Source organism: Flavobacterium sp. MFBS3-15, from assembly GCF_026107645.2.
In the GTDB taxonomy this organism is placed as follows: Bacteria; Bacteroidota; Bacteroidia; order Flavobacteriales; family Flavobacteriaceae; genus Flavobacterium.
Window position 1 is genome coordinate 1 of record NZ_JAPCHV010000017.1, and the last position, 115343, is coordinate 115343.

A 115343-nucleotide genomic window follows, 5' to 3' on the forward strand; every position below is an offset into this window, starting at 1 on the left:
AGACTACTTTTGATTTATTATACACACCGCAAGTTAACAAACTTGCAGAATATAGGGAGCCCTCGGGCTCCCTTATTTGTTTAAAAAATTAGAGCTGCCTCACTTTTGAGACAGCCCCTTTTTGTCGGGGTAACAACCTGCGACCTTCCCGCCGCTGCGGGACGCGATGACCGGACTACGCTACACCTCAAAGTTGAAATTTATATCTTCCAGGTATCTCCTGATGCCTCTTTTCTTAATTTTTGTTTCGAGTACTACTGCTTCCGGGCGTGACCCAAATTCAATGGTGTGAATTAAAACCCATGGAGTGCCGTATTTTGTTGATTTGTTTTGTCCTGAATTGTGCCTGTGTAATCTATCTTCTATATCGTTTGTCTGTCCTGCATAAAATTTGGACTTTGACTTGCTGTGTAAGATATAAACTGTGTACATAGGCAGGGCATTAAGTATAAACAAAAAATCCCTTCTGCAAACAGAAAGGATTTTGTCGGGGTGGCAGGACGACTCCAAAACACCACAAATACTTTTATATCAATAAATTATGTACGCTTCTTAAAAAACATTCACCGTTTTACTCACATGCCGATTTAATACGGTATATATTAACAAATTTAGATGATTTATTTGTGATTAAAAAATAATTTTTTTTTGATTAATCTTAACAAATGGTGTAAATACAAACCTTGACAAGATATCTTCTCCGCTGGAACGTTTAAACTCCTAAAGGATCTTTTGAGAAAGGTTGGTGGCAACAAAGAGTTCATTGTTTAATTGGAATGATGCGATTTTGTCTAATTTGTAGATTTTGCTTATAGATAAATGACTTTTAAATTGTAAATAGTTTGGTCCGGATATTATCAGTTAACTGAAGCTTTTAGAAGTTTATTTTTTGAGCTAATGGTAATGACAATCTCATGACCCGAAAACAAATTGCCATCATCAAATGATACCTTAAAACTACCATTTTTGCTGAAATCAATTGAGGTCGGGGTGATGCGTTGCAAAAATGTCTTTTCTGTATAAGCGGGTTCATTGTGGTCTAGCCAACTTCCATTTTTTAGAAGTAATAAATCATTGATAATCATTTTGCATACAGGTTCTTGTTGCTGTTCTAGCCAAGACAAAGATACATTTACCTTTTTCAAAAATGTGTTGACATCAATACCTTCTGCGTCAAACCAGAGTTCGACTTCTTTGCCCCAGAGCTGAATTCTAGCAACATAGTTTATCAGCTCAATGATATCACCCTGTTTACGAGGTTTACCAGTTACCAAATGACCGAATTCCTTTTCAAAATCAGGACTTAAGTTTACACCTAGTACTTCTGATTGATGCATTTTCTCGCTAAAATCATTTATTTGTAAAACAAATTGGCCTTGTGGATTGGGTGTAACTATTGGTTTCGTTACAATTGAATTGGCTAGATTTTTTTTCTTTTTTAAGAAGTCGAAGAATCCCATATTATTTATAAACGTTGTGTGTTAGTTAATGGCAATACTTTATTTTTCAGTTTTTAAAGTATAGAGCTTATAGATGAGAGGATTTCTCCACCCTGATAAACCTTTTCCAATTCAGCCCAATTTCGCTATTTTGTGCTGAGTATTGTTTATGAATTTGATACTGACATTAAAATTGTAACACCATTTATAATCATTAAGTATCATATGTACCGCAGACGATCCTCGCCAATTTGGCGACCGGTCATATACGACCATGCCTCAGCATAATTGATAATGTAACCTGAGAAACCTGCCAGCTTTAAAAGCAATACTGCTATCATAAAATGTAATCTCAAGGCAACATGTAATGCTTCACGAAATTCCTCTTGATGACCTACAGTTTTGAGAAAACTTCCATGAAGGTATCGGTTCCGGTCTTTTAAAAGGTTTTTTTCCTCTTTAGAGAGCATATATCCCAATTTTGTAAAAGAATCGCCAAGCTTATCAGCATTTGGTGGTGCATTAAGACGCTCAATATTTTTTGCGATTATATTCAGATTAAATTCATCGTCAGTCATCCTATAATCGGATTTCGTCTTCTTCGCAAGCTGAAGGACTTCATCAATAAATTTTCGGGCCACCTTCTTATCGCTTATGGGGTTGAACTGGTTTTTTGAAGCAGTGGCGTTTTCAGCAATATGACCGGTAATAGCTTCTAAAGCGACATAATAATTGGGAAGGCGTACTTCCAATGCCGCGATGTGACTTTGAAGGTAAATCAGTGCTGAGCGCTGCAACTTTTCGTTTTTGTATAACAAGGTTACCAAATTAGAAAATTTATCAGCAGGAAAATATAATAGCTTGTTGCTTAATTCCCTGATCCATTCCTGTTCGCCAAGCCCCGTAGCGTTACTACTATCCTGTTCGATATCGCTATGGATGCCGTACGCATTCGTTGTAAAGACAGGTTGTTGCGTAATTATACTCCCTCGCATTGAAATATAAGCCACCTGTAGAGGCTCAACCATATCGATGTCTTTATAAACCATAAAAAAAGCTTCATCATGTATGAGCCTACCTTTTAAGAATCCATAGGCAAGGAGGATACTGAAACACTGTTTCTGGAAATCTTTAAATAAAGCAGGTTCATGACAATCGAAGCAGATAAAATTTCCCTCGACAGTTGTATATCTGAAAAAATCAATTTTGTTGTCCTCTACGTTGACAGTCAGGAAATCAGCGCTTTTACCATGAGGATGATTGTACCATTTATGCGCGAAATCATTTAAGCTGAAATTATCCCCTTCACGCAATGGCACAATGCAACGAAGATAGTTGTTATCAAAATGTGATAAACCCTTTACCGTTGCAAGAGAAGTGATTTTTCCTGTTGCATGTTTTAGCATATTTTCATCATCGTACTTAAAGCCTGATACAAGGATATCCTGGCCAGTGATAAAAAGGATATTATTTGCTGCACTAAGTGAAATGAAAGCATCTTCAGGGAATCGGAATTCTTCATGTCGCTGAACCCCAGGGACTATAGGGTAAGAAACCGAGTACAGGAACTCGCCATCTCCTTTGGATAGTGCAACGGTTTGCCCGTCGAAACGATGGTTGCTGAGCGAAAACTTATAGTCCTGTGATGTTATAAGGGCATTAATTTTAGTTATAGAGGGAGCAAGCGTCTTGTAAGGAGGGATATACATACTTTTATTTTTCTTTCTTTTCTTAGTATTGGCCACATACCAAAGCAGTAAAGTTATGCCCGCAGCGCTGAACAGGAAATACCATTTCTTCATTTTCTAAAAACTGCTATAAGCAATATTGATTTTCATTGTTTTAGTAAAGTACAAATGTATATAATCAACTTTATAATATTGTAGTCGGTATAATATACTTTATTGTGTAGACGCTGCAGATTAATTTTTAACTAGCCTGAAGGTCAAATTAATCCTTGGCAACATCTCTTTCGATGATTTAGGTATATGATGCTCCCAAAAGGTATTGGTAGTACCAGACATTAAAAGCAATGTCCCATGATGCAGCGGTATTTCAACCTGACCAATTTCCTTGTTAGTCTTATGCCGAAAGCGGAATGGACGGGTCTGCCCAAAGGTCAAGGACGCTATATTGGGATTGCTACCGATCTTATGTTCTTTATCCGAATGCCATGCCACACTGTCATTTCCATCACGATATAAATTTAAAAGTACTGCGTTAAATTTAAGTCCGGTTTCCTGTTCCACTTTTTGCCGAAGCTCTAAAAGTTCAGGTGTCCAAGGCAATGCATTTTCCCCGGCTTCTTCCTGCTCGCCATACCAAGCAATCATTCGCGGTGCCGTCACCACCTTATCGTACATGGGCATTTGGTAACCGTGCCATGGTGTGTTGCGAAGTAACTTGGTGTAGTAATTATCAGCGTCTTCTTTTGGAATGAAACCATCATACTGCATTAGTTCTAAGTCCGGCAGGTCAAAGTATTTCTTGGGGCTGGTGCCCACTATAAAAAGATCGGTATCGTTAAAGAGTGTCATAGTTGTATTTTCAGTGGTTGAGGTCGCTTCAGGCTTGAAGTCAATATTTCCTATAGCCTGTTGTCTTTTCATCCTGCTTTTTTCTGATTAGTCGTATTCATTTTATGCCTTGGCAGGTTAATCTCCTGCTCCTGTGGATATGGCTCACGGTGTGTCATGGAAACATCTTCACGAAGCCTTTCCTGCGTGCGCATGCTTTCGGCATCAGATTCCCTGTAACGCGGGTCGGCAATAAATGGCATTTTCTCCATTTTGGAGATAGTAATCGTAGGAAAATGATAATCCACTTCTACCGTACCCAATAATAAATAGCAGCCACCACCTTTAAAAGGATATTCTTTCAGGCTACCTGTAAAATGGGCTGTATCGAAAAACTCCCCGTTAGCATCGATCCATGTGCCGAAATACATGGCGCCCATTTTGGTAGGTACATGCTTGCGTGACACCAGGTACGCCAGCATCTTTACCTGCTTCTTATGGTGATGCACCAAATCACATGCCAGAACATCACCACGGTAACTGGTTTTCAAAAGATTAAAGGGCGTTACCGATACCGGAAAGCCTAAAAGTTCAATCTCATCAAAAGCATCTTCAAAGGGGGAGCGTTTCAGTTCCGGAAGCTTGTATTCGCGAACGGGTTCCGGCAGCAGCTGCGGCTGGCGGTGCTCAGGCTTAAAGTTCATCATGATACGGCGGGCTGTGACCAAAAGCTCATTTTTATTTTTACCAGTTGAACGGAAGGCCCCGATATAAATTAAAAGCTGTATCCCCTCAATCCCGATAGGGACACGCTTGATGAAGTCTTCCAACGAATTGTATTTTCCGTTAGCCAGGCGTTCCTCCACAATACATTTTGTAACCTCCCCCTGCAACCCCTGAAGGTGCATGAAGCCCAAATAAATATCTTTGCCATACAACGTAGTCTCCACCTCGCTCTTGTTTACACAGGGATTATGGATAGCAGCACCTGACATCCGCGCCTCATGGACATACACTTCGGTACGGTAAAAGCCGCCCTGGTTGTTAATAACCGCGACCATGAACTCAACAGGATAATGTACTTTTAGGTACAGGCTCTGGTAGCTTTCTACGGCATAGGATGCCGAGTGTGCCTTGCAGAATGAGTATCCCGCGAAGGACTCTATCTGCCTGTAGATCTCCGCACTTAACTGCTCGGGATGTCCCTTGGCTGCGCAGGAAGCGAAAAAGTTGTCCTTAACCCGCTGCAATGCCGCTTTAGAACGTCCCTTACCGCTCATGGCCCTGCGCAGGATATCCCCGTCGGCTGCTGCCAACCCGCCGTAATGCAGGGCGATCTTGATCACATCTTCCTGGTATACCATAATGCCATAGGTTTCACCAAGTTGCTCCTCGAAAACCGGATGGAAGTATTCAAACTTATCGGGATAGTTGTGGCGGAAGATGTACTCCTTCATCATCCCGCTTTGGGCCACGCCGGGGCGTATGATCGACGAAGCGGCTACCAGTACTTTGTAATTGTTGCATTTCAGCCTCCTGAGCAGCCCTCGCATGGCAGGGCTTTCAATATAAAAGCATCCAATCGTTTTTCCCCTGCCCAGGTACTCATTACACGCAGCTTCGTCTTTTGAAAGGGACGTATCGCGGATATCCACGGTAATGCCGCGGTTTTTTTTGATGAGCCTGACCGTATCATCAATATGCCCAATCCCCCTTTGGGAGAGGATGTCGAACTTATCAAAGCCGATCTCTTCTGCTACATGCATATCAAACTGTACGATTGGAAAACCCTTGGGCGGCATTTCCAACGCGGTGAAATCCGTTATCGGGTCTTCAGAAATAAGAATACCGCAGGAGTGCATCGAGCGCTGGTTGGGGTATTTCTCCATCATCATCCCGTACCGGTGCACCAGCCGGACCACTTCATTCTTATCATGTTGGTCCATGGCGGTACCCGATAAGGCATCCAGTTCCTCTTTCGGGAGGCCGAAGACTTTACCCACTTCCCGAAAAATGGATTTGTACTTGAACTCGACATTCGTGCCGCAAAAGGCCACATGGTCGGCACCATAGCGCCTGAAGATATAGTCCAGTATCACATCGCGCTCCTTCCAGGACCAGTCAATATCAAAATCCGGCGGGCTTTTGCGGTTCAGGTTCAAAAAGCGCTCAAAATACAGGTCCAGTTCCAAGGGGCAAATATCGGTAATACCCAAGCAGTACGCTATAATACTATTGGCTCCGCTGCCACGCCCGATATGCAGGAATCCCATCGAATTGCTGTAACGGATAATGTCCCAAGTAATCAGGAAATAACCGCTGAATTCCAACTGGTGAATCACCGCGAGTTCCTTTTCTACCCGTTCCCGCGCCGCAACATTATCGGTGCCATAACGTCTTGCCAGTCCCTGATATGCCAAGCTGGTCAATAATTCGAGGTCGGTGTCACGGTTGGCTGTGTAGTGTTTTTTATTCCTGGGCACGCCGAATTGGTACTCAAAATGGCAGTTGTTGATAAGGGCAAACGTATTTTCTATGATCTGCGGGTATTGGCTGTAACGTACCATGATCTCTTCCGGGGGCGCCATCTGCTCATCCGCACCGCAATAGTCAGAAGGGGTTAGTTTGCTTCCCAGCGTGTTGAGGTCAATAGCCCGCAATATCCGGTGCAGGTTATACTCGGTCTTGCTGCGAAAAGTTACCGGCTGCAGCACCACCATTTTAGAAAGCCTGCTTTTCCATTCGGGGCGGATCAGGAGCGAGAGGTTTTCAGGTCGGATACCTATAAATTCATACTCCCTCAGGGTATCCGGTACATTCTCAACAGGATAAATAACAACTACCTCTTTTAAACCGGGTGCGATGGAAGGCATGGGCAAACCTTCCAGGTTGTATTTGGTGCGATAGCGGTTGACCTCCCCAATCCCGGGACGGCTCTTTGCAAGTGCGATATAAAGCAGTTTGTGCCCCTCCCGGAATTCCATACCGACCAGGGGCTTTATATCCTCCTCCTTACAGGCTTTATAAAACTCATAAATGCCGGTCACCGTGTTGATGTCCGTGAGTGCCATAGCTGTAACACCAAGGCTTTTTCCCTGGGCTACCAGCTCGCTGACCGGGATGGTACCATAACGCAGGCTGTGAAAAGAATGGCAGTTAAGGTACATACTTATAGCACTTTTGATTGAAAGATACCACTGCCGCGCATTACCGCATTAGTACCAAAACGGTTTTTTATTTTGTCCATCGCCTGATACAAAGACATCATTTCCTGTGTGTCCTCAAACAGGTTGATCTGATAGGAACCCCGCACCAGTTTGCTGAAGCGGACCCCTACCAGGCGCAGGCTCATACGGCGCTGGTAAAGTTTCCCGAAGGCTTCGAGTACGGCTTTAGTGAGCGTATGGTCGGACGAGGTATAGGCTAAGGTGACCTGCCTTGTCTCAGTATCGAAATTGGAATACCGGATCTTTACGGTCACGTTTGAGGTAAGCCAGCCCTCGCTGCGGAGCTGGTAGGCTAATTTTTCCACCATGGTGCAGAGCACGGACCGCAGGAATACCATGTCTGTAGTGTCCTGGTGGAAGGTATCTTCGGTCGATAAAGATTTACGTTCCCGATACGGCTCCACCGGGGTATTGTCGATACCGTTTGCTTTCTTCCACAATTCAATACCGTTCTTGCCGATCATCTCCTGCAGCACATTTACGGGCATTTCGGCAAGAGTCTGTATGTTGCGGATAGCGATACGGGACAGCAACTTGAAAGTAGCATCACCTACCATCGGTATTTTACGGATCGATAAGGGATTTAAAAACTGCTGTACCATGGGCTGCGGTATTTCCAGGTTGCCTTTGGGTTTCCCTTCCCCGGTCGCGATTTTGGATACCGTTTTATTTACCGAAAGCGCAAAGCTGATCGGCAGGCCGGTTTCACGGGTGACGGTAGCGGAAAGTTCATTCGTCCATTTATACGAACCGTGAAACTTATCCATGCCGGTGATGTCGAGGTAAAATTCATCGATGGAGGCTTTTTCCATGACCGGTGCCCGCTGCTCTATAATTTGTGAAACGGTATTGGAATAGCGGGAAAACAATTCCATATCACCCTTTACGACTTTCGCCTCAGGGCACAGCCTGAGGGCCAATTTAATTGGCATTGCGGAATGCACGCCAAACTTCCTTGCTTCATAAGAACAGGAAGCCACCACGCCGCGGTCACCACCGCCGACAATCAGGGGAATACCTTCTAAGGCACTGTTTTGCAGCCTTACACAGGAAACAAAAAACGTATCAAGGTCCATGTGTACCACCGAGCGTTCCATAATCATAGCATTTAGTACCGAACAAAATTAGACCAGATTAGAACAAAATAATATATATTTGCTGTTCCAAATAGCAACAATTCGCGTATGTCTTTATTTTCCGACAACATCAGGTTCCTGAGGATCCAAAAGAACATTTCCCAGGAAAAGCTTGCCTCAGCGCTGCTAATCGCGCGTGCACGTTATGTAAAGTATGAGTCCGGGACTTCTGAAGCCCCCTATGATATACTGAAACGCATCTCCAAATTTTACCATGTGAGCATCGACCTGCTGCTGAATGTCGACCTGCGCAAGATCGATATGGATGGGCTGCTGAAACTTGAGGACAACCGCATATTGTTACCTATTACCATAGACGCGGGCGGGGAAAATACGATAGAGATCATACCCCAGAAAGCTAAGGCGGGCTACCTGAATGGGTATAGTGACCCCGAATTCATCGAAGGGTTGCAGCAAATATCATTGCCTTTCCTTAAAAACGGAAAGTTCAGGGCTTTTCCCGTGTCCGGGGACTCCATGCCGCCCCACAGGGATGGCTCCTTCATTATCGGAAAGTATGTGGAAAGCCTTGGGGAAGTACGCGATGGCAGGACCTACATCCTTTTAACTAAAAACGAGGGCATTGTATACAAACGCCTGAATAAGAACGGCAAGAACAGCCTGGTACTGAGCTCCGACAATTCCTTCTACGAGCCGTATTCGGTCAGGGCTTCCGATGTATTGGAAATATGGGAATATGCCTGCAGCATCGCGACCAATGAATTTGAGCCGGACAGCCTGGAGCCGCAAAGCATCCGCGATATGTTTAACAGCCTCCGTAATGAGATAAAAGCTTTGAAGCATTTACAATAATCAGATTGATGACTACAACTATACGCTTAAGGATACCAAAGGATATTGATACCGCTACCGAACGAAAAATACGCAAGCTTAAGGGAAGCCTCATTGCACAGTCTTTCACCGATATCATCCATTTTGATGATGATGGGGAAGATTTTTATATCCATTATTTTACCACGCCTTCCATAAAAAAGAATGATGTCATTACTTTTATCTCTTCATTTCTAATCGAGGAAGCACTTACTGACGTTGCGACGATCCTGTAAATCTTACTATGATGGCATAAGCAGTATTACTTTTTAAATGACTGTTTATGAGTGATTTTGGCTTGTTTTGGCGCAGTAATTTCACGCTCGTAGCACTTACCTTGCATATAATAAAAATATGCCGGGAAGATGAAAGCTTCGCTTAAACAAAATATTATAATAGCTGTTTGCCTGCTCTATACACTGCTCTTCATTTATGCAGCCACTTCAAAATTACTGGACTTCAGCAACTTTCAGGTTCAGATTGCCCAATCCCCTTTATTAAGTGCCTATGCCGGTATTGTCGCACCAGCTGTTATACTGGTTGAGTACGGTATTGTTTTTCTACTTTGGAAACCTGCGTTGAGAAAAATTGGGCTTTACCTGGCGCTGGGGTTGATGAGCGCATTCACCATTTACATTTACCTTATACTGAATTATAGCGACTTTATTCCTTGCTCCTGCGGAGGGATACTGGAGAAAATGGGATGGACCGAACATTTTATATTCAACATCGTGTTTGTAGTGTTGGCGCTGGCTGCTCTGCTACTAAGCCCGACGCCCGGCCATAAGCAATCGTGGAGGACCATACTGTTCCCATTACTTAGTGTACTTACCGGTACCTGCTTAGTAGTTGTACTGTTTCTTTCTTCAGAACATATCATAAAACGAGAAAATAATTTTACCCGCCGGTTTTTACAGCACCCGGTGCTGGAGGATAAAATTTATGACCTTAAATTTAACTCTTACTATTTTGCGGGAAGCCATGAGGGGAAGATATACCTTGGTAATTATACGGCGCCTAACATCCTTACCATCATTGACAGTTCCTTTACCCGGACACATAGCAGGACTATTAAGCTTGATGTATCCCGGCAACCTTTCCGTTCCGCAAAAATAAAAGTGGAATATCCGTACTTCTTTGTGTATGACGGAAGCCTACCCGTAGTCTTTAAAGGCCTGTTGGATACTATGGAAGCAAAAAAGACGGCTATGGATACTTACTTTAGCCAACTGGAAATAATTACGCCCAATTACTTCGCATTTAAGACACTCAGCAACCGTGAAAAAACCAATATACTGGGGACGGTAGCTTTAAAAGAGGTGCCTGATGTTTCACTTCATTACGACCTTTTGGAGAAACAGGCTCACGGGATTTTCGACACCGATGGTCTGTTGTTACGCGACAGCAGCAGGGATGAACTGATTTACGGTTACTTCTACCGGAATGAATTCCTGGTTATGGACCGGAGCCTGAAGCTTATACGCAGACTTAATACCATTGATACTGTCTCCCGGGCACAGGTAAAGGTAAGGCAGCTGCCTGACGGCACCTATAAGATGGAAGCGCCGCCCTTACAGGTAAATAAGAACATGACCGCTTACAACCAGGTTTTACTGATTCAGTCCAACCTTATTGGGAGGTATGAATCGCGTGAAATATGGGAGAACGCCTCAATAGTGGATATGTATGCCACTGATGAACAACGCTATTTGGGTAGTTTTTTTATAAATGACCGCGGTAAAAATAAAATGGCCCAGATGCTTTTGACGGATAGGTATTTTTACGCCTTGTCCGGCAATGAAATACTTCGTTACCGGTTGCGCAACGATATTGGGGTATTTCAGAGGGGGAAGCCGAAAAACCAATAGAGTAGGCAGAATAATTAAATTTTACGATCATGAAAACGCTAAGAGGATTTCTTTTACCGGCTGTAATCATTACAGCAGGCGTGGGCGCGGCCTTCGCCACAAGTAAACCTGCTAATACAGCAGCAGTACCGGAAACAGGCTATTATTTTGATAATACTGCCCCGATGGTCAAATGTATCAGTACTTCAGTACAGTGTGAACCTGCCGGGAGTACACTCTGCACCTGGAGGGATGCCAACAATGTGAACCACAACCTTCGGAAAAAGGTGAATGATGCAACCTGCGGCTTACCGCTATACAAGATTTAACAAAAAAAGAAAAGGGAGTTATGCTCCCTTTTCCATTTCTTTTTTGATCCACTCAATATCCTGCTTTCCTTTCAGGTGGTAGTCAAACCAATCCATAATGCGGACCGATAAATCCTTACTTGCCTGCGGGTTTACCAGCGCATGGCCCTCCCCAGGATAAAAAAGCGCAATAGCTTTTTTGCCGTTCCTGCGCAAGGCATTGTAGAAGGTGCGGGTTTCTTCCCACTTTACATTCTCATCCTCAAGCCCCGTCCACAGCAGTATGGGCGTTGTTATTTTATCCACCTCATACAGGGGATTATTTTTGTAGTATATTTCCTTGTTTTCAGTGAAAGCACCATTCATATAAAACTGATGGGTTTCATAGCGCCAATAGGATGGCCGTACAAAGTTGATGTTAAAGCTATGGTAGTTATGTATAATATCGATATTGCCGCATCCGGAAACATAGGCCGAAAAACGTTTGGATTGGGTGGCAATAAAGTTGGCCTCATAACCACCGAAGGAATGCCCTATCAGGCCAATCTTTTGCCTGTTTATTGCTGAAACAGATCCGAGCGCATCCAACGCATTGTTAACACACTGTAGCGCCCCAAAACCCGCCCCGTCATCTCCCGCGGTAATATCAGGAAAGAAAACAAAGTACCCGTTTTCGATGAGTGCACGCGTGTTAAACCCTTCGGAATCGCTAAAGGACAGTAACAGGTAGGTGTGCTTACGGTATCCCTCTAACTGATAGATATATACGACCATCGGATAGCTTTGGTCCGGGTCATACCCTGCGGGATAAAATAATGTGCCTTCTATCATGTTTCCTTTACTGTCGGGATACTGAACAATTTCCCGTTGTAAGCGGCCAGCACCAACATCGCGCCAGTCATTACAGTACACCCTTTGGGATTTGTTTTCCCTTTTATACACCAGCCTTGGCGGGAGGTTAAAATTTTGTTCAAGGTAGGCGATATTGTTGAGCTGCGTATCAAACTTTATATTGGTGATCAGGTTTTCGGTCGGTGCTACCAGAACCTTCAATTTACCGTTATGGTATTTAGCATAGGAGGTAACTCTAGCCCTGTCTTCAGTTAGTTTTAAGAGCAGCCCGCTTTGCGTGCCTACCGTATTCTGGTAAAAATTGTAATTGGTGAGCCAGGTGTTTTCTCCATTTACAATCGATACCGTCAGCCCTTCCTTGGTAATCAGCTTCGAAAGCACTGATTTTTGAATCTGGTACGACCACAGACCGCCATCGCCTCCAAAGTAGATGGTAGTTTCATCTTCTGTAAAGAAAGGCACCTTTAGGGACTGATTTCCAAAAATTGTTTGTTTGCCAGCTGCCAAATCATAAAGTGTCCATTGCCCGTCCTTAGGCGCCAAAACATAGTTTCCCTTACCTGACACATAAATCTCCGGAGAAAAAATATCAACAGGCCTGCATGTATCGGTTTGACAGACATTAAGTTCGATATCGGGCGCATTGGCAATATACTTATTAAGCAGGAAGCGGTTATAAGCAAGTATGTTTTCAGTGCTTCCGGTATTCAATACCGTATATTCCTTATCGCTTGCCAATTCTCTGATTGCCTTTTTTTGGGGTTCCCAAAGGTAATAGCGCTCTTTGCCGCGATGTTCGTATTTATTTTCAAGGTCCCGGTCATTGGTGTACCAGATATCGACAACCTCCTCCGCTTTTTCCTCCTTTGACCATAACTTGAGGAAATAAGTGCCTTCAGAAGCTGTCTTTTGAACATAAGCGGCATCGAAAGCTACCGGTATAATATCGCTGAGTACATATTGCTTACCTTCTGAAAGGCAATACAAAAAAGGTTGTCCCCCAACTGTCCGCTCAAAAACCAAGAGTTCCGAATCCTGATATCCCGGTACTACATACTGTATACTTTTTGTTGTCGCATGCACCGGAACAGCCCCCTTGCGGTCCAGTAGGAATATATTTGATACTGTATCACCTTCCGCTTTACCAACCACTACAACCCTGCCTTCGGACAACAAATCGTATTGTATCACATGATCGATAGATCCCAACGCCTTCCCGTTACGGTCATATAGTTCCAGCCTATCCTGCTTTTCCTTGCCGTACCGGATAACGAAAATTCCGTCTTTCCCTACCGCTTTTACTTCCATGGCATTGTCAAAAAAAAGGCTGCGGTGCCTCTTCATATCCCACAGTTCTGCCTTACCATCTGTTGGTGGCAGCAGCATCAGGCCTGATCCCAAAAAAAAGTATTGTCCCAGGACCGCCTTTTTCCCAAGGGCTTTACTACTGCCGGTACCAAATACTACCAGCGTGTCCTGGTTTTGTTCGTAAGCGATCCGCGCGGCGCAATGCTCCCCATCAGGGCTCAATTGAGGGGAATCAAACCAGTTGAACTTTTCCGAAAGCGCTATCGCATCCTGATAACGCCCTTGAGCCACCATGCCCTGTATGCCGAAAAGGACAAGGGCAGCTGCCAATACTAACTTTATCCTATCAATAGTTTTCATTTTGTGGTGCAAGGTTTGGGTTAAGAAGCAATTCATTCTGAGGGTACGGCCATACGCTTTTATGGGGCTCCCAGTTAGGCTTTACCATACTAAGCTGTCCAAGCCTGCCGTTCCTTTTGAGATCGGTGAAACGGATGCCCTGTTCGGTAAAGAATTCACACCTTTTCTCCTGTAGTATGGCATCGAGCAATGCTGTGGGATTTGCTGGCTCCAGCGCCGTAAGCCCTGCACGGAGCCTTGTGGCGTTCAGGTAGGGTAGCGCATCACTGACCCGGTTTTGCATTGCCAGGGCTTCCGCCAATAACAGGTACACTTCTTCCAGCCTGAAGACAACGGAGTATTCGGTCGTGTTGCTGCCGGAGAGGTTCTTGTATTTGAAAGGGCGGTAATACTGCTGCCCGCCAACGGTAACATCTGCCACCCAAAGGCTCCGCCTGAGGTCACCCGGCTCAAAGGCAGCAATAAGGTTTTCCGATAAAGCATAGGCCGATGGCGGCGCGTTATCGAAATAGTAGAAGGATGCCTCCTGAGTGGAGTCGCCGGTGTATTGCGGCTTTATCTGCCACAGGATATGGCTGCCGGTATAGTTGAATACCTGGTTGATGTCCGGTTGGAATTGATAGTCGGGGGATTGCAGTATCTGAAGTGCAACTTGCTCGGCTTCACTATAGCGCTGTTGCGACATATATACTTTGAGCAGTACCACCTCTGCTACTTTACGGTTCGGGTAAATCCGTGACGCGTCACGATAAGCATCGGTTAATAACCCTATCGCATGGCTTAGGTCCGCTTCGAGGTTTGACAATACCGCTGCCGAGGCGGTTTTAGTCAGTGAGCGGTTAAGTTCATAGTCCGTTGACCTCGTGTAGGGAACGGCGCCGAAGAGCTGCTGTAAATTAAAATACAGCATCGAACGTACGGTCAGTGCTTCCCCGATCACCTGATCCCGGTCCGCCTGGGATAGCCCTACAGCGTTTTCAGCACCGGCAATAATCGCATTGGCAGCGTATATCTGGCGGTACGTGTTGTTCCACACCGTTTGTATTACACTGTTAGTAGGCAACTGTGTATTTGATGCAATGGCTTCATAGCCGTTAAGGTCGTTGAAGTAACAATCCAGTTCATCTGCATAAGAACCCAGTAAGGCACCCGTGCCAAAATTGTTGCCGGAGAGCAGAGACTGCGTGCGCAGGTCGCTGTACAGGCCGGACAGGGCGGCATAGGCCGTTTGGGCATCTGCGAAGACCTGCTGCGTCCCCAATTGGTTGTTTGACATATCCACCTCAACCATTTCCTCACATGATGCCGTGCCAAGCAGCAGGCAGGTTAGTAATAGTTTTATAGTAGTCTTCATCTGTATCATTGTTTAAAAATTTAATTGTACACCGAAAGAAACGGTCTTGAGCGGGGGGACAAAACCGAGTTGCGTAAACTCAGGATCCAGCCCGAAGTATTTTGTAAAAGTCAGCAGGTTCTGCCCCTGAAGGTACAGTACAGCATCACTGACAAAACCGTTCACCGGCAGCCTGTAACTCAGCTGTATGTTCTTAAGGCGGATAAACGAAGCATCACTCACTGCCGCTGTACTTTCCATGAAATAGCCGTGCAGCTGGTTCTTTACAGGATCTGCGCCCGAGGTATAAGGCATGTAGATACCCGAAGGGTTTTCGGGTGACCAGACATTACCCACTTCGACTGGCTGGTTGTTCATACTACCCGGAGTGGGCATCATACTGTTATAATTCCACTGTCTTTGTTTTACGAACTGAAAAAGGAAAGCAAGGTTCCAGTTCTTATAAGACAGGTTATTGGAGAAGCCGCCAAAGTACCGGACACCAACATTTTCGGTAACTGTGTTGTCATCGGGAGCGGTAATTGTCCCATCTCCATTCTGGTCGGTAAACCGGTAGAGGCCTGTCTGCGGGTCAATGCCTTCAAAATTGTATAGCTTCACAATGGAGACCGGCTGCCCGATCACATAGCGGTTGGCATAGGTCGATCCTTCCAGCCCGGGGAAGGCTATTAGTTTATTCCGGGGAATACTTAGGTTGACCGAAGTCTGCCACCTGAACGCAGCCGAGCGGAGTGCGTCAAAGGAAGCCTCAATTTCCCAACCTGTATTTTCCACTGTTGCCGGCAGGTTCGCCAGTATTGTTGCAAAGCCTGTTGTACCCGGCAGCGGGATCCCGACCAGCTGGTTTCCGGAGCGGTTGCGGTACCATGCCAGCGATACATTCAGGCGGTCCTCCCAAAGGCCAAGTTCCAGCGCAGCCTCCAGCTTGGTTGTCTTTTCCCAACTGAAATTAGGGTTGTATAGCCGCGAGGGCAAAAGCCCTGTATAATTCCCGTAGAGGTTTGGGGAAACCTGATAGGTGTCCAGGTATTGATAGTCCCCGATCTGGTCAGAACCTGTAGTGCCGTAGCTGCCCCTAATCTTACCATGGCTCAGCCAGGAAGAACCTTCAAAGAAGCCTTCCCTTGAGAAAAGCCATGCGGCGCCAACCGCACCGAAATTTGCAAAACGGTTGTCAGGGCCAAAGCGGCTCGAACCGTCCCGCCTTCCGGTAATGTTCAGGATGTATTTTTGCCTGAACTTGTAATTGACCCTTCCAAACACCGCGGCATATTTATACTCGGTACGGCTGTCCTGTGATACGACCTGCGTGGTTGCGGCAGAAAGGTTGCTAAGCAGGGCATTACTCTGAAAGCCGTACCCTTCTGCATTCAACACATCGCTCGTGGTTTGCTGGAATGTACTTCCGATAAGGAATTCAATAGCATGATCCCCAATACCCAAATCGTACTGCAATTGCGGTTCCAGCAAGTAGGAAAACCTGTTTTGGGTGCCTTTAAAAGCCATCGAGTTGGCAGATGTCAAGCCATATGCGGGGTTGTACATCGTATGCGGCCTGAGGGACTTTTCAGAAAAAGCCAAGTAGTTTATGCCCCCGTTTAATTTAAGCTGTAGTGCAGGCAGCAGTTTATAGGACAGGTTAAGGTTTGTATTGAAACCTTTACTTTCATAGGAATACTTGCTCTCAAAAGCAGCGACAGGATTGGTAAACGTATTGTCCTCCCAGTTGAGCGACCCATCCTGACTGTACAGCTGGGGCGCATTGGGGCTAAGGTATAATGCCTGACGGGTAAAGTCATCATTGACCACATTGTTGCTCTGCGCGGCAAATAACCCGGAGAGGTTCATGCGGAATTTGTTGTCTGTCGAGTGATGCCGTATGTTGGTGGAAAGGTTACTGGTCCTGTACTTGAAATCATCTGAAAAGACAGTGGTTTGCTCATTGTGGCTGCCACTTACTATAAACCCGGTATTCTCGCTGCCCCCATTTATGGAGAGCTGCAATGACGAAGTACTGGCGGTCCTTCCAATGAGTTCCTTTTGCCAGTCGGTATTACGCTCCTGGCTCCATGTGCCATTTACATCGTAGGCATAATCCGGAATTTCGGTGATATTATCATTGGCAAAGGCACTACGCCGCATTTCGAGGTACTGCCGAGTATCCATCATGTCCATATGCGAGGCCACGCTGCTTATGCCGTAGCTTGAATTCACGCTAAAGGAGGTTTTGCCTGCTTTCCCTCTTTTTGTGGTGATGAGCACCACGCCGTTACCGCCACGTGACCCGTAAATGGCCGTAGCATCGGCATCTTTGAGTACCTCGATGCTTTCAATATCATTGGGGTTGATGGCATTCAGGGGATTGACGGCTCCTCCCGGCAGGACGGCTCCTGCCAGTGTTGAGGCATTTTGTTCTGCAATAGGCACCCCGTCAATAATATAGAGCGGCGCGTTGCCATCTGTCCGCAGGCTGTTTGTTCCCCTTATCCTTATGGTATAGCCACCGCCGGGGGTTCCCGAATTCTGGGTAATGTTGACACCTGCCATGCGGCCCTGCACCGCGGCAAGCACGTTGGTCACAGGCTGGTTTTGTATTTCCCTGGCTGTTACTCTTGCAATACTGCCCGTGCTTTCTTTTTTGGTTACATTATAGTAACCGGCATTGATGGTTACCTCCTCAAGCTGTAAAGCATCTTCCTCAAGGGTAATGTTTACAGTACTCTGCGAGCCGACAATTACCTCAACAGTTTTAAAGCCCGTGAACGAAAATACCAATACATCACCGGCACTCGCGGCAATGTAATAGTTACCGTCAGGATCAGTGGCTACCGAGCGTGTTGTCCCTTTGACGACAATTATCGCACCCGGCAAGGGACCTGAGCCATCGGAGACGGTACCTGAAATGGTTTGCTGAAAATAGGCTCCGGAAATTGGTGAAGCATGTGCCCGGGCTAAGGCACTGATTGGCAGGGTAGCTAAAACAAGAGAATAGAAAAGCACCCTTAGCCCTTTGTTTGCTGAAATAAATTTCATAACATTGGTTAAGATTAATGAGACATTGGGTTTTATTGATCTATAGCCCTCAGGTTAGTTTGCCGACGTCTGAGGGTTATTTTTATGTATACCGGTAAAGGAAAAAGATACCCGGCCTTTCCCTAACCAACTCGAAAATGGGAATACCAGTACTGGCCGGGCCTACTTAACTATGAAAAACTAAACCATACGTAAAACGATTTAAAAGTTAAACTACAACTTTTGCGAAACCCAATAAAAAAATAAGAAGTGCGCTAAGAATACAAGCTGAGGGTATAGAAGAAACCCCTAAAAAGGAGGCGTGGGTTTAAACTCAGCTTATTGCCATTGAGGTACTGGTATACCGTGCAACAATAAGTGAGCCCACGCCGTATGGCGTGAGCATTTGCACTTATCTTCCCGTTGCAAAAATTACCAGTTTTCAATGGCGGGATTCAAAGCGAATGCTTCTTATAATTATAGAAGTTTCGCAAATTTAATAAAAGGAATACTGTTCCCAAATCAAATATATTAAAAAATAATCGGTACGCCAAACCGTACCGATTATTTTTTCTACTTATTGTTAATTGCATTTGTGAAAAAAGAGTTAGAAGAAAATATTAAATTTAGAATTGCTGCAAGTTTACGTAAGCTTATCAATTGTGAAGACATTGAACTTCTTTCTGATAGTTATAATAAAATTGCTTTAGCTATTGACATGCGTAAAGGAACAGTATCTGATACATTTAATGCAAACTCAAAACCTAGTTCCTCCACTCTATTAATGATTATTAATGCAATGGGTTACTCACTTTCAGATTTTGCAAAAATCTACGAATCAATGACAGAAGCTGAAATAAGAGAATTCAAAAAAATTAGACGAAAGAAGTAGTTGTTATATCAAAGGTGCGAGAGCATCTTTTTTTGTTTAGCGTAAATACCTATTAATGGGTATTTAAACAATTCTTTAAAAGAGGTATTTTATATAATCAAATATTTAACTTTCACTTTATTATTATGACTTATCAATCAATATGAAAAAAGATGAAAATTATTCATGTCTATTTTTTTATAATATTCATGGACTTATTTGCGATAATATTGAAATTCAATTATCGGAGCTTCACAATCTCTATATAAGTTTTGACGAAAATAAAATTCATAGATTTTTTAATGAAATCGTCAGAACTATTACTGGTACAGCCCAATATGATTTGGCAATTTCGTCAAAGAAATTTGTTTGGTCAGAATTTGTTTTTCCCAAAACGGAAAATTATGATAGAACACATGCATGGTTCCTTAAAGCCTCAACTATAGCAAGTAATGCATTTTGGCTTGTTAAGGATAATGCGATTCGATTTAATACTGGACATTTATCCTATGGTGATGATAGTCAAATTACAGTAAAATCAAACACTGTTAGTTCCCACTATTCAAATTGTTTGGGTAACAAGAGTGATACAAATTATTCACAAAACGAAATAATAAAAGCGTTAAAATATTTCGATTTTTTATTTAATATTACCCTTAATAAAATAGGTGGCTCTCTCGACCACACAGGGGCTGAAGCAAATCGGATAAATCGAGCATATTATTTTATTGATTTAGCAAGAAAAACGTATGATATAGGTACTAAAGTATCATTACATTGTTCTGCACTTGAATGCCTTTTCTCTGTAGCTACGACTGAGCTTAGACATCGTTTATCAGAAACTATAGCAAATTTTTTAGGCGAAGAGTATGAAGAAAAAAGGAACTTATATGAACAAATTAAAGAAATATATGATCTTAGATCTTCAGTTACTCATGGATCTGGAATTAATAAAAAATTATTCAAAAATAATGAGGAAAGCCTAAATAGGATAGGTATGAATTGTGATAATATCGTTCGTGACTGCCTATCCAAGATTATTAATGACGGAGAATTAAAAAAAATATACTTTGAAAATAATAATGAAACAATCAACAACTATTTCACAGAGCTTATTTTTAAATAATTACTCTTCCCTAAGAAGTCTGTAACTAATGATTAAAATAATTGACGATCAAAAGACTATCAAAATCCTTCAAAATAGATTTCATCAAAGGCTATTTGAATTACTTCCTGAAACAGAATATGCTTTTGTTGGGTTCCCTGCTGGCAGTTTCAGAGATAACATACACTATTCTTCAGATTTACAAATTTGGACTTCCTTTCACGAAGAAGACAATAGATTTTGGAATGGTTTCGGAGTTGGAAAGCCTGTATCAGAAAAGGGAATCTCCCTTGTGGGCGAGATTAATTTTCCCTTTAAAGGAATTAATAGAAGAATTGCAGGTGTGTTTGCTGAAGATGAAAATGGAGAAATTTTAATTCTCCATCGAGGTAAAATTGGAGGTGGTACTAAAGGAGTTGGAAAAAAACTTTTTTTTAGAAAACATAATGGTGAGTTTATCACCGCTTGGGACGGTGGTCGGAAAACAGAATTCGCTCTTGTTGGAGAATTGGAGTCCGAGTTCTTCATCGAGCAAATTGCAGATTTTATTCACTCTATAAACAGGATAAAAAAAGGCACTCCCATAGAGTACAGTAACACTTTTTCTGAATTGAAAAATTTTAAATATTCAGATGAAAAGTATGGAGTTTCAATTACCGAGAGCAATGAGCCAAAAATAATTAATAGAATTCACGGTATAGTTGTAAATGCATTAGCTGCAGAATTAGTTAAGCTAAAATATTCTATTGGAAAAGATCGAAATCGAGATCTTTTCATTCATTCTAAAAATAAGATTACGCATCTATTTGAAATAAAAACGACAATTTCTACTCAATGCCTTTACTCAGCATTAGGACAATTGCTAATCTATAGTTTACCTATAAAAAATAGATTAAAATTATTTGCTGTTTTACCTAATAAACTGAGTGAAGATGTAGAACTTCGATTTAATGAATCAGGCATTAATATACTATATTACAAATGGGAAAATAAAAAAGTTGTTTTCCCAAACCTTAAATCCATACTATAATTAAAGCCATTATATGAATTCAACATTAGTAAAAATTCTAAAAGCACGAGAAGACTTATCCGATTATTTATTTCATTTTACTTCCGGAGCAACTGCAGAAAGGACCTTGGCTAAGATTGTTGAAGCCAATTCACTTATAGACATTAAAAACAAGGGTGTCTTTTGTTTTACCGAAGCTCCTTTAACAGCTTTGCCGGAAATGTTTAAAATATTTGACAGCTACCGCAGCCCTATGTACGCACCTTATGGAATTGCAGTAAAAAAAGATTACTTATTTGGGATTGGTGGAAGACCGGTCATCTACGGATTAATGGATGAGAAAGAGCATCTAAGTGAAGAAATTCAGTGGCGATTTGAAGATATAAAACCTGATGTAAAAGATTTCTCTTGGCTCCGTGAGTGGAGAATTAAAGGTACGACTCTTCAAATAGATTCAGAGAATTTTTTCATCATTACTAAGCACAAATCAGAATTGGAGGATCATATGTTTAATCCAGAAGATGTGATTGATGTTGTGTTTGATGGTTGTGTAGCCGATGGGGGATTTATGGGGGATGCAACTGGAGTAACTGCCAGGAGATTTAAAGGAATTTCAATTGAAGAATTGGAACAATTGGAATCAATGAGTAAGAATGAAATCGATAAGATCTTAGCTTCACAAAGTTTTGACGATACCGGCGGTGTTTATTTAGGAGGTTTTATATTATAGCTATCAGTTATCTCTAATAGTTTTATCCGAAATTAAATAAATTGAAAAATGAAAAATGTGGTAAGTGTTTACGCCCGTGAGATAGACTTTGATCTAGAGTTAAATATTGAGTTTTTGGGTGTTAGAATGATAACAGGAGCTGGTAAAGAATTGTTAGGTAAACATAATAAAGAGGTAGCATCTGATACCCCTCACTTAGTAATAATTCTTCAAAATCACTTAGAGGTATATGAATCAGTAAACGATGGCGCAGCATATTCCCGACCTAAGCTTTTAATTGCCTTTGGTGTATTATCCTTTTTTACTCAGGAAGTGTTTACACCATTTGAAACAATTATGTGTTTATCCTATGTTGGAGACTATACGGAAGAGTTTGAAGAAAGATTTTTATATGAGGGAGTCGATTTGCTTAAAGATTTTCATGATTTCAAAGTAAGTATAGACACTAACAATGATAATGAGTTTATTTATTCAATTTTAGATAGATGGAGAAAGGGGCTTTATTTGGAAAATGAAAGTGCTGAAAATATGCTTTACGATGACGAGACACTGCTTTCATATTTTCACATTTTGGAAATGTTAACTACCAAATATGAAGATAAGCAAAAGTCAGATATTAAGATCCAAATAAACGAATTTTCGAAGTCCCTCTATGAAGAAGTTTTTTTATTTGAAGGCAACCATTTAAATAATGAAGTCAATATAAAGCGTAGACTTCTTCAAGGACTAATCTTACCAGATTTGTCTGTTAGTAGCAAGATTTTTTATATGTTTAAAGAACAAGGAATTCTTACTTATCGTTTAAAATCTTTTATTAGTGAGTTTGTAAAAGACAGGAATTTGGTTGCGCATGGCGGACAAGTATATCAAGACAGAGTAATTTTCCCAGTACCACCATTTTTCCCACTGATTAAGAATAGTAAATATCCTAAAGAATTTTATAGGATTCTAACGGCAAAAGCAATAGCAACTTATATAGGTTTAGATATTTATTCTGGTGAATGGGAAGAAGTTGCCAAAAATATTATTCCAACACTTGAAGAATTAAAACAATTTCAAAATGAAGGGAAATATATTGCTTTAACAAATAAAGAATTTTGTGCAGGAAAAATAAATGATATTACTCCTTTGGTTATTAGTCACTATTTGATCTTAAAGAAAATTAGACCAAAGGAAGCATTAAAAATTTTAACACCTTTTATTTATAATTATACAGCAAGTGAGGAAGAAACATTTATGATTATTTGGGTTGTAATAATTATCTTGGAGATACTTGATCAAGGTGAACTAAGAGAAAAATGTATCGAGATTATTAGAGTTGCGGAGCAAAACAACTGGCATCCAAGTTTTTTTAAAATGAGAGATGAAATGTATACATTGGAGTATTTAGGCTTTGAAATAAAACAATTTAAGGAGCTAATAAAAACCGGAGTTATCCGATAACTGAGTTTGATCTAAATAAAGTTACATTTTACTTAAATTTAACTTCCGCCATCTCCTTCCTGATCTTTGCACTAAAGAAGTTTGGTGAAATACCGGTTCTCGCCTTAAAAGCTGTTACAAAACTTTGCGTAGTTCCAAAGCCGGCTTCCTTAGCGAGTGCCTCATGGGTAAACATACGTTTGTGCTTATCGGTCTTTAGCTGCTCAATAACATAGTCTATCTTCAGGTCATTTATGTATTCCGTAAAGCTTTTGCCGTAACAGTGCAAAATGACATCTGATACATAATGTACATTTGTTTCCAGATACACCGCCATTGAGGCACGCGTAATGTTGGGCTCCAGGTACCGCATAGACTGTCTCCATTTCTCTAAGCGAAACAGGATTTTATCTACTGTTTCCTGCGGGATATTTAGTTCTTTGGGTGCGTCGCTAACAGGTTTACCTGTAGGTTTTTTATTTTCCATCAATTCACGGAAAATGCGGTTGCGCCTGCGGTGCCTGTACAACGCCATTGCAAGTAAAATGATAACTATAGCCAGGCAAACGGATCCTGCAATTAATATTTTCTTATGAGCCATCTCCTGGCTGAGCTGCTTCTCAATATTCTCTTTTTCCTGCCGGAGCTCCACCGTATCATAATTGACATGGATGTTGTCGTACAATTTATCATGGGTAACCCTTAAAATACTGTCGGCGACCAATAACCGGTCTACATAATACAGTACTTTTTTCAGCTCCCCTTTCTTCTTATAATAATCAATCAATAATTCGAAACTCTCCCTGAGATCAGGCCGGATATAATCGTTATCGATCAGTGCCTGGTCAACATGTTTTAAGTACGGTACGCTTTCCCGGCGTCGCTTCAAATCCCAAAGGCTCTTACCGATATAAAAATTAGCCACTGCGACATTACCATGGTCTTTATTGTCCTTGATTTCGGGTATGGATTTTTTGAGATGTTCAATAGCCGTGGCATAATTCTCCCTGAAATATTCATTCACGCCCTGCAGGTGAAGGAAATAGGCGTCCATAGTATGGTTGTTCAGATCGTTGGCTGCAGCGTTGCCTTGCCGAACCATCTCCAAGGATTTTCCATAGTCGCCGGCCTTGTTGTAAACTAAACCTAAAGAATGCAAAGTATTGAGATAAGCCCTGGAATTTGTGTCCTTAAAATATTGAAGGCAGGAATTAAAGAGCTTGATAGCCTCCTCATTTTTGCCCAAATAATACTTCACGTGGGCGATATTGTACGTGAGCTTATATTTTAAATACTCATCCCTTGATTTTTCAATATAGGGTTTGGCAATGAGATAATTCTCCAAAGCCAGCTCATGCCGTTTAAGGGCATAGAAAGCAATTCCTTTTGAAAGGTAGGCTGATCCTATTAATTTATTATCACCTGATTGCTTAGCCGCGTAAACCATGCTGTCGGTATAAATGGTGGCCATGTGTTCATCGGCATAATCAGCATAGTTTTTATAACCTGTTGCAATAAGTTCCCAGTCTTTGGCTGCCTTTGCGTTAACCAGGAATGCCTGCAGGTATATTTTCTGCCGGGCAGGCTGTTCTTTAGAGTTACTTATCGCGGCGAACAGGTATTTAAAATCTCTTTTTTTTAAAGAGTCCTGCTCAGACGCCCCAATGGACTGCTTGGAAGCAATGATAAAAATACAGAATGAGAGTAGAATAGATATGCGACTGATTGCCATTTATCGAAACGGTAATTTAATTCTAAGCAATTTATTTAAAACACAGCGCTAGTAAATTCTATGTAAAGTTTGGGTAAATCAAAAATAGCCAATATCCCAGTTTTCACTTCTCATTTAACACATTTTAAGACTGTGAATTTTCAGAAAATCCATAGTGAGATTTCAGAATCCACAGCCTAATGCGCTTGCCACGCCTCAGCAATGCCCATAGCTTTGTTTCGAATTCACAAGCCAAGGGTTGCCTGCAGCCCACCCAGTTTGTCATCCGGATGAATGAACTGATTAAAACGAATCAGTCACATTTAAACACGAAAAAATGAAAATTGTAAACTTAATCCCGATGGGCCTCTTATCGGTTATTCTGTTCGCATGTACAAACGAAACCGATCAACTGAATAGCATTTATAATAAATCAGATACATACTTCAAGAAGCTTGGCAATAGTGCCGGTAACGGAGCGAATCCTTATGATGGTATTGGACAATCCTACAGAAACGCATTGTTACTTTATAAGGCAGGCGTTCACACACCAGACAATTACGAAGATATCGTGCTGCTTGTCCATTACCTGTTGGGCAGCATGCCTCCAATTACGGGAACGGCAACTATAACACAGCAGCAGTTATTAGCCGCGTGTATGACTACCCCTGATATTGCACTCGAACAAGTTCTGCAAAGCCCTTCACTAAGTGAACCCGCGGTAACTATTTTATCAGACTTCTTTGACAACTTCAGCCATTGGGCAAGCGAACCATTCGGTAAAGCTTACAGCGATATTATTGCTATTGAAAACACTACGCTAAACTCTGCTACCTTGTCAGATGATGAGCAACGAATAATACTTGCAGTCACTTCCATAACCCGTTACTCACTGCACCACTCTTGTTGTGAGGACACGGACTGGGGAAAATCAGTCGGTAATATTATTGCTGCACTGGCGGGTGCACTTGAAAGTAATCAGGCAGCTGTTGAATACCCACTAATTACAAGTATCGCCGGGTTGGAAAAAATACAATTGTAGTACTGTTTAAAGCCCGCGGGATACCGTCGGGCTTTATAATTCATTGCATATGGAAGATATAGCAGACAAGTTCCCGGCAGAAGTGCATTTCTATACCGGAACGGATAATCAGGTTAAAAACGATAGGGTTAACTGTAGCGGAAATTTCCTCTTCATTTTTGTCAGGTCAGGGGTTTTCAGAGCCATGATCGACGGGAATAAAATTTCCTGCACTTCTAATGAACTAGTTGTAGCATTATGCCGGCACTATTACCAAGTGCTGAGTTACAATAGAAAAATGGCCTGCTATTTTGTAAAGGTCCAATGGCAGTTTATAACAGACATAAAAATGTCCGGCCAATTTATAGAAGTGTTGGTTAGCAAGCAGAGTATTAAAATTTTGCCCGATTTGTTTGATGCGAAGGTCCTAGCGCGGATAATGAAACTGCTCCACTATTATTACCAAACTTCTACAAATCCGAACCGGTTTCCGCAGGCATCTTTTACCGCAGCGTTGAGCCTGCTGATATTTCAGGCGGCCTGGCAGCAGGACACAAATTTGGCCAATACATCGTTCAACAGGAAAGAATTGCTTACCATGCAGTTCCTGAAACTACTGATTCAAAATTACAGGGAGCAGCACAGCCCCGGATTTTATGCAAAGCAACTATTTGTAACAAGCGGCTACCTCAATAAAGCCGTGCGTGAGGTAACAGGAAAAACAGTTATAAAATGTATTACAGAGGTACTTATCAGCGAAGCAAAATATTTACTGATGAGTTCACAACATTCAATCGAAACCATTAGCGAGCAACTGCACTTTACTTCTGCGGGGAGCTTCAGCAGGTTCTTTAAAAGGCAAACTGAGATAACGCCTATGGAATATAGAAAAGAATACGGTAAATAACAGGCATGCACAGATAACAGTGCTTCATTATTGTCGGTGCACGGCTATATCAATTATTTGAGCTATGGTACGTTCAGCGATTTTTAAAGAGATACTATCAGAAATAGATACCAAGGAGCAGGAAATGTCGCTTGGCGATACCTCCCTTATTGAACAGTCCGGGATCATGATCACGTTGTTGCAAGGGGTTCTTGTACGCATTAAGGAACAGGTACGCATAGCCGGATTTGCCGATGTAATGCAGGAAGTTGAGTTCTTTAAGGAAGTGAAGCCTCTGGTTTTGGGTAAACTCATCTACTACAATAATGTCTACAGAATTGAAACTACCTGCCCCGTAAGGGGCGGCAAGTTATACCGCAAATATTTTGAGGGCCAGCTGAAGCTTTTAAAACAGAATAATGCAAGCCAGTTGGATATGGACTTCTACCGGTACTACCGTTCGGGCAGGACAGATAAAGATGCTGACTATTTTTTGCGGGAGCAGGTACATTATGCTACCGTTTTAGACAGCTTCTACTTTGAGATGGACAGCCAGTATTCCACCTATTATGACCATCTGGTCGCAAGGTTTATAGCCCAGGACCATACCTACATCTATCTTTTGTCACGGATTGATCCTGAAACGCCGGTTAACTTCGGTTTACTGGATATTCCGGAGGACCTGCAATGGACGGGCACTAAAAATGCCCTTATAGAGCTCATCTACGCCTTATATATCTCGGGGGTACTTTCCCATGGTAAGATAGGTATCCGTAAGCTGAGCCTTATTTTTCAAAGCCTCTTTAAAATATCTTTGGGTGACATCCATCACGCTTTTCATCGAATGAAAGACCGCTCCGGCAAGCGGACGTTATTTATTGACCAATTACGGAACTCCCTGGAAGACTATATGGACAAGGACCTTTAGAAAACTGAAGCAGCCGATGAGCTGCTTTTTTATGATCCTTTACAGCAACCGTAAAAAAAATATTATGCCCATTGGCACACCTTGGCAGATAAAGCTTACTGTAATGACGAACTTGTAGCTAGTTTAATTCAAAATCGTACTATCATGAACATCGACAGAAATGAATTTCATGCCTGGATGGAACGTGTTATGCAACGCTTTGACTTGCTGGCCGAGAAAATCCTACAGGTGGAACAGCGCCATACAGCTATTGATGGCGAAGAACTATTGGACAACCAGGACGTACTGCAGATGCTGAAGATCAGCTCGCGTTCCCTGCAACGCTACCGTTCCGGCGGAAGGCTGCCCTATTACACCATTAGCGGAAAACTCTATTACAAGCTTTCTGATGTGCACCAATTTATCCGCGACAGTTTCCAAAAAAGATTACCGGGACTAAAAGCCAGGGAGTGACAAGCCCTGCTTCAGGCTTCCCACGCATCAATTGCGAATTCCTAAAGGCATAGCTTTAAAATGCAAAATCGGTAGCTATGGAAGACAATCAACAAATACCGGGACATCCTGATGAACTGAATGAGATGCTGCTTGTACTGGACAAGAAGCAAAATAAAATGCGTGCTGTAACGCAGCTAACGAAGAACGGCGAGGTAAAAGCAGCGGAAATAAACGATAAGAATCAACCTGATTTTCTACGGATTGAACGCCAAGGTGACTTTTTCTCTAACTTCTTCGGCAACTTCACGCGGCAACTCAAAGAACCAACGCGATTTGATTTTTTCCGCGTACCCTTTTCCCTCGGATTAGAAATTGCCCGCGAACTGCAGGGTTACCTCAATGACCTTGGGGCAGATGCGCAGCAACTACTTTCAAAATATGCTATCAATTCCGAATATCAACATAAAAATCATACTACAATGGAAACAACAGAAGAATACAAATTTAAGCCCGAGCAAGTAAATTGGGAATCCCTGAATAATTTAGGACTAAGCAGGGAACGCCTGGAAAAGATGAACCTGATAGAACCCCTGCTTAAAGGATTTAAGACCAACGACCTGGTACCATTAACACTCACCATGGGTGATGCTGTGGCGAAACTGGATGCCAGACTTTCGCTTCAGACCAACGATGCCGGACAGGTAGTCGTTGCCATGCACGGGATACGTAAGGAACCGAATTTGAACTATCCCTTCTTTGGACATGAATTTTCCAAAGAAGATAAAGAGAATTTGCTTAAAACAGGAAACATGGGCAGGGTCGTAGACCTGTACAATCAAAAGACAAGCGAATTTGTGCCGTCAGTAATAAGTGTGGACCGCAAAACCAACGAGTTGGTAGCTTACAAGGCAGAGTGGATGCAGATACCTGATGAGATTAAGGGTATTAAGCTGGATGAGCAGCAAAAACAGGCATTGCAGGAAGGTAAGCCGCTTTATCTTGAGGGGATGACCTCCAAGAATGGAGATCCCTTTGACGCCACGGTGCAGTTTAATGCCGACAAACGCTATGTCGAATTTATATTCGACCGCAACCAGGGCCAGAACCAGTCCCAAGGCAAAACGTATGATGAAGCACCGAGGGAATTCAGGGGCAAAGAACTGACCGAGGAACAATACAGTAAGTTCAAAGAAGGAATGACTGTATATATCACAGGGCTAATCGACAAGAATGATAAGGAGTACCAAGGGTACATCACCTACAACAGCGAAAGTGGGAAAGTTGGCTTTTCCTTTAATAACCCATCCAAATCAAAAGAGGAGGCTCTGCCTGCGACTAGCCCGCAAACGTCGCAAAACACCGCTGAAAATAAAATGGACCGGGATCGTAATCTTACAAAGGAAGACGATAAGAAACAGCAAAAGGAAAATACCGCTGACAAACAGCCGGACCAGGAAGATGCCCCAACGAAAAAGAGGGGTAGGAAAATGTAAAATATAAATGAAGCATCATGATTACAGTACTTGCAGAAAAACCCAGCGTGGCCCGTGAACTGGCTGCGCTGCTAAACGCTACGGAAAAAAAAGAAGGTTTTTTTCAGGGAAATGGCTATTATGTCACCTGGGCCCTGGGGCACCTTGTGACTTTGGGACTACCTGAAGATTATGGCTTCCCCAGTTTCCAAAAAGATAACCTCCCTATAATCCCTGCACCCTTTATGCTCACCCCGCGAAAAGGGTCAGGAAATGAACGGCTGCTGCCCGATAAAAGGATCGTAAAACAACTGGTTACTATTGGGGATCTGTTCAGAAAAAGCGAAAGCCTTATCGCTGCGACGGATACCGGACGCGAAGGGGAACTCATCTTCCGCTACATATACGAGTACCTGAATTGCAGAAAACCTTTTAAAAGGCTTTGGGTCAGCTCCCTGACCGAAAAAGCACTCCGGAAGGGTTTTGCCAATTTATTGCCAGGAGAAGAATTTGAAAAACTGTATCTCGCCGCCAGGGCGCGCAGCCGTGCCGACTGGCTGGTCGGAATTAATGCTTCGCAGGCGCTCAGTATAGCAGCAGGTACAGGAATTTACTCCCTTGGGCGTGTACAAACGCCTACCCTGGGGCTGGTCTGCAAAAGATTTTTGGAACACCGTGACCATAAACCAGCGAAATACTGGCAGCTTCAGCTTGTGCATACCAAGTCGTTTTTAGAGTTCAGGAGCAATGGTGCACTACATTTCGATACACAGGAGAAAGCGGAAGACGTTTTAAAATCAGTACAGCGCCAGAGCCATGCCACAGTATCCGCCGTACTATCGGAAACTGTCCATGAACCCGCGCCCTTATTGTTCGACCTGACAGCGCTGCAAAAGGAAGCCAACCGTAAATATGGCTTAACAGCATCCGAGACACTTGAAATTGCACAAAGCTTATATGAAAAGCAATTTATTACCTATCCGCGCACCGGCAGTAAATACGTGACGCAAGATGTATGGGAAGGAATACCTGCGCTCATAAGAAGCCTTCAACACGACCCGGAGCTTGACAAGCATCTTACCAAGATAAAATTCGGAAGGCTTAACAGGCACATTGTCAACGAAGGTAAGGTTACCGACCACCATGGCCTGCTTATTACTGAAAAGCTACCATCTTCCTTGTCGGTAAAAGAGGATGTCATCTACAAAATGATAGCCCTGCGATTACTGGAATCAGTTTCTGAAGCCTGTACTAAAGAAGTCAGCCGTATTACATTGCAGGTGCTGCATTATGATTTCGGCCTGACCGCTTCTGAAATAACAGAGCCGGGTTGGCGATCCATACAGAATGCCTTTGACGACAATACTATTGAGGAAAGAAATGTACCGGAGTTAAAGGAAGGTGACCGTGTAACCATCACATCCAGCACCATTAAACAAAAACAGCATGCCGGGCCACAGCTGTATACTGAAGCCAGCCTCTTATCCGCTATGGAGCAGATCATTTCCGAAAACTGCACCGCAGCGTCAAAGACGGATTTAAAGGACGTTGGCCTGGGTACGCCCGCCACAAGGGCATCCATTATTGAAGGCCTGCTGGATCGGCAGTACATTGAGCGAAAGGGGAAAGCACTTATCCCAACCTCAAAAGGACTTGTAGTATATGAAATAGTGGCAAATATGCGTATAGGCTCCGCAGTCATGACAGCAGAATGGGAAATCGCACTGGCAAGTATTGAACAGGGTACATTCTCCAGCGAAAAGTTCCAATCTGAGATTGAGGCCTACACCAAAAGTATCACCGATGAGTTATTAAAAGCTCCTGTTAAAAATGAAGCTGTCCCGGAACTGCTATGCCCCAAGTGTGGAGAACACCACTTGCATATTTCCGACAAAGTGGTAAAGTGCACCGCTGAGCAATGTGGCTGGCTTCAGTTTAGAAAAGTCTGTGGTACGATACTACCTGCTGCAGAAATTGAAAATCTGGTCAAGAACAGGACCACGAATGTACTTAAGGGAATGGTCAGTAAATCCGGCAAAAAATTTAACGCACGGTTGATCTTGGACGATGAGCACCAGGTTGCTTTCGCTTTTGAAAAATAACATATTACTAAATGGGGCTTGCAATCGCAAACCCCGTTTAGCTTTTAGGCTTAAGGTGTTTCAATTCATGCATTTTAACACTCTCTAATTCGTCTTAAATCAGATTTATGATGATTATAGTACTGGCCTAACTATTATCGATAAACTGAAAACTTACAGTGTTTACTTTAACGGAAAAAAAAGCTGATCAGTAGGTTTGTGACAACTTATCCTAAATTGTAGAAGTAATACATTCCTATTTAAGTAGAAGATCTTCCACCTCTACGATCTCAAAATCGTTATTTGATTCAAACAGGTGTTTCAGTATTGGGATATGCCCTTGCCCATAGATTACCAAAATTGCATTGTCGGCAGGTCCTACCATCCTTAAAATATTTGTGTAAATGCGGAGATTTGTCGTATACCACTCCGAGACCAAGTCTGTTCCTTCATAATTATCCCCTTTTCCAATATTTACAAAATATTTTATGTAATACTGTAAGTTTCTATTTAATGTATTTTGGCTGTTGAGGTATACAAGATGGTCTTTCATGGAAAGCTGGGCTTCTTTTTCATTCATTTGGTCTACTAAATCTTGCGCATGTAAATTCATATCTTTTAGCACGGTCTCCTGGCCATATCTTTTTGCCGCTTCCTGAGCTTCCTGTGTATCAAATTTTCCTTTATAATTGACACATGTTAATTTTGGCAGATTTAAAACCTTGGCAGTCTGGAAACCTAGCAGGTCAATTTCGTTTAGCTCAAGCTTGTATTGGCCGGCAAGGTATCTTTGATACAGGCGATTAATACTTTCCTGTTTATCAACAGGTACCTCAATGCAAATTTGATCAGGTTTGAAATTTGCAAGTTTTGATACGACCTCTTGCAGCTCTTTTTGCTTCTTTGGTGTCAGCTCAAGTTCTTTGTTACTATAGGCGTCTTGTGTGGAAGGGGTAAAATGCATACTTCCTAATAAAACAATCTTTACTTTTTCCTTCTTGTTCGTTTGCCCATATGTAATTGTTGACAATACTGAGAAGATTACTGATAATATCTGATATTTCATTCTAATTTTTTCTTGGCTTACTAAAATAATAAAAATTGAGTTCTAAGCCCTGCAGGTTATAAATAAGAATTTTGCTGTGAAACCTTTCCCACAATTAAGGTCTACAGACAACTTCTTATTTACATGTTTTTATTCTTCTTTCCCGTCCTCTTCATTAAACTGTAAGCACAGGACCTATTCTCGGTATACTCAATTTTGTATTCGCTTAGGAGCTGAGCGATAATCCGGTTGGTTTCATCTTCATTAAATCCTAATCTTACTCCTAGCTCAATTTCATTCAGTCTACCGTTATTGTCTTTTATTGCCTTGTAGTAGATTTAGAAATTCATCTTTTAGCTCTTCGAATTTATGATAGAATGCTTCAGCTAAAAGCCAAGGATAACTATCGGGGGATTATGTTTGCCGATTGTTAACTCTTCTTTACACATTTCGAAAAATGGCTTTTGGTGAATTAAGCCATGTAAAAGACCTACCAAAGTTGATGCAGTATAATTAACAGATACACCCATTATAATTCCATCATTTTCTTTTGATACTCGTTTAGCTTCACAAATGGTTAAATCCCTACCTTTTTTCTCCTGGAGATGATAGCTAGGACCATGCAGTATAATGAGGTCCGCATATTATTGGGGAATTGTAATTTTCGGGATTCTCCTATGTGTACAGAAAACTTGTTTTTCGATTTATTAGATCTGTTTCGTGCTATTTTTATATGTTTTAAAACCGGCTCTACTAAATGAACCATATGTCCTTTACTTGCAAGCCATTCTGAATATTCCCCGTACCGCCTCCAATATCAAGAATTTTTAGGGGTGAAGAGAAGATGTGTCTTTCTATAAGTGATTTTATTATCTCAAATTCAAAGAAGCCCATTCTCTTATCCAGTCGGGTTTCTTCGGAAGCTTTTCAGAAACTTCCATTAACTCTTTTAAGTAGGTGTTCCAATTCAGGGTCATTTTTGATACGCTCCAGTTCACTGTAAACAATGTTTACAATGTCCAGTTTTACCTGCCTGTAATTGTCCTCCACCTCCCTCTTAAGTATATTATTCCCGTTGTTGTCAGTAAAATTTCTAATGCTTGGAATCTTCTTGTAATTTTTCTCCTCTTCTGCAACCTTTCTCGTGTCCACTACAATCTCTGCATGGAAGATCTTCTGTTCGATACGTTCATCAAAATTGTCCGATACTGCACCTACAAACATACCCTGCGTAAGGGTCGAAATCTTAGAGGCAGGGATAAGGCTATCCAGTTGTGTGGATATTGAAGTGGATTTGTCAGTCCGGTTGATGGTCATGCTTTGGCGTTTCTGCAGCACCTTGCCGAAGCGCTCTGACAGGCTCTTGGCGGTTTCCCCAACAACCTGGCCGCTAAAGATATTCCCAACGGTATTTTGTATCACTTTACTTTCCTTATCCCCATAATCCCTGGTGAGCTGTGAGTAATCCTGAAAACCCAGACAGATGGCAACTTTGTTACTACGGGCGGTCGCAATAAGGTTATCGAGACCACGAAAATAAATCGTGGGCAGCTCGTCAATAATTACGGAACTTTTAAGCTGCCCCTTCTTATTGATCAGCTTTACAATTCTTGAATTGTACAATCCGAGCGCAGCAGAATAGATGTTTTGCCGATCCGGGTTATTGCCTACACACAGTATTTTAGGCTCCTTTGGGTTGTTGATGTCAAGGGAAAAATCATCACCGGTCATCACCCAGTAGAGCTGCGGGGAAATCATCCTCGACAGCGGTATTTTAGCCGAGGCGATCTGCCCCTGTAACTGGTCCTGTGCGCCGCCCTGCCAGGCATCCATAAAGGGAGATAAGTAATTTTCAAGGTCCGGATAGGAAGTCAATATCGTAAAAACATCCGCATACTTTTTATTCAGCAGCTCTATGGCGTGCGGAAAAGTGCAGTATTTACCGTTATCATAAATCTTTAGGAACCATATGATGGCTGCCAAAAGAATAATTGGTGATTCTACAAAGAAATCGCCCTGCTTTTGTATCCAGCTGCGGTTCAGGTTCAGCATAATGGTGTACGCCGATTCATAGGCGTCAGAGATGTCCGTCATAAAATCAGGGTTGATGGGATTGCAGCGATGGCTGAGGCGCGGGTCATCAAAGTTGATGACATAGAACTTCGGCTTGACTGTATATTTGTCAGCATGCGTGAGCAGGTGGTTATAGGCTATAGTGGAAAGATCGTCAAACTTAAAATCGTAGATGTACATGGAAAACCCTTTTTCGATGTGTTGCCTTATGTAATTATTAACCACTGCAAAGGACTTACCCGAACCGGGCGTACCCAATACTATAGTTGCCCTAAAGGGGTTGACAATGTTGATCCAGCCGTTATTCCATTTTTTGTTATAGTAGAATTTTGTTGGCAGATTGACGGAATATTCATTTTCCATAAGCCGGGTCTCCTGTTGGAAACTTTCGTTTTCAGTATTGAAAACGTCATCCATAAGGCTGTTTTGTAAAAGCCGTGATGACCATACACCTCCGACCATCAGGCAAATGTAACCAGTTACAATACTTGCAATGTACGCCGTGACAGCCCACCCGCTATCCAAAGAAAGCAGCCAGCCGCTACAAAAGAAAAACAAGAAGCCTACGACTACAATAACTTTAATTTTAGCCCACGTTACCTTTTCATTTTTGACCCCTTTGGTTCCGAGGCAGCTTAACGCCAAAAGCAGTACAGAAAAAACCTTTGTGTACAGTCCGTGTGAGAATAGTCCAGCGGTACGCTGGAAGTTGGAAAGTATCTTATTGACAAGGTTCAATGTCCAGCCTTTTTCCAAAAACCAGCCGTAGCAAAACCAGTAAAAGTGCATCAATACTATAAGGATACTGACCGCCCTCATAAAAGCCATTATTTTGGCAAGCCCCCTGATATCATCTTCTCCCTGCATTATATTAGTTATTTGTAGTTATTGCTATAATTTAGAGACTGAGGGGCCTTAAAAGTCAGAGATGACTGCAATTGGCTGCGGATTGCTGCATTTATACATATATTTTTGAAAGCTCTTCAACTTAGGAAGCCATCAATTAGGCTACAACAATTCCTGATTCGGCTACAACTCCCTTTTTAGGATGAAAGAATTTTGCTGTATTCAAAATTTAAAAAATCAGAAATCATGGACACAGACAAAAAGAAAGTAGCATTAGTAACAGGTGCTAATACCGGTGTAGGATTCCAAATTGCCAAAGCCCTTGCCAAGGAAGAGTATATAGTATATGTAGGGGCAAGAAACCTGCAAAAAGGGGAAGCTGCTGTTTCTGAAATAGGTAGCAATGCCAAAGCCATCCAGTTGGATATCACAGATCACGCATCTATTGATGCAGCAGTATCGAAAATTCATGATGAATTTGGTTACCTTACATTGTTGGTTAACAATGCCGCCATATCTCACGCCGGAAAGCCCGGGCGTACAATGGAAGAAATATTAGGCGCGCAAAAGCCAAGCCTCGCTCCAATTGATGAATTGCGCTCGGTATGGGACACCAATGTATTTGGGACACTTGCCGTAACACAGGCCTTTTTACCGATGTTGCATAACGCACCATCTGCGCGTATTGTTACTGTATCCAGCGCTTTAGGTTCGCTTACCATAAATTCAAATCCCCACAATCCGTACCGTACGTCGTTTGATGCCGTATATGGAGCTTCTAAGACGGCACTCAACGGGATCTTCCTGTCTTTAGCAATAGAACTTGAGAATACAAATATTAAGGTCCATTTGGTAAGCCCCGGTTTTACCGCAACAGCGTTGAATAACTTCCAGGGAACCGATACTGTGGAGCACGGTTCTTTGGAACCAATCCGCGTAGCGTTAACCGAAGACCTTCCAACCGGAAGCTTTACCGGGCCGGCTGATTTTGCCGGAGCAAACAATGTGCTTCCGTGGTAGTATTAAAGAAAGTAGCCTATGGCAAATACTACAATTGCCATAGGTTTTTTTAATTAGATTTGAACCATGAAAAAGAAAAACTTAGTCCGGTTTCGTTCCATTTCAGAAAGCCACGAGGCCTTTGGCTTACCCAAACCTCAGCACCCGCTGATCAGTTTGGTTCATTTTAATGAGGACAATCCTTTTAATACGGAAATGGCACCAATTTATGACGTACTGGATTTCTACAAGATCACCTTCATTACGCAAAACAGTGGCAGGTTGAAATACGGGCAGGATTATTATGATTATAATGAAGGCAGCATGCTGTTTACAGCGCCCAACCAGTTGGTGGGGACGACTGAATATAACAGGAATACCTATGCCTATTTGCTACTTATCCATCCTGATTTTTTGTTGGGTTACCCCTTGGCAAAAAAAATAAAGCAGTACGGTTATTTCTCTTATTCGATGAATGAAGCGTTACACCTATCCGCCCAGGAAAGGGAAATCATCTTATCGGTGTATAAGATCATGGAGCAGGAAATCAATGCCCGGGTCGATGAGTTCAGCCAGGAAGTAATTGTTTCCCAAATAGACTTGTTACTTAGTTATGTCAACCGCTTCTACAAGCGGCAGTTCATCACCCGTAAAGTGGTAAATAATGATGTCCTGCAAAAAACCGACACCATTTTGGATGACTATTTTAATACCCAGCAAACACTAAACCAGGGTATACCAAAGGTGCAATTCCTGTCGGAACAACTGCATTTGTCACCGGGGTATTTAAGTGATTTGCTCCGGTCTCAAGTAGGTTTAAGTGCACAGCAATACATTCACCTCAAGCTTATTGAAAAAGCCAAGGAAAAATTAACCACTACCCATTTAACCGTAAGCGAAATAGCTTTTGAATTGGGGTTCGAACACCCGCAATCATTCAACAAACTATTCAAGGCAAAAACCAAACTATCGCCATTAGAATTCAGGCAGTCGTTTAATTGATTATGTAAAAAGCGAATATTTAGTCCCTTACAATTTACTGGTTTCCTCTTTTGTGTTTTCTTTTTTTCTTCATTTGATTCTCAAAAGCACGTTCTTCGTAGTCTTCCCGCTGGCTCTCTGGTAAAAGGTTTCCAAAAGCATTAAGGAATCCATCATCACGGTTTTCAAATAAAAATTGAAATGGGCCACCCATTTCCTCTTTTGTACTCACGGTGGGAGCTTGCCTATCAATCAAACCTTGAGCAGTATTTGTTGTAAGCCCTTTGCTCCACCAGTCGTTAAATACATTCGCCGACAGATTTTTACCTAGTTGCGAACCATTCCATACGCTTCGGGATTCATGGTCGATAAAAGTAATCCCATAAATTCTTCCCTGATTAGCCCGACGTACCACGACATTGATACCCTGTCCGAGTAGCTGCTTTTTAAAATCAAACTCCCCGCTGGCCATATGCATAGCAGTTTCAATAGTATTTTTAAGTATTGCCTTTGAAGGATGCTTTGCCATTTCCGTCCTGGACTTTTCAAAATGCGCTTCGAGATGGTCCAAGCCTGCATGCCGGCCGAACGAGGAAGATTTAAAGGGATTACCCGCTTTCTGTCCTTTAGCATCAAGGGCAAAGTAGACCAAACCTTTTTTTGGTTTGCCATAGGCTTCCCCGCTTACCTGCTCGCAAGTAATATTAAAGAGGGAAAGTAGTGCATTATAAGTACCAAGATTAGGAAAAAAATAATATAGGGGCAAATACCGGATTACTGCTGCAAGCTGGCTTTTTACGTTGCCTTTGGCATAGTCAACAGGCTTGAAAAAAAGCTTGTCATTTTGCTGTGTTTTTTCATCCGCGGGTTTTAAATTAAATTTCTTTTCAAGGTTACGGCAGGCTGCCATAGAACGGTGGTGGTCGTAACTGTCAGGTATCTTGCTTCCATCAAGTTTTACGCAGGTTGTCACGATATGGATGTGTGTGCGCTCGATGTCGGTGTGCTTATAGACAATGTAAGGCTGCTGTGCATACCCCATTTCCTTCATATATTGCTCTGCCATTTTCATAAAGCGCTCATCACTGACTTTATCGGAAGGATCAGGATTCAGGGAGATATGCCTCACTGGCTTTTCCGTTTTATTATTAGCCAATAGGTACGGCTCGAAGGAGCGACAGATTTGTGTTGTTGTCAGGTGGCCATCAAGCGGCTCAGGTATCCTATGGGCAATCAATACCTTACCGTTTTCTTTTTCCACTTTTAGCTGATTATAGGCAACAGCACCAAAAATATTCATTCCCTTACCAATTTTAGCAATCATAATTACTATTCTTTATTGAGGTATTGTGATTCAAATAGCTTGGTTAGCTCAATTATTTTGTTGCACAGCGCAGCCATTTCAATGGTCTGCCTTTCCAGCCTAAAGAGGTAAGCTGCTGCTTTTTTTTCAGAAAAATTGCGGTACAATATTTTTACTATCTGGTTATAATTCACGCCTACCGACCTGAAAATGGTGTAGAATTTTGTTAACTGCGTATGGTACTCCATCGCCTGCATATCAATTTTTACCACTTTAATTTCCCTCTCCAGCAAAAGTGAAATGATAAACTTTGCTTTGTTGTGCATACCAGAAGTCTCATACAGCGACAAGAGTTTTGCGTTTTCTTCGTCATTGAGACGAAACACATGCCTGTGGGTACTTGGGCTAAGCTTTGGCTTACGCCCACCTTTTTTTCTTTGTTCGTTATCCTGTTCTTTCATCATCAATCCATTTTAAATTGAAACACCCGACTTCGGAGGGATGTTCAGCCCCCTGCAAGGGCAAGTTGTTTTGAGGCACCGATTGCATTTCGGGTGCCTCAAAACATAACTTGCTCCTTTCCCGCGAAAGGAAAATCCGCCCTGCTGGACAGATTAAGTTTAGCACGGATGAAAACGGCTTCCTGCCGTTTATCCATATTTGGGGATAATCACTTTGGCACTTGCAAAGTAAAGGCTTGTTGTTCAAATCATTGATAGTTAAAGCAGGGTCAAGGAAAGTCGTATAGTGCCCATGGCTTCCAAAGGAGAAAGTCTGCGAATTAGCTGTGTACTATTGTTCCTGCATTTGTAATTACGTTGATATGTATAAACGTAATTATGTAGCTACACTGGTACAATGGAATGCAAGTGCTGCGGTATAGGTAGACTACCAAACATTTATAAACAGATGAATAAAAAAGTAAGGATTTAGATATGTAAGTGTCAATATACGTATAGTCACGTGCCCTAACCCGCATACCGTTGTCCGCTACTATACACAAAAGAGCAGTCATAAGTGCCGGCTTACGCAGCACTGTATAATCATAACTGTATCGGTAAAATGGTATGGCATCATAAATAAGTATAAATAATTACGGATAATAATATGGAAACACAGCACAACACATTATTTGTAGCCTTTGCTTCCCAAAAGGGAGGTGTTGGTAAAAGCACTTTTACAAGTCTTGTAGCAAGTTCGATGCACTACCGTTTGGGATACAATGTTGCGGTACTCGACTGCGATTTTCCCCAATACAGCCTGGCGCAGATGCGTGAACGGGATATGAAAGCTGTTATGGAAAATGAAGCGTTTAAAAAGATGGCGCACCGGCAATTCCTGAGCCTTAATAAAAAAGCCTATCCTATCCTTCAGCATAGAGCAGAAAACGCGCTTGAAGCTGCCCAGGAGTTTATCGCTTCGTCAGAAGCCCCCATAGACATACTCTTTTTTGACCTGCCCGGAACGGTAAACTCGGCAGGGATTATTAAAGCATTGGCGGGGATGCACTACGTATTTACCCCAATAATCGCTGACAGGGTGGTGATGGAAAGTACACTGGTATTTACCCAGTTAATCACGGATGTACTGATGAAACAACAAAGTGTCAGTATCAAAGAAGTTTATCTCTTTTGGAACCAGGTTGATGGCAGGGAACGCAACCCATTATATGAATCCTATGGGGAATTTATCCGCACGCTTGGGCTAAAACTGATGAAAAATACCATTACAAATAGCGTCCGGTTCAGGAAAGAAAGCGAGCCTGATGCCAAGGCAGTATTTCGATCTAGCTTGTTACCAGCCGATGAGCGCCTGATGGAGGGCTGTAATCTTGATGCCTTTATCAATGAGTTTTTACAAATACTGAATAGTAATTGATATGGAAAAGGAAGATAAAATAAACAGCGACAGCGGGGAAATTGATGAGCAATACCTGATGTCCATGATGGCAGGCGGTGTCCGCAAGGAAGGGCTTGAGGCGAAGGCTGCCCCAGATGGACAAAACCCCGTGAAAGAGCCTTCAGTAAGTAAAGATAAAAAGCCGCGAAAAAATGTCTCAGAGGACTACGAAACCTTGTTTTTACGAAATACTTAGGGGAACGCACGTCATGGAAAATCGGTCTATATCCGTCAGGATTTCCATGAGAGGCTTACCCGGATCGTACAGGTTATCAGCGAAGACAAAGTGAGCCTCTATTCCTATTTGGAGAATGTGCTGGAGTATCACTTCAGAGAGTTTAGTGACCAGATTAAAAAAAGTTTTGATGATAAATATAAACCAATATTATAATTATGGAGACTATTATTATATGCCTGTTAGTACTGGCAATTGCGCTGTTAATATATGTTATAACACAAGGAAAAAAAGAAAAAAATAATGTAATACATAATGAAGATCCGCTGGCCGGATTGCCTGATATTATTGGGAGGCCGAAAAATGCTTCCAATTATTCATCCCCTAGTACCGCTCAAAGCAAAAGGGAAGGTACTTTAAGCACAACCGATAACTTTGACAAAAGAAATGAGAGAAGACCTAAGGTATATAAGATTCCGCAGGAAGAGCCAGAAGTGGCTGAAAAAATATTACCGGATTGGATGGAAGAAGAGGAAGAAATGGAAAGGTCAGCGGCTTACGGCACAGAAGAAGGTTTTGCAATGGGGGTTACCTTTGATGAACTTGCTAGCCTCGAATGGTTGCTGGAGCGTGATGCGGCTGTACCTTCTGACAGAGAAGATGCGATAAGTATTATTTCTAAAATCGATGGAACCGAACTTTTGAACCTGCTGGAAAGCAAGGTTGGGGAGGCATCCAGAAAAATAGCAACCCTGTTGGACAGCCACATAGCCAGTGGATAGACAGCGGTGGTTAAATTTTCCTAACTATCTTTATACAAAAAAATCATAGTATCAACGATACCAAAATAACTGCTTCCGGTTACCTATTCTTTGATAAGTATAATTATTTTTGCATAGATTGATAATAAAGTGTATTTTTTCCAAAATGTACCAAATATAAAGTAGTGTGAGCCCTATAAAGAATAAAAAAGTCGAAGCAATTATAGCCGAAATCATTGATCAGTATGCTTATGCAGATAAATCTGAGAGACCATGGATTATAGGCTTTAGTGGAGGTAAAGATTCTACCGTTTTGTTAATGTTGGTTTGGATTGCTTTACAGAGGATCAGGACTGAAATGCCGTTCCCTTACCAACTAAGAAGAAAAGTATTTGTTGTCTGCAATGATACAATGGTTGAGAATCCAATTATTGCAAATTATGTCGAGGATGTTCTTGTAAAAATTAGTGAGGCCGCCAGGGATCAGGACTTACCAATATTTGTCCAAAAAACTACACCCAAATTGGAAGAAACATTTTGGATCAATGTAATCGGTAAAGGCTATCCGGTACCAAACAATTCTTTCAGGTGGTGTACCGATAAGTTGAAGATACGCCCAACATCAAATTTCCTTGTTGAACAAGTTGACCAAATGGGGGAAGCTATAGTTTTACTTGGGACCCGATACGATGAAAGTGCAACGCGCGAACGGTCAATACGCCGCCATGAAGTAACCGGAAAAAGATTATCAAAACACCAAACCTCGGTCAATACTTATACCTACGCTCCAATTAAAGAAATGCTATTAGACGAGGTGTGGTACATTATAAATACCGTTCCGTCCCCATGGGGATTTGACAATTCAATTCTGTTCCAAATATATGCTGACGCTAGTGCTGACGATTACGAGTGCCCGACAGTGGTGGTAAACAAAGAACACAATTCCTGTGGACAAAGTCGATTTGGATGTTGGACCTGTACGGTTGTTAAGAACGATAAGTCCATGTCGTCTTTAGTAAATAACGGCCAGAACTGGATGCAGCCTCTATTGGATTTTAGAAACAGATTAGTTGAAGGACGTAACATCTCCGAGAATCGTTCGGATACCAGAAGAAATGGCCAGGAGGCTATCAGGGAAGACGGGACATTTAATGGCAATTATACTTCAGAATACCGATACCAAATCCTTAAAGACCTGTTGTCTGTTCAGAAGGAGATTCAAAAAGATCGCCCACATGTTACATTAATAAATAATCAAGAGTTAATAGCAATTCAGGTAATATGGAATAGAGATGGCTATTTTGAACATACTGTGGGCGACCTGTACAAATTAATTTACAATAGAGATATTAGCACGAATAATATTAAGTCCCTCGACGATACCGAGCGAAGGATCTTAAGGGAAGTATGCGAAGAAGATGTTAGATATTACCATTTGATTGATAACCTCATTGCATTACAGGAGACAAAAACATTAATGATATCCAAATATGGCCTTCATAACGATGTCGAAAAGAGGATTGAAAATTTTGTAAATGAGAACGAGCAATGAAAATCAGTAAAATAAAATTTCATAACTTCAGGATTTACAAAGGGGAAAACGAAATTGTGTTTTCTCCAAACAATTCAAAAAATATAAATATTATTGCCGGTAAAAATGGCTTTGGTAAAACCACTTTCCTTACTTCTTTAATTTGGGTATTTTACGGAAAGATGATGAGTGAAGTAGAAGATAAATACAAAAAGGATATCAAGAATGCGGGAGGATACGAAAAATTCATTAAAACGCTTCTAAACCGTGACATTAAAACAGAGTTTGAGAGCGATGGAAAAGTTCTCCCCGTTTTCTCGGTAGAAATTGAGCTAAAGGACATTTTAATCCCTTCAATACCATGTAGGTCTGTAGTTATCAAAAGGTCGTATAATTTAAGAAAAGATGCAGAAGAATTAAAGATCTTTATCGATGGCCTGGAAAACGAATTAACAAAGGAAGTTGGTTTGGATGTTTTTATCAATGATTTCATTCTACCTCGTGAGATAGCCAAGTTCTTTTTCTTTGATGCAGAGAAGATAGTCTCATTGGCGGAAGCAAAAACTAAGTCAGAGTTAAAGAACCTTAGTAAGGCTTATTCGGAAGTTCTGGGAATCAAGAAGTACGAAGACTTAAAAAAGAACCTCGAAACATTGTTGATAAAACTTCGCAGAAGCGCCGCATCTGATATGCAACAAACTAAGTTACGCGAGCTAACTACCAAGGAAAGTGAGTTAATTGGCTTGCTTGAAATCAATCACGATAAGCAGGTTAACATAGATCGTGACATAAATAATCTTAGACAAATCAGTGAAGGTCTTCAGGAAAAACTAATCCGTGAAGGTAACGGAGTCACTTTAGAGGAACTTCAGAGCATGAAAGCCGAGCGGGACCGTCTAAAACATGATTCTGTTGAAATTAAAGGTAAACTGAAGAAATTAATGGATATCGCCCCTTTAGTAATTGCCGGGGAGAAAATGCTGCAGCTAAAGGAACAGATTTTATTAGAGCAAAATCAGAAATCCGGTTCAATAGACAAAACTGTCCTAATCCGGGAATTAGATTCCTTTTCCAATGCGCTTTTAAAAAAATTAGAATCTCTTAACTTAGATACTGACTCTAGAGTTATTGTTGATCGCGCTTTGAAGCAAACTTTGTCTGAAAAAGAAAACACTCACACGAAGCACAACTCAGCAAAGGTACTTTTAGACTTTTCTGTCGAGCAAGCCAGGAATTTTGACGCAGTAGTCAACAATATAAAAGGTACTTTTTCCATTCAGTTTAGTGCTGTTGTGCAGGAAGAAAAAAACAACCGCATGTTTCTTAGCAAGGTATATAGCCAAATCCGGCAAGCTGAGGCGCGGAAGGATAATCCACTGGCAAAAAAACTGCGTGAGGAGAAAAAGGAAATAGAAGATAAGATTTCCGTACTGACCTTACACAAAGGAAAACTCATCGAAGAATCAGATAGCTTAAATGCTAAGCTGAGCTCGACAAGAAAGGTTTTATCTGAATATGAAAAAAATTTCAGGCTAGCAGAAACCGACCAAAAAAAATATGAAGTAACCGAAAATCTATTAAAAAAGATAAGTACAATTATTCAAAAGATCAAAGAAGATAAAAAATATTCGCTGCAGAAATCAATTATGCTAGGGCTTAGGAAAATCATGCATAAAAGTGACTTTATTCACAATATCCGCGTGAACGTAACCGATGATGTGATGGATATTGATCTGCTTGACAAAAACAATACTGTCATTGATAAGGATTCGTTGTCTAAAGGCGAACAACAACTATATGCTACAGCATTATTAAAAGCATTAGTCGATGAGTCCGGTATTAAATTTCCTGTCTTTATTGATAGCCCGTTACAGAAGTTCGATAAATATCATTCTAAGAATATCATCAAGGAATTTTATCCCACTATTTCGGAACAGGTAGTCCTATTCCCATTGTTGGAAAAAGAGCTATCGGAACTGGAATATGATTACCTGAAACCTTATGTAAATAATGTTTTTGTAATTGAAAATCAGCATGAAGGGTCAAGTTTCAGAGCATTTGCTGTCGACCAGTTATTTACGGACTTAAAAAAGGAAGAGAATGTTTACTCAAGTTAAGACGAGCAAGGAGAATAAAGAGGTGGTAGCCTTCTTGACCCGCAAATTAGGTTTGGGAACTGAAAATGTGATTGCCAGAATTGCTTTTACGTATTCGCTATCCAAAAACAGGAAGCTTGATTTAAATGATATCCAGGATGCAGGTGGTAAAGAATACTCTAAAGGAGTTCTTTTTGGAGATTACTATGATATTTACCTGGGTTTACTTTGTGTGCATTATGGCTTGTATAAAACGGATAAAGATATCGGCCGCTATATAAAAATGCATGTAGATGACGGTCTTCAATTATTAAAAGATGAAGTTAACAGTCTTGCCAATATGGATGGCTTTGATTTTCTGAGTGAGAAGATCGATAACAGTTTAAATATTTTTCTTTAAGTGAGTAAATAGTATAATATGCTAGTTAATCAGGACGAAGCTGCAATTTATCTGGGTATTACAAAGGAACTTCTGTTTTCATTTGTAAAGAAAGGTTATAATGGAAGGAAATTAGCAGTTTATGCTGACATCAACAACAACTTTTTTAATATCAATGATCTTATAAATTGGAATACTTTTTTACATGAGCCAATTTCGATAAATGAATCAGGAAAAAGACCTGAAATTCCAATACATATTAGAGAATACTTAAAAGTTGAAAGTAATGGTAAATGTGCAAGATGTGGAAGTGGTCACCGCTTAGATAATGCTCATATTACTCCATGGGCAGATTCTTTTTCACATCATCCTCATAATTTGATTAGGCTCTGCACCGATTGTCATACAAAATATGATGATCAAATAATTACTAAAGAAGAAATTGTAAAATTAAAAGAGCGATTAATAGAGAAATTAAAAGCTGAAAACTCATCGTATAGTATTGAAATTTCAAATCATAGACTACCTAAATTAATCCAAGATTTTAAAGGTAGAGAAAGTGAGCTGAACGAATTATCTGAGCTGTACAAAAAAAATCACATTATCAGTATTGAAGGTGTTGGAGGAATGGGCAAAACTCAATTGCTTCTAAAGTTTATTGAACGGAAAAAGCTCACTGTTTATTGGTTTAATGTTGAATTGTTCTCTGGATTTCAGGATTTTGTCATTGAATTATTTAATCGATTTCAGGTAAATAATTTTGATGAATTGTTAGATGTAATTAATGATAAGAATGCAATTTTAGTTTTTGATGGTATAGAAACTTTGTGGAGTGATTTTCCAGATAAAGTAACACAGTTGTTAAAGCAATTATATGATTATGCAGAAAATGCCAAAATTATTTTCACAACACAATTTAGCTCTTTAGCATTTGACATAAATCTAGGTGTTCTTAAAATATCAAAAGGACTAGATGAAAAAGATAGTTTCATCCTCTTATCAAAAAAAAACTTAAGCATAAAAATTGATGATAAGTATATTAAGAAAATAATTTCTTTTTCGAACGGTCACCCATTAACTCTAATTATTACTTCGGGATTGATCTACATGATGAAATCGCCACAGCAAGCATGGGAATCTATCGATGAAGCTGGAGTATCATTTATCATAAACCCTAATAATACGGAACGGAAGAAGTCAAGTTCCATAGAGCTGTGCTTTGATCTAGCATATAAAGGTCTTGACGAAAAACAGAAATGGCTGTTGATGTATCTGTCCCTATTTCCAGCTGGATGTAAAGTGCCATTTTTGGAAATCTTGGTAGGTAAAGATTCTCCATTCAAAACTAAGACGGATTTAAAAATGTCAATTGCGTTTCTATCACAATACAATTTGATTGATTTCGAGATAGATTCTTTAGGTTTTGAACGAACGATAATTCTTAATCCAATCCGAATTTTTGTCAGAAAAAAAACAGGTAGTAGTTCTAAAGCACTGTTACATTCAATACAAATAGAAGCATTCGAAAATTTGATATTCGAAGCGGTAAGCTTGTATTCTAATTACATGCTTTCTGATGAAATAGAATATGCTATCATTCGTTATGAAATTGAACTTCCTAATTATCTTTTTGCATTTAAGAAATCTGTTCATGCGTCTTATTGTAATGATTGTAGTAAGTATAGTGATCGAGAAAATTATCTGAGAATTGTAACCGGATTATCCGCAGGATTGTACAAATATTTGTTTACTAGAGGGAAATTTTCTTATGGTATAGATATTAATAAACAAGGAGCTAGAGCCCACATTGAATTAAATGAGTTTGATTTAGCTGTAGATGATCTAACACAGGTTGCTACTTTAAATTGGAGAATTGGCAATGAAAAGGAGACTGAAAGTGCCCTTTTGGAAATGCAGAAATGTGAAGAGCTAAGCGGAAAGAGGTTTTCAACGGTTCGCTTTATTGAGGGAGAAATTTTAAGAAAATCAAATCCTCGTGCTGCAATTGTAAAATTTGAGGAAGGAATCTCAATTTGTGAGAGCAATTTAAAAGAAGACGGAAGTGATGAGACATTTCGAGGTAATATTGGAAATATGTTATCCGAAATTGGAAGAACTTATGAAAGATATTTAAATGATAGCAAAACCGCTCTCGGGTATTATTTAAAGGGTTATCATATACAACGCGAAATAAAAGATTTCGCAAATATGTTTTGTAATTCACACCATATTGGGAATTGTTATGCAGATTCTGGTTTCTTTGAAAAGTCATTAGAGTATTACCAGGAAGCGATTGAAGGATTTATTAAATATGGACAACAGCAATATATTGGTAATTCGCTGTGTGAAATAGGTAAATTGAGAGTGACTAATCCGGATTTAGATTATTCTTTTTTGACTAAAGATTTACTTTTAACGGGATTAGAGGATGTTCAGTATGAAATTGCAGTAACTGAGGAAATTGGGCTTTATTTAGAAAGTAAACTCTGGAGAATAATTGGAGTTGTTGCATTATCAGAACACTCATTGATATTGAATAATTGGGCAACAAGTTTATTAAATACACTTGATAATAAGCGTATTTTTGAATGGTCTCTACCTTACTTTTTTGCTCAAATTGCAATTATTTCCAATGAGTTGGAAAACGATAAAGGCAATAGTGAGAAGCTCCAGGAATTAAAAAATCTATGTTACTTACACGGAGGAGAAACAGAGCATGATATTTTAGACCCCTATTGTTGGCTATCATTATGGTTAAAGGAAAAGAATATTGAAAACGTAAGCCGAGGGGAACTATATTATCAGATCGAAAGTGAATTTTGGGATAATTATGGAGATGAATTTTCGGAAGAGGAGGATAATGATTAAGTTTCAAAAGTAGATGATAGCTAATATAAAAGAGTTTATACTTTTTTATTAGCTATCATAATTTCTCTATTTGTATGCAAATTATTTTATCAATCTCAGAATCTCTCTTTTATCATTTTCATTTTCGATTTGATCAATTGATTTCAATTTGTTCAAAATAAAAATGACATTTCGTATTCTTGTTTTACCTATACCTGACGCTTGAAAATAGTTGTCTGAAAAATCGACATCGGATATTAAATCAATAATATTCGAGTTTAGCTCTCTGTCTCTCTTAAGAGATTCCTTTAAAAGATCAAATAGTACCTGAATTCCAATAGTTTTTTTTAAGTAAGATTTATCATTAACCTTTGACCAAATCTTTTCGTTAACCGCTTGAAAGAAAATGAAAACAGTATTTTCAATAAAATCATCCTCATAATTTAGAAACTCATTCCGTAATGGACTAGAATCTTTAAAATTTTTCAGCATCTTTCGATCTCTCCCATAGAATATTTTCTTGTTCATCATCTCGATTCTATCCCTCTTATAATTTGTAGTAATTAAACTTAAAATTCCTTCAATCATAGCAGAGGTTGAAATAAGCCAATTGGATTTGTTCAATTCAATGAAATCGTCATTGTCATAAATAGGAGCTAATTTTATTAAAGAATACAACGGTGAAGTTTTTTCAAAATTTAGCTTTCGTGCTATGTTTGCTGCTAACTTTTCAGGTGTCCAGGATTCTTTATTTTCCTTTTCAATGAAATAGCCGAACTGCTCTAGAGCTAAGCTCTTATCAACTTTCTTTTGATTTCCGTTTATTGTAGCAAAAAGATAAGCTTGGTAAGGATTAGGTAAATCAAAAAAGATTGAACACAGTATCTCCATGTCTAACCTCGACTTATTGCTGATGTAGTCGAATCCATTTAGTCTATGCTGACCATCGATAATAGAAGCTGATTTTACATTTTCGGGGAATTCTAAAAAATACTCGCCATTCTCGTTTATCAATTCCCAACGATTATTATTATCCTCAATTATTGTTCCATCTTCATTATTATTAACTGATAATATAATACTATTTGGAAATGTCATTTCAGCTGTATCTATATATTTTCCAATCTCACTGAGCCTCTTTATATTTATAGGCCTTTGATTACCCTTCAGAAGGCCATCTTCTGTCAAGTACGTTAATGGCTCAGAAAATGATATTTGCTTAATAATACTTGCCTTTACACTAATTACAAAAAAATCGCCAAGTGGTTGCGAGACCTTTAATGCTCTTAATTTAATTTTTGTCATCTTTTTCTAATTTAATTACCTAATGCTCCAGTACCAAAATCTTCGTCTTTATTAGCTACAAACCACATCCTCCATGAAACTATGCAACCTAATACGCTTAAAAATATTGGAAACCAGTAGCTGTATAATTTTGATTCTAGTGTAACAAGATAATTTATGGCTAACACAAAAACTATCGAACCGACTATATACCCAATATGGTCAAATAGTTTACTCTTAAAGCTTTCAGAGCCATCAGATGAATTTATAATTATGGTATAAATTGAGGTTACAAGAATAGAGATTGAATATGTAACTACATTAAATACGGTTTCTTCAAACAAAAGTATATTATTACTTTTCTGAAATATCCTCACAATTATGGGCATATATATACCAAGCATTCCAAAAAAAACTATTGCCCAAAAGAAATATTTATTTTTTATTGTCCTTCCCATCAAGATATATATTAATTTGTATTATTAAGTTCCCAAAATGCCTTATCCTTTATCAATATAGGTGCGGATCCCGCCAGATTTACGATGCTCTGGTGCTTTTCCAGTCCCTTTATAGTTTTTATAAGGTTTTCCCTTTGCTGTTTAGTTTCAAGAGAAAACAATGAGTCTACTTCTTTGGTTTTGATTTCATTTACACGGTGGATGACCCACGTTAAGATATAGTTCGAGTATTCATTTTCACTTGTAGCAAAGTGGTTTAAAAACTGAGTGGATAAGATGGTCCCTACACCAAATTCACGTCCTTCTTTCAATATTTTACGGATCGAAGTAAAATTTTTACTCAGGAAGTTATCCGCTTCGTCCACTAGTATCATCTTTTTTAATTGTCTTTTATGGCCGTTAATCAAGCTATGCCCGTGACGTTGCATTTGAGTATAAAATGCATCTAATGTTATAGCCACAATTAAATTCTGGATCGATTCGTCATAACCGGAAAGATTAATGACAACTACACCCTGAATCAGGGTATACAGGGACTGGGTCTTAGCGGTATCCGGCTCAAAAATTTCAAATTCAGAGAGGTTCGATATGGCTGCATATAAACTGTCCTGTGAATTGGTTTCATTGCCTAAGTAGATATTACATACGTCTCCCAGTGTCGGCGCGGATTGCAGCCAGGATTCCCTGTTGCCTTTAAAGATACCCTTGCTTTCATATGCTTCAACTATTACATCGCGTAGCTTTTGCTTTTGTACGTTTCCAAGATTGAATGCATTGGAAATGGTTTCCTTAATATCATTGGCTGTATGTAAGGGCAGCATTGGTTTAGATTGTTCTGTAGCATCTAATGCGAGGGGATTGTAGGGCAGGTGATAAGGCTCCAGGACTCTCGCTTTGGTAGCGTTTACGAAATCATCCTTGATATAATCCCCTTTGTAATCGAAGATCAATATGCCTAATTTTTCATCTCCAATATTTTTATCCGAATTTGTTATCAGCTGGGTAATTAGCGATTTAGTAAATTGTGTCTTACCAGTCCCCATTGTCCCAATAATACCGGTATTGGTGTGCATCACTTTGTTGGTATCATTTGGCTGCCAGATTACCTGTTTTTGCGTGTTTAAATCGGTGCCAAACAGTACTTCTATCCCTTCACCGGTTCCCAAAAAGGGCATTAGATCAGCTTCTTCAGGCAAATCTATATTCACAATTTCTTCGCTTACCTCATCCATGTCTGCATCGTCGGATATTAGATCGATATCCTCAAAGGGATCTAGGAATTTATATGTTGGCGCCGTGATATCAGCGTAGTTATTTCTTAGCAAAAGATTCTTGTCAATCGTAGTCTCGGTTTCATGAAAAAGATGGATTAAATCGTCAATAGAATTTACCAAAAAGTTATAGCCATCTTCTTCGCGCAGGTCAACCCTCATAAAACCGTTTACAATACTTATTTTTCTCTGATAAACATCATTACCAAAATGGATTAACCCAAAAGCCCCTATCGTATCGTTCAAACGATTACTGATAGTGAAATTATTATTCATCAGGTCAGCCCTGTAATTGTCGGTTATCAAATTCCACTTTTGGTTATCCCACACGTGAAATAGCTTCATTTTCTCTGCATTAGTTAAAGCCAGCTTACCAAAGAAATTTTTATAAAACTGACCTAAGAATCCATCATTGCTGAGGTGCTCATAAAGCAAATGAGCGGTTCTTTTTCCTTGGTCAATCCCTTTTTTTACAATATTCAGCCCACCGATTTTAAGTTCGACAGGGTACAGGTACATTAATAATTCGCCTTCGAACAATTCTAACCCAATAAGTAATAGATCATCGCTAAACGAACCAATAGCACCAAGATTTTTAGTAGAAAATAATCCATCACCGGTATTTAATCCCGCATTTCCTGATACCCTCAATATCTCTTCTAAAGAGATCGGCACCCATATTATATTTTCCTGATGCAAGAAAGTAAGGGAGGATTTGATTCCTGACAACAGACTTAACTTCTCACGCGGGAACTGGCTCTGTTGGCGAATAAGTCGTAGCAACCAATCCCCGTTGATGGCATTAAAAAAATTAATAATGTTTACAGTGTCTGAAGCCGCATCAAACCGTACATGATGTTTTTCCAGAAACTCTTTCACTACAAATTCGTATTGATTGGTTTTCCGGCTAACGGTAATAGCATCGTAACCGTTGGAATTATTGTACTGATCACTGTAATGAATAATCACCAGATCCTTACTCTCTTTAAAAAAGTCAAGATCAACTTTTGGATCAATGTAAGTTACCCACTGTGAATTATGGTATAGCTTCTCTAATTGTACCTTAATTTCATAATTAATAGTAGTACAAAGGGCCTTGTTACTCTCATAGGGATGCCCATTGTTAGCAACGCGGGCGAAGGCATTAAATAATATGGAAAGTTTAATCAGCTCTGATGGCTGGCCAGGCAAGTCCATTGTCCCGAAACCGGTCCGGTAATTTTGAACCCTTGGTGTCGAAGATACATCGGCAATCAAACCGTTAAGCGAGATGCCTGTCTTAACTAAGCTCATCTCATCATAGGATTGTTCTGTCTTTGTAATATCAAACTGATAAAAAGTGATATGGGAATATTCAAAATCCTCTGTCTTTTGGGGCATCTTTTTGGAAAAGAATTTTACCTTTCCAAGAAATACATTTAAAAGATCCTCTTTATCAAAATTTTTAGTTTTTAATTCAATGCCTAAATTTCGCTCGACATCCTCCACCCGGTCATAAAATGTCAGTTCTTCAAATTTTGTAACAATGTTATCGGAGCCATAAATACTGACTTCAATGGGCAATACCTCTGACAAGCGTTTATTTAGGTTGTTATTCAGGTATTTTCTGTAATATTCGAAAATACCCTGAACAATTTCTTTACAATCCCCCACATTAATAACATTAATCTTTACAGGTGATTTGCTCGACTGAGCAAAGAGAAACTCAAAATTTGTCGTAAAGTCTTTAATTTTATCTGCAACCAAACCAGAGACAAAGGTTTTTGGTTGCGCTTGCTTAGAATTCAGGTAAATGGTATAATACAACCATTCCGGTGAGTGGCTTGATTCAATGGGAACATATATTTCACTTGATCTTCCTTCTATATAAGGCACAAGATTGTATGGGCTTAACCTTTTTAGTATGGCATTGTATATGTCTTCATCGCCTAAGTCTTCATTTAATTGAAGCTGGTATGCGACATTTAGAGGGTGCAAAGGGCTGAATTTTATTTTCTGTTCTCCACCTAATTCCTTAACAACGCCAAGCCAAAGCAAATTCTTCTGTTCCGCTGTTAAGGGAGCATTAGCCTTAAGGTCCTCTAACTGTCTTATGTAAGCCTGTACGAATTCTAATGCAATCCCTTTCAGCTCCGCATTTAGATATGCGAGGCTGGGCTGTATTTGACGGTTCCTATAATAGTTTCTTAATTTGTCAAAGGCCAGCTTAATTGATTCATCTAATTGAATATCATTTACAGTAATAGTATTTTCATTTCCCAAGAACCATGAGTATGCTTCAGAATTTATTATTTCCTGCTCCTGAATAAGATTGTTCCTAAATTCATCCCGTACTATCTTCTCGTTGTTTTTAAACAGTAGTTTTATAGTATTGCCATCAGTGATGTATTTAAAATCAAGTTTATGTACCCTTTTGTCTTTCCAGACATCCAGACCTGTAATTGGCTTTGGCAGTTCAAAGTCGTTCTTTATCGCGATCGGTACTTGAATACCAAGAAGATTTACATTAAAGTGAATTAGATCCTCCTGGGCTAATGAGTAGTCGTTCTCCAGTATTAATTTCTGTTCCTCACTTACATTATAAACCGTATTGAGGCTTATTACATCATTGATCGGTATTTCGCCGACAGGATTAAATACTAAGGAAGCATTTTCTTTTATCTGAAGAAAAGAGCCGGATTTCTGAATGTTCAGTAGAAAATTGCCCTCGAACTGTGAAAGGACGTTTGATTTAAATGGCAGGTGCAGAATCCTGATAAGATATTTCTTATCTGTGTCAGGATCCCTGTACTCAACTACGCTAAACAAATTTTCTGCATCAAATGACTTACATTCAACTATAATACTGAAACCACTAGTGGAAACACCGATGCCTTTCGACTGACTTCTTGCACTTAATCCCTCTTTCTTCATAAACTGATCATATCGAACAGTAATTTTAAGAGGCAGTTCTAATGTAGGGTTGAAGACAATTATGTTCACATTTCTCCTTTTCGATGCGGAATCTCCATCCGTCTTAAACCAAAGTGTCTGAAGTAAATTGTCTCCTTCGACAGTTTGAAAAACCGGCGGTGCCTTTTCTTTCTCCTTATCCATCCATCGCACGAGTTCTGAATAGTCGAAATCACGCCAGTCCTCTTTTACAATTCTTGTAAGTGCTGCGTCAGGAAAATCCTGTTCTAAATCTGTGGCCAGATTTCCATTGAGGGAAATGTTCTCGAATTTCTCGTATAGAGTAAAGTTACCCGCCAGATTTTTAGAAAGGTCGCCCTGTATACTGCTTAATTCTGCCTGGGGGAAAAGTCCAAGATATCTGTAGTCGGTCCGTTCAATTGATCCTTTCTGAAGCGAATTTACAACTTGTTCATAATCAAATATGGAATTATTATCCTCAACAACACTTTTTGTCTTCCTATCCAATACGGATTTTAAGATTAGCTTCTCATGTCTTTTTAGTGAAGAGTTATGCTCAATGTCCTGCTCTATCTGACTTTTAAAACGAGTGTGATGTAACGGCATGCCTTCCTTGATCAGGCTGCCGCTCCCACCAAGCAGGCTGTCCAGTTTTCCGCTGAACAAAATTAATATTGCTGTGCCTTTAAAAATGTCATTTTGATCTGCAACTTTATTACGCAGTGTTGTAAAGTAATCTTCTGTGGCAGAAGTACTGGATGCCACTATCACCTGTGCCCCATTTATCGCTAAACTAAAGGTAGTATAAGGCTCTCCTCCTTCAGGATGCGTATACGAAAAAGATTCCGCGTTAATAGAAGAATTATCCTTTAGGGCTTCATATAATGATTTAATACTTTCCGTATTTTCAAGGTACAGATTGAATCGCTCTCCTGGCTGAATTTTTTGAGCAGTAAAGTAATTGATAATTAAATCCGAAACGTAGTTATATAGTTGACTTGACATACTGTGCATCACCGCTATCGCTTTTTTTCTCTATTAAATTTATCTTTTCAAACAACCTGATAATTTCAAGTTTCGTGCTTTCATCGAATGCAATTCCCCGGTCCTGCATTTTATCCCATAGTGTCCTCAATCTGATTTTCTCCTCGTTTCCTATGCATATCCTTGTAAACAGTAGTAAAAGCTCTTGCGATAGTACAGTGGTATTGCCTAATCGTCCTCTATATTTTGTATAATTAAGCTTTGCAAACTGGTAAAATCCGTAAGCATATTTTACTTCCGCGTTTTCACGTTTTGTATTGCGAAACTGATAATTGATTGTATACCAAAGGCTAAATATATCTCTAGAGATCGGATCGGTAAAGTTCCTTGTGGTAATCTCGAGATCCATCAAGCGTTTACACTCTTCCCAGCTTCCGCTTACTAAATCAATGCTATCCATGTAAAAGGAAATTATTTCTGAAATGCATTCCTTAAATTTTTGTTTATCTTCCGGATTCAGCACTGCATATTTTTCGGCGATATTACTATAATTACCAACGGAATTGCCGTCAATCTGAATGTAATTCAATAACTCTGCAGTATTAACATGGGCAAAAATGGAGTCCGAATAGCCACTGAGCTTTTTCCAACCTATGGCATGGTTTTTAAGCCTTGTTTCAGATAGGGTCTCCCAATCCATTGTATAATAAATAGGTTTAATCTTTACAGGTATACTTCCAAAATCGTTTAAATGCAAGACAGCCTGACTGAGGTAATGGAAATAATAGTATTTAAAAAAATCCTCGACGTGTTTAAGGAACAAAGCATTATGGGTAGCTAAAAACTGAAAATCCTCCAAAAATTGCATTTTAACTCCCGGAAACAAGTTATGGTAAGATGGCAGGTTTGTCTTCAGTGCCGCCTCTGGTAGCTCCGGCAGGCACTGGATTATCAATTGATTTAATAAGTTCTCACCAATAGTGTCTTCATTGAAAATGCTTTCGTCAAAATCATCCTTTAGAAAAATCTCGAATAAGAACTTTGAAATTTCCCTGATAACATTATTTGAACTCATAAAGTTCATATACGATAAGGTCTTAATATTAAATTTTACAAGGCCGTTATCCTCGTCAAAATATAGAGAGGATAGTATATTTTTCAGTTCTTCGCCATTTTCAGTTTGAACCTTACCCTCGGCGTTGTTTAGGATTATTCTTTTCAGCTCTGATTTAAAATTTTTCGTACTATCGCTCAGCTCAATTTGTGATTTGTTATTCAGTATCCTGAATAATTCACCTATTACTCCCTGAAAAGATTTGAAATCTTCATCAAAAGCGCCACCGCTCAACTTTGTATTAAAGGGCAATAATTTGATCTTATTTCCGGTATAATGGCCCCTGAATTTTTGATCTTTATTAAGATATTTCGATTGAAGACCATATATTTCATTATTGTCTATTTCTATCTGCATCATATCACCTCGAATTTAAAACCGCTAAAGGCATTTTTTGAAAACTTGTAATCAACAGGCTTTCCAACATTCACCTCGTCAATAAATAAGGGAGCATGTTTATTGTTTTGACGAATTAGCATATTGACGGCACTAACAAAATACACGTAATTGTTGTTATCCTTTTTGTTAGGCCGGTATCCCTTAGAAATCATTTTGAGTATTTTAAATAAGCTAAAATCCACGTGTATCTTCAGCGGCTTCTTGTCGTTTGTAATTTTAAAAGATATGACGAATTCTTGTGTAAATCGGTGTAGGACGGTATTATGCTTCTGCGGCAAAAAATTAATATCAGGAACCGCTTCAAAATCTTTGAATATGCGATACTTCGTCTGCTTTCTGCCTACGCTAACGATTACCTTGCCACTTGTTTTCGGATCGCCATTCCAATTGCTTGCGGCATTTTCAACCAGTCCGTAAATATTCTGCAGCGATGCACTGTTGTGGTTATTGTAATGAAACAACGAAATTAAATACTCGTCGTAATCACTGTCTTTCAAATAGTCTTTTTCAAAATAATTGCTGAAGTAGTTTAAACGTATAAAGAAACGGGACAACCTTAATGCAGAAATTTTCCCTTTTTCCAGCTTGTTTTCAATATTTTGAATGTACTTATCAGAAATATGGTTAGAAAAGATGTGGAATATGTTTTCAGTGTTCACCAATGTCAACAGCGTTTCGTCGGTCTCTGTATTTCTTGAATTACAGGGATCCAGATTTTCCATCTTTTCAAATAAGCTGGATAGCTCAGGATGCTCGAATAGATAATTCGGAGTTAAGTTTGCGATATATTCCGCAGCCTGCATCTTTTCCACTACATCAAAGTAATCGGTATCGCTTAAAACAGAAAGATCAACCGGCACAATAATATCGTAAATAAAATTGAGCAGCGTCCGGACAGAGACAATTTCTTTATAAACAATAATCGCTTTTATAATCAACTGCGATATAATGACCCTGTTTCTCTCTTCGAATAGAAACTCGTAATTATACAAAATGGGGCAATCTATTTTATCCTGACATATTGCCTTATAATCTTTATATCCTCTATATATTACATTATCCTCATTGTCCGTTATGATCTTCTCCAGCAGCGATAAAACAATATCTGATACAGGCCCCTTTTCCGTTAATACGTATAAATGGTAGTCGGTAAAGTTAATATGATGGAAATTACTTTTCGCGTCAAATGCGTCACTATTTATTAGTTCATTATCCAGTATCCTGTTATTAGCGATATAGGATTTTAAAAGCTGAAATTCCGCACCGTATTCTTCTATGAATTTGCTTAACGTCCCTAAATTGATGGCTAAAATTATTTTATCAGTGGAGGCCGCTACATTCTTATCCTTGAAACCATCAAGTAATTTGTAAAGGGTCTCGTTAGAAGATTCCTTAGGATTATGAGCTTCAGTAGCATCATTGTGTACAACAAATTTTGAAATTTCATCGGTCAGCTTGTCATGCAAGTAGGACAATATATGTGATTTACCATCTCCAACATTACCGCACACTAAGATAAGCTGTGCTGTATTTACCTCATTGGCACCTATAATGATTTCTTTTAAATGAATTTCAACATCTCTTTCAATGTGAAGGTATCTTTTGAATTTATCGAGGTTAGAGGAAGTGCCTTGCGCTACGGCATATTTTGAAGACTCTCTTAGTTTTCGCAACTCTACTAATAAAGGGTTTGACCTCATGTACTGTTAAATTTATTTAGAGTTCGTTTAATAATTCTGATAAGGTAATTCTAAAAGCCTTAGCTATCTTTTCAACAACCACCAGGGAAACATTTCGTTTGCCACTCTCAATACCAGGTATATAAGTCCTGTCTAAATCTGAAAGTTCAGCGAGTTTTTCTTGAGAATAACCTTCAGCGATTCGCAGCATCTTGACTCTCTTACCAAATTTTGCCTGAATATTTTCCATTTTACCAAATTCGCCCTAAGTAGACGATTGTACAATAGACGACTGTCTACTTTAACAAGTAAAGTCACTGCATATAATCCGTTGAATTGCGGAATATTCCTGCACTATAAAACTTTCTGCGACGGTGGGTATCAAGTACTGCCAATAAAAGACGCACCATTTTTTTTGTTTAGGGAGAGATAGATATTTGCCTCTATCCTAGATTCAGCAGATAATTAATAACTATTAATTCGGTAAATGTTATGAGGAATCAAAACAGAAAATTACTGTTTGCAGCAGCCATGCTGCTAGCAGTAACCGGAGCTTTCGCCCAGGGCGACGGCTCTGCAGGTATTACGGAAGCGACACAGATGGTCACTTCGTATTTCGGCCCTGCCACACAACTCATTTATGCCATAGGCGCGGTGGTCGGTCTCATCGGTGGCGTAAAGGTGTACAACAAATTCAGCAGTGGCGACCCCGACACCAGTAAAACAGCAGCCAGTTGGTTTGGCGCCTGTATCTTCCTAATTGTCGCTGCTACGATCCTGCAATCCTTCTTCCTGTAAATGGACATTATGAACAAGTATAATATCAACAAAGGGATTGGAAGGACGGTGGAATTTAAAGGCCTCAAGGCACAGTACCTCTTCATCTTTGCCGGAGGGCTGCTCGGTATACTGGTGCTGATCATGATCCTCTACATTGCAGGGATTAGTTCTTTCGCCTGCATTGGACTTGGAGTTGGTGGCGCCTCAATTCTCGTTTGGCAAACCTTTGCCCTGAACAGGAAACATGGCGAGCATGGGCTTATGAAGCTCGCTGCCAGGAAACGGCACCCCAAATATATCACCAGCGGCAGGAAGCCAGGCAGGTTTATCAGGTCCAACCTTAAAAAAGAGCAACCATGAGGAATACTTCGAAAAAAAGGACACTTGAAGAAAAGTTCCCGCTGCTGGCTGTCGAGGAGAATTGTATCCTGAGCAAAGATGCCGATATCACAGCCTGCTTTACGGTGCAGCTGCCGGAACTATTTACGGTTGCCTCATCGGAGTATGAGGCCATCCATGCCGCCTGGCATAAAGCAGTCAAGACATTGCCCGATTATTCGGTGGTGCACAAACAAGACTGGTATATTAAGGAAAGCTATACACCCGACCTTGCAGAAGACGGACTGAGCTTTTTGGGAAGGTCATACAAGCAGCATTTTAACGAGCGTCCGTTCCTGAACCATTACTGCTACCTGTTCCTGACCAAGACCACGAAGGAGCGCATGCGGATGCAGAGCAATTTCTCATCGCTATGCCGTGGCAGGCTGGTGCCTAAAGAAGCCCGTGATGAAGAATCGGTGCACCAGTTTATGGAAGCCGTGGCGCAGTTTGAACGTATCATTAACGATTCCGGGCTTGTCAGGATCACCAGGATGAGTGAAGAAGATATTGTAGGTAGGGACGAACGACCGGGCTTGTTGGAACAATACCTGACCTTATCCACCGCAGAAGCCGAGCCGCTACAGGATATAGCGCTGCACGGGGAAGAGGTGCGTGTTGGCAACAAGAGACTGTGTGTGCACACCTTATCGGATCCTGATGACCTGCCAAGCAGCGTCAGTGCCGATACAAGGTTTGAAAAGCTGTCGACGGACCGAAGTGACTGCCGGCTGTCGTTTGCCGCGCCCGTGGGGCTGCTTTTGGGCTGCAACCATATCTACAACCAGTACTTGTTTTTGGACAACAGCACTGACAATCTCCAGAAGTTTGAAAAGTCCGCCAGGAACATGCACTCCCTGGCGAGATACAGCCGCAGCAACCAGATCAATAAGGAATGGATTGAGCGCTACCTGAACGAAGCCCATTCGTTTGGCCTATCGAGCATCCGTGCCCATTTCAATGTGATGGCCTGGTCGGATGACCCGGCGGAACTCAAGCAGCTCAAGAACGATACCGGGAGCGCGCTGGCACTGATGGAATGCAAGCCCCGGCACAATACCACCGATGCGGCCACCTTGTACTGGGCGGGCATCCCCGGCAACGCGGGCGACTTCCCCAGCGAGGAAAGCTTCTATACTTTCATAGAACCAGCACTGTGCTTCTTTACTCAGGAAACAAACTACCGGGATTCCCCGTCGCCTTTTGGGTTGAAGATGGCTGACCGGCTGACTGGTAACCCCATCCACCTGGATATATCCGACCTGCCGATGAAAAAAGGCGTTATTACCAACCGAAATAAATTCATATTGGGGCCTTCGGGGAGCGGGAAATCATTTTTCACCAACCACATGGTGCGGCAGTACTATGAGCAGGGTGCCCATGTATTACTGGTTGATACCGGGAACAGCTATCAGGGGCTTTGCGAACTTATCCACGGAAAGACTAAGGGAGCGGATGGGGTGTACTTTACCTACACGGAAAATAACCCAATTGCCTTTAACCCCTTCTATACGGATGATGGCGTATTTGATATTGAGAAAAGGGAGAGCATTAAGACCCTGATCCTGACATTATGGAAGCGGGATGACGATCCACCGACACGCTCGGAAGAGGTGGCACTTTCCAACGCCGTAAGCGGTTATATCGGGCGTATCAGGCAGGAGGAACACCCTTCCTTCAATGGCTTTTACGACTATGTGCGCAACGAGTACAAGGCGGTGCTGGAAGACAAGCAAGTCCGGGAGAAAGATTTCGACCTCGCCAATTTCCTGAATGTCCTGGAGCCTTATTACAAGGGCGGCGAATACGATTACCTGCTTAATTCCGAAAAGCAGCTCGACCTGCTGTCGAAACGGTTTATCGTGTTCGAGATTGATGCCATTAAGGACCACAAGATACTGTTCCCGATCGTGACGATCATCATCATGGAGGTCTTCATCAACAAGATGCGAAGGCTCAAGGGCCAGCGCAAGCTGATCCTGATCGAAGAAGCTTGGAAGGCCATAGCCAAGGAAGGTATGGCGGAATACATCAAGTACCTGTTCAAGACGGTCCGGAAGTTCTTCGGCGAGGCCATCGTGGTGACGCAGGAAGTCGACGACATCATACAATCGCCGATTGTAAAGGAAAGTATCATTAACAATTCGGATTGTAAAATATTGCTGGACCAGCGCAAGTACATGAACAAGTTTGACGACATACAGGCCATGCTGGGGCTTACCGAGAAAGAAAAAGCGCAGGTGCTTTCCATTAATATGAACAACGACCCGTCCAGGCTCTATAAGGAAGTTTGGATCGGGCTTGGGGGCACCCAATCGGCGGTATATGCCACTGAAGTGAGCCTTGAGGAGTACCTCGCTTATACCACAGAGGAAAGCGAAAAGATGGAAGTGATGGAACTGGCCGCGGAATTAGGTGGCAACGTAGAGCTCGCCATCCGGCGTATCGCGGCACAGCGCCGAGAGACATAATTACAATAATTTAAAATCAATACTATGAAAAGAGCATTTTATTTGGTGTGGGCTGCCCTGTTACTGGCAGCCGCACCGGCAAAGGCGCAATGGGTGGTAACCGATCCGGGCAACCTGGCGCAGAGCATTATCAACACCGCTGACCAGATCATTGAAGCCTCGGCAACGGCGAGCAACACGCTGGACAGCTTTAAGGAAGTGAAAAAAGTGTATGAGCAGGGCAAGGAATATTATGATGCCCTGAAAGCGGTGAACAACCTCGTAAGGGATGCACGCAAGGTACAACAGACAGTATTGTTGGTCGGCGATATTTCGGATATGTACGTCACGAATTTTGGTCATATGCTGAACGACCCCAACTTTAGCCCGCAGGAGCTCAACGCCATAGCTTTTGGCTATTCCAGGCTGCTCAACGAAAGTACGGAACTGCTCAACGAGCTGAGCCAAATCATCAATGCCTCGTCGCTTTCCCTTAACGATAAGGAGCGTATGGACGTTATTGAAAGGGTATACAACGAAGTAAGGGACTACTACAACCTGGTCCGCTACTACACCCATAAGAATATTTCAGTCAGTTTTATAAGGGCCAAAAAGAGGAACGATACCCAGCGCGTTTTGGAACTCTACGGAACCTCCGGCCAAAAATACTGGTAAGCCATGGTGCTGCAAATTGAATTCAGCAACCTGCACGAGATGCTGCGCGCGCTCTATGATGAGATGCTACCCCTCTCGGCCGAGATGGCGGCTGTCGCTAAAGGGCTTGCCGGGCTGGGTGCGCTGTTCTACGTGGCACTGAAAGTCTGGCAAGCGCTCAGCCGTGCCGAACCGATCGATATGTTCCCGCTGCTCAGGCCTTTTGCTCTGGGATTGTGTATCATGTTTTTCCCCACTATGGTACTGGGTACGATGAACGCGGTGCTAAGCCCGGTGGTTACCGGCACGCATGGCATACTGGAGGGACAGGTACTGGACCTCAATGCCCTGCAGGCGCAAAAAGACCAGCTGGAGCATGAGGCGATGCTGCGCAACCCCGAGACGGCGTACCTGGTGTCGGATGAGGAGTTCGACCGGCAGCTCGAAGAGCTGGGCTGGTCACCTTCGGATCTTGCCACCATGTCAGGGATGTACCTGGAGCGAGGGATGTTCCAGCTGAAACAGGATATACGCAATGCCTTCCGGGAACTTCTGGAAATCCTGTTCCAGGCAGCGGCACTGGTAATTGATACCATCAGGACATTCTTCCTGATTGTGCTGTCGATATTGGGACCTATTGCGTTTGCCATTTCGGTTTGGGACGGCTTCCAGTCGACCCTGCACCAATGGCTCACGCGGTACATCAGCGTGTACCTGTGGCTTCCCGTTTCGGATTTGTTCAGCGCGATGCTGGCTAAGATACAATCCCTTATACTGGAGCGTGACATCGAACAGCTTTCCGACCCCACTTTTATCCCGGATACTTCCAATGCGGTGTACATCATTTTTATGATCATCGGCATTATCGGCTATTTTACCATCCCGACGGTAACGGGCTGGATCATACAGGCCGGCGGAGCCGGGAACTATACGCGGAATGTCAACCAGGCGACCCAAAAGGCGGGCAATATTGCCGGCGCAACCACGGGAGCTGCTACGGGAAATATCAGCGGGAGGCTTATGAACCAATAACTTTTAAAACGGAATTATGGAATTTAAAACCTTACGGAACATAGAGAACAGTTTCCGGCAGATCCGGCTGTATGCCATTATTTTCTCTACGGTGTGCCTGGGCATCACGGGCTATGCGGTCTGGGAGTCCTACCGCTTTGCCCGCGAGCAGCGTGAGAAGGTGTATGTACTGGACCAAGGCAAGTCGCTGATGGTGGCCCTGTCGCAGGATGCTGCGGTAAACCGCCCGGTGGAGGCGCGTGAGCACGTCAGGCGCTTCCACGAGCTTTTCTTTACCCTCGCACCGGATAAGGCTGCGATTGAGAGCAATATGCGAAGGGCATTTAACCTCGCAGATAAAAGTGCCTTTAATAATTACAAGGACCTTGCAGAAAAGGGCTACTACAGCCGTATCATCTCCGGTAATGTACAGCAACGCACCGAGGTGGACAGCGTACAGTGCGACTTTGACCGCTACCCGTACAAGGTCCGGACCTATGCCAGGCAATACATCATCCGTTCCAGCAATGTTACGCGAAGAAGCCTTATAACCTCGTGCCTGCTGGTTAATTCAGTGCGGTCCGATGAAAACCCCCAGGGCTTCACGATGGAGCAATTTCGCGTCTTGGAGAACAGGGATGTGGAAGTTGTGGAACGCTAATAAGAGAGCAATGAAAAAGCTTCAATTATCAATGGAACCATGGCTCGACAAATTGGACAGCCAATGGAAGCAGCTGCCGCAGGATCAAAGGAAGCGTGTGGTACTGTATAGTTTCGCAGGCTACCTGATCATCATGCTGGCAGTACTTATACAGGTTATCATGCAGGTCGGGCAACAAAGGGAAATGCCTGTTACGCACATCACGAACCCCTTAGCAAACGGCATGGATAAGGGGACGGAGGTAAAAAATACGAGAGAACTTAAAAACGGAAACAATGAAAGAGAGTAAACAAGCAAAAGGCCACTTTTTGGACAGCGGCCAGCCTGCCGGAGAAGGGAATCACAACAGGATTAGCAAGGAGAAGCTTAAAAAGCCATTGGTGTTCAGTGTAATGGCCATTCTGTTTATAGCCTGCCTATATCTCATCTTCGGCGGGGATTACGAGCAACAGCCTGCAGAGGCTGTTGCGATCGGCATCAACGACGCGGTACCGCAGGCCACGGAGGACGCACTGCCCGCGGATAAGGGCAAGGCGTACGAGCAGGAAATGCTCAGGGAAAAGGAAAAGGCCAAACGTGAAGCGCTGATGACCTTATCGGATTACTGGCAGGCCGACAGCACTGCAGGTGCGGCTAAGCAGCCTGACCCGGAGGAAGCACCGGATATTCCCATGCAAAGCAGGAGAGCTAACCCTGCGTTGGGCAGCTACCAGAATATGCAACGTTCCTTAAGTAGCTTCTACAGGGAAAACCCCGAGCAGGAAGCCTTGCGTAAGGAAAATGAGAAGCTCAGGGAGCAACTCGGGCAGCAAAGCCAGTCCCGCAACGGCTCGCTCGACCGGCTGCAACTCATGGAAAAATCGTACCAGATGGCAGCGAAATATTTCCCAGGAACAGGAGGAAGTAAAGACAGTGTCGGCAAAAAAGCCGAAGAGAAAGAAAACCGCAACTATCTGGAAGTGCTGCCGGCAAAGAAGGCTATAGTATCCCGCCTCGTCCAAAATGTACCTGATTCCCTGGCGTTACAAAAAGCAGCCCGGGCAATGCAAAGTAATTTTTATAATGCGGGTAAAGCAGCCGCTATGGTACAGCCTGCCAATTCGCTCAGGGCCTGTGTGCACCAGACGGTAAAAATAACCGGCGAGGGGACCGTGCAGTTGCGCCTGTTGCAGCCTGCAAGGCTTGGAGGTGTCACGCTTCCCGCAGGGTATATTGTAACAGCCACAGCGGAATTCCAAACCAGCCGCCTACAATTGCAGGTGGTATCCCTTGAAACAGAAGGCAGGATCATACCGGTAGACCTCTCGGCCTATGACCTTGACGGGCAGAAAGGACTTAACCTGCCGTACGCAGCGGAAGTAACCGCAGTAAATGGCACACTTGCCAATATGGGTAACGCTGCCGGCGGCAGCTTCACGATCAACCGTAATGCCGGGCAGCAGCTCACCTCAGATGCCACCAGGGGGCTACTACAGGGCATCTCCGGCTACTTTTCCAAAAGGGTAAAGCCACAAAAGGCGAACCTTAATGCAGGCTACCAGGTGTTCCTGGTATCAAAAGAAAAATAACTAAAATAAAAATCCAATGAAAATACAACAGTTTACCATCGCAATGCTTGTACTGCTATGCGGTATCACATATAACACGCAGGCACAGGTACACCCTGATGAGGTGATTGCCTTAGGGAAAGTGGAGCCCTATGCCATAGAAGTAACCTATGAGAAGACCTCCCATATTATTTTTCCCTCCGGCATCCGGTATGTGGATATGGGCAGCGACAATATTGTCGCGGGGAAGGCGGAAGATGCAGATAACGTACTGCGCGTGAAAGCGGCAGTAGCCGGCTTTCCAACCGAATGCAATTTCTCTGTAATTACAGAAGATGGGCAGTTCTACAGCTTTGACGTGTGCTATAGCGACCATCCGGTGATCTTGGGCCATAACCTTTCTAAAGGTATGCGGTCATCTTCAAGGAAAGAGGCTGCTGACATACGATTTGAATCGCTCGGCACAACGCCGGCAACGCTGACAGGTCTACTAATGGAGGCGCTCTATAACAAGAATGCAAGGCAGTTGAAAGCCAAATCCGAAGGTTATGGTATTACTTTCTCACTGCGGGGCATCTATATACATGGAGGCAAGTACTATTTCCATATCCAGACTGAAAATACCACACATGTTCCCTTTACGCCGGATTTTATACGCTTCGCTATTGTTGACCGCAAGGTGGCCAAGCGCACCGTAGTCCAGGAACGTACCCTGGAACCGCTGCGTTTGTACAAGCCACTCCTTACTGTTGAAGGCCACAGTAAAGAAAGGAATGTGTACCTGCTGGATGTCTTTACCTTAACCAAGGGGCAGGTACTGGAAATCGAAATGGTCGAGAAGAATGGCGGGCGCGGGCAGCGGCTAAAAGTCAGGAATGCCGACCTTTTAAAGGCAGAGCCCCTGACAAAGCTCCGGCTGAAATTCTAAGTAGGCAATCACCGGTGTAGCATTGCACATCTTGTCAAAGGTTGCTATCTTTGTGTAAATATTGAAAATCTTAAAGTGTTTTTGCTTTTAAGTCTCGTCACTGAAAACTGGTAATTTTTAAAGACTTCGAGGCTAAGTAGAGACGCTCATGCTACGGCGTGGGCGCTCGCTTATGCGAAGTCTAGGTATACCAGTGCCTCAGTGTCCGTAAGTGTGGTTGCCTGCGCCTATTTTTTTGGCCTGTCAATGCCACTTACCGCATTGGTTACCATTTAAAGATCAGGCCATGGCATATACTGTATCTAAACTTCACATGAAGCTTTCTGAAAGTAAATTTTCATTCAGCCAGAGGATGCTCTCCTTTTTTGAAATGGTTGAGGTTTCCTCGGTTGCTGAACTAAGTGCAATCCCATTGCAAAAAATTACCTGTTTCAAAGGTTTTAAAACTAAATGCAGACAGGAGTTGATCGCTTTCATTGAATTTGAAGGTATCGCGGAACTTTTTGAGGGTTACCGGACCTGGAAAGAGCAGCAATGCGATCAATAAAATTGGACATCAATTCCCGTGCGGTTGTGAGTCACGAGGTAAATAAGTAAAAATTGAAAATGCTACCAGCAAGCCCTTAACATATGACAACTGCTTATACTAAATTCGAGTTTTCATAAATGGAAAAACACAAAGTATACGATTGCGATTTTAAAAAGAAAGCAATACAACTGGTACATGCAACGAATCGTTTTAAAGCTGCTAAAGAACTTGGCCTAGCGCATGCGATCGTTTATAGATGGTATGAGGCCTATAAAAAATTTGGGGAAGAAAGTTTTTGCGAAAAAATAATCAGGAATCCTGAGCAAAGAAGATTTTCTGAACAAAAAAGAAAGCTTGAAAAAAGACTCAGGGATTCAGAGCTACAGGTTGAAATTTTTAAGAAGGCAAGTAAACATATCGTTGGGGGGAAACCTATGATCTTCCACTTTATTGAGGACAATTTGGACAAGTACCCATTATGGAAAATGTGTAAAGCTTTGGGGATATTAACGGGCACGTATCATAAATGGAAGAGCCAGGCAAAGTCTCCAAGGCAACGACAGAGCCTTTTGTTGGAACAAGAAGTAACAGCTGTCTTCTATGAATATAAGGAGCGGTATGGCAACATAAGGATTTCGGAAGAATTGAAAAGCCGGGGCATTAAATTATCACCAGCTCAGGTTACATTTTATATGAAGAAGCTAGGCCTTGTGAGTAAGCTGAGTACCAGCAATAAATCGAAGTATAGTTCATTATTTATTCCTTACAATCCCTGTATTTTCCCTAACATTCTAAACCGGCAATTTAACGCTGAAAAACCTGATCAGGTTTGGGTCTCGGCTATAACGGGCATTCAAACAGTAACAGGGCTTTTATTCCTAACAATTATTATGGATTTATTTGACGTGAGAGTAATTGGATGGAGCCTTAGTGAGGGACGGACAATAAAAGAAACGTCGCTACCCGCCTGGGAAATGGCAGTTCAGGGGCGCAAAATAGAGCAAAAATTAGTGTTTCATACCGACCGTGGGCCGCAATATGCCAATAAACTATTTACCCGTAAACTGGACTCTTATAAATGTGTCACGAGGAGTATGAGCCGTAAGGGAAAATATTTGGATAATGCTGTACCAAAGAACTTTTTTAATTCCTTTAAGTCCGAACTTTCACAATCAGGCAATGCTGTGACAAAAGAGCAAATCGAAGAAGCATTGATAGCCTTCTCCGGAAATTATTCCAAATAAACACATCGGGTAAAAATCAACACCTTTCAGATGATAAAAAAATATGACCGTGCTTTTAAGGAGTATGCCGTTAAATTAAGTTATGAACGAGGCAAGGGACAAATTCTTATTATTGAACGCGAACTTGGAATTACGCCAAGTTGCCTTAACAGATGGCGGCAGGACTTTGTAAAATATGGGGCAGGAAGCTTTTGTGGACCGGGTTACTTAAAATTAACGCCCAACCAATCTGTAGTAATTGAACTCGAAAACAAAATTAAAGATTCTGAAATTGCTTTGGAAATTTTGAAAAAAGGCACCGGACCTGTCATTCAGGGAAAAATTGCAACCAAAGAATTTATTGAAGCGAATAAGAGTAAATTTTCAATTTTAAAGATGTGTGCTGTATTGGGCGTGTCGCGGACTACCTATTACCGGAGAAAAAAGCAGGAACTGTCCGATACGGAATCCCGAATAATTTTAATTAAACAGGAAATTGTATCCATATTTAATGAACATAAACAAACCTATGGATGCGGAAAAATTACAAAAGAGCTTCATAAGCGGGGCTTTAGGATACAGAGTTCACAGGTAACCCTTTATATGAAGATGCTTGGCCTCCGCAGTAAGACTAAAAGGAAATATCAACCGACCACCGATTCCAATCACAACCATTATATATTTCCAAATGTTTTAAATAGGAAATTTGTTGTTGATGCGCCTGCCAAAGCCTGGGTTTCGGACATTACTTACATTCAAACGGTCAGAGGCTTTGTATATCTTACTATAATTATGGACCTGTTTGACAGAAAAATTATTGGGTGGAGCCTGAGTAATGGAATGACCACTAAAGAAACTACCTTGCCTGCTTGGGAAATGGCGGTTAGTAACAGGAAAATTACGGAGGATTTGATTTTTCATTCCGATAAAGGTGTCCAATATGCCAATAAGATGTTTTCTAAGGCCATAAATGCCCACAAGTTTGTCAGGCAAAGCATGAGTCGCAAACAAAATCATAATGATAATGCTGTCTGCGAAAGTTTTTTCAGATCGTTGAAGTTGGAATTAATTAATGGAACTACGCTTTTAACAAGAAAAAAAATGAGAGACGAAGTATATGATTACATTGAAAACTGGTACAATAAAAAACGGAGGCACTCTTTTTTAGGTTATAAGACAATTGAAGAATTTAATAAAATACACAGTTTGATCTGAAGTTTTAGCGGTCTAAATCAAATACTGCTGTTGCCTGCTGGGGTGCTCCGCTTAGACAGCTTAAGTTGTTTCAGAGGCTTTAAAACAAAGTGTATGTTTTATCCAATACAAAATAGTGAAAGTACATTTGAAAGATTTTATCGGATTAAAGCGATAGGCCAAGTCCGAATGATATAAGCCATGCTTCTTATTAGCAATTTAGATTATTGTGAGAAAAATATTAGTACTAAATCGATGGCTCGTAACAATATATTTAAGTTTTTGTTTAATATTACATTCGTTATGAGTATGTTACCAACCTCACAAAAACGTACCTGTTATGTACCTTACTAAACTGCTGATTAAGAGATTTCGTTCAATACACGAACTTGAAATTCAATTTAACAAAGGGGTGAACATTATTATCGGTGAAAATAATGCCGGTAAAAGTGCTATTATAGATACCCTGCGCATCTGTTTAAGCCTTGGTAGGCAATGGCGCGATATCGGCGTTCGAAATCCGGAGGATTTTTATGTTGAGCGTAGTGTTATTTCCGACCTGACTGAGCCTATTGAGTTCGTGTTAGAGTTTAAAATTGAGTCTGCTGAAGACAGTACATTGTTTCATTCGCTGCTTTGGCAGGATCCCGCTGACACAACAAACATCTGCCTGCGGCTTAATTTTCGGTACGAAATAGACTTAGATGCATCGGGTAATCAAAAATTAAGGTGGAACATCACCGGGGGGCATGACACCGCCGTGAATATGCAGGAAATGCAGCAAATTTACTATTCGTACCTCGAACCATTACGAAATGCAGAACAGGAATTGCGACCCTATTCGCAAAGCAACAAGGTAACTTCCCTGTTTAAAGATATGACAGAGTATGAAAGGGATGTTGCAGGCGTACCTTCAAAAGTAAAACTGACACCAGAGAAAAAGATAGAATTAGCAGGGGCAATTGAGGCGGTGCTGCAAAATGAAGATTGGACAGGTTTGATAGGAACGGGCCAAACGTTCATAAATTCGCATTTGGAAAAAGCTGATATAAAGAGAAGGGAATCAAAAGTACACCTGAAATTGCTCGAGTACAAATATGAGAGTATCGTAAAAGGGCTTCTTACTAGGAAGCAGGTTTATAATGCTGACGTGCTCGGTGCGAATTTACAAATGCAAAAATTTTTTGACGTAGACCAAAACGGGCTTGGCGAGAATAATATTATTCTTGCGGCTACCGTATTAGGAGATCTTAGTAGCAGGAGGGCACAAAAGATTGAACATTATTATGCTTTATTGATTGAAGAGCCTGAAGCACATTTACATCCACAGCGTCAAAATACTTTTTTTAATTATCTGAATTCCTTGCAGGGCTTAGGAATACAGATATTTATAACATCGCATTCACCGACAATTACCGCAAAGTCGGATTTGGATAATCTACTTATAGTACAAAAATCTGACTCTTACAAGACAACTGTTTTTACACCCCGAATTTCTGGACTTACGCCGCAAAATAAGAGTTACCTGAGGAAATTTCTTGATGTGACCAAATCGCAGCTTTTTTTTGCGAGTGGCGTAATACTTGTTGAAGGTATTTCGGAAGCCCTGCTGCTGCCTATTTTAGCAAAACGGTTGGGTGAACAGTACGATTTAGATAAGAACGGGATTGAGATAGTAAATATAAACGGAGTAGCATTTGACGCTTTTGCAAGGTTGTTTAATAACGACAACTTTCCGGAGCGTCTTGCAAGCCATTGCAGCCTTATTACCGACGATGACCGGAGTATTGTAAAGGAGGGTGACTTTAAAGACGACGGACAGGGCATAACTAAAAGTATGGCAACGATGATATTTGCAGAGCTAAAAAATGCAGGCCATATTGATAGTTCCAACCGGATTATAAATTTTGACTCTGCGGGTTCGTATGCCCTGCCGGGTTATGAACACCACGAGACTCATATTAAGGCCGTTCTCCAATCCAAATATGATGTTATTTCGGCGAGGGCTTCAAAGGCAGCTTCACTAAGGAAACATCACCTCCACGTCGAACTTGCCAAAAACACATTCGAATATGAATTAGTGTTTGCAAGTGCAGAGAACGCTGCTATTATTGCACAGGCTTATAATGCGATGCACTCCGCCAATTATGTTACCACAGCGCATGGAATTGATTCATTTTGCAGGGATCTGCTTAAGAAGTTAAAGTCAAATAAGGACAAATCTGAATTGGCCGAAAGCCTTGTATACCTCTTGGAAGGCGATCCAGCCTTGAATGCCAATTTTAGCGTACCTGTTTATCTTCAAAATGCCATTAAATGGGTAATCGACAAATCACTGTAATATGTACGGTCACTTATCAGAAAATCAGCAAAAAGTGCTAAACTTCGCAGATGGTGCAGTTGTCGTAAAAGCATGTCCTGGAAGTGGCAAAACGTACTCGATTGCTGCCCGCATCTCAAAATTATTACGGGACAGCCAGGGAAAGGACATCCGCCTTGGAATTACCTCCTTTACCAATACCGCTATCTTTGAAATTGAAGATAAACTGGCGAGTGAGTTCAATACGCACATACCCCTGATGCATCCTCATTTTTTGGGTACGATTGACAGTTTCTTAAATACATTCGTGTTTTTGCCTTTTGGTCACCTGGTAATGGGTTGCCCATCGCGTCCGGAATTGATTGGGGAACCCCATGGTCATTGGAACATGAAGCGGTATGCACTGGACTATGACCAGTATTTTGATAAAACATCCTTTAACCTTGTAGGAGAGTTAATACCTCTTGCGCCTTACCAGGCATTTCATTTTACTTGGAATTATCACAACAAGAACGGAAGCGTGAATGGCAATATCGCAAACATAATTAAATCAAAGCAGGCTTTATTTAAAAGAGGTTATGCGAATCAGGCCGATGCCAATTATATTTCCTTGAGAATATTACAGAAATACCCTTTAATCAGGCGGAACCTGGCCGACAAGTTTACGCACCTGCTGATCGATGAATGCCAGGATACTACAGAGGTGCAAATGGCAATAATAGACCTTTTATATGAAGCAGGATGTCACAACATAATGCTTGTTGGAGACCGCGACCAGTCCATATTTGAATGGAATGATGCGAAGCCCGAACTTTTTGATGCTAAATTCAATGCCTGGGAAAAAATCGTGCTTGACCAAAACCGAAGGAGTTCACAGCTTATCTGTAATTTTTTTAAGAATCTGTCATCCTTTGACCATATAACAGCCGTGGCAGAAGGTATCCACGATTATCCTGCAGTACCTGAAATACTAAGTTATCGGATAATTAAGAAGGCAACAAAAAAAGATCCCAAGGTAGTAACAGAAGAGGAAAGTATACAGAGTTTTACCCTTACCCTAAGTGCCTTTCTCGATCAATGCCGTGAGGCAAATATAACGATTGACAAAGAGAGTGTTGCTGTACTTTATCGCGGTTCATCAAATGGAAAATATCTTGGACTTGGAAAGAAGGAACCGGTTTTTGGAGAAAGCCCTTGGATTGCAAATAATTACCATGTAAGGTCGGCTATAAAGGGAAAGCATCTTTATGAACACGGTAATTTTGCAGAGGGGTATAAGTTTATGGAAAAATCATTGTTAGAGGCTTTAAACAGTGGTGGCAATAGGCCATTTCACTGTACCCAAATATTTGTCAGTGACCTTGTGGACAGAGTAGGTTTAAGAGCACATAGGGAAAAGGTTTTTAAATTTATCTCCTGTCTCCCCTCGACTCAAGGTGTTACAATTGCTGCATGGACAAACCAAGCCAATCAGTCGTTATTGGCTATGGGATATACTTTCACACTAGCTATTGCAGACCAGTTCGGACACGTACTTATTGACCATTACTTTGCAGAGGATAGTAATAGCGACAGGTTACATCCTTTTTATTTTGGTACGGTGCATTCTGTTAAAGGTAAGACTTTCGAAGCAGTATTGATGCTACTGGGAAGAAAAGCTTCCCAGAAGAATTACCAAACCATTTTAGAAACTCCGGACGAAGGCCTTACAGCTAAAGATCGTGAAGAAAAGCGCATTCTTTATGTTGGACTTTCCAGACCGAAAAAGATAGTAAAAATGGTCGTGCCGGAATCCGATAAGGCGATTTGGGCTGCCCTCTTACAAAAGTAGTCGGAGATAATGAAACTGTTGAATTGTTAAACACCCTATAGTAAGTCGTTTAACTGTTTATAAAGTGAGGTGATCAACCTAAACGATTAGTGTTCAAATGCAGAGATATCTGATATATCTGGTGACAAAATACGCGCCCTCACGGTAAATGCAGCAGGGGTTTCCCCGATGCTGTTACCGTGAGGGCGCATCCGCTTCCAAACCGCAAAAAGGCGTTCCCGACCACAGGGAGGGATTGCCTTTTTGCGCCGGGGTGCGGAATAATCAGCCAACCGGTAACGGTTGGCTGCGAAAATTCCCCAAATTCACAAAGAAGCCCCTCTCAAGGGTCAGCCCCTGTCTTATGAACTGCCACAGAAGGCTGCACCCCATCTGCGCCAGTACGGAGTTGATAAACAAGTCCTGCTTTTCGAGTGCTTCGGCAAGGGAACAGCTTGGCAGGTCTTCGCTGTCACCCTGCCTGAGCAGTTCGGCATATTCTGCCGTAACCTGTGGCAGGCTGCCCACAGGCACAAACTTATCCGATGAAGGTTGTTTGATGTTGCCAATGGTTGAGAGAACAACCTGCCCTGTGTCTTTGCTGTTGCCAAAATCCATCCAATATCGGGGCGTATCGGCTCGGTGGGAGCTTAAATCCAAATCATTTAATACTTCGGCTATCACGAACCGTGCCGCTGCACTGTCCACGCAGGAAATATAAATTGTATTCCTGCCTGTGGCAATATCAGGAGTAAAAGGTTTTTCAATGGCTTTCCATGCCGTGCCGAAAAAGCGGTTGGTACGTGTAATTAGGGCTGTGGCTTTGGATAAACCCACTTCACCCTCGGCAAATAATTGCCTGCCACGGTTGGCATCGGTAATTACATCATCATCCCAAAGACTGACCTGAAAGCCTGCATGCCCCAGCTGTTGCAGGCTGTGTGACATCCGTGCCAGTGCGGTCAGCACCTGTGAGCCTGTACCGCCTGCCCCGATAAGGCACACGCTTATAGGATTGGTGGGATTTAATAGTTCGGGGGCTATAAAGTGGGCTTTTAATTTCGTTTCCATTACAACAGGTTTTTAAGGGTTAGCGGTGTAGGTCTTAGGGTATCGGTCGGAAATTTTTTTTCAGGGTCTGCCATCAGTTCCTTGTAAAGGTTAAACAGGTTAACTGCTACGGGGTTGTGGTCATTGATGTGGTGCGAAAAATAGCTTTCAAAAAAATACCCCTGCCATGCGTTAATAAACTCCTCCAAGCTGGCAGCGGATTTTATGGCAACATTGACATTACCCATACAAACATAGCCTTTTTGGTAGAGGTTAAAGAATGGAGCATAATGTAAAGGGGTTTCGGCTTTGGGTTTGGCTGTGCCTATAAGCGCAAAGATTTGCAGCTCTTTTTTATTGGCTTTCCACACCAATGCAGGCAGGGCAACCGTGCCGTTTTCCAATCCAAGGCTTTCGGCAAAGTACAGTGTTTGCCGTTGGGGCTTGGTGTACCATACCACACTGCCGTTATCGGACGGGTCAAGGTGCAGCATATTATCAGGCAGTATGCCCTCGGGGCGCAGGAAAGCCTTGCCTGCCTGCTCACGGGTATCTAGGGCTTTGGCTAGGCTTTGCGCTTCCCTGACCGTAAGCGGGTGTGGGTTTATAGGGCAACCCGCTTCATCCATATCGTAATATTCGATATAAGGGGCAGTAAAACCATTTGTGGTAAATACCACAAGGGCGGCTTTAGGATGGTAAAGTTGTACGTTCGTTGCCATAATCATAGTTGTTTAAGAGGTAGCACAATTCATTTAAAAGCGGGAACAGGCGGCATTCAAAATCAAGGTTGTCTGTGTCCTGCGGTTGCCAGTCAAAATAGCGTTTCAGGACAGGCTCCTGTTTTGACACGCTTTCATTAAAGTAGGCGTTAACCGACTGTTGTACGTTTTCATACAGCCACCCATCAGTACAGGCGACAAAACCGATGTATTTTTCCATTGTAATACATTCGTAATCATCATATCCGTCATCCTCGAAATCAGGCAGGCAGCTTGTGTCAGCATGCGTATAAATTGAGGTTTCAGGATAATGCTGCCACAGGGCGTAAAATTTTTGGGCTATGGCGTGGCATTCCATGTCCAAATCATCACAAGGCGTAAAGGCTTTTAGCCACTCACCGAAGCGTTCAAGGTGTATGGAATTCCACAACCTGCGCAGCATTGTTTCACCGTAATGCAGGGCAGCCCGTAACTGGCTTACATAGTCGTAATAATCTTTCTGTTCCCAGTCATCGGGGTCACCTGTTACCCATTCCGATACCATCTCGTACTGCCAATACAGGAAGCTATCTTCTGTGTAATAAGGAATGTTTGCTGCGTGGTACAAGTAGCTGAAAATACAGAGCAGCAACCGTGCTGCTTTTCGGTGTTTCTTATCCTGCATCATGTAATACACGGGTAGCACGGGAATGTAAAATAAGGTATTGCCCGTATAGCACGTTTCAGTTGCCTGCACTATGAAATTTCCGTTATCTTCCAACACTTCCATTTCAATATGCTGCGGATACTTTTCGTTGAGCAGCCTGCCTGCTTCGTACAGGGCAACTTCCCTGCCATAGGGATAGGCATACCCTTTGGTGTCAACAGGGTTTATACCATAATGGTTGCACAGCAGTGCGAAGCTGCGATAAAAACTGTCTTTCCCGTTACCGCCTGCGACTGCCTGCCCCGTGTAGTGGGGCAGAAAACGGGTTTTCAGAAAACCATAGGCAGCAGCCTCGCAGGGGCTGACCTCGGGCGGTCGGCAAGCACTTCGGCGGTGTCTTTCCTGCGCTGCAGGTTTATCAGGAACTCGCCTGCATTTTTGTGCAGTAGCTTTTGCCTTTTGTTTTGGGGCAGCCGTAACTGCCCCGTTAGTATCTTTTGCATAATCCATAACATTAGGTTTAGTTATCCTTTTGTCCCCATCGTGGTTTCAAAACGGTACTGTACAGTATCATTGGTAATTTCAGGCCCTACCGCTTTTGCGGTGGTCAGGCTCGGGTAGGTATTCGCATAGAAATGCATCACGGCTTCTACGCTCCATTTTGGGTCGGGGTCAGTAAGGGCACTTTCATTGCCCTTATCCTTCATCAGGAATACCCTCGGCATCAGTGTGGTCTGTAGCATCTTGCTCGGTTTTAGGTTCAACATTGTTTACTGCTGTGGCAGGCTGTTCAGTCCTAAACAGGTCGGGGCTGAATTTAGCCGACAGGCTTGCCCTGCGGTTGCGCATTTCCTCGGCTTTGTCGGGGAACTCGGAAGCCTGTGGCACTTTTATCCATGCTTCCCTGTATTTGCCTGCTGCTTCGAGTTTATCGACTCCCGCCATAATCACTTTGTATTTCATTTCTTTGATTTCTTCGGGCGTGGTGGGCTTGTCAGGTTTATCGGCTTTGTCCGCCTTTTCGGTTTTCTTCTTTTCCATCGCTGCATTTTTCCTGGCGGTTTCCTGCCCTTTAAGGTACTGCTCCATGTTCACGAGCAGTTTGGAGGTTTCAGTTAGCGGTATGCTAATGGCATCAAAGAAGCCCTCACACAATTCCTTTGCGCTGCCCTTTAGTATCAGGGGCGGTATATGGTTTTTGGCGGCATCCCCGCAACCGTCATTTTGCAGCAGCACGGAGGTGGTCAGTTGCTCGCCGTGCTTTCTTATGGTAATGTTCAGGCAGCCCTCGAACGGGATGGCTGCGATATGGGCGAAAAAATTTGTAACTGGCATAACGTTTTATTTTTTGGGGTTACGTTTCGGTTCGGGATTGCTTTCGATTACCCTTTTAATCAGGTTCAGGGCGGTTGCTATGTCAAAGGCATCGGCTGCGCTCATGGCGACATAATCAAGCCTTTCCATAATTGGCAGCACTTTTTTTAAGGTGGTTACTGCCTTGCGTTCTGTGGTTTGTGCTAATACGCTCATAACAATACATTTTTAAGCAGCCCCGCAAAACAGGGCTGCGGTTAACTATCAGTTGAATTGCAGGGCATCCGCCCCAGTTTTGGCAAAGCACCCGCACAGGTCAAAGGCTTTTTGCCCCCGTGCCTGCGCTGTACCGCCCAAACAGATGCTTTTTAATTTGTCCTCACCCGTTTTAAAGCTGCGCACATTTTGGTAGTAGCCCGTAACGGCATTGTAAGCGCCAAACAAGGTGCCTTTAGTGGTCGCCATCGTTTGGGTATCGTCCGCCATTGCATACTCGAAGGCAGCATCGCAGGCATTTTTGTACATGGTCGAAAGTTCCTCGGTAGCCCCTTTCTTTAAAAGGTTGTAGGTTTCTTTATTCGGGCAGAGTGCCAACTGTATCAGTTGCTTTACCTGTTTATCTTCAATACGTACGTTTGCCCACTGGTTAAAGATGCCCTCTAATTGTAACGACAGGGTATCGGCAACGCCCATCACTTTGTGCGCCTGTTCCAAACGTTCTTTAGCCCCTGCGGTGTGGCGTATGCGTACTACATTGGTCGCATTGCGCAGCGCAGCGTTAAGCGTGTTTTGGCACACGATACGCACAGGCGTAAAGGCTGCGGTAATGCTTCCGCTGCCATCGTGGGAGGTGGTCAGGAAAATATACTTTTGTGTTACGTCATCGCCGTTGCCCACACGGATATAGCCGGGCAACTTGGCGGTAATAAAAATCCGTTCCCCGCTACCGAGTGCGCCTGCGGTTTCGTATAGTATGCCCTCGCCACCGCCTACAATAGCATCGAAAAAAGCAAACGCATCAGTATTCTGCACGATTTGGTAATCCTTGCCTACCACGCCAAAAACGGCTTTGGTGTCGGTTCGCATGGTGGCGAACTGGTCGGGTACGGGGTAGGTGTCGAAATCACCTGCACCCCTTGCGAAAATCGGGGCTTTAGTTACTTCGTAGTCCAAGCCTGCAAAGGCTATCGCTTCGCGGCTTGTCGGGTAGTTTTCTACAATCTGCCCCAATCCGTGCCATGCGGGCTGTTTTACGCTCATAAAGGCGTGTTGCCCTGTTGCTTCATTGAAATTTATATTATGTGCCATGATATTATAATTTAAAGGTTAAACGGTTTTAAAATGGGAGGTCATCGTCAGGGGCTGTACCATTGGGTACTACTTCGGCTTCGTACACGGGTGCTGCGCCTGCTGCGGTTTGGTTTACAGGCTGTGCCTGTTTTTCAGTTTGTGGCTGTCCTGCCTGCGTTTCAGCTTTGTTGCTGCTCCCATGCAGTTTAATGTCGGTGGTGTTGAAATTCAGCCCCGCTTTAGGCTGCCCATCGTTGCCCATCCACGCACGTGCAGACACACGCCCTGCGAGTTCTACAAGGCTGCCCTTGGTCAGGTACTGCGCTACGCCTGTAGAAAACCAGTAGGCACAGTCAAAAAATTCCGTTTGGGTTACACGTTCCCCGTTTTTGGCTTTGTAGTCGTGGTTCACGGCTACTGAAAAGCTCACTACACTTTTGTTGTTTGACAGGTTGCGCACTTCCGCATCCCTTGTCACTCTTCCGATAATTGTCATAATCGTCCTTATTTAAATGATACAATCCTTTTATATCTTCTGCCAGTCCTCCAATCTGTTACAGTCCTGCCTCGCTTGCGCTCCGCATAACTTTTTCCCAAAAGAAAACCGGAAAAAGAAAGCAGATAAACAGTGCGGGTAAAGCGGGAAAACAAAAGGAAACGGAATAAGTCCCGCGGGGTGGGTTTGTGAGTGGGCGAGCAAAGCCATTATGCCGTAGTCTTTTGCTTTTACCACTGGCTTTACCCGCAATACATTAGCTGCCTTTTACCGGTTTATCTTGGGAAAAGTTCCCGTCACTTTACCTAATAGATTAAAACAGGTAGTTTTACGCGTTATTAATTAATAATAGATACTTTTAACAAATAAAGTTGATGTAAATACCTAGTGATAGGTATATTACACAAGATGCTAATATTATATCTTTGTGAAATATCTTACTGATAATCAAACTTTTTTGCTGCAAAAAAGTTGCTTTAACTTATGTAAGGGATAGACTTTTTTGGTTGTGTATTATGACACTTCGAAGCAAGACAGGGTTAGCAGATAAGATATATAAGTAGGCAACCAAGAAGTGCAAATATTAAAGTAATTTAAACGTGGAATTCTTATGATTATCTAAACAATATATTATAATACATATTACAATATCCTAATAAATAACATCATTAAACACTTTACTATGAACGAAATTATTGGAAAGCTCCCGCCCTTGGTAGATAACTTTATAGGGAATATTTTATCTTATGCTGTTGTTTTGGCCACTGTGGCGACAATTACTATGACATTTCTTGAAATGTTTAAAACCATATTAAAATGGAAACTGAATTTTCACAAATCGCGGGTAAGATTTTGGGTTGGCAACCAATCTCAATTTGAAGAACTATTAATTTTGACTGTCGCCAACATTGACTCTGCCAATGCGCTGTTCGACCAGCCAACTGATAAAATGATGGCTCAAATCCAGGCTGCGACAAACGTAGCTATTGACTATCCTGACATGTATCCCCATTTATATGCTTTTATAACAGGATCACCGCAATCTGAAGCTGCAGCCAGGGAAACAGGAGGCAGCGGTTACAGAGATACCAATGAGACACCAACTGATGCTCAAATTTGGTCTAGTTTTATACTTTCAAAGACAAAGGTTTCCAATAATGACATTAGCAATCCTGAATTTGATCTGCAACTTCAAGCAGCCACGAAAGCCCGTGCAAGGATTGATCATTTCATTGCACGGAAACTTGATGCATTGCAAACCCAGCTTGAATATAATTGGGCGCGAAAAAATCAATACTTAGCTGTATTTGCTTGTGCTTGCCTGCTTATGGGTCTGCTACTTTCTTTAAATGTCCCTATACTACCTGCAATTGGCTTATCATTCTTTGGTGGGATGATGGCACCTTTGGCAAAAGATATTGTTTCAGCTCTTTCAGGTTTAAAAAGTAAGTAATGTTATGAATGAAGCGTCAATAAATTATTGGGGTGAAGGGCAAAGAGTTCGTGAAAGCGGACAATTAACTCCCGAAACTGCTTTAGCACATCAATCGTTAGTACTCCTCATTCATGGTTACAATAATGACCAAGACGATGCTTTGGGCGCCTATCGGCGATTTGTTGAGTGCATAAAAAAGAATAGTTCTGTCAATGCTAATCTACTACAGGTTTTTTGGCCTGGGTCTAGTTGGCAAGGTGCGTTATATTATATGCAGGCGATAAGCCAAGCAAAGAAGGTTGCTCCTAAATTGGCACGGGACTTATGCAATGCTGCAAAGGTCATGGGATATTTAAAAGTAGATTTTGTAGCCCATTCACTAGGCTGCCGCCTAACTCTCGAAACTATGAAGGCATTGGAAGAGATCAGGAGCAGCCAGGGGAATCTCAATGGGCTTGTGATTGGCAAGGTTGTGTTTATGGCCGGAGCAGTACCTACGAAATATATTAGTACGGGACAGCAATTAAGGAATGCCCTTCAGGCTTTCCATAGTGCATTAAGTCTTTATTCCAGAAAAGACATAGTTTTGCATTATGCTTTTCCTGCAGGTCAAACCGCAGCAGGAGAAGGCTTTTTTCCCATTGCTCTAGGGAGAGCGAATTGGACAGAAGGCGGATCGTTGTATCCTCCTGTCCTTCAAAAAGAAAATCGGGATGCCGGTCATTCAGATTATTGGGGAAAAAGTGACGAAAATCTAGAAAAAAAAGAATTTGCAGCCAGCGAAGCTTCAAAATTTCTCAACCTCGGCGCATTGTTACCGAGGATTCCCGATTCCAGAATTTCGGACATAAGAACAATAACAAAGCGAACGCTTCCACATTCTCGTGAAGTAAAAAGCAGAATAATGTAAGCAGCTTTCGAGCTAAGTATTATAGCAGGAGCCGCCCCGATAATTAGTGTGAGACCTTTTACTATAAGTTTCTAAATAATTATAATAATTGTGTTGCTTGTCAAAACTTGTGGAGCTATATATTGACATCTTCAGTAATTAGGCTTGTACAAAAGTGCTATAGAATTTTGTAGGAATAATACCGTTTCAGTCATGATTTGCTTATGATTATCTGTGCCAGACTTTCTTTACTTGGCAACACCGTCGTATATTTACTTGCAAATATCTGCTGATTGTTTTCAGGTAACGTAAATTCCACAACCGCTTCGCTTTTATCCTGACATAGAATAATACCAATAGTTTTATTTTCCTCAGGAAGCCGCATTCTCCTGTCATAGAAATTAACGTACATCTGCATTTGCCCTATATCCTGATGCTTAAGTTCGCCGATTTTTAGGTCAATCAGTACAAAGCACCTAAGGATCCGATTGTAGAAAACTAGGTCTATCCTGAAATGCTTTTCGTCAAAACTAATACGTTGTTGCCTCGCTACGAAGGTAAACCCGGTCCCAAGTTCCAGCATGAAATGTTCCAGTTTCTCAATAAGTTTCTGTTCTAATTCGCTTTCAGAGTAAGTTGATTGTTCCGGCAGGCCGATAAATTCTAAGATGTAAGGATCCTTGATGGCATCCTGGGGCTTTTGCAATAGTTGGCCTTCTTTGGCTAGCCTTCGAACCTGCGATCCATTTCTGCTCAACGACAGACGTGTATAAAGTGCCGTATTGTATTGCCTTTCCAATTCCCTAAGACTCCAGTTGTTTTTATAAGATTCGATTTCGTAAAAGTTCCTTTCGTATACATCTTCAATACGCATTAATTTTAGATAGTGGGACCAGCTTAATTGAAATTTTCTGACAGGTTTATTATCCTCCTCAGATTCCGCAGACAGTGTCTGCGCTTTTGAATATACAAGGTAAAACTGTCGCATCTGCTCCAGATTTCGTTGCGAAAAACCCTTTCCAAAATCTGCCGTTAACTTTATTGACAGCGTTTTTATGAGTTGCTTTCCGTAATCAGCCCGCTCATTGCCATTTTGCTCTTCATGAACTATCATTCGCCCTATCTCGTAATACGTCAAAACCATCGTATGGTTTACCGACTGGACAATCCTGCCCCTTGCTTCAGTAAGCAGCTCAGAGATCCTCTGCGCCAGCTGAGTTGTTGCTGTAGGTTCCATGGCTCTGTATTAAGATTTGGCAATAGCTAAATTATCGGCTTCATTTCCACATAGACGCTCTTTAAGCCTGCCCATATCCTCGCTTACTTTCTTCTCAAGGACCTTTGCGTATAGCTGTGTTGTCCTTATGCTGGTATGACCAAGCATCCTTGATACGCTTTCGATCGGTACGCCATTGCTGAGCGTTACAGTAGTTGCAAAAGTATGCCGGGCTATGTGGAAGGTTAATTTTTTGGAAATATCGCATATGTCCGCAATCTCTTTAAGATAGCCGTTCATCCTTTGGTTGGAAAGCACGGGAAAGACCGTCCCGATTGATTGCGCTTTGGGGTTATCCTTGTACTGGTCCATAATTCGCTTAGCCTGCGGTAAAATAGGTACACGGACGCTGGTATCGGTTTTTGCACGGCTCGTGTAAAGCCACAAGCCGCCGTCAATACCGCTAACGATATTATCAGGCGTCAAGCCGGCAAGGTCTATAAATGCCAGCCCTGTATAGCAGCAGAAGAGGAACATGTCCCGAACGTTTCTTAGCCTTTCAATCTTAAATACTTTTTTCTCTAATAGCGAGAGTTCTTCAGAGGACAGGCACTGGCGCTCTACTTTGTCGAAATGTTTTTTAAAATTTGCAAAAGGGTCTTTTTCGAGCCAATCGAGCTTAATGGCCAGGTTCACCATCTTACGGAGCCTCTCAATGTGCTTCATTATGCCATTGTTGTGTAGCCGCTGCTGGTGGTCTTTTGGTACGTACGACCTGAGATAGCTTTCAAAATCCAGTAAAAAGCGGTAGGTGAGCTCTGAGAGCAGTATATCATGGCGGTGGTATTTGTCTCGCAGGAACTTCCCGATATAGCGTTGTGTCGTCCCGTAATTCTTCATAGTACCCGGTGCAAGTTTATAAGCTGCCTCCTGGTTATGGTATTCAAAAAGTTTCTTAATTGTTATAGCATCTTCATCTTGGCCTGTAAACAGCGCTTTGACACTGTCAACATTAATTGGTTTTCTTTCCTGTATAAGGTTATGGTAGCCTTCCGCTATTATACTCCTGATTCGCTCGATGTAGTTGTTAAGGCCGGCACTTTCATCCCTTTTTCCCTTAGCGCGTCCTTTGGCTTCGTCCCAGAATTTTGGGTCAATCTTTTTCTTAAGTGAAATTTCGGACCTTCGGCCGTTTACAGTAATTCGCGCATAGACAGTTGCCTCTGTTGCTTTTTCATTTTTTGGAATCCTTATGATAAACTGGATACCAAAGGTGTTTGTGCTCTTCATACCAAATGTGGTTTAAATTAAACATGACATTAAGTACCGATTCAAAAGGCTTGCGAATCGTGAGCGGCTTCAAGAGGCTACATTTGGCAGTAATAAATGTTAAAAAATCGCTGTAATAATTTGTTATTCAATTTTTTAACCCTGTTTTTGTGAGTAAATTTTTTCGCATTGAAATTTACTCACCTAATTACTCACAAAAATACTGATATAAATGCTGTTTTCATTTTAGGGTATAAATGAAAAAGCCCGCAAATACTGAGTATTTGCGGGCCAACTGAAGCCAATGAAAGACTTCAAAGTCGGGGTGGCAGGATTCGAACCTGCGACCTCCTGGTCCCAAACCAGGCGCGATGACCGGGCTACGCTACACCCCGAAAAGAAAAAAGCGGAGAGACAGGGATTCGAACCCTGGCGACGTTTGCACGCCGACAGATTAGCAATCTGCTCCGTTACCACTCCGGCACCTCTCCTGCTAACACAAGGCAATTAGCCTTTTTTGCGGTTGCAAATGTAACTTTTGATATTATCATCTGCAACTATTTTTTAAGGTTTTTTTGATTTTTTTGAAATGTATTTTTAAAGTATTTAGCAGTCAGGGTAATACATTTGCCTTTTTATTGAATACACTTCAGCGTATTGATGAAATAGCTCTCAGGATAATACTTTGTAGCCATTGTTTCGCTGTTCAGTTCCTTCTTTACCGGGTAATCAACCGTTTCGGTAGCATACTTGACCCTGATAAATGATATGGGATTCTTTTCCAGCTCTTCCAAAGACCCTTTTGTGAACAGGAACATACCCGAAAGTATCCTTATGTTGTTCTTTTCGGCCGAATCATATACCAGTCCCGAACACTGTTCTTCCAGGGCGCTTATAAGGGTAATTATCCTGCCGTTGGTAAGCTGAATGAATATCCGTGATGCCTTATCCAGGCAGTAGACTTTGGGAAAATCCTTGCTTTTGGCAAGCAGCTGGAAATTGAGCACGGGGGTGCCATCGTGGCTGGAGAGCGAAAAGAACAAGAATTGCGAGGTGCCTGCGAATACCTTTTCATACATCATATGGTCGGGAGTTGATTTTACAACCGTGCCGTCTTCATTTTTTTCTTCGGTGGTCTTGCATTCAGTTTGGGCATTCACTGCAAGAGCGGCCAATGCAAAGGCTAATAATAAAAGTTTCTTCATTGTTTATAGTAATGGTGCCAAATATAGCTACAAATGTAATGCCAACACAAATTTAATTTTGAGGCGGTTGCTATTTCATACGGAAAGTAGTAGCTTTATCGTTCCAAGAAACATATCATGAAAAGCTACCTGTTACTGCCCGGACTTACGCTGGCCGCGCTTACCTCCATATGCTGCATTAAGCACAATAAGCCCTATACTGCTGTTGATAAAGAAAAAGGCTCCGTTTCTGTAAATGAAGGGCCAAAGGAAAACTATGCGGCCTATTGTGCAGGCTGCCATGGCGAGAAGATGAATGCCTTTGTTGACCGGAACTGGAAGCACGGCAGCAGCCTGGACGATCTTGTTAAGGGCATAAAGAACGGCTGGCCCGATGATGGCATGCCTGCTTTTGCACAAACTTTCAGCGATAAGGAAATTGAGGAACTGGCCCAATATATCCTGACAGGAATAAAAGAGCGCAAAGAGTATGACTTTGATGACAGGCCAAAATCGGATATTTTTAAAAGTGAAAAACTTACCGTAAGGCTTGAACCTGTGGTTACCGGTATTCATATCCCGTGGGGAATGGCATTCCTGCCTGATGGCGGGATACTGGTTACCGAACGCGGTGGCAAAATGTATAAAGCTTTCAATAAGCAAAAACAGGAAATTAAGGGAGTGCCGCCAGTAGTTGCCGAAGGGCAGGGCGGACTGCTCGATGTTGCCATCCATCCTGATTTTGCTAAAAACCAATGGGTCTACTTTTCTTATTCCAAGCCACACCCTGATAACAAGCGCCTGGCCACCACAGCCGTAATGCGTGCTAAGTTGGGACGCGGCGGATTATCAGAACAACAGATAGTTTTTGAAGCCCAGCCCTACCAATCCACACGCCACCACTATGGCAGCCGCCTGGTTTTCGATGGCAAAGGCCATTTGTTCATCTCGGTTGGGGAACGCGGTAACGAGCGCGAAAACCCGCAAACAACCGATAACAATCAGCTGGGTAAAATACACCGCATCAATGATGATGGAACCATTCCCGCAGATAATCCGATTAAGGATAAATCGGGCAAAGCAACCTCGCTGTATACCTATGGCAACCGCAACCCACAGGGATTGGCACTGCACCCTGTTACAGGAGAGCTTTGGGAAAACGAGCATGGCCCCCGCGGCGGCGATGAGATCAATATACTTGAACCGGGCAAAAACTACGGCTGGCCGCTAACAAGCTATGGCATCAATTACAATGGCACTACCATAACTGATAAAACTACGGCACCGGGCATCACCGATCCGCAACATTACTGGATACCGTCCATTGGGCCGTCGGGCCTGACGTTTGTTACCGGTGATAAATACAAACCATGGAAAGGTGCTGTATTGTCGGGTTCACTGCGTTTCCAGTACCTTAACCTGTCCTATCTCGACGGGACAAAAATCACTGGTGAGGAAAAGCTGCTGAAAAACATAGGCCGTGTACGCGATGTACGCATGGCGCCCGATGGGTTTATCTATGTGGCTGTTGAGGAGCCTGCCGCCGCGATCTATAAGCTGGTTCCGGTGCAGTAAAATGCTAAATTTTTGAACATAGCAGGACCGCTTTCTCCTCCTTTTTAGTGGTAGTGAAAAAAGCATAAGCCTCCCCGCCGTCCTTAAGCTTCCATTTTTTGCGGAGCTCTTCTACCGATATGGGAAAATTGCGCACGGTAATATTCATTTTTTTACCTTCCAACTGCTTCATTGCGGCTTTTTGGAAAGGGATGATTTCGGTGATGGCAAAGCGCCTTCCCGGAAAGTCAATAAGTTCATCCGAAGTATAAAGCTGCGTGTGCCTGTGCAGTTTGGCAATGTTGTAATGGCGGCTCACAGAATCAAATGCACCCGACTTCATGATGGCGCTGTTGGGTTCGTAAAGGTATTTTTGCGGCAGCTCATAAAAAGCTTCATCCGTGTTGTCATACACCGATTCAAATACATCACGGTCACTTTTACCTAAGTCAACGGCATACAGCATTGGAGGCCCATAATAACCTTTCTGCAGCACCCAAAGCAGTTCCTTTACTTCATTGTTCACAGCCACGATGTGTATGGACTTTACCGGGTGCAGTTCGCCCAGCCCGGCGCTGATGTCGAGAAGGGGAGCGGTTTTGATGAGGATGTTGTTTGTATATTTGAAATAGGTGTCGAGTAATGCCGGTACATTGGGCAGGCAGTCTTTGAGCAGGAAAACCTTGCCTTTCGCATCACTCCGGCGCGATGGGTCAATGTACAGCCACTCCCATTGTCTGTCCAGCAGGTTCAGGATATCAAGGCTGTCCCCGGGCAGGCATTGGATAGTATCAGCGCCCAATACTTCAAAATTATGCTTCGCAATGGCTGAAAGTTCGAGGTTGAGCTCACAATGCGTAACATGCCCAACTGTTTTAGAAAAATAATAATCGTCAATGCCAAACCCCCCGGTCAAATCGATGAGGCTCTCACCCGATACCAGCCCGGCTTTATATTCGGCAGCAGCTTCAGATGAAGTTTGCTCTACCGATATTTTGGACGGGTAAATTATACACTCCGCTTCAAACCATGTGGGTAGTTTGTCTTTTGCCTTTGCCCTTGCCGAAATCTGGTTCAGCACATCGGCCCATTGCAATTGTGGGAATGGGTTCTTTTGCAGTGCGAGCTTGTCTACCGGGCTGCCGGTAGTATCTTTTATGAATTGCTGGACCTTTGGGTCTAAAAGCTGTGAAAACAAACCTTAAATATCTTTTGTGAGTATCCTGACTACCGGGTTTTTGGGGAAAAACTCCTTCGCGGCCACTTTGCAGATGGTATACACCGGCACGGCTATAATCATGCCCAGGATCCCAAAAACAAAACCGCTGGCCAAAATTACGATAAATATTTCCAACGGGTGCGAATTGACACTGTTTGAAAATATGAGTGGGGTGCTTATATTGTTATCTATAAATTGTGCCGCACAGTAGCCTATGACTACATACAATGTTGTGGAGAACATGGTAGCCTGATCATCAGGGCCAATGTGGCCAAGCAGGGTGAGTATTACCACAAGAGCTGTCGCTATTATCGGGCCAATATAAGGGATGATATTGAGTAAGGCCGTAATAAAGGCAATTATGAAGGCGTTTTCCACACCAAATATCAGCAAAACGGTTAGATACATGATGAAAAGTATGGTCATCTGTACAATGAGCCCAATAAAATAGCGGCTCAGCAGGTGGTTGATTTTGTACAATGATATAAGTATCTTTTCTTCATGGGCATCCGGGAGTATTTTTTTGGCACTCGCGGTAAATAGCTCCCTGTCCTTGAGGAAAAAGAATGTAATGAACAGTACTGAAGCCAGCCCCATGCCGAATCCGCTCAGTATCCCCAGGAGCGAGTTGATGAAATTGGGAATGAAATTGAAGTTGATTCTTGAAGTCACATCCGCTTCCTGCATTAATTTTTTAGTGTCAATGCCAAAAGTATTGTCAACCTGTTGGAATATGCTGTTGATATTTTGTTCCAGTTGTGCGGTGTCCAGCAGGGAAAGGTTTTCGCTTTGCGAGATAATCAGCGGTACAAATAGCCATACAAACCCAACAAGCATCCCTAAAAAAAGCACAAGGGTGGTAATCACCGCGAGAATATGCGGAAACTTAAGCCTTCGTTTTAAAAACTGCACTATAGGGCTGGCGATCATGCTCAGGATGAGGGCAACAAATAAATAAATTATTACCGATTGGATTTTATACAGGAACATCAATCCTACATATATTGCTGCACCAATAGCTACGGCGCGCAATATACCGTTGGCGATAATTTTTGAGGTAAGCATGGATTGTTAAATTTTGTTTACCGAATGTATGAAAAAAACCTGGATTATTGCCGTTTTAATACAAGATTAAGAGTTGGCAGGACATTTTTATAATTTCAGGTTCATTACGGAAAAACCTGATGACATACAGGTTATAACAATTTTTTCATTACAGGCAAAATGCGTCCGGGCGTTGAGGTAGCCACCTGCCCGATACCGGAGAAACCAAATTTTGAATAGAAAGATTCGGCATTAGGGTCGGCCTCCAGAATGATTGATGTGTAGCTTTCCGAAACTGCTTTCGCAAAGAGGTGTTCCATAAGAATCCTGCCGCAACCGCTTCCGATAAACCCTGGCAAAATGAAAAGGTTATCCAGCTTAAGTGTTTCTGCGCCGCTTTTTATAATGGAATAATAACCGGTGGCCTCATCGCCGGAAACGAGTTTGAAGGTTTCATTTTCAGCGATATATTCGGGGGTAATGGTCAGTACTGTTTCCCATTGCTCCATCTGCTCTGCCGAATAGCCCCAATAGGCTTTCGACAGCTTGGTAATCCGGGTAAGGATTATATGATCAGACGGAAGGGCTCTTTGGATTGTCACTTTAGTTATTAAAAGCGTAATTAAGTATGTTGGCTCCCATTTTAAGGGCTTTTTCCCTTACCTCGCGCGGGTCGTTGTGTACTTCGGCATCTTCCCAGCCGTCACCAAGGTCGGTTTCCAGAGTATAAAGCAGTACAAGTCGTCCCTCTACAAAAATGCCCCAGGCCTGTGGCGGTTTGTTGTCATGCTCGTGTATTTTCGGCATGCCCTGAGGGAACGCAAATGGCCCCTTATATATCTCGTGGTTAACGGGGACCTGTACCAATTCGTTGTTCGGGAAAACCTTTTTCAATTCTTTACGGATGAATTTGTCCATACCATAGTTGTCGTCAATGTGCAGGAAGCCGCCGGACGTAAGGTAGTTGCGCAGGTTGGCAGCATCATTATCGCTGAACACAACGTTGCCGTGCCCTGTCATGTGCACAAAAGGGTAGGAGAACAGGTCGGCGCTACCTACTTCTACCGTAGCGGTCTTGGTGTTTATTTTGGTATTGATGTTTTGGTTGCAAAATTTGGCCAGGTTGGGTAACGAGGTCGGGTTGCCGTACCAGTCGCCCCCGCCGGAATATTTAAGGACGGCTATTTCCTGTGCCAGCAGCAGGGCAGGTGACAGTAGTAATATGTAGAGAAGTTTTTTCATGCTGTAGTAACGTGGAAAATTGGAATGTAAATATAGGAAAACAAAGTTATTTTTTGTCCTCATTACCCCTCATTCACAAACGCCACGCTATGTGCCGCTACAACAGCCGCTGTCTCAGTACGCAGGCGTGTATTGCCTAAAGAAACAGGAATATAATTTTTATCCATTGCCAGCTTGATCTCCTTTGTAGAGAAATCGCCTTCCGGGCCAATGAGGAGGGTGACCTGCTGTTTGGGCTGTAGGGCTGTTTTAAGGAGTTTTTTATCGGTTTCCTCGCAGTGGGCGATGAACAGCTGCCCTTCCCGTTGTGCATTTACAAAAGCGCTGAACGGAACAGTCTCGTTCAGCTTGGGCAGGTAAAACTGTGCCGACTGCTTCATGGCGCTTTGCAGTATCTTCTCAAAACGGTCGGCCTTGAAATTGGTGCGCTCACTGTGCTCACAGATGAGGGGGGTTATTTCATGTATGCCTATTTCGGTGGCTTTTTCCAAAAACCACTCGTAGCGGTCGTTCATTTTGGTTGGCGCTACGGCAAGGTGCAGGGAGTAGGAGGTGGGTTCAAAACTCTCTTCGGCAATGATGTTTACCCCGCACTTTTTCTCATTGGCAAAAAGCACTTCCGAGGTAAATAGCTGTCCTTTGCCGTTGGTAATATGTATTTTGTCTCCCTCTTTTTTGCGGAGTACTTTTACGATGTGGCGGCTTTCCTCCTTATCAAAGGTAAATGTGCTGTCGCCGGGCTGTATGTCGGGGTTGTAGAATAATTGCATTATAGTTCGATACGGGCTTTGGATGCCACCGAAGCATCGTTAAACATTTCCTGCAGGTATTTTTGGTACCCTACGATGCCTATCATCGCGGCATTATCGGTCGTATATTCAAATTTGGGGATGAAGGTTTTCCATCCGTATTTCGTTTCGGCATCCTTCATAGCGCCGCGTATACCGCTATTGGCCGATACACCGCCGCCTATGGCCACCTGCTTAATGCCGGTTTCTTTCACGGCCAGCTTGAGCTTGTCCATCAGTATGTTGATGATGGTGTGCTGAATCGACGCACAGATGTCGGCCATGTTATCTTTGATAAAATCAGGGTTTTCAGCTACATTCTTTTGCACGAAATAAAGTATTTGCGTCTTGAGCCCGCTGAAGCTGAAATCCAGCCCGGGCACTTTAGGCTTGGTAAAGGCATAGGCTTTCGGGTTGCCTTCTTTGGCATATTTGTCAACCAGCGGCCCACCCGGATAGGGCAGCCCCAGTATCTTGGCACTTTTGTCGAACGCTTCCCCCACGGCATCATCGGTAGTTTCGCCTATCACTTCCATGTCGAAAAAGCTATTCACTTTTACGATTTGTGTGTGCCCCCCGCTGATGGTCATGGCCAAGAACGGGAACTCCGGCTTATCGAAGCCTTCCTCGTCGATAAAGTGGGCAAGTATATGGGCCTGCATGTGGTTTACAGCGATCAGGGGGATGCCTAGCGCTAAAGACAGCGATTTTGCAAAGGAGCTTCCTACTAAAAGCGAGCCCATAAGGCCCGGCCCCTGCGTAAACGCGATTGCCGAAAGCTGCGATTTTTCAATCCCTGCTTTTTGCAGCGCCACGTCAATTACCGGTACTATATTCTGCTGGTGGGCACGCGATGCCAGCTCAGGGACAACGCCCCCATATTGCTCGTGCACACCCTGCCTTGCTACTACGTTAGAAAGCATTTTACTGTCCTGCAGGACGGCCGCAGCGGTATCGTCGCAGGAACTTTCGATGGCTAAAATGTAAACATGCTTCCCTGGCATAATTAAGGCACGGATTTTGAGTTATAAAAAAGGGTTAAAGCAAATTTAACAACAGTAAAAATTCCTACTTTTGTTGCTAAATTGCCTTTAATCATTTGAGAAGGCAAATTTAAACAATTAGGGAGTATCAAAAAACTTAAAAAAATACTTGTTCGCACACTAATGGGCATTGTCCTGTTGCTGCTACTTCTGGGCATTGCTTTGTCCCTTCCTTTTGTCCAAACAAAAATAGCACATTACGCAACCGATACGCTAAACAAGGACTTTGGTACCAACATACAAATCGACAAGATAGCCATCTCTATTTTTGGCGGCGTTAAGCTTAAAGGAGTTTTAGTGCAGGACCACCATAACGATACGCTCATTTCTGCCGACAGGGTACAGACCAACATACTTAATTTTCGTGCTGTAACCAACAGCGACCTGCGTTTTGGCACGCTAAAAGCAGAGCGCCTCAACTTCCACATGAAGACCTACAAGGGCGAGAAATCATCGAACCTTGACCATTTTGTAAAAGCTTTTGACAACGGTAAGCCGGGCTCCGGGAAATTTCGCATGCGTGTGGGCGACCTTGTGGTAACCAATGGCCGGTACCGCCTGACCAACGAAAATGCCGTAACGCCCCGTATCCTTGACTTCCAGAAGCTGAATGGCGAGCTGGAGGACTTTTTTATTAAAGGGAGCGACATAACGGCCAATATACAAAAACTATCATTGCTCGACCACAGGCAGTTGTTTGTAAAAAACCTGAAAGGCGGTTTTACCTATACCAAAACACAGATGAAGCTGGATAAGCTGGAACTGGTAACCAGCGAGTCGGCGCTGAAGGGTGCGGTTACGCTAACCTATGGCAAAGATGACATGAAGGATTTTGTGAACCGTGTAAAGTTTGATTTCAATGTTGACAGGGCCACAGTGTCGTCGAATGAGCTCAACCTGTTTTATAACGAATTCGGCAAAAACCAAAAATACTACCTCTCCACAAGGCTCACCGGCCCCATGAATAATTTTGTGCTCCATGACCTGAAGCTGCTGGATAATGAGCAGTCCGAAATCATCGGTACGGTGAACTTCCGCCACCTGTTCGACAAGGCTGGGCCGGGTTTTTACATGAATGGCGATTTTGACCGTGTAACATCTACTTATGCCAACCTTCGGGGCATCATGCCGAGGATATTGGGCAGGAGCCTTCCGGAGATGCTGGAAAAGTTTGGGCGTGTGGATATGGTAGGTAAAGTGATACTTACTAAAAAAGACCTTACCACCGACCTGTATGTAATGTCAGAACTGGGTGAAGCTGAAGCCGACCTTGAAATAAAAGATTTTAACCAAAAAAATATCGCTGCCTACAAAGGGACCATTGACCTGAATAATTTTAACCTGGGCATCCTGGCAGGTGAAAAAATGCTGGGTACCGCTACGATGCACCTGGATATTAACGGCAAGGGATTCAATAAGGAGTCATTGAATACTACTGTAAAGGGAGAAATATCAAGGCTTGCCCTCAACAATTACAATTATACCAACGTTACCGTTGACGGCAGGCTGAAATGGCCTTACTTTAAAGGGAGTGTAAACAGCAATGACCCCAACCTGCTGATGGGTTTTGACGGTTCGATTGATATGAGTAAAAGACGCAACAGTTTCGACTTCCACGCACAGATAGACTATGCCGACCTGAAAATGCTCAATATCATAAAGAACGATACCTTATCCATCTTTAAGGGCGACCTGATGCTGGATGCTACGGGCAGCAACCTGAATGACATTGCGGGCACGCTCCAGATATCAAGGCTATCCTATCAAAATAGCCGGGACAGTTACTATTTTGAAGATTTTTTCATTGAATCGGTTTTTGATGAAGAAAACGTCAGGACCATAACGTTCAACTCTAAGGATATTATTGAAGGCAGTGTACGCGGTAAGTACGATACGAAAGAAGTGGCCAGGCTTGTGGAAAATGCCCTGGGCAGCCTGTATACCAACTATTCGCCGCACAAGGTTAAAAAGGGCCAGTTTATGGAGTTTGACCTGAAGATTTATAATAAGATTGTGGAGATTGCCCTGCCCGATGTGGTGGTGGGGACAAACACAAAACTAAGCGGCCGCATCAATGCTGATAAAGGTGAGTTTGTATTGGCATTCGATTCGCCGAACATTACCGCATATGATAATGTTTTCAGTAACATTTCAATAGATGTAAATAACAAGAATCCGCTCTACAACGCCTATATAGCCATGGACAGCGTTAGGATGAAGAATTATAAAATATCCGATTTCAGCCTCATAAACGTTACACAGAATGATACGCTTTACCTGCGTTCGGAATTTAAAGGCGGCAATCTGGGTAAAGATTTTTATAACCTTGACCTGTACCATACGATTGATGAAAATAATAACTCGGTTGTTGGCTTCAAGCGTTCTGAAATCAACTTCAAGGATTACATGTGGTATATCAATGAGAACAATACCACTGATAACAAGATCGTGTTCAATAAAAAGCTGACAGACTTCTCTATCGATAAGATTACGATGTCCCACAACGACCAGATGGTAGAGCTTATGGGAATCCTGAAAGGCAAGGATTATAAAGACCTTAAGCTGACATTTAATGATGTTGACCTGCATAAGATAACACCGGATATTGACAGCCTTAGCTTTGGCGGACGTGTAAACGGCGGTGTAAGCCTGAAGCAGGATAAGCAGGAGTTTGAGCCGGCATCATCAATAACCATCGACAGCCTGCGTCTTAACAAGTTCCTCTTAGGCGACATGAGCCTGCAGGTGACGGGAGACAGGTCATTCCGGAAATTTAACGTCAATACTACATTGTCCCGCAATGATGAGGAAACCTTCTCCACGATGGGTAATATTGAAATTGTAGATAAACAGACGCTGCTCTCGCTGGACGCCATATTTACCAATTTCGACATTGGCCCATTGGCGGTATTCCTTAAATCAGTATTCCCTGAGATACGGGGCCGGGCCTCCGGGCGCGCTGCTATAGTGGGAAATGTGAAGAATCCCGAAATAGACGGAAGGCTGTACCTTAAGGATGCAGGGCTAAGGGTTGGTTATCTTAATACAGATTATAACTTTGAGCAAAATGCTGTAATTGACCTCACTGAGGAAATCATATTTTTCAGGAATATTGAATTGACAGATACGAAGTACAATACCAGGGCGAGGCTGAATGGCAGTGTTGAACATACGCTGTTTAAGGATTGGGGGCTTGACCTAAAGCTGGAATCCGATAAGATCCTGGTGCTTGATACTGAGGATTCTGATGATGCCATGTATTATGGTACAGCCTTTATTGACGGGGAAGCGACCATAACCGGGCCTGCTACCGGCCTGTTCATTGAGGTACAGGCCAAATCGGTAGAGGGTACCGACATAAAGATACCCATAAACAATACTGGAGCATCCGGAAGCACTGCTGCCTTTATCCATTTCCTTAGCCCTAAAGAGAAGGAAGACAGGCTCAAAGGGATCATAAAGGAAACCAAAACCGTGAAAGGCCTGGAGATGAAATTTGACCTTGATGTAACCCCAGATGCCAAACTCGAGGTGATCATCGATAAAAATACCGGTCACAGCCTGACAGCAACGGGATATGGCACACTTCTTTTGGATATCAATACCCTGGGTAAGTTTAATATGTTTGGCGACTTTAGTGTGGTTAATGGTTTGTATAACTTTAAGTATGCAGGGCTGCTTGATAAAAAATTTGTTGTAAAACCGGGCGGATCAATCAATTGGGAAGGCGACCCAACGCGTGCGAGGCTTAACCTTGAAGCGGTATACAGGACCAAGGCCAATCCTTCAGTATTATTGGAGGCACCCACCTTCAGCAGGCCGATCGATACCGAAGTGGCCATCGTGCTTACCGGTAACCTTACAGCGCCTGAGCCGGACTTTACCATTGGCTTTCCGGGCGTTAGTTCTGTTCTGAAGGCCGACCTGGAATACAGGCTCAGCGACATGGACATGAGGCAGACACAGGCATTGGCGCTGTTGTCTACAGGCAGCTTCATAAGCCCGAATAACACCAACAATGCAGTATATGGAAGCCTGTTTGAAAGGGCGAGCAGCCTGTTTGGCGACCTGTTTTCTGAAGAGGACAGCAAGTTCAATGTGTCCCTGAATTATGTACAGGCCGACAGGAACCCGTATGTGGAGACCAATTCGCAGGTGGGGGTTACGGTGTCGTCGCAGATCAATGACAGGATAACGATAAACGGCCAGTTAGGGGTACCTGTAAACGGCGTAACCGATGCTGCCGTGGTGGGCAACTTTGAATTGCAGTACCGCCTGAATGATGACGGTACATTAAAGGGACGTGCCTTTAACCGTGAAAACGATATTAATTTCCTTGGTGAAGGCATCAATTATACGCAGGGACTTGGCCTTCAGTACGAAGTGGATTTTGATACCTTTGGGGAGCTGATGCGTAAATTATTCGGCAGGAAAGAGGAGGAGCAGGAAGTGCAGACGAGCGATGACAGCGATACGCCCGACTCTGAACTCGCACCCGAATGGCTCAAATTTGATGAGAGCCGAAGGAAGAAACAGGAGCCTGCGCAGGACAGCCATCCGCAACGCATTCCTGAAACCGATTAATCGGAATTATGATTCTTTAAATAAAAACCTTTATTTTTTTTGCATACATAAAAAAATACTGCCTTATTTTGCGAATAAACATTTATTTTTTGTTTTTATTAACAGATGTATCAAAAAAACTTATTAACGAAAACGTTTGAAATGTTGCGTATTTGATAATAGAATGTATATTCAAATAAATAATTAATATAAAATTATTAATTTTACAATCAAATACTGAAAAATGTCAATTAATGTAAAAAAAATAGGCGTGCTTACATCCGGTGGTGACTCTCCGGGAATGAATGCCGCCATCAGGGCTGTTGTGCGTACCTGCGCTTTTCATAACATAGAGTGTATGGGTATCTACAGGGGTTATCAGGGAATGATCGAAGGGGATTTTAAAGAAATGGGCCCCCGTGCGGTAAATAATATTATTAACAAAGGCGGAACCATCCTCAAATCCGCCAGGTCTAAAGAGTTCATGACAGCTGAAGGCCGCCAAAAGGCACATGACAATCTTGTTAAGCAGGGTGTTGATGCGCTTGTGGTGATTGGTGGTAACGGTTCCTTCACAGGAGGGTTATTATTCAACCAGGAATTTGGATTTCCTGTGATTGGCATACCGGGAACTATTGACAACGATATCTTCGGTACCAGCTTTACCCTTGGGTATGATACTGCGCTTAATACTGTGGTTGAGGTTATCGACAAGATAAGGGATACAGCAAGCTCACACAACAGGCTTTTCTTTATTGAAGTTATGGGGCGCGATGCCGGCCATATAGCCCTTAATGCAGGTATTGGTGCAGGTGCGGAAGAGATATTGATTCCTGAAGAGGATATGGGGCTTGACAGGCTTCTTGATTCATTAAGAAAAAGTAAGGCTTCGGGCAAATCATCGAGCATTGTGGTGATTGCCGAAGGCGATAAGATAGGCAAAAACGCTTTTGAGCTTAAGGATTATGTAGAGGAAAACATGCCGGAATATGATGTGCGTGTATCCATCCTTGGCCATATGCAGCGCGGAGGATCCCCATCATGCTTTGACAGGGTGCTGGCCAGCCGCCTGGGCGTGAAGGCTGTTGAGACGCTGATTGAAGGAAAATCCAATTACATGGTCGGCCTTATAAAAGACGAAGTGGTGCTTACGCCGCTGGAGCAGGCCGTAAAAGGCAAAACGCAGGTTGACAAAGAGCTCATACGCGTTTCAGATATCGTTTCTATTTAATATACAAATAAATCCAAAAAACATCTTTTTACAATGACAAAAGTTAAATTAGGAATAAACGGTTTCGGCAGGATCGGCCGTATCGTTTTCCGCGAAACTTTCAACAGGGATAATGTTGAAGTGGTAGCCATAAATGACCTTCTTGATGTAGATCACCTGGCTTATCTTTTAAAATATGATTCAGTACACGGCCGTTTTGCAGGCGAGGTTGAAGTGAAGGACAACCAGCTTTATGTAAACGGTAAGCATATAAGGGTAACTGCGGCAAAAGACCCTTCAACCCTTAAATGGGATGAAGTAGGGGTTGATGTAGTTGCTGAATGTACAGGTATCTTCACAACGCTTGAGACTGCCGAAGCCCACATTAAAGGCGGGGCTAAAAAAGTGGTTATCTCTGCACCGTCTGCCGATGCGCCGATGTTTGTTATGGGTGTAAACCACGACAAGGCTACAGCATCTGACAAAATCGTATCGAACGCTTCATGTACCACCAACTGTCTTGCGCCGCTTGCTAAAGTGATCAACGACAATTTCGGTATTGTAGAAGGCCTCATGACAACAATCCACGCTACAACAGCTACCCAGCTTACAGTTGACGGCCCATCAAGGAAGGACTTCCGTGGCGGAAGGGCAGCGTTGCTTAACATCATCCCTGCAAGTACAGGTGCTGCCAAAGCGGTGGGCAAGGTTATCCCGGAACTAAACGGCAAACTTACAGGTATGTCGATGAGGGTACCTACAGCTGACGTATCGGTGGTTGACCTTACCGTGAAAGTGGCAAAAGAAACCAGCTATGACGAGATTATGGCTGTGCTTAAAAAATCTTCTGAGAACGAGCTTAAGGGCATCCTTGGGTTTACTGAAGATGATGTGGTATCTCAGGATTTCATCTCTGATTCAAGGACCAGCATCGTTGATGCTAAAGCAGGTATCGGCCTTAACTCGACTTTCTTCAAGATCGTATCATGGTACGATAATGAGTATGGCTATTCAAGCAAGCTTATTGACCTTTCGGTGCACATCGCATCATTGTAATATTTAAAACACTTGTCCCGGTTTTCCGCATGAAGCCGGGACTTGTTGTTTTTTATAAACGGAGTTAACATTAGCTTCGCGCAACTATAACCCAAAAATAACAGACACAAACTAACCCAAATAACTCTGACTAAAATTATGAAACTATTAGTTGACAGTGGTGCAACCAAAGCCGACTGGATCGCCCTAGACGACAACGGCAACAGGCTTTTTACCACGCAAACACTTGGCCTTAGCCCAGAAGTTATCAATAAGGAGGAGGCCATTGAAAGGCTGGAAGCCCGTTTTGATATCTACAACAACCGTAAGGACGTTACCAGCCTCTATTTTTACGGTGCAGGTTGCGGTACCGACAGGATGAAAAAATTCATGAAGGAGATATTCGAGGAGTTCTTCCCGAATGCTACCGTGAGCGTTAAGGAAGATACTTATGCTGCGGCATATGCGACTAACCCTGCCAATGAAAAAGCAATAATATGTATTCTTGGTACAGGTTCTAATTGCAGTTATTTTGACGGAGAGGAACTGCATCAGAAAGTTCAGTCATTAGGCTATATCGCCATGGACGATTGCAGCGGCAACCGTTTCGGACGTGACCTGGTGCGTGCTTATTATTTCAATAAAATGCCCGCCCACCTGGCAAAGCAGTTTGAGGCGGAATACAACCTTGATGCCGATGTGGTCAAGCACAACCTTTATAAAGAACCTAACCCGAACGCTTACCTGGCTACATTTGCGAAGTTCCTTATCCAGAACCGTGAGGAGCCGTTCATCAAAGGCCTTATTGTTGATGCTATGCAGGTATTTGTAGATAACTACATTACACAATATGACAATGCGCACGAGGTGCCTGTACACTTTGTCGGCTCAATAGCATTTTACCTGAAAGCCGAGCTGGCTGAAGTATTAGGTAAAAACCACCTTAAACTGGGCAATGTATTAAGAAGGCCAATCGATGGGCTTATCGAATACCACGAGCTTAACTAATCGATTAATAATATTCAAAACAAAGGCCTGCGTTATGCAGGCCTTTGTTTTGAATATCCGTTGTACTTATACTATCGCTATCATTGATATTTCAACATTCACGTTTTTAGGCAATTTTGCCACCTGAACGGTTTCGCGAGCCGGTGCGCTGCTTTCGTTGAAGTAGCTGCCATATACCCCATTTATTTTTGCAAAATCATCCATGTTGCTGATGAAGATGGTCGACTTGATCACATTTTCAAAGGATGTCCCTGCGGCATCCAATACAGCCTTCATGTTTTCCATTACCTGCTTGGTTTCGGTCTCAATGTCCGAAGTAATGAGTTCGCCGGTTTCAGGGTGCAGCGCGATCTGGCCGGAGGTATACAGCATCTTGCCTGCTATAACAGCCTGGCTGTAAGGCCCGATGGGTGCAGGCGCTTTTTCGGTAAAGATTATTTTTTTCATATTATAGTGTTTCTAACGGTTATGCTTTGTTTTTCCAATGCGGTTTGGAGTGCTCTCCAGTTGCGGTTCCTCAATGCTGCAGCGGCATAAGTAAGGGATGTGAAATCTTTTAATATTAGTGTAAGGTTATCAGGTGCCTTGCCATTGGACTGCATAACTATTTCCAAAATGTCATCAGTGCGGTAAGTTATAGTTTTCCAAAATTGAAGCTCGTTTTTTATCCTGAAATGTTTGCTGTTGAGTTCAAAATAATTGAACGACCAAAATGAAAGCAGCAAGAAAAAAAACGCAGGGAACGCTACTAACCATTTTTCATTGTCTCTTTCTGTCATAAATAAAGGGGAAATTATAAGACTCAAAATTATCAGTATGCGAAATTTAGTAGTAATAGTCCCCTGTATGTAACAAAAGTCCCAAAGGTTTCAGATTCGACCCTGTTAATTTTTATGGGCCTGAAACATTTTTCTTCCGGGTTTAGCATGAATTGGATATGCTGCTTCATAATGTGCCCGTTGGAATAAAGGTTATCAAATATACAAAGGCTTTCGCCATTCCTGAAAGAAATTTTCATTCCTTCCTGTTTTATATTCCAACCTTTAAAAGCATGCTTTCCGGTATATTCTATAGTGTCAATATCCGTTGTTAAGTATTGCGCATTGCCAAATGCGATGGAATTATCGTTTAAGATTATCGAAGGCGTATTTTTTATGAATCTGTAAATAAAGTAAACCGTTATGAAGATGAATATTGCTCCAAACAGGATTGGTATGTCTTCGCGTCCATTCGCATCGGGAGCATTTTTTTTAGTTATTCCCATCACTATGAAAAAGATGCCTGCACCAAAACCGAGGGATAATGGGAGTATTAGCTGGAGGTAAAAATTGACAGGATGCCTTTTTGAATATACCGCCTCCATACTACCTGATAACCCTGTCCGGTACCTGGCGTTTATCCCACTTGATGTCGCTGAGTACGGATGATTTTATCCCGATGAAAAAGCCCCATGAGGTGTTGTCGCCGATAGGTATCCAGTTGAAGTCCATGCGCCAGCTTAACAGGTCGCGTTCAAAACGCATTTGGGTAAAGGTAACGCCTTTTTGTACAAAGTCATAACCCGAAGAGAAGCCCATCTTCCAGCGTGGGGTAATGTCGATATTACCTGAGAACATGATGGAATTGCCAATGATCTCCCGCTCCCGTTTATTGTTCGAATAAGTAAGGGAGTAGGCAAAGCGCAGGTCCCACGGAAGCTTTGCGTTAAAGAACCCGCCTTCGTTCTTGTCGGGTTTAGTACTGTCCTCTTCTTCGTCGAACATGCTCTTCCGGCTGTCACTAAGGTCGGTTGCACGGCCGAAGAGGTCGTCCTCGCGGCCGCCGTTGCGTGCTGTCTGGCTTTCTTTATTCTCGCCATCCCCGGATTTTCCGTCTTCGCTGGTTATGGAGTAATTCAGTGTCAGGTTGGCACTAGTCATCCTGAACAGGCTTCCGCCGTTGTCAATGTTGTAGGTGTTGATGCGTGTGCCCGAATTGTCAATCGCATACGGGTCGAGTGTTGTGCCGAAGTTGACGTTCATCTTGTCCTTGAAAAGGTTAGTACCGGCAGAAACTCGAAGCGGTGCCCATGCAAGCGAGTCGGCGGCCAGGTTATAGCTGGTCGTGAAGTTGAGGTTGTTGAGCAGCATTATCTTCTTCGGCTCGGCATCAGGCGAGTCGTCATCATCATTGCGCACTTTGGCTTCAAAGGTATTATTTACCGCTATTCCCACACTGCTGGAGTATGTTTTTCCAGGCTGGCCGAAAAGGCCGCTTTCAAAGCGCGTGTATTCGCGCAGCGTACCTGCTGCGTCATATTGGTAATAATCGTAGTACTGGTCAAAGCTTGGAGAGTAGCTGTACGATACCGACGGTCGGATTACGTGCCGTATGGCCTGTATTTTTTTATCATCGCCGAACGGAAACGTACCATATATGGTTGTACCTATGCTCGATGAGAAGTTGTACGTGCGGTAGGAATCAAAGCCTTTTACATCCTGTATAACCGATGCCGCGCTATCGGCATCAAACTCCCGGCGTATGGTATTCATTACCCAGGTCTCCTGGTAGTTGGTTGCTGCAGAAACGCTGAAGTAGCGGAACACTTTAAAGTTGGTGCTCAATGGGATAGTATGCTGCAAGCCCGACTTTGCATCGCGAAACATTTCCGGCTTGAAAAACAGCGAGTCGTACGTTTGTATCCTGTTTTCTCCGCGGAGGTTGTATTGTAGGTTGATATTTTTTATAAGCCCTTTTTTGGGTGCGTCTGCCGGGGCAAAAGGGAATACCCTGTCAACACTTGCCTGCAGGGTTGGCAGTGTCATGTTGATCTGTTCCGTATTGGTGTTCTGGCTGTGGGTGGCGCTAAGTGAAAGGTTTACCGCCGGCACCGTCTGGAACGTCTTAGAGTAAGAAACCGACGACTGCATGGTGTTGTTGAGGCTCGACCCAATATTATTCATGTTGAGCGACTGCCTGTAATACTGGCTGGAACCCAGGTTGACGCTGGCGGAGAACCTTGAGTTTGGGTTCGCCTTGGCGTCCTGGTTGTGCGACCACTGGATGTTGTATTGTGTGGAACGGGCATAGTCAGGGAAGCCCCTTTCGCTCTGAACGTTGTTCTCGTAACGGAAATTGACATTACCATTGAACTTATACCGCTGGGCATAGCTCGACTGGAAACGCAGGCCATAGCTGCCATTGGTATAGTAGTCACCCAGTACGGCCAGGTCATAATAATCGCTCATGGCAAAGTAATACCCGCCATTTTGCAGGAAGTAGCCCTGGCGTGAATTGTCGCCAAAGGTAGGTACTATGAAGCCGGATTCGGCTTTGTCGGTCATCGGGAAGAAGCCAAACGGGAGCACCAGTGGCGTAGGGACGTCGGCAATCCACATTTGGGTAGGCCCTACAACTACTTTTTCGCCGGGGACGAACTTTACTTTATAGGTTAAAAAGTAATATTCGGGGTTGTTGATGTCTTTTGATGTCGTAAAACGCGCACCTTTTATATAGTAAACCGAGTCGTTTTCCTTTTTGGTAAGCTCTCCTCTTATCCTGAATTCTCCCTGGTCAGACCGTGAATTCCATACCCGTGCCTTTTTGGTCTTGCTGTTAAAATGGATGGAATCGGCTTCTACCACATTGCCTCCCTGTTTGAAGTAGGGGTATTGTGTATAATTGCCCAATGAGTCCTTCAGCCTTCCTGCAAAAACTTCGTCGCGGTCATACTTCATAATAATCTGGCCCGCTTTGAGTTCTATATCTTTATAGTACAGTTCGGCTTCATCATGCAGCAGCAGTGTCTTGTTCCTTTGGTCAAGTTTCTCGTAGCCCTTTGCTTTGCGTTTTATAGTGGCGTCCAGGCCCGCTTTTTTCGGTTTTATGGAGTCGTTTTTAACGGTATCGAGAACGGTAAGATCGCCAGGTATTACAGTCAGGGTATCAATGGTTGCGGGAGTAGTTTTTGCGGGGTCATCCTGTGCAGAAACTTCATGGGTTCCCATTGTTAGGAAAATTGCTGATAAAATTATATATAATAAGTTTCGTCGCACCCGCATTAATGCTATTTTTGAGAAAATATGGCTTGTTTTTTGAAGTGTCAAACTTACAATAAATTTATCAAAATTAACCGTTAAAAGAAATTATAACAAAACAGGAGATTATGGGTAGTGCAACATCAACAAACATTAAATTAAAACTGGCATTCTTTATTTTTATTGTATGTTGGGGATCAGCTTTTTCGCAAGGCAATGCTAAGTTTCGGGTTATGCTCGATCCGGGGCATGGCGGGGAAGATCCGGGTGCGTCCTACAACGGCGTAAAAGAAAAAGATGTCGTGCTTAGCGTAGCGCTGAAAATTGGCAAAATACTTGAAAAGCAGGATGTGCAAACGGGTTATACGCGCAAAACCGATGTTTTTATTCCGCTTGACGAGCGTTGCAGCATTGCCAACAAAGCCAATGCCAACCTTTTTGTATCCATTCACTGCAATGCCGAGCCAAAAAAATCGGCTACCGGCGCCGAAACCTGGGTTATGGGTCCTGCAAAGAACGCCTCGCACCTTGAGGTGGCGAAACGCGAGAACTCGGTTATAAGTTATGAATCAGACAAGACAAAATACGAGGGTTTTGACCCTAACAAGCCTGAAACGTTTATAGGCCTGATGATGCAGCATGAGCAATCGGCATTCCAGAGCATCCACCTTGCCAAAATGGTTCAGGACAGGCTTGTGGGTGACCTTAAAAGGAAAGACAGGGGTGTAAAGCAGGGACCTTTTTTGGTGCTGCACCGCACTGCTATGCCAAGTATACTGATTGAGTTGGGCTTCTTATCTTATGTTCAGGAAGGACAGTACCTTGACTCTGAAGCAGGCCAGGATGAAATGGCGGAGTCAATCGCTAAGGCAATCCTTGCGTACAGGCAGGAATATTTTGTTCCTGGCGACGTTGATTATGTTGCGCCATTAGCAAAAGATGAGCCGAAAGTAAAAGCCCCTAAAGGCGAGGCCCCTAAAGGGCAGATTTATAAAGTACAGATTGCCGCAAGTGGCAGGGATCTTGACCTGGTGCCATCTAATTTTAAAGGGCTTAGTGAAATAACCAAGGAAAAAGGAAAATCGATAATAAAGTATTATTACGGAAACACATCTGACAAAGACCAGGCCAATGCGCTGTTGGCAGAAGCGAAAGCAAAAGGTTTCCCGGAGGCTTTCATTGTAGTTTTTAAAGACGGCAGGAGGATTTAAAATTTTGGGATTACCCTGCTGTAGGCCAGTGAGGTAGTGAATTTTGGCAATGCCTTAACCACTGATTGGTTTGGAAACGGCTTAATTAATGGTATTTTTGCAAAAGAACGCCTTACGTTTCAGGCGTCACAAACAGTGTTTCTGTTTGGTATTTTGGATATAAAAAGACATGACAATGAAAGGGATGAAATTACGACTGGCTTTTATAACGTTATTGGCCTGCTGCGGCTTATATGCCCAGGGGAATTCTAAATTCCGCGTGGTACTCGATCCGGGGCATGGTGCCAAGGACTATGGTGTTGTTTACCATGGCTTTATTGAAAAAAACATAGTGCTTAATGTAGCCCTTAAGGTTGGTAAAATACTTGAAAAGGAAGGCGTGCAGGTAGTGTATACGCGCAAATCCGATGTGTTTGTTGAGTTGGATGAGCGCCACGAAATTGCCAACAGGTCCAACGCTGATGTCTTCGTGTCGTTACATTGTAATGGTGAGCCTAAAAAGCTGGCCTTCGGTACTGAGGCCTTTGTGATGGGCGCTACCAAAAATGCATCGCATCTTGAGGTTGCCAAACGCGAAAACTCAGTAATAAAACTCGAATCCGACAGGGAAAAATACCAGGGTTTTGACCCGAATAAGCCGGAAACACTGGCGGGAATAAAGCCTGATGATGAGTTGCTCAATAAAAGCATTGACCTTGCCAGCAGGGTTGAGGAACGCTTTACTGACGACCTCAAGCGAAAAAAGAGGGGTGTAAAGCAGGCGCCTTTTTGGGTGCTGCACAATGCAAAAATGCCAGGGATACTTATAGAGATGGGTTTCCTCTCGTATAAGCCTGAAGGGGAGTACCTGAATTCGGATGAAGGGCAGGATGAGCTTGCGGAATCCATTGCCAAGGCTATCCTCTCTTATAAAAAGGAATATTTTGTGCCGGGCACTGTTGACTATAGTGAACCCAAAACCGAGACAAAGGAAGTGGCTGAAGTTGAAAAGACGGTGAAGCCTGCTGCTGCTACTGTTGCCGCAGCATCGAAAGGCGACAGCTACAGGGTACAGATTGCGGCCAGCGGGAAGGACCTGGAACTGGTGCCATCAAATTTTAACGGTCTAAATAACATTACAAAGGAAAAAGGAGCGTCGGTAATCAAGTATTTTTACGGTGAAGCCACTGACCGTGAGGAGGCTAAGGTGCTTTTGTCTGAGGCAAAAGCAAAAGGCTACACCTCGGCATTTATAGCGACATTTCGTGATGGTAAAAGAATATAAGGATTATATAGCGGTTTTAGAATAATATTCACATTGTATATTTTTATTTGTCCTACATTTGTTAAAAAATAATCCATTTTGAAAGTTACAAGAGAAGCAAAGACAGCAATTTTAGTGATAGGTTCAATACTCCTTTTTATTTGGGGGTATATGTTCTTGAAAGGCAGGGACCTTTTCAATTCTTACAAAACCTATTATGTGGTATATAAAGATGTAGAGGGGCTTTCCCCGTCAGCTCCGGTAACCCTTAACGGCCTGGTAGTAGGCAAGGTTACCGGTATCACATTTACAGATCATGCCACAGGGCAGCTGCAGATAGAAATGCAGGTGAAAACTGATTTTCCAATATCAAAATCCAGCTATGCTACATTGTATGAGCCAGGATTATTGGGCGGAAAGCAGATAGCCATTATTCCGGACCTTACCAACCAGGCTCCTGCAGAGGATGGTGATACGCTAAAGGCCGGATTAAAGCCCGGCATGCTGGCCGTGGTAGGTGAAAAACTTTCACCATTGCAAACCAAGGTGGAAGCGACTGTGGTGACGGCTGACAGCCTGTTGCATAACATTAATAATGTTGTTGATAAGCAAACACAGGAAAATCTGCGCATTTCTATTGCTGAAATGAGGAATACAATGCAGGAATTCAGCAAATCGGCCAAGATCCTTAATGCAACGCTTTCAGGAAATAAAGCAAATATTGATGCTACAATGGCAAATCTTAACAAGACTTCTGCTAACTTTGCCGCAGTATCAGATTCAATCAACCCGGAACAGATTGCATCAGCAATAAGGAGCCTCGAGCATTCCATGGCACAGGTAGACCAATTGATGGCCGATGTACAGTCAGGTAAAGGCTCTTTGGGCAAGCTGCTTAAGGATGAAGCCATGTACAATAACCTTACGGATGCCTCTAACGAGTTGAAAGAACTGCTCGCAGATTTGAAAAATAACCCTAAGCGCTACGTGCATTTCTCCGTTTTTGGAAAAAAAGGCACTCCTTATGAGGAAACTCCAAAGAAGAAATAGTGTTTGAGGAACATCGATCAACCTTGTTGTATGGCATATATAGATAATATCCTTTTTGTTATAGTCCTTGCTTTAGGATTCGGCTACTTTGCCCTGAATATAAAAAAACTGGTGCGCAACATAAAATTGGGGCGTGACATCAACAGGACCGACAATCCCGGTGAACGCTGGGCAAACATGGCCATGATTGCCCTTGGCCAGTCGAAAATGGTAAAACGCCCGGTCGCGGGCATTTTGCATATAATAGTATATGTAGGGTTTGTTATCATCAATATCGAATTGCTTGAAATTATCATCGATGGTATATTTGGCACCCACCGCCTTTTTTCCTTTATGGGCGGGTTTTACAGCTTCCTGATAGGCTTCTTCGAGATACTTGCGTTTGGCGTAATCGTAGCTGTTGTAATTTTTTGGCTACGCAGGAACGTCATCAAAATGTGGCGCTTTGTACATAGTGACCTTAAAGGCTGGCCTAAAAGCGATGCCAACATCATTCTGTATTTTGAAACCGTACTGATGTTGCTGTTCCTTACCATGAATGCGGCAGACGGCTACCTGCAATCGCAGGGTGCGGATCACTATGCCCAGGCAGGATCTTTCCCGATTTCAGGCTTTATATCGCCGCTGTTTGAGGGGATGAGCATCAATACTGTGATTATCATTGAAAGGATTGCATGGTGGCTGCATATCATAGGTATCATGGCTTTCATGAACTATCTTTATTTTTCGAAGCACCTTCACATACTTCTTGCCTTCCCGAATACGTGGTTTGCCAACCTGAAGCCTAAAGGCCAGTTTGAAAACCTCGAATCGGTCACCAATGAAGTGAAGCTGATGATGGATCCAAATGCCGACCCATTTGCCGCAGCACCGCCGATGGCAGAAGGTGAGATACCTGCAAAATTTGGCGCAAGCGATGTTCAGGACCTGAACTGGGTGCAATTGATGAATGCCTATACCTGCACAGAATGCGGAAGGTGTACATCGTCATGTCCGGCCAACCAGACCGGTAAAAAACTTTCGCCAAGGAAGATCATGATGGATACGCGCGACAGGCTGGAAGAAGTTGGGCGAAATATTGATAAAAATAAAGGAACATTTGTGGACGACGGAAAGTCGTTACTGAACGACTACATTACCCCGGAAGAGCTATGGGCATGCACGACATGCAATGGCTGTGTGGAGGCCTGCCCGGTGAATATCGACCCGCTATCCATTATCATGGATATGAGGAGGTATCTGGTAATGGAACAAAGTGCTGCACCCATGGAACTGAATGGCATGATGACGAATATTGAGAACAATGGCGCGCCATGGCAGTACAGCCAGATGGACAGGTTAAACTGGAAAGACGAAGCATAATGAAATCAGAAAATATAGAAAAGAATTTACAGCAGGTTACCGAGAACGGCGAACACCTTAGCCCGGTATTGCCACCGGAGATTAAGAATTACCTGATTGACATTGATGGGACTATATGTGACGATATTCCCAATGAGGAACCGGAAAGGATGGTTACTGCCGAACTTTATCCGGATGCTCTTGAAACGCTGAACAGGTGGTATGACGAAGGGCATATCATTTACTTTTTTACCTCCCGTACCGAGGCACACAGGGAAATTACCGAAGAATGGCTCAACAGGCATGGCTTTAAATACCATGGCATGGTAATGGGCAAGCCGCGCGGGGGCAACTACCACTGGATAGACAACCACCTGGTGAAAGCTACGCGCTACAGGGGGAAATTTACAGACCTGATAGAAAAAGAAGTTACCATTCAGGTATTTGATGACGGAAAACACGACGAAGATTAGTAAGATATGAGTCAGGATTTGAAAGTTCCTACAATGGCCGAAATGATGGCTGCCGGGCAACAGCCGGAAGTATTGTTCTGGGTGGGGTGCTCAGGCAGCTTTGATGACAGGGCCAAGAAAATAACAAAGGCATTCGTGCGTATACTTAACCGTGCCAATGTGCCGTTTGCTGTACTCGGAACTGAGGAAAGCTGTACCGGTGACCCTGCAAAAAGGGCTGGCAATGAGTTCCTGTTCCAAATGCAGGCGATGACTAACATTGAAGTGCTGAACGCTTATGAGGTAAAGAAGATAGTAACGGCCTGCCCGCACTGCTTCAACACCATTAAAAATGAATACCCGGGGCTTGGCGGTACTTATGAAGTGGTGCACCATACCCAGTTCCTGAAATCGCTGCTGGACGACGGCAGGCTTACGATAGAAGGCGGCCAGTTTAAGGGCAAAAAGATTACGTTTCACGACCCTTGTTACCTGGGCAGGGCCAATAACATTTACGAAGCACCCCGCGACCTTATGCAAAAGCTGGATGCCGAGCTGGTAGAAATGAAACGCTCGCGTGCCAATGGCCTTTGTTGTGGTGCAGGTGGTGCACAGATGTTTAAAGAGCCCGAAAAAGGCGATAAGGATGTAAATGTGGAAAGGACAGAAGATGCCCTGGAAACACAGCCTGAAATCATTGCAGCGGGATGTCCGTTTTGCAATACGATGCTTACCGATGGTGTTAAAGCCAAGAACAGGGAGCACGACATTAAAGTTATGGATGTGGCGGAACTAATCGCCAATGCAAAGGATTTATAAGAAAAAGAGATTATGTACGTTCCATTTGATACACTGCCTGAGGAGTCCAGGATTTGGATTTACCAGTCGAACAGGAAATTTTCCGATGAGGAGATGGCCGAAATAGAGATTGCCTTAAAAAATTTCCTTGAGGAATGGACGGCACACGGCGCGGGGCTTGAGGCTTCGTACCAGCTCAAATATAACAGGTTTATCATTATTGCCATTAATCAGTCAGCACAGGCGGCTACGGGTTGTTCTATAGACGCATCGGTGCATTTCATTCAGTCGCTGGAACAGAAGTATGGTGTAGACCTGCTGGATAAGATGAATGTGACATTTAAGAACGGCGAGCACATTGCTTACAAGCCTCTCATCGACTTTAAGAAAATGGCAAAAGAAAAGTCGGTTTCAGCTAATACGATAGTTTTTAATAATCTGGTGAACACCGTAGGGGAATGGGAAGAATATTGGGAGGTGCCCGCAGGCGAGAGCTGGCACAGCCGTTTTTTTTAAAAAAGGCGGCATAACCGAGACAAAATAAGGAATCATCATTATGTAAGGTAATGATGATTTTATCATTTAAAAAAACAAAGGAGTTTTGAAGATATATTTGGTTTTAGTTTTCCTTTTTGTCGCGGCATTGGCATCGGCACAGAAGACAGTTGGGTTTGAAGATTACGCGAATGCAGGCGAGCAAAAATGGGTTGACAGCGTGTATAATAGCCTTTCGTTTGACGAAAGGGTAGGACAGCTGTTCATGATTGCTGCATATTCCAACAAAGACTCTGCACACGTTAAGGGTATTGATAAGTTGGTTAAGGATTACAAGGTGGGTGGCCTCATTTTTTTCCAGGGCGGGCCGGTACGCCAGGCGAGGCTTACCAACCGCTACCAGGCAGAGGCGAAAGTGCCGCTCTTCATTGGCATTGATGCCGAATGGGGCCTCAGCATGAGGCTCGACTCCACTTACCGTTATCCGTGGAACATGACCCTGGGCGCTGTTCAGGACATGAAACTTATTGAAAAACAAGGGCAGCAAATGGCCATACAGGCTCGTAGAATGGGTATTCATTTTAACTTTGCACCCGTACTCGACATTAATATCAACCCTGCCAATCCTATCATCGGGAACCGTTCTTTTGGCGAAGATAAAATCAATGTGACCGACAGGGCGCTGGCTCTTACGCGGGGCATACAAAGCGAGGGTGTTTTCGCTACGGGCAAGCACTTTCCCGGCCATGGCGATACGGGCACCGACTCGCATACATCGCTTCCATACCTCCCGTTTACAAGGGAGAGGCTGGAGGATATTGAATTTTACCCTTATAAAAAATTATTTGCCGAAGGCATGTCAAGCATCATGGTCGCGCACCTGAACGTGCCGAGCATTGAGCCTACGCCTAATTACCCTACATCCCTGTCTTACAATGTTGTAACCAATATAGTGAAGAAGGAAATGGGCTTTAAAGGGCTTATTTTTACCGATGCCCTTAATATGAAAGGCGCAAGCGGCTACATGGCGCCAGGCGATGTAGACCTTGAAGCATTCCTTGCCGGGAATGATGTGTTGCTCTTTGCAGAAAATGTACCGGTTGCAATCGAGAAATTCAGGAAAGCCTATACAAACGGTGTGCTGTCTGAGGAAAGGCTGCAGCATTCGGTGAAAAAAATACTGGCATACAAGTACAGGGGAGGGCTGAACAAATACAATCCGATAAACCTGAACAATCTTTATCAGGAACTGAACGGGCATGAGTATGACGACCTGAACTACCAACTGTACGAGAATGCGGTGACAGTATTGAAGAACGAGCAGGAGATCGTACCAATAATGGCATTGGAAAATGAGAAGATTGCCTTTGTAAAAATGGGCGATGACGATCATACAGGTTACCTAGGTACACTGCAGAAGTATGCTGATGTTACTGAAGTTAAGGAAGACAGCCTCCACCTGCTTACAAACAGGCTGAAGGAATATTCGACAGTAATAGTGGGCTACCACAAAGCCGACGGCGCGTGGAAAAAGCACGATTTTTCGGCAAAGGAACTGGTTTGGCTGGATACCATCGCTAAGAATAAAAAAGTGATCCTTACGGTTTTTGCCAAGCCGTATGCCATGTCTGCCATAAAAGATCATACCAATATTGAGGGTATTATAATGGCTTACCAAAATAACACCATGTCGCAAACCGTCGCCGCAGAGATTGTATTTGGTGCACTTGGCGCTAAAGGCAGGCTGCCGGTGTCGATAGGCACGGCATTCAGGGTAAACCACGGCATCATGACACGCGCTACTAACCGCCTTGGTTTCACCACGCCGGAGAATGCAGGGATGAGCTCGAAAGTGCTTGCCAAAATCGACCTGTTGGCGAAAAAAGCTATTGACGAGAAAATGACACCGGGATTGCAGGTGCTGGTAGCACGAAAGGGTAAGGTAGTGTATCAAAAATCTTTTGGCTACCATACATATGATAATACAAGTAAGGTAAAGAATTCCGATATTTACGATGTGGCATCGCTTACAAAAGTGCTTTCGACACTGCCCAATATCATGCAACTGTATGATAAAGGCGAGGTAAAGCTGGAGGATAAGCTGGGCGACATGTTGCCTGTATTTGCTAAAACGGATAAAAAGAAGATACAGCTTAAAGATATGCTGCTTCACCAGGCAAGGTTTCAGGCATGGATGCCTTTTTACCAGGAAACACTTGATGCAGGTAAGCACCCCGACACCATGTACTACCGCAAAAGCTATAGCTATGATTTCCCGCACCAGGTAGCTGAAAACCTGTATTTGAGGAGGGATTACCCTGACACCATCATCGCAAAAATTGCCGGGAGCAAGCTGCTGAAAAAGAAAGAGTACAAGTACAGCGACTTTTCGTTCATACTATTAAAGGAGTTTCTTGAGAAGCACACCGGTAAGAATATAGATGTGCTTAGCGACGAGCAGTTCTTCAAGCCGTTGGGTGCTGCTTTTACCACCTATAACCCGTTGCACAAATTTGATATGTCGGTAATTCCGCCTACGGAGATTGACAACTATTTCCGCTACCAGACCATACAGGGTTACGTGCACGACATGGCGGCTGCCATGCAGGATGGTATTGCCGGCCACGCGGGGCTTTTTTCTAACGCCATGGACGTTGCCAAGATCATGCAGATGTACCTGCAGGAGGGCAACTACGGCGGGAAGCAGTATTTCTCTGCCAAAACTTTTGAAACCTTCAATACCTGCCATGCCTGCAAGCAGGGCAACCGTCGCGGCCTTGGTTTTGACAAGCCGCAGATAGGCAACAACCCCGGCCCGACATGCGGTTGCGTATCAAAAGCAAGCTTTGGGCATACCGGATTTACGGGTACCATGGCCTGGGCCGATCCCGAAACAGGTATTGTATACATATTCCTTTCTAACAGGACTTACCCCGAAGCAGGGGAGAACCGCCTGTCTAAAGAGAATATCAGGGAGGACATACAAAAGGTGATACAGGAGGCAATCATTGAGTAATTTCAGATTTCAGATTGTAGATTTCAGATTGAGCTTCACTCGGGTATGTCATGCAGGCAGGCGACCCTGAAGGGGTCTAACCTCTTTAGAGTGGGCATCTCCCTACGGGGGGGGGGGTAAATAGGCAATAATCAATAGAAAATAAAAAATAATCCATTCAGGATGATTACAGTTAACGACTATATGGAGGCGCTTCCGGAGGATAGGAAGATAGCCATGCAAAAGCTTAGGGAGGTGATCAATGCGAACCTGCCCGGGGGTTTTGATGAACGGATCAGTTATGGGATGATAGGCTGGGTAGTGCCGCATTCGGCTTATGCGCCGGGCTACCACTGCGACCCAAAGCTGCCGCTGCCTTTCCTCAGCATTGCCTCCCAAAAGAACTTCATCGCTGTATACCACATGGGCATTTATGCGAGCAAGGACCTGCTTGACTGGTTTACTGCCGAGTACCCAAAACACGTAAAGACCAAGCTCGACATGGGCAAAAGCTGCATCCGTTTTAAAAAGCCGGAGGCAATCCCTTTTGGCCTTATAGGCGAACTGGTTTCGAAAATGACCATGGAAGATTGGATCAATTTGTACGAAAAGAACCTAAAAGGGTGATTTTGGGGTATAACCGGAGGATTTCAGATCCCCTGTTGGGGTATTTTAGGGTATAAGTCCTGTAATTTTAAGGATAATTTTAGGGTGATATTTGGGTATTGCCCTATTTTTTTGCTGCCAACCAGCCGTCCTCACCTGAAATAGGATGCCCGGCCACATTCCAACCCATTCTAAATGTAATGATAATTATTACGTTAATTCGTACTATTGCGCTAATTCGCCCGCTTTTTTTCTGTAATTTCGTTACTTTATTTACCGTCATTTATGAAAATCGCAATAGTATGCTACCCAACCTTTGGCGGGAGCGGGGTTGTAGCCACCGAGCTGGGGCTGGAACTCGCACGCCGCGGGCATGAGGTACACTTTATAACCTACAGCCAGCCCGTGCGACTGGCATTGCTGAACCCCAATATATTTTACCACGAAGTACACGTCCCCGAATACCCTCTTTTCCACTACCAGCCCTACGAGCTGGCGCTGTCGAGCAAGCTGGTCGACATGGTAAAGCTACACGG

General features: G+C 42.8%; 96 protein-coding genes, 2 tRNA genes and 1 pseudogene (1 of these 99 running past the window's edge). 56 read left to right on the forward strand and 43 right to left on the reverse strand.

The features are described 5' to 3' along the window. Window positions 1-180: 180 nt before the first annotated feature. From OGH69_RS14470 to dinB, 6 genes are all read right to left on the reverse strand, one after another. A complete protein-coding gene (locus OGH69_RS14470) occupies window positions 181-432 on the reverse strand; it encodes a GIY-YIG nuclease family protein (RefSeq protein ID WP_265175201.1) in 252 nt (83 codons plus the stop codon). A gap of 425 nt (window positions 433-857) precedes the next feature. Continuing rightward, window positions 858-1460, reverse strand: coding sequence for a DUF2262 domain-containing protein (locus OGH69_RS14475; RefSeq protein WP_265175202.1), 603 nt, complete (start codon window positions 1458-1460; stop codon window positions 858-860). 200 nt (window positions 1461-1660) lie between these two features. Continuing rightward, window positions 1661-3241 (reverse strand): hypothetical protein, encoded by a 1581-nt coding sequence (locus OGH69_RS14480; RefSeq protein WP_265175203.1) that lies wholly within the window; start codon window positions 3239-3241, stop codon window positions 1661-1663. Window positions 3242-3361: 120 nt separating this feature from the next. Then, on the reverse strand, window positions 3362-4048 hold the full coding sequence (locus tag OGH69_RS14485) for an alpha-ketoglutarate-dependent dioxygenase AlkB family protein (RefSeq protein WP_306354396.1): 687 nt from the start codon (window positions 4046-4048) through the stop codon (window positions 3362-3364). Then, window positions 4045-7122 carry a DNA polymerase III subunit alpha gene (locus tag OGH69_RS14490; RefSeq protein ID WP_265175204.1) on the reverse strand — a complete coding sequence of 1026 codons (3078 nt, stop codon included), beginning with the start codon at window positions 7120-7122 and terminating at the stop codon, window positions 4045-4047. The genes OGH69_RS14485 and OGH69_RS14490 overlap by 4 nt, the downstream gene beginning before the upstream one ends. 2 nt (window positions 7123-7124) lie before the next feature. Continuing rightward, window positions 7125-8279 carry a DNA polymerase IV gene (gene dinB, locus OGH69_RS14495; RefSeq protein WP_265175205.1) on the reverse strand — a complete coding sequence of 385 codons (1155 nt, stop codon included), beginning with the start codon at window positions 8277-8279 and terminating at the stop codon, window positions 7125-7127. 87 nt (window positions 8280-8366) lie between these two features. Between dinB and OGH69_RS14500 the strand changes: the two genes are divergently transcribed. The 4 genes from OGH69_RS14500 to OGH69_RS14515 all read left to right on the forward strand — a co-directional run bounded on the left by OGH69_RS14500 (window position 8367) and on the right by OGH69_RS14515 (window position 11325). Then, the gene (locus OGH69_RS14500; protein ID WP_265175206.1) at window positions 8367-9131 is read left to right on the forward strand and encodes an XRE family transcriptional regulator; all 765 of its coding nucleotides are present in this window, start codon (window positions 8367-8369) and stop codon (window positions 9129-9131) included. 8 nt (window positions 9132-9139) lie between these two features. Then, complete coding sequence (locus OGH69_RS14505) at window positions 9140-9385, forward strand: hypothetical protein (RefSeq protein WP_265175207.1); 246 nt, start codon at window positions 9140-9142, stop codon at window positions 9383-9385. Window positions 9386-9514: 129 nt separating this feature from the next. After that, the gene (locus OGH69_RS14510; RefSeq protein WP_265175208.1) at window positions 9515-11017 is read left to right on the forward strand and encodes a MauE/DoxX family redox-associated membrane protein; all 1503 of its coding nucleotides are present in this window, start codon (window positions 9515-9517) and stop codon (window positions 11015-11017) included. Window positions 11018-11046: 29 nt separating this feature from the next. After that, entirely contained in the window at window positions 11047-11325 is a 279-nt protein-coding gene (locus OGH69_RS14515) for a DUF6520 family protein (protein ID WP_265175209.1), read from the forward strand. Window positions 11326-11343: 18 nt separating this feature from the next. On the opposite strand, the gene OGH69_RS14520 is transcribed toward OGH69_RS14515, so the two are convergent. Genes OGH69_RS14520 through OGH69_RS14530 form a run of 3 tightly spaced genes read right to left on the reverse strand, consistent with a single transcriptional unit; the run spans window position 11344 to window position 18211 of the window. Next, window positions 11344-13824: an alpha/beta hydrolase family protein gene (locus OGH69_RS14520; protein ID WP_265175210.1), complete on the reverse strand. Its 2481-nt coding sequence runs from the start codon at window positions 13822-13824 to the stop codon at window positions 11344-11346. Continuing rightward, entirely contained in the window at window positions 13811-15178 is a 1368-nt protein-coding gene (locus OGH69_RS14525) for a RagB/SusD family nutrient uptake outer membrane protein (protein ID WP_265175211.1), read from the reverse strand. Before OGH69_RS14525 ends, OGH69_RS14520 begins: the two co-directional genes overlap by 14 nt. 12 nt (window positions 15179-15190) lie before the next feature. Continuing rightward, complete coding sequence (locus OGH69_RS14530; RefSeq protein ID WP_265175212.1) at window positions 15191-18211, reverse strand: SusC/RagA family TonB-linked outer membrane protein; 3021 nt, start codon at window positions 18209-18211, stop codon at window positions 15191-15193. A 574-nt stretch (window positions 18212-18785) separates the two neighbouring features. Here OGH69_RS14530 and OGH69_RS14535 point away from each other — a divergent pair. The 5 genes from OGH69_RS14535 (at window position 18786) to OGH69_RS14555 (ending at window position 23348) form a co-directional block, all read left to right on the forward strand. Continuing rightward, window positions 18786-19082: a hypothetical protein gene (locus OGH69_RS14535; RefSeq protein ID WP_265175213.1), complete on the forward strand. Its 297-nt coding sequence runs from the start codon at window positions 18786-18788 to the stop codon at window positions 19080-19082. Window positions 19083-19224: 142 nt separating this feature from the next. Further along, window positions 19225-20187: a HEPN domain-containing protein gene (locus tag OGH69_RS14540; RefSeq protein ID WP_265175214.1), complete on the forward strand. Its 963-nt coding sequence runs from the start codon at window positions 19225-19227 to the stop codon at window positions 20185-20187. A gap of 28 nt (window positions 20188-20215) precedes the next feature. Continuing rightward, complete coding sequence (locus tag OGH69_RS14545; RefSeq protein ID WP_265175215.1) at window positions 20216-21196, forward strand: hypothetical protein; 981 nt, start codon at window positions 20216-20218, stop codon at window positions 21194-21196. Between the two features lie 13 nt (window positions 21197-21209). Then, the gene (locus OGH69_RS14550) at window positions 21210-21905 is read left to right on the forward strand and encodes a hypothetical protein (protein ID WP_265175216.1); all 696 of its coding nucleotides are present in this window, start codon (window positions 21210-21212) and stop codon (window positions 21903-21905) included. A 48-nt stretch (window positions 21906-21953) separates the two neighbouring features. Then, window positions 21954-23348: a hypothetical protein gene (locus OGH69_RS14555; protein WP_265175217.1), complete on the forward strand. Its 1395-nt coding sequence runs from the start codon at window positions 21954-21956 to the stop codon at window positions 23346-23348. A 28-nt stretch (window positions 23349-23376) separates the two neighbouring features. Here the strand turns inward: OGH69_RS14555 and OGH69_RS14560 are convergent, their stop codons facing one another. Further along, entirely contained in the window at window positions 23377-25059 is a 1683-nt protein-coding gene (locus OGH69_RS14560) for an AraC family transcriptional regulator (RefSeq protein ID WP_265175218.1), read from the reverse strand. A 316-nt stretch (window positions 25060-25375) separates the two neighbouring features. Between OGH69_RS14560 and OGH69_RS14565 the strand changes: the two genes are divergently transcribed. The 6 genes from OGH69_RS14565 to OGH69_RS14590 all read left to right on the forward strand — a co-directional run bounded on the left by OGH69_RS14565 (window position 25376) and on the right by OGH69_RS14590 (window position 31882). Then, a complete protein-coding gene (locus OGH69_RS14565) occupies window positions 25376-26080 on the forward strand; it encodes a hypothetical protein (RefSeq protein WP_265175219.1) in 705 nt (234 codons plus the stop codon). 418 nt (window positions 26081-26498) lie between these two features. Then, entirely contained in the window at window positions 26499-26966 is a 468-nt protein-coding gene (locus OGH69_RS14570) for a helix-turn-helix domain-containing protein (RefSeq protein ID WP_265175220.1), read from the forward strand. A gap of 64 nt (window positions 26967-27030) precedes the next feature. Continuing rightward, window positions 27031-27873, forward strand: a complete 843-nt coding sequence (locus OGH69_RS14575; RefSeq protein WP_265175221.1) for an RteC domain-containing protein — start codon at window positions 27031-27033, stop codon at window positions 27871-27873. A gap of 144 nt (window positions 27874-28017) precedes the next feature. After that, window positions 28018-28326: a helix-turn-helix domain-containing protein gene (locus tag OGH69_RS14580; RefSeq protein ID WP_265175222.1), complete on the forward strand. Its 309-nt coding sequence runs from the start codon at window positions 28018-28020 to the stop codon at window positions 28324-28326. 77 nt (window positions 28327-28403) lie between these two features. Next, on the forward strand, window positions 28404-29801 hold the full coding sequence (locus OGH69_RS14585; protein WP_265175223.1) for a DUF3945 domain-containing protein: 1398 nt from the start codon (window positions 28404-28406) through the stop codon (window positions 29799-29801). Between the two features lie 17 nt (window positions 29802-29818). Next, on the forward strand, window positions 29819-31882 hold the full coding sequence (locus OGH69_RS14590) for a type IA DNA topoisomerase (protein ID WP_265175224.1): 2064 nt from the start codon (window positions 29819-29821) through the stop codon (window positions 31880-31882). 235 nt (window positions 31883-32117) lie between these two features. Here the strand turns inward: OGH69_RS14590 and OGH69_RS14595 are convergent, their stop codons facing one another. Next, window positions 32118-32927, reverse strand: coding sequence for a DUF5694 domain-containing protein (locus OGH69_RS14595; RefSeq protein WP_265175225.1), 810 nt, complete (start codon window positions 32925-32927; stop codon window positions 32118-32120). A gap of 906 nt (window positions 32928-33833) precedes the next feature. Next, window positions 33834-35846: a conjugal transfer protein MobC gene (gene mobC / locus OGH69_RS14600; RefSeq protein WP_265175226.1), complete on the reverse strand. Its 2013-nt coding sequence runs from the start codon at window positions 35844-35846 to the stop codon at window positions 33834-33836. A 225-nt stretch (window positions 35847-36071) separates the two neighbouring features. On the opposite strand from mobC, the gene OGH69_RS14605 reads away from it, so the two are divergent. Then, window positions 36072-36845, forward strand: a complete 774-nt coding sequence (locus OGH69_RS14605) for an SDR family NAD(P)-dependent oxidoreductase (RefSeq protein WP_265175227.1) — start codon at window positions 36072-36074, stop codon at window positions 36843-36845. 66 nt (window positions 36846-36911) lie between these two features. After that, window positions 36912-37826: a helix-turn-helix domain-containing protein gene (locus OGH69_RS14610; RefSeq protein WP_265175228.1), complete on the forward strand. Its 915-nt coding sequence runs from the start codon at window positions 36912-36914 to the stop codon at window positions 37824-37826. 34 nt (window positions 37827-37860) lie between these two features. Here OGH69_RS14610 and OGH69_RS14615 read toward each other — a convergent pair whose 3' ends face one another. After that, window positions 37861-39129: a relaxase/mobilization nuclease domain-containing protein gene (locus OGH69_RS14615; RefSeq protein WP_265175229.1), complete on the reverse strand. Its 1269-nt coding sequence runs from the start codon at window positions 39127-39129 to the stop codon at window positions 37861-37863. A 5-nt stretch (window positions 39130-39134) separates the two neighbouring features. Further along, window positions 39135-39569, reverse strand: coding sequence for a conjugal transfer protein MobA (gene mobA / locus OGH69_RS14620; protein ID WP_265175297.1), 435 nt, complete (start codon window positions 39567-39569; stop codon window positions 39135-39137). A 646-nt stretch (window positions 39570-40215) separates the two neighbouring features. Here mobA and OGH69_RS14625 point away from each other — a divergent pair. From OGH69_RS14625 to OGH69_RS14660, 8 genes and pseudogenes are all read left to right on the forward strand, one after another. Continuing rightward, the gene (locus OGH69_RS14625; protein WP_265175230.1) at window positions 40216-40986 is read left to right on the forward strand and encodes a ParA family protein; all 771 of its coding nucleotides are present in this window, start codon (window positions 40216-40218) and stop codon (window positions 40984-40986) included. Between the two features lies 1 nt (window position 40987). After that, window positions 40988-41203 (forward strand): DUF3408 domain-containing protein, encoded by a 216-nt coding sequence (locus OGH69_RS14630; RefSeq protein ID WP_265175231.1) that lies wholly within the window; start codon window positions 40988-40990, stop codon window positions 41201-41203. Window positions 41204-41221: 18 nt separating this feature from the next. Further along, a pseudogene (locus OGH69_RS14635) lies at window positions 41222-41398 on the forward strand (DUF3408 domain-containing protein); the annotation flags it as partial. A 2-nt stretch (window positions 41399-41400) separates the two neighbouring features. Next, window positions 41401-41964, forward strand: a complete 564-nt coding sequence (locus tag OGH69_RS14640; protein WP_265175232.1) for a conjugal transfer protein TraD — start codon at window positions 41401-41403, stop codon at window positions 41962-41964. Between the two features lie 166 nt (window positions 41965-42130). Then, window positions 42131-43495 (forward strand): DNA phosphorothioation system sulfurtransferase DndC, encoded by a 1365-nt coding sequence (dndC, locus tag OGH69_RS14645; RefSeq protein ID WP_265175233.1) that lies wholly within the window; start codon window positions 42131-42133, stop codon window positions 43493-43495. Beyond that, window positions 43492-45591 carry an AAA family ATPase gene (locus OGH69_RS14650; RefSeq protein ID WP_265175234.1) on the forward strand — a complete coding sequence of 700 codons (2100 nt, stop codon included), beginning with the start codon at window positions 43492-43494 and terminating at the stop codon, window positions 45589-45591. Before dndC ends, OGH69_RS14650 begins: the two co-directional genes overlap by 4 nt. After that, window positions 45575-45970, forward strand: coding sequence for a DndE family protein (locus tag OGH69_RS14655; RefSeq protein WP_265175235.1), 396 nt, complete (start codon window positions 45575-45577; stop codon window positions 45968-45970). Before OGH69_RS14650 ends, OGH69_RS14655 begins: the two co-directional genes overlap by 17 nt. 18 nt (window positions 45971-45988) lie before the next feature. Beyond that, on the forward strand, window positions 45989-48817 hold the full coding sequence (locus tag OGH69_RS14660) for an HNH endonuclease signature motif containing protein (RefSeq protein WP_265175236.1): 2829 nt from the start codon (window positions 45989-45991) through the stop codon (window positions 48815-48817). Between the two features lie 81 nt (window positions 48818-48898). Here OGH69_RS14660 and OGH69_RS14665 read toward each other — a convergent pair whose 3' ends face one another. The 6 genes from OGH69_RS14665 to OGH69_RS14690 are packed head-to-tail and all read right to left on the reverse strand — an operon-like array spanning window position 48899 to window position 59148. Then, window positions 48899-50101: a DGQHR domain-containing protein gene (locus tag OGH69_RS14665; protein ID WP_265175237.1), complete on the reverse strand. Its 1203-nt coding sequence runs from the start codon at window positions 50099-50101 to the stop codon at window positions 48899-48901. Window positions 50102-50112: 11 nt separating this feature from the next. Then, on the reverse strand, window positions 50113-50538 hold the full coding sequence (locus tag OGH69_RS14670; protein WP_265175238.1) for a hypothetical protein: 426 nt from the start codon (window positions 50536-50538) through the stop codon (window positions 50113-50115). A gap of 11 nt (window positions 50539-50549) precedes the next feature. After that, entirely contained in the window at window positions 50550-55727 is a 5178-nt protein-coding gene (gene dptH, locus OGH69_RS14675) for a DNA phosphorothioation-dependent restriction protein DptH (RefSeq protein WP_265175239.1), read from the reverse strand. Then, the gene (dptG, locus tag OGH69_RS14680; protein WP_265175240.1) at window positions 55708-57180 is read right to left on the reverse strand and encodes a DNA phosphorothioation-dependent restriction protein DptG; all 1473 of its coding nucleotides are present in this window, start codon (window positions 57178-57180) and stop codon (window positions 55708-55710) included. The genes dptH and dptG overlap by 20 nt, the downstream gene beginning before the upstream one ends. Beyond that, complete coding sequence (dptF, locus tag OGH69_RS14685) at window positions 57177-58919, reverse strand: DNA phosphorothioation-dependent restriction protein DptF (RefSeq protein WP_265175241.1); 1743 nt, start codon at window positions 58917-58919, stop codon at window positions 57177-57179. The genes dptG and dptF overlap by 4 nt, the downstream gene beginning before the upstream one ends. Window positions 58920-58935: 16 nt before the next feature. Then, entirely contained in the window at window positions 58936-59148 is a 213-nt protein-coding gene (locus OGH69_RS14690; protein ID WP_265175242.1) for a helix-turn-helix domain-containing protein, read from the reverse strand. Window positions 59149-59390: 242 nt separating this feature from the next. On the opposite strand from OGH69_RS14690, the gene OGH69_RS14695 reads away from it, so the two are divergent. The 14 genes from OGH69_RS14695 to OGH69_RS14760 all read left to right on the forward strand — a co-directional run bounded on the left by OGH69_RS14695 (window position 59391) and on the right by OGH69_RS14760 (window position 74404). Then, window positions 59391-59696, forward strand: coding sequence for a DUF4134 domain-containing protein (locus OGH69_RS14695; protein ID WP_265175243.1), 306 nt, complete (start codon window positions 59391-59393; stop codon window positions 59694-59696). Window positions 59697-59705: 9 nt separating this feature from the next. Next, a complete protein-coding gene (locus OGH69_RS14700; protein ID WP_265175244.1) occupies window positions 59706-60038 on the forward strand; it encodes a DUF4133 domain-containing protein in 333 nt (110 codons plus the stop codon). Beyond that, window positions 60035-62527: a TraG family conjugative transposon ATPase gene (locus OGH69_RS14705; RefSeq protein WP_265175245.1), complete on the forward strand. Its 2493-nt coding sequence runs from the start codon at window positions 60035-60037 to the stop codon at window positions 62525-62527. The genes OGH69_RS14700 and OGH69_RS14705 overlap by 4 nt, the downstream gene beginning before the upstream one ends. A 24-nt stretch (window positions 62528-62551) precedes the next feature. Further along, complete coding sequence (locus OGH69_RS14710) at window positions 62552-63181, forward strand: DUF4141 domain-containing protein (RefSeq protein ID WP_265175246.1); 630 nt, start codon at window positions 62552-62554, stop codon at window positions 63179-63181. Window positions 63182-63196: 15 nt separating this feature from the next. Further along, a complete protein-coding gene (traJ, locus tag OGH69_RS14715) occupies window positions 63197-64192 on the forward strand; it encodes a conjugative transposon protein TraJ (RefSeq protein WP_265175298.1) in 996 nt (331 codons plus the stop codon). Between the two features lie 16 nt (window positions 64193-64208). After that, a complete protein-coding gene (gene traK / locus OGH69_RS14720) occupies window positions 64209-64832 on the forward strand; it encodes a conjugative transposon protein TraK (RefSeq protein WP_265175247.1) in 624 nt (207 codons plus the stop codon). 10 nt (window positions 64833-64842) lie between these two features. Next, window positions 64843-65121, forward strand: a complete 279-nt coding sequence (locus tag OGH69_RS14725; protein WP_265175248.1) for a hypothetical protein — start codon at window positions 64843-64845, stop codon at window positions 65119-65121. Continuing rightward, on the forward strand, window positions 65108-66400 hold the full coding sequence (gene traM / locus OGH69_RS14730) for a conjugative transposon protein TraM (protein ID WP_265175249.1): 1293 nt from the start codon (window positions 65108-65110) through the stop codon (window positions 66398-66400). Before OGH69_RS14725 ends, traM begins: the two co-directional genes overlap by 14 nt. A gap of 16 nt (window positions 66401-66416) precedes the next feature. Beyond that, window positions 66417-67307: a conjugative transposon protein TraN gene (gene traN, locus OGH69_RS14735; protein ID WP_265175250.1), complete on the forward strand. Its 891-nt coding sequence runs from the start codon at window positions 66417-66419 to the stop codon at window positions 67305-67307. A 286-nt stretch (window positions 67308-67593) separates the two neighbouring features. Continuing rightward, complete coding sequence (locus OGH69_RS14740; protein ID WP_265175251.1) at window positions 67594-67854, forward strand: hypothetical protein; 261 nt, start codon at window positions 67594-67596, stop codon at window positions 67852-67854. Window positions 67855-67973: 119 nt separating this feature from the next. After that, entirely contained in the window at window positions 67974-69080 is a 1107-nt protein-coding gene (locus OGH69_RS14745; RefSeq protein WP_265175252.1) for an IS3 family transposase, read from the forward strand. A gap of 30 nt (window positions 69081-69110) precedes the next feature. Continuing rightward, the gene (locus OGH69_RS14750) at window positions 69111-70274 is read left to right on the forward strand and encodes an IS3 family transposase (RefSeq protein WP_265175253.1); all 1164 of its coding nucleotides are present in this window, start codon (window positions 69111-69113) and stop codon (window positions 70272-70274) included. A 319-nt stretch (window positions 70275-70593) separates the two neighbouring features. After that, window positions 70594-72594: an ATP-dependent nuclease gene (locus OGH69_RS14755; RefSeq protein ID WP_265175254.1), complete on the forward strand. Its 2001-nt coding sequence runs from the start codon at window positions 70594-70596 to the stop codon at window positions 72592-72594. A 1-nt stretch (window position 72595) separates the two neighbouring features. After that, window positions 72596-74404, forward strand: a complete 1809-nt coding sequence (locus tag OGH69_RS14760; protein ID WP_265175255.1) for a UvrD-helicase domain-containing protein — start codon at window positions 72596-72598, stop codon at window positions 74402-74404. A 264-nt stretch (window positions 74405-74668) separates the two neighbouring features. Here the strand turns inward: OGH69_RS14760 and OGH69_RS14765 are convergent, their stop codons facing one another. Genes OGH69_RS14765 through OGH69_RS14800 form a run of 8 tightly spaced genes read right to left on the reverse strand, consistent with a single transcriptional unit; the run spans window position 74669 to window position 79901 of the window. Then, window positions 74669-75454, reverse strand: a complete 786-nt coding sequence (locus OGH69_RS14765; RefSeq protein WP_265175256.1) for a PRTRC system ThiF family protein — start codon at window positions 75452-75454, stop codon at window positions 74669-74671. Further along, window positions 75454-76155, reverse strand: a complete 702-nt coding sequence (locus OGH69_RS14770) for a PRTRC system protein B (RefSeq protein ID WP_265175257.1) — start codon at window positions 76153-76155, stop codon at window positions 75454-75456. The genes OGH69_RS14765 and OGH69_RS14770 overlap by 1 nt, the downstream gene beginning before the upstream one ends. Next, window positions 76124-77311 carry a hypothetical protein gene (locus tag OGH69_RS14775; RefSeq protein WP_265175258.1) on the reverse strand — a complete coding sequence of 396 codons (1188 nt, stop codon included), beginning with the start codon at window positions 77309-77311 and terminating at the stop codon, window positions 76124-76126. Before OGH69_RS14775 ends, OGH69_RS14770 begins: the two co-directional genes overlap by 32 nt. A 14-nt stretch (window positions 77312-77325) precedes the next feature. Next, entirely contained in the window at window positions 77326-77544 is a 219-nt protein-coding gene (locus OGH69_RS14780) for a PRTRC system protein C (protein WP_265175259.1), read from the reverse strand. Then, window positions 77498-78136 carry a prtrc system protein e gene (locus OGH69_RS14785; protein WP_265175260.1) on the reverse strand — a complete coding sequence of 213 codons (639 nt, stop codon included), beginning with the start codon at window positions 78134-78136 and terminating at the stop codon, window positions 77498-77500. The genes OGH69_RS14780 and OGH69_RS14785 overlap by 47 nt, the downstream gene beginning before the upstream one ends. 6 nt (window positions 78137-78142) lie before the next feature. Continuing rightward, window positions 78143-78331: a hypothetical protein gene (locus OGH69_RS14790; protein WP_265175261.1), complete on the reverse strand. Its 189-nt coding sequence runs from the start codon at window positions 78329-78331 to the stop codon at window positions 78143-78145. Window positions 78332-78379: 48 nt separating this feature from the next. Beyond that, the gene (locus tag OGH69_RS14795) at window positions 78380-79423 is read right to left on the reverse strand and encodes a DUF932 domain-containing protein (RefSeq protein ID WP_265175262.1); all 1044 of its coding nucleotides are present in this window, start codon (window positions 79421-79423) and stop codon (window positions 78380-78382) included. A 28-nt stretch (window positions 79424-79451) separates the two neighbouring features. After that, the gene (locus tag OGH69_RS14800) at window positions 79452-79901 is read right to left on the reverse strand and encodes a single-stranded DNA-binding protein (RefSeq protein ID WP_265175263.1); all 450 of its coding nucleotides are present in this window, start codon (window positions 79899-79901) and stop codon (window positions 79452-79454) included. Between the two features lie 682 nt (window positions 79902-80583). Here OGH69_RS14800 and OGH69_RS14805 point away from each other — a divergent pair. Continuing rightward, the gene (locus OGH69_RS14805; RefSeq protein ID WP_265175264.1) at window positions 80584-81354 is read left to right on the forward strand and encodes a hypothetical protein; all 771 of its coding nucleotides are present in this window, start codon (window positions 80584-80586) and stop codon (window positions 81352-81354) included. Between the two features lie 4 nt (window positions 81355-81358). Then, window positions 81359-82246: an alpha/beta hydrolase gene (locus OGH69_RS14810; RefSeq protein WP_265175265.1), complete on the forward strand. Its 888-nt coding sequence runs from the start codon at window positions 81359-81361 to the stop codon at window positions 82244-82246. 190 nt (window positions 82247-82436) lie between these two features. Here the strand turns inward: OGH69_RS14810 and OGH69_RS14815 are convergent, their stop codons facing one another. The 5 genes from OGH69_RS14815 to OGH69_RS14835 all read right to left on the reverse strand — a co-directional run bounded on the left by OGH69_RS14815 (window position 82437) and on the right by OGH69_RS14835 (window position 85915). Continuing rightward, window positions 82437-83462 carry a PDDEXK nuclease domain-containing protein gene (locus OGH69_RS14815; protein WP_265175266.1) on the reverse strand — a complete coding sequence of 342 codons (1026 nt, stop codon included), beginning with the start codon at window positions 83460-83462 and terminating at the stop codon, window positions 82437-82439. Window positions 83463-83471: 9 nt separating this feature from the next. Then, a complete protein-coding gene (locus tag OGH69_RS14820) occupies window positions 83472-84731 on the reverse strand; it encodes a site-specific integrase (protein ID WP_265175267.1) in 1260 nt (419 codons plus the stop codon). A gap of 299 nt (window positions 84732-85030) precedes the next feature. Next, a tRNA-Pro gene (locus OGH69_RS14825) sits at window positions 85031-85105 on the reverse strand. A gap of 12 nt (window positions 85106-85117) precedes the next feature. Then, window positions 85118-85201: transfer RNA gene (locus tag OGH69_RS14830), tRNA-Ser, on the reverse strand. Between the two features lie 144 nt (window positions 85202-85345). After that, window positions 85346-85915, reverse strand: coding sequence for a hypothetical protein (locus tag OGH69_RS14835; RefSeq protein WP_265175268.1), 570 nt, complete (start codon window positions 85913-85915; stop codon window positions 85346-85348). Window positions 85916-86032: 117 nt separating this feature from the next. On the opposite strand from OGH69_RS14835, the gene OGH69_RS14840 reads away from it, so the two are divergent. Beyond that, window positions 86033-87469 carry a PQQ-dependent sugar dehydrogenase gene (locus OGH69_RS14840; protein ID WP_265175269.1) on the forward strand — a complete coding sequence of 479 codons (1437 nt, stop codon included), beginning with the start codon at window positions 86033-86035 and terminating at the stop codon, window positions 87467-87469. A 4-nt stretch (window positions 87470-87473) separates the two neighbouring features. Here the strand turns inward: OGH69_RS14840 and OGH69_RS14845 are convergent, their stop codons facing one another. The 6 genes from OGH69_RS14845 to tsaD form a co-directional block, all read right to left on the reverse strand. Then, window positions 87474-88646, reverse strand: a complete 1173-nt coding sequence (locus OGH69_RS14845) for a class I SAM-dependent methyltransferase (protein ID WP_265175270.1) — start codon at window positions 88644-88646, stop codon at window positions 87474-87476. 3 nt (window positions 88647-88649) lie between these two features. Beyond that, the gene (locus OGH69_RS14850; protein WP_265175271.1) at window positions 88650-89732 is read right to left on the reverse strand and encodes an AI-2E family transporter; all 1083 of its coding nucleotides are present in this window, start codon (window positions 89730-89732) and stop codon (window positions 88650-88652) included. Between the two features lie 131 nt (window positions 89733-89863). Next, complete coding sequence (locus OGH69_RS14855; RefSeq protein ID WP_265175272.1) at window positions 89864-90313, reverse strand: GNAT family N-acetyltransferase; 450 nt, start codon at window positions 90311-90313, stop codon at window positions 89864-89866. Window position 90314: 1 nt separating this feature from the next. Beyond that, window positions 90315-90953, reverse strand: a complete 639-nt coding sequence (locus OGH69_RS14860; RefSeq protein WP_265175273.1) for a DUF4159 domain-containing protein — start codon at window positions 90951-90953, stop codon at window positions 90315-90317. Between the two features lie 62 nt (window positions 90954-91015). Beyond that, window positions 91016-91723 carry a 16S rRNA (uracil(1498)-N(3))-methyltransferase gene (locus OGH69_RS14865; protein ID WP_265175274.1) on the reverse strand — a complete coding sequence of 236 codons (708 nt, stop codon included), beginning with the start codon at window positions 91721-91723 and terminating at the stop codon, window positions 91016-91018. Beyond that, on the reverse strand, window positions 91723-92745 hold the full coding sequence (gene tsaD / locus OGH69_RS14870) for a tRNA (adenosine(37)-N6)-threonylcarbamoyltransferase complex transferase subunit TsaD (protein ID WP_265175275.1): 1023 nt from the start codon (window positions 92743-92745) through the stop codon (window positions 91723-91725). Before tsaD ends, OGH69_RS14865 begins: the two co-directional genes overlap by 1 nt. A gap of 162 nt (window positions 92746-92907) precedes the next feature. Between tsaD and OGH69_RS14875 the strand changes: the two genes are divergently transcribed. From OGH69_RS14875 to OGH69_RS14890, 4 genes are all read left to right on the forward strand, one after another. After that, a complete protein-coding gene (locus OGH69_RS14875; protein ID WP_265175276.1) occupies window positions 92908-97368 on the forward strand; it encodes a translocation/assembly module TamB domain-containing protein in 4461 nt (1486 codons plus the stop codon). A 223-nt stretch (window positions 97369-97591) separates the two neighbouring features. Then, window positions 97592-98578, forward strand: a complete 987-nt coding sequence (gene pfkA, locus OGH69_RS14880) for a 6-phosphofructokinase (RefSeq protein WP_265175277.1) — start codon at window positions 97592-97594, stop codon at window positions 98576-98578. A gap of 33 nt (window positions 98579-98611) precedes the next feature. Continuing rightward, window positions 98612-99613, forward strand: a complete 1002-nt coding sequence (gene gap / locus OGH69_RS14885; protein ID WP_265175278.1) for a type I glyceraldehyde-3-phosphate dehydrogenase — start codon at window positions 98612-98614, stop codon at window positions 99611-99613. 138 nt (window positions 99614-99751) lie between these two features. Continuing rightward, entirely contained in the window at window positions 99752-100600 is an 849-nt protein-coding gene (locus tag OGH69_RS14890) for an N-acetylglucosamine kinase (RefSeq protein ID WP_265175279.1), read from the forward strand. Between the two features lie 66 nt (window positions 100601-100666). Here the strand turns inward: OGH69_RS14890 and OGH69_RS14895 are convergent, their stop codons facing one another. The 4 genes from OGH69_RS14895 to OGH69_RS14910 form a co-directional block, all read right to left on the reverse strand. Continuing rightward, a complete protein-coding gene (locus tag OGH69_RS14895) occupies window positions 100667-101047 on the reverse strand; it encodes a RidA family protein (protein ID WP_265175280.1) in 381 nt (126 codons plus the stop codon). Next, entirely contained in the window at window positions 101044-101379 is a 336-nt protein-coding gene (locus tag OGH69_RS14900) for a hypothetical protein (RefSeq protein ID WP_265175281.1), read from the reverse strand. The genes OGH69_RS14895 and OGH69_RS14900 overlap by 4 nt, the downstream gene beginning before the upstream one ends. A gap of 32 nt (window positions 101380-101411) precedes the next feature. Then, window positions 101412-101864: a hypothetical protein gene (locus tag OGH69_RS14905; protein WP_265175282.1), complete on the reverse strand. Its 453-nt coding sequence runs from the start codon at window positions 101862-101864 to the stop codon at window positions 101412-101414. A gap of 100 nt (window positions 101865-101964) precedes the next feature. Next, window positions 101965-104586 (reverse strand): putative LPS assembly protein LptD, encoded by a 2622-nt coding sequence (locus OGH69_RS14910; protein WP_372339341.1) that lies wholly within the window; start codon window positions 104584-104586, stop codon window positions 101965-101967. 158 nt (window positions 104587-104744) lie between these two features. Between OGH69_RS14910 and OGH69_RS14915 the strand changes: the two genes are divergently transcribed. The 10 genes from OGH69_RS14915 to bshA all read left to right on the forward strand — a co-directional run. Further along, window positions 104745-105827, forward strand: a complete 1083-nt coding sequence (locus tag OGH69_RS14915) for an N-acetylmuramoyl-L-alanine amidase family protein (protein ID WP_265175284.1) — start codon at window positions 104745-104747, stop codon at window positions 105825-105827. Window positions 105828-106002: 175 nt separating this feature from the next. Continuing rightward, entirely contained in the window at window positions 106003-107091 is a 1089-nt protein-coding gene (locus OGH69_RS14920) for an N-acetylmuramoyl-L-alanine amidase family protein (protein ID WP_265175285.1), read from the forward strand. Between the two features lie 78 nt (window positions 107092-107169). Continuing rightward, window positions 107170-108120 (forward strand): MlaD family protein, encoded by a 951-nt coding sequence (locus OGH69_RS14925; protein ID WP_265175286.1) that lies wholly within the window; start codon window positions 107170-107172, stop codon window positions 108118-108120. 30 nt (window positions 108121-108150) lie between these two features. Continuing rightward, a complete protein-coding gene (locus tag OGH69_RS14930; RefSeq protein ID WP_265175287.1) occupies window positions 108151-109482 on the forward strand; it encodes a 4Fe-4S dicluster domain-containing protein in 1332 nt (443 codons plus the stop codon). Next, window positions 109482-109934: an LNS2 domain-containing protein gene (locus OGH69_RS14935; RefSeq protein ID WP_265175288.1), complete on the forward strand. Its 453-nt coding sequence runs from the start codon at window positions 109482-109484 to the stop codon at window positions 109932-109934. The genes OGH69_RS14930 and OGH69_RS14935 overlap by 1 nt, the downstream gene beginning before the upstream one ends. Window positions 109935-109940: 6 nt before the next feature. Further along, on the forward strand, window positions 109941-110732 hold the full coding sequence (locus OGH69_RS14940) for a (Fe-S)-binding protein (protein WP_265175289.1): 792 nt from the start codon (window positions 109941-109943) through the stop codon (window positions 110730-110732). A 12-nt stretch (window positions 110733-110744) separates the two neighbouring features. After that, window positions 110745-111227, forward strand: a complete 483-nt coding sequence (locus OGH69_RS14945) for an ABC transporter ATPase (protein ID WP_265175290.1) — start codon at window positions 110745-110747, stop codon at window positions 111225-111227. Window positions 111228-111312: 85 nt separating this feature from the next. Beyond that, complete coding sequence (locus OGH69_RS14950; protein ID WP_265175291.1) at window positions 111313-114222, forward strand: serine hydrolase domain-containing protein; 2910 nt, start codon at window positions 111313-111315, stop codon at window positions 114220-114222. A gap of 162 nt (window positions 114223-114384) precedes the next feature. Beyond that, the gene (locus OGH69_RS14955) at window positions 114385-114828 is read left to right on the forward strand and encodes a DUF1801 domain-containing protein (RefSeq protein WP_265175292.1); all 444 of its coding nucleotides are present in this window, start codon (window positions 114385-114387) and stop codon (window positions 114826-114828) included. A gap of 264 nt (window positions 114829-115092) precedes the next feature. After that, a protein-coding gene (gene bshA, locus OGH69_RS14960; RefSeq protein ID WP_265175293.1) for an N-acetyl-alpha-D-glucosaminyl L-malate synthase BshA crosses the window boundary here: on the forward strand, window positions 115093-115343 show its 5' end (the start). The gene runs 883 nt beyond the window's last position; only the first 251 of its 1134 coding nucleotides appear in the window; it begins with the start codon at window positions 115093-115095; the stop codon falls past the right edge of the window.

What these genes read in the sequence shown, in the direction of transcription:
- OGH69_RS14890 (WP_265175279.1), top strand. Translation starts at nt 99,752, where the DNA reads ATGAAACTATTAGTTGACAGTGGTGCAACCAAAGCCGACTGGATCGCC.
- OGH69_RS14470 (WP_265175201.1), bottom strand. Translation starts at nt 432, where the DNA reads ATGTACACAGTTTATATCTTACACAGCAAGTCAAAGTCCAAATTTTAT.
- OGH69_RS14690 (WP_265175242.1), bottom strand. Translation starts at nt 59,148, where the DNA reads ATGGAAAATATTCAGGCAAAATTTGGTAAGAGAGTCAAGATGCTGCGA.
- OGH69_RS14905 (WP_265175282.1), bottom strand. Translation starts at nt 101,864, where the DNA reads ATGGGAATAACTAAAAAAAATGCTCCCGATGCGAATGGACGCGAAGAC.
- OGH69_RS14510 (WP_265175208.1), top strand. Translation starts at nt 9,515, where the DNA reads ATGAAAGCTTCGCTTAAACAAAATATTATAATAGCTGTTTGCCTGCTC.
- OGH69_RS14835 (WP_265175268.1), bottom strand. Translation starts at nt 85,915, where the DNA reads ATGAAGAAACTTTTATTATTAGCCTTTGCATTGGCCGCTCTTGCAGTG.
- dinB (WP_265175205.1), bottom strand. Translation starts at nt 8,279, where the DNA reads ATGGAACGCTCGGTGGTACACATGGACCTTGATACGTTTTTTGTTTCC.
- OGH69_RS14740 (WP_265175251.1), top strand. Translation starts at nt 67,594, where the DNA reads ATGGCATATACTGTATCTAAACTTCACATGAAGCTTTCTGAAAGTAAA.
- OGH69_RS14915 (WP_265175284.1), top strand. Translation starts at nt 104,745, where the DNA reads ATGGGTAGTGCAACATCAACAAACATTAAATTAAAACTGGCATTCTTT.
- OGH69_RS14850 (WP_265175271.1), bottom strand. Translation starts at nt 89,732, where the DNA reads ATGCTTACCTCAAAAATTATCGCCAACGGTATATTGCGCGCCGTAGCT.
- OGH69_RS14775 (WP_265175258.1), bottom strand. Translation starts at nt 77,311, where the DNA reads ATGGATTATGCAAAAGATACTAACGGGGCAGTTACGGCTGCCCCAAAA.
- OGH69_RS14565 (WP_265175219.1), top strand. Translation starts at nt 25,376, where the DNA reads ATGAAAATTGTAAACTTAATCCCGATGGGCCTCTTATCGGTTATTCTG.
- OGH69_RS14785 (WP_265175260.1), bottom strand. Translation starts at nt 78,136, where the DNA reads ATGCCAGTTACAAATTTTTTCGCCCATATCGCAGCCATCCCGTTCGAG.
- OGH69_RS14810 (WP_265175265.1), top strand. Translation starts at nt 81,359, where the DNA reads ATGAATGAAGCGTCAATAAATTATTGGGGTGAAGGGCAAAGAGTTCGT.
- OGH69_RS14650 (WP_265175234.1), top strand. Translation starts at nt 43,492, where the DNA reads ATGAAAATCAGTAAAATAAAATTTCATAACTTCAGGATTTACAAAGGG.
- OGH69_RS14770 (WP_265175257.1), bottom strand. Translation starts at nt 76,155, where the DNA reads ATGGCAACGAACGTACAACTTTACCATCCTAAAGCCGCCCTTGTGGTA.
- OGH69_RS14610 (WP_265175228.1), top strand. Translation starts at nt 36,912, where the DNA reads ATGAAAAAGAAAAACTTAGTCCGGTTTCGTTCCATTTCAGAAAGCCAC.
- OGH69_RS14745 (WP_265175252.1), top strand. Translation starts at nt 67,974, where the DNA reads ATGGAAAAACACAAAGTATACGATTGCGATTTTAAAAAGAAAGCAATA.
- OGH69_RS14580 (WP_265175222.1), top strand. Translation starts at nt 28,018, where the DNA reads ATGAACATCGACAGAAATGAATTTCATGCCTGGATGGAACGTGTTATG.
- OGH69_RS14815 (WP_265175266.1), bottom strand. Translation starts at nt 83,462, where the DNA reads ATGGAACCTACAGCAACAACTCAGCTGGCGCAGAGGATCTCTGAGCTG.
- OGH69_RS14795 (WP_265175262.1), bottom strand. Translation starts at nt 79,423, where the DNA reads ATGGCACATAATATAAATTTCAATGAAGCAACAGGGCAACACGCCTTT.
- OGH69_RS14595 (WP_265175225.1), bottom strand. Translation starts at nt 32,927, where the DNA reads ATGAAATATCAGATATTATCAGTAATCTTCTCAGTATTGTCAACAATT.
- OGH69_RS14755 (WP_265175254.1), top strand. Translation starts at nt 70,594, where the DNA reads ATGTACCTTACTAAACTGCTGATTAAGAGATTTCGTTCAATACACGAA.
- OGH69_RS14570 (WP_265175220.1), top strand. Translation starts at nt 26,499, where the DNA reads ATGAAACTGCTCCACTATTATTACCAAACTTCTACAAATCCGAACCGG.
- OGH69_RS14725 (WP_265175248.1), top strand. Translation starts at nt 64,843, where the DNA reads ATGAAAAAGCTTCAATTATCAATGGAACCATGGCTCGACAAATTGGAC.
- OGH69_RS14820 (WP_265175267.1), bottom strand. Translation starts at nt 84,731, where the DNA reads ATGAAGAGCACAAACACCTTTGGTATCCAGTTTATCATAAGGATTCCA.
- OGH69_RS14550 (WP_265175216.1), top strand. Translation starts at nt 21,210, where the DNA reads ATGAATTCAACATTAGTAAAAATTCTAAAAGCACGAGAAGACTTATCC.
- gap (WP_265175278.1), top strand. Translation starts at nt 98,612, where the DNA reads ATGACAAAAGTTAAATTAGGAATAAACGGTTTCGGCAGGATCGGCCGT.
- OGH69_RS14805 (WP_265175264.1), top strand. Translation starts at nt 80,584, where the DNA reads ATGAACGAAATTATTGGAAAGCTCCCGCCCTTGGTAGATAACTTTATA.
- OGH69_RS14555 (WP_265175217.1), top strand. Translation starts at nt 21,954, where the DNA reads ATGAAAAATGTGGTAAGTGTTTACGCCCGTGAGATAGACTTTGATCTA.
- OGH69_RS14530 (WP_265175212.1), bottom strand. Translation starts at nt 18,211, where the DNA reads ATGAAATTTATTTCAGCAAACAAAGGGCTAAGGGTGCTTTTCTATTCT.
- OGH69_RS14640 (WP_265175232.1), top strand. Translation starts at nt 41,401, where the DNA reads ATGGAGACTATTATTATATGCCTGTTAGTACTGGCAATTGCGCTGTTA.
- OGH69_RS14765 (WP_265175256.1), bottom strand. Translation starts at nt 75,454, where the DNA reads ATGGAAACGAAATTAAAAGCCCACTTTATAGCCCCCGAACTATTAAAT.
- OGH69_RS14750 (WP_265175253.1), top strand. Translation starts at nt 69,111, where the DNA reads ATGATAAAAAAATATGACCGTGCTTTTAAGGAGTATGCCGTTAAATTA.
- OGH69_RS14525 (WP_265175211.1), bottom strand. Translation starts at nt 15,178, where the DNA reads ATGAAGACTACTATAAAACTATTACTAACCTGCCTGCTGCTTGGCACG.
- OGH69_RS14655 (WP_265175235.1), top strand. Translation starts at nt 45,575, where the DNA reads ATGTTTACTCAAGTTAAGACGAGCAAGGAGAATAAAGAGGTGGTAGCC.
- OGH69_RS14865 (WP_265175274.1), bottom strand. Translation starts at nt 91,723, where the DNA reads ATGCAATTATTCTACAACCCCGACATACAGCCCGGCGACAGCACATTT.
- OGH69_RS14760 (WP_265175255.1), top strand. Translation starts at nt 72,596, where the DNA reads ATGTACGGTCACTTATCAGAAAATCAGCAAAAAGTGCTAAACTTCGCA.
- OGH69_RS14545 (WP_265175215.1), top strand. Translation starts at nt 20,216, where the DNA reads ATGATTAAAATAATTGACGATCAAAAGACTATCAAAATCCTTCAAAAT.
- OGH69_RS14860 (WP_265175273.1), bottom strand. Translation starts at nt 90,953, where the DNA reads ATGAAAAAACTTCTCTACATATTACTACTGTCACCTGCCCTGCTGCTG.
- dptH (WP_265175239.1), bottom strand. Translation starts at nt 55,727, where the DNA reads ATGTCAAGTCAACTATATAACTACGTTTCGGATTTAATTATCAATTAC.
- OGH69_RS14900 (WP_265175281.1), bottom strand. Translation starts at nt 101,379, where the DNA reads ATGACAGAAAGAGACAATGAAAAATGGTTAGTAGCGTTCCCTGCGTTT.
- OGH69_RS14615 (WP_265175229.1), bottom strand. Translation starts at nt 39,129, where the DNA reads ATGATTGCTAAAATTGGTAAGGGAATGAATATTTTTGGTGCTGTTGCC.
- OGH69_RS14575 (WP_265175221.1), top strand. Translation starts at nt 27,031, where the DNA reads ATGGTACGTTCAGCGATTTTTAAAGAGATACTATCAGAAATAGATACC.
- traK (WP_265175247.1), top strand. Translation starts at nt 64,209, where the DNA reads ATGGAATTTAAAACCTTACGGAACATAGAGAACAGTTTCCGGCAGATC.
- OGH69_RS14700 (WP_265175244.1), top strand. Translation starts at nt 59,706, where the DNA reads ATGAACAAGTATAATATCAACAAAGGGATTGGAAGGACGGTGGAATTT.
- OGH69_RS14910 (WP_372339341.1), bottom strand. Translation starts at nt 104,586, where the DNA reads ATGGGAACCCATGAAGTTTCTGCACAGGATGACCCCGCAAAAACTACT.
- OGH69_RS14630 (WP_265175231.1), top strand. Translation starts at nt 40,988, where the DNA reads ATGGAAAAGGAAGATAAAATAAACAGCGACAGCGGGGAAATTGATGAG.
- traN (WP_265175250.1), top strand. Translation starts at nt 66,417, where the DNA reads ATGAAAATACAACAGTTTACCATCGCAATGCTTGTACTGCTATGCGGT.
- pfkA (WP_265175277.1), top strand. Translation starts at nt 97,592, where the DNA reads ATGTCAATTAATGTAAAAAAAATAGGCGTGCTTACATCCGGTGGTGAC.
- OGH69_RS14840 (WP_265175269.1), top strand. Translation starts at nt 86,033, where the DNA reads ATGAAAAGCTACCTGTTACTGCCCGGACTTACGCTGGCCGCGCTTACC.
- OGH69_RS14520 (WP_265175210.1), bottom strand. Translation starts at nt 13,824, where the DNA reads ATGAAAACTATTGATAGGATAAAGTTAGTATTGGCAGCTGCCCTTGTC.
- OGH69_RS14660 (WP_265175236.1), top strand. Translation starts at nt 45,989, where the DNA reads ATGCTAGTTAATCAGGACGAAGCTGCAATTTATCTGGGTATTACAAAG.
- OGH69_RS14540 (WP_265175214.1), top strand. Translation starts at nt 19,225, where the DNA reads ATGAAAAAAGATGAAAATTATTCATGTCTATTTTTTTATAATATTCAT.
- OGH69_RS14475 (WP_265175202.1), bottom strand. Translation starts at nt 1,460, where the DNA reads ATGGGATTCTTCGACTTCTTAAAAAAGAAAAAAAATCTAGCCAATTCA.
- OGH69_RS14895 (WP_265175280.1), bottom strand. Translation starts at nt 101,047, where the DNA reads ATGAAAAAAATAATCTTTACCGAAAAAGCGCCTGCACCCATCGGGCCT.
- OGH69_RS14585 (WP_265175223.1), top strand. Translation starts at nt 28,404, where the DNA reads ATGGAAGACAATCAACAAATACCGGGACATCCTGATGAACTGAATGAG.
- dptG (WP_265175240.1), bottom strand. Translation starts at nt 57,180, where the DNA reads ATGATGCAGATAGAAATAGACAATAATGAAATATATGGTCTTCAATCG.
- mobA (WP_265175297.1), bottom strand. Translation starts at nt 39,569, where the DNA reads ATGAAAGAACAGGATAACGAACAAAGAAAAAAAGGTGGGCGTAAGCCA.
- OGH69_RS14500 (WP_265175206.1), top strand. Translation starts at nt 8,367, where the DNA reads ATGTCTTTATTTTCCGACAACATCAGGTTCCTGAGGATCCAAAAGAAC.
- OGH69_RS14935 (WP_265175288.1), top strand. Translation starts at nt 109,482, where the DNA reads ATGAAATCAGAAAATATAGAAAAGAATTTACAGCAGGTTACCGAGAAC.
- OGH69_RS14930 (WP_265175287.1), top strand. Translation starts at nt 108,151, where the DNA reads ATGGCATATATAGATAATATCCTTTTTGTTATAGTCCTTGCTTTAGGA.
- OGH69_RS14875 (WP_265175276.1), top strand. Translation starts at nt 92,908, where the DNA reads ATGGGCATTGTCCTGTTGCTGCTACTTCTGGGCATTGCTTTGTCCCTT.
- OGH69_RS14710 (WP_265175246.1), top strand. Translation starts at nt 62,552, where the DNA reads ATGAAAAGAGCATTTTATTTGGTGTGGGCTGCCCTGTTACTGGCAGCC.
- OGH69_RS14940 (WP_265175289.1), top strand. Translation starts at nt 109,941, where the DNA reads ATGAGTCAGGATTTGAAAGTTCCTACAATGGCCGAAATGATGGCTGCC.
- OGH69_RS14665 (WP_265175237.1), bottom strand. Translation starts at nt 50,101, where the DNA reads ATGACAAAAATTAAATTAAGAGCATTAAAGGTCTCGCAACCACTTGGC.
- OGH69_RS14790 (WP_265175261.1), bottom strand. Translation starts at nt 78,331, where the DNA reads ATGAGCGTATTAGCACAAACCACAGAACGCAAGGCAGTAACCACCTTA.
- OGH69_RS14670 (WP_265175238.1), bottom strand. Translation starts at nt 50,538, where the DNA reads ATGGGAAGGACAATAAAAAATAAATATTTCTTTTGGGCAATAGTTTTT.
- OGH69_RS14780 (WP_265175259.1), bottom strand. Translation starts at nt 77,544, where the DNA reads ATGCTACAGACCACACTGATGCCGAGGGTATTCCTGATGAAGGATAAG.
- OGH69_RS14800 (WP_265175263.1), bottom strand. Translation starts at nt 79,901, where the DNA reads ATGACAATTATCGGAAGAGTGACAAGGGATGCGGAAGTGCGCAACCTG.
- traM (WP_265175249.1), top strand. Translation starts at nt 65,108, where the DNA reads ATGAAAGAGAGTAAACAAGCAAAAGGCCACTTTTTGGACAGCGGCCAG.
- OGH69_RS14590 (WP_265175224.1), top strand. Translation starts at nt 29,819, where the DNA reads ATGATTACAGTACTTGCAGAAAAACCCAGCGTGGCCCGTGAACTGGCT.
- OGH69_RS14560 (WP_265175218.1), bottom strand. Translation starts at nt 25,059, where the DNA reads ATGGCAATCAGTCGCATATCTATTCTACTCTCATTCTGTATTTTTATC.
- tsaD (WP_265175275.1), bottom strand. Translation starts at nt 92,745, where the DNA reads ATGCCAGGGAAGCATGTTTACATTTTAGCCATCGAAAGTTCCTGCGAC.
- OGH69_RS14490 (WP_265175204.1), bottom strand. Translation starts at nt 7,122, where the DNA reads ATGTACCTTAACTGCCATTCTTTTCACAGCCTGCGTTATGGTACCATC.
- mobC (WP_265175226.1), bottom strand. Translation starts at nt 35,846, where the DNA reads ATGCAGGGAGAAGATGATATCAGGGGGCTTGCCAAAATAATGGCTTTT.
- dptF (WP_265175241.1), bottom strand. Translation starts at nt 58,919, where the DNA reads ATGAGGTCAAACCCTTTATTAGTAGAGTTGCGAAAACTAAGAGAGTCT.
- OGH69_RS14705 (WP_265175245.1), top strand. Translation starts at nt 60,035, where the DNA reads ATGAGGAATACTTCGAAAAAAAGGACACTTGAAGAAAAGTTCCCGCTG.
- OGH69_RS14945 (WP_265175290.1), top strand. Translation starts at nt 110,745, where the DNA reads ATGTACGTTCCATTTGATACACTGCCTGAGGAGTCCAGGATTTGGATT.
- OGH69_RS14695 (WP_265175243.1), top strand. Translation starts at nt 59,391, where the DNA reads ATGAGGAATCAAAACAGAAAATTACTGTTTGCAGCAGCCATGCTGCTA.
- OGH69_RS14625 (WP_265175230.1), top strand. Translation starts at nt 40,216, where the DNA reads ATGGAAACACAGCACAACACATTATTTGTAGCCTTTGCTTCCCAAAAG.
- OGH69_RS14605 (WP_265175227.1), top strand. Translation starts at nt 36,072, where the DNA reads ATGGACACAGACAAAAAGAAAGTAGCATTAGTAACAGGTGCTAATACC.
- OGH69_RS14505 (WP_265175207.1), top strand. Translation starts at nt 9,140, where the DNA reads ATGACTACAACTATACGCTTAAGGATACCAAAGGATATTGATACCGCT.
- OGH69_RS14920 (WP_265175285.1), top strand. Translation starts at nt 106,003, where the DNA reads ATGAAAGGGATGAAATTACGACTGGCTTTTATAACGTTATTGGCCTGC.
- OGH69_RS14485 (WP_306354396.1), bottom strand. Translation starts at nt 4,048, where the DNA reads ATGAAAAGACAACAGGCTATAGGAAATATTGACTTCAAGCCTGAAGCG.
- OGH69_RS14480 (WP_265175203.1), bottom strand. Translation starts at nt 3,241, where the DNA reads ATGAAGAAATGGTATTTCCTGTTCAGCGCTGCGGGCATAACTTTACTG.
- OGH69_RS14955 (WP_265175292.1), top strand. Translation starts at nt 114,385, where the DNA reads ATGATTACAGTTAACGACTATATGGAGGCGCTTCCGGAGGATAGGAAG.
- OGH69_RS14515 (WP_265175209.1), top strand. Translation starts at nt 11,047, where the DNA reads ATGAAAACGCTAAGAGGATTTCTTTTACCGGCTGTAATCATTACAGCA.